At 46.7% G+C, this 87,547-nt stretch carries 86 protein-coding genes, 2 rRNA genes and 2 riboswitches; of the genes, 19 read left to right on the forward strand and 69 right to left on the reverse strand.

Translation table 11 applies throughout. The features are described from left to right. Positions 1-74 (reverse strand): 16S ribosomal RNA (locus tag MTR82_RS16620); the annotation flags it as partial. Between the two features lie 426 nt (positions 75-500). Further along, the gene (locus tag MTR82_RS16625) at positions 501-1,367 is read right to left on the reverse strand and encodes a nucleotidyltransferase-like protein (protein WP_052652360.1); all 867 of its coding nucleotides are present in this window, start codon (positions 1,365-1,367) and stop codon (positions 501-503) included. A gap of 182 nt (positions 1,368-1,549) precedes the next feature. On the opposite strand from MTR82_RS16625, the gene MTR82_RS16630 reads away from it, so the two are divergent. Next, positions 1,550-1,903 (forward strand): YgzB family protein, encoded by a 354-nt coding sequence (locus MTR82_RS16630; protein ID WP_052652362.1) that lies wholly within the window; start codon positions 1,550-1,552, stop codon positions 1,901-1,903. A gap of 92 nt (positions 1,904-1,995) precedes the next feature. Here MTR82_RS16630 and perR read toward each other — a convergent pair whose 3' ends face one another. From perR to bcp, 4 genes are all read right to left on the reverse strand, one after another. Then, entirely contained in the window at positions 1,996-2,439 is a 444-nt protein-coding gene (perR, locus tag MTR82_RS16635) for a peroxide-responsive transcriptional repressor PerR (protein ID WP_052652364.1), read from the reverse strand. A 122-nt stretch (positions 2,440-2,561) separates the two neighbouring features. After that, the gene (locus MTR82_RS16640) at positions 2,562-3,113 is read right to left on the reverse strand and encodes a cob(I)yrinic acid a,c-diamide adenosyltransferase (RefSeq protein ID WP_052652366.1); all 552 of its coding nucleotides are present in this window, start codon (positions 3,111-3,113) and stop codon (positions 2,562-2,564) included. A gap of 2 nt (positions 3,114-3,115) precedes the next feature. Then, the gene (locus tag MTR82_RS16645; protein WP_246809967.1) at positions 3,116-4,057 is read right to left on the reverse strand and encodes a D-2-hydroxyacid dehydrogenase; all 942 of its coding nucleotides are present in this window, start codon (positions 4,055-4,057) and stop codon (positions 3,116-3,118) included. Between the two features lie 13 nt (positions 4,058-4,070). Then, entirely contained in the window at positions 4,071-4,547 is a 477-nt protein-coding gene (gene bcp / locus MTR82_RS16650) for a thioredoxin-dependent thiol peroxidase (protein ID WP_246809968.1), read from the reverse strand. Positions 4,548-4,667: 120 nt separating this feature from the next. Between bcp and MTR82_RS16655 the strand changes: the two genes are divergently transcribed. Together MTR82_RS16655 and MTR82_RS16660 are read left to right on the forward strand one after the other, a co-directional pair. After that, positions 4,668-5,954 (forward strand): glutamate-1-semialdehyde 2,1-aminomutase, encoded by a 1,287-nt coding sequence (locus MTR82_RS16655; protein WP_246809969.1) that lies wholly within the window; start codon positions 4,668-4,670, stop codon positions 5,952-5,954. A 39-nt stretch (positions 5,955-5,993) separates the two neighbouring features. Further along, the gene (locus MTR82_RS16660) at positions 5,994-7,079 is read left to right on the forward strand and encodes an FUSC family protein (RefSeq protein ID WP_052652373.1); all 1,086 of its coding nucleotides are present in this window, start codon (positions 5,994-5,996) and stop codon (positions 7,077-7,079) included. Positions 7,080-7,131: 52 nt separating this feature from the next. On the opposite strand, the gene nikC is transcribed toward MTR82_RS16660, so the two are convergent. The 9 genes from nikC to mutY form a co-directional block, all read right to left on the reverse strand. Continuing rightward, positions 7,132-8,019 carry a nickel transporter permease gene (nikC, locus tag MTR82_RS16665; protein WP_246809970.1) on the reverse strand — a complete coding sequence of 296 codons (888 nt, stop codon included), beginning with the start codon at positions 8,017-8,019 and terminating at the stop codon, positions 7,132-7,134. 17 nt (positions 8,020-8,036) lie between these two features. Further along, a complete protein-coding gene (locus tag MTR82_RS16670) occupies positions 8,037-9,041 on the reverse strand; it encodes an ABC transporter permease (protein WP_052654600.1) in 1,005 nt (334 codons plus the stop codon). An 85-nt stretch (positions 9,042-9,126) separates the two neighbouring features. Next, complete coding sequence (locus MTR82_RS16675) at positions 9,127-10,758, reverse strand: ABC transporter substrate-binding protein (protein ID WP_246809971.1); 1,632 nt, start codon at positions 10,756-10,758, stop codon at positions 9,127-9,129. A 29-nt stretch (positions 10,759-10,787) separates the two neighbouring features. Further along, positions 10,788-11,771 (reverse strand): ABC transporter ATP-binding protein, encoded by a 984-nt coding sequence (locus MTR82_RS16680; protein ID WP_052652376.1) that lies wholly within the window; start codon positions 11,769-11,771, stop codon positions 10,788-10,790. Next, a complete protein-coding gene (locus MTR82_RS16685) occupies positions 11,746-12,765 on the reverse strand; it encodes an ABC transporter ATP-binding protein (protein WP_246809972.1) in 1,020 nt (339 codons plus the stop codon). Before MTR82_RS16685 ends, MTR82_RS16680 begins: the two co-directional genes overlap by 26 nt. A 162-nt stretch (positions 12,766-12,927) precedes the next feature. After that, complete coding sequence (locus MTR82_RS16690; RefSeq protein ID WP_052652380.1) at positions 12,928-14,673, reverse strand: ABC transporter ATP-binding protein; 1,746 nt, start codon at positions 14,671-14,673, stop codon at positions 12,928-12,930. A gap of 59 nt (positions 14,674-14,732) precedes the next feature. Then, positions 14,733-15,278 (reverse strand): nucleoside tri-diphosphate phosphatase, encoded by a 546-nt coding sequence (gene ntdP / locus MTR82_RS16695; protein WP_052652382.1) that lies wholly within the window; start codon positions 15,276-15,278, stop codon positions 14,733-14,735. Between the two features lie 106 nt (positions 15,279-15,384). Continuing rightward, the gene (gene fabL, locus MTR82_RS16700; protein WP_052654602.1) at positions 15,385-16,131 is read right to left on the reverse strand and encodes an enoyl-[acyl-carrier-protein] reductase FabL; all 747 of its coding nucleotides are present in this window, start codon (positions 16,129-16,131) and stop codon (positions 15,385-15,387) included. Positions 16,132-16,133: 2 nt separating this feature from the next. Beyond that, a complete protein-coding gene (mutY, locus tag MTR82_RS16705; protein WP_110925636.1) occupies positions 16,134-17,213 on the reverse strand; it encodes an A/G-specific adenine glycosylase in 1,080 nt (359 codons plus the stop codon). A gap of 102 nt (positions 17,214-17,315) precedes the next feature. Here mutY and MTR82_RS16710 point away from each other — a divergent pair, with 102 nt between their 5' ends. Beyond that, complete coding sequence (locus MTR82_RS16710) at positions 17,316-18,296, forward strand: metal-dependent hydrolase (protein WP_052652384.1); 981 nt, start codon at positions 17,316-17,318, stop codon at positions 18,294-18,296. A gap of 41 nt (positions 18,297-18,337) precedes the next feature. Here MTR82_RS16710 and MTR82_RS16715 read toward each other — a convergent pair whose 3' ends face one another. The 3 genes from MTR82_RS16715 to recX are packed head-to-tail and all read right to left on the reverse strand — an operon-like array spanning position 18,338 to position 19,725. Then, positions 18,338-18,589, reverse strand: coding sequence for a YfhJ family protein (locus MTR82_RS16715; protein ID WP_052652388.1), 252 nt, complete (start codon positions 18,587-18,589; stop codon positions 18,338-18,340). Positions 18,590-18,593: 4 nt separating this feature from the next. Next, positions 18,594-18,926: a YfhH family protein gene (locus MTR82_RS16720; protein WP_052652390.1), complete on the reverse strand. Its 333-nt coding sequence runs from the start codon at positions 18,924-18,926 to the stop codon at positions 18,594-18,596. Beyond that, entirely contained in the window at positions 18,916-19,725 is an 810-nt protein-coding gene (gene recX, locus MTR82_RS16725) for a recombination regulator RecX (protein ID WP_052652392.1), read from the reverse strand. The genes MTR82_RS16720 and recX overlap by 11 nt, the downstream gene beginning before the upstream one ends. A 92-nt stretch (positions 19,726-19,817) precedes the next feature. Between recX and MTR82_RS16730 the strand changes: the two genes are divergently transcribed. Continuing rightward, positions 19,818-20,717: a TIGR01777 family oxidoreductase gene (locus MTR82_RS16730; RefSeq protein WP_246809973.1), complete on the forward strand. Its 900-nt coding sequence runs from the start codon at positions 19,818-19,820 to the stop codon at positions 20,715-20,717. Between the two features lie 40 nt (positions 20,718-20,757). Further along, the gene (gene rlmD / locus MTR82_RS16735; RefSeq protein ID WP_246809974.1) at positions 20,758-22,122 is read left to right on the forward strand and encodes a 23S rRNA (uracil(1939)-C(5))-methyltransferase RlmD; all 1,365 of its coding nucleotides are present in this window, start codon (positions 20,758-20,760) and stop codon (positions 22,120-22,122) included. Between the two features lie 453 nt (positions 22,123-22,575). On the opposite strand, the gene MTR82_RS16740 is transcribed toward rlmD (MTR82_RS16735), so the two are convergent. Continuing rightward, a complete protein-coding gene (locus MTR82_RS16740) occupies positions 22,576-23,763 on the reverse strand; it encodes an MFS transporter (RefSeq protein WP_246809975.1) in 1,188 nt (395 codons plus the stop codon). Positions 23,764-23,844: 81 nt separating this feature from the next. Here MTR82_RS16740 and MTR82_RS16745 point away from each other — a divergent pair, with 81 nt between their 5' ends. Next, the gene (locus MTR82_RS16745; RefSeq protein ID WP_246809976.1) at positions 23,845-24,228 is read left to right on the forward strand and encodes an OsmC family protein; all 384 of its coding nucleotides are present in this window, start codon (positions 23,845-23,847) and stop codon (positions 24,226-24,228) included. Positions 24,229-24,575: 347 nt separating this feature from the next. After that, the gene (locus MTR82_RS16750) at positions 24,576-24,770 is read left to right on the forward strand and encodes an SE1561 family protein (protein WP_052652402.1); all 195 of its coding nucleotides are present in this window, start codon (positions 24,576-24,578) and stop codon (positions 24,768-24,770) included. A 70-nt stretch (positions 24,771-24,840) separates the two neighbouring features. Here MTR82_RS16750 and MTR82_RS16755 read toward each other — a convergent pair whose 3' ends face one another. Together MTR82_RS16755 and MTR82_RS16760 are read right to left on the reverse strand one after the other, a co-directional pair. After that, positions 24,841-25,710, reverse strand: coding sequence for a YihY/virulence factor BrkB family protein (locus tag MTR82_RS16755; protein ID WP_246809977.1), 870 nt, complete (start codon positions 25,708-25,710; stop codon positions 24,841-24,843). A 50-nt stretch (positions 25,711-25,760) separates the two neighbouring features. Further along, a complete protein-coding gene (locus tag MTR82_RS16760) occupies positions 25,761-26,210 on the reverse strand; it encodes a YtxH domain-containing protein (protein ID WP_246809978.1) in 450 nt (149 codons plus the stop codon). Between the two features lie 197 nt (positions 26,211-26,407). Between MTR82_RS16760 and MTR82_RS16765 the strand changes: the two genes are divergently transcribed. Both MTR82_RS16765 and MTR82_RS16770 read left to right on the forward strand, forming a co-directional pair. Further along, positions 26,408-27,769, forward strand: coding sequence for an alanine/glycine:cation symporter family protein (locus MTR82_RS16765; RefSeq protein WP_246810013.1), 1,362 nt, complete (start codon positions 26,408-26,410; stop codon positions 27,767-27,769). Between the two features lie 57 nt (positions 27,770-27,826). Next, on the forward strand, positions 27,827-28,048 hold the full coding sequence (locus MTR82_RS16770) for a DUF1128 domain-containing protein (protein ID WP_052652407.1): 222 nt from the start codon (positions 27,827-27,829) through the stop codon (positions 28,046-28,048). A 71-nt stretch (positions 28,049-28,119) separates the two neighbouring features. Here the strand turns inward: MTR82_RS16770 and MTR82_RS16775 are convergent, their stop codons facing one another. The 4 genes from MTR82_RS16775 to MTR82_RS16790 form a co-directional block, all read right to left on the reverse strand. Continuing rightward, positions 28,120-29,106: a class I SAM-dependent methyltransferase gene (locus tag MTR82_RS16775; RefSeq protein ID WP_246809979.1), complete on the reverse strand. Its 987-nt coding sequence runs from the start codon at positions 29,104-29,106 to the stop codon at positions 28,120-28,122. After that, a complete protein-coding gene (locus MTR82_RS16780; protein WP_246809980.1) occupies positions 29,103-30,410 on the reverse strand; it encodes an FAD-dependent oxidoreductase in 1,308 nt (435 codons plus the stop codon). Before MTR82_RS16780 ends, MTR82_RS16775 begins: the two co-directional genes overlap by 4 nt. Before the next feature lie 117 nt (positions 30,411-30,527). Next, on the reverse strand, positions 30,528-31,439 hold the full coding sequence (locus tag MTR82_RS16785) for a pseudouridine-5'-phosphate glycosidase (RefSeq protein ID WP_052652410.1): 912 nt from the start codon (positions 31,437-31,439) through the stop codon (positions 30,528-30,530). Then, positions 31,436-32,530, reverse strand: a complete 1,095-nt coding sequence (locus tag MTR82_RS16790) for a carbohydrate kinase (RefSeq protein WP_246809981.1) — start codon at positions 32,528-32,530, stop codon at positions 31,436-31,438. The genes MTR82_RS16785 and MTR82_RS16790 overlap by 4 nt, the downstream gene beginning before the upstream one ends. Before the next feature lie 142 nt (positions 32,531-32,672). Here MTR82_RS16790 and MTR82_RS16795 point away from each other — a divergent pair, with 142 nt between their 5' ends. From MTR82_RS16795 to MTR82_RS16810, 4 genes are all read left to right on the forward strand, one after another. Continuing rightward, a complete protein-coding gene (locus tag MTR82_RS16795) occupies positions 32,673-33,905 on the forward strand; it encodes an aminopeptidase (protein WP_246809982.1) in 1,233 nt (410 codons plus the stop codon). Between the two features lie 86 nt (positions 33,906-33,991). Then, positions 33,992-34,132: a hypothetical protein gene (locus MTR82_RS16800; protein WP_199876619.1), complete on the forward strand. Its 141-nt coding sequence runs from the start codon at positions 33,992-33,994 to the stop codon at positions 34,130-34,132. A 241-nt stretch (positions 34,133-34,373) separates the two neighbouring features. Further along, positions 34,374-35,381 (forward strand): rod-share determining protein MreBH, encoded by a 1,008-nt coding sequence (gene mreBH / locus MTR82_RS16805; RefSeq protein ID WP_052652416.1) that lies wholly within the window; start codon positions 34,374-34,376, stop codon positions 35,379-35,381. Positions 35,382-35,505: 124 nt separating this feature from the next. After that, positions 35,506-36,075, forward strand: coding sequence for a beta-class carbonic anhydrase (locus MTR82_RS16810; protein WP_052652418.1), 570 nt, complete (start codon positions 35,506-35,508; stop codon positions 36,073-36,075). A gap of 7 nt (positions 36,076-36,082) precedes the next feature. Here MTR82_RS16810 and MTR82_RS16815 read toward each other — a convergent pair whose 3' ends face one another. The 3 genes from MTR82_RS16815 to MTR82_RS16825 form a co-directional block, all read right to left on the reverse strand. Further along, the gene (locus MTR82_RS16815; protein ID WP_246809983.1) at positions 36,083-36,571 is read right to left on the reverse strand and encodes a DinB family protein; all 489 of its coding nucleotides are present in this window, start codon (positions 36,569-36,571) and stop codon (positions 36,083-36,085) included. An 86-nt stretch (positions 36,572-36,657) separates the two neighbouring features. After that, a complete protein-coding gene (locus tag MTR82_RS16820; RefSeq protein WP_052652422.1) occupies positions 36,658-37,206 on the reverse strand; it encodes a GNAT family N-acetyltransferase in 549 nt (182 codons plus the stop codon). A 1-nt stretch (position 37,207) separates the two neighbouring features. Further along, complete coding sequence (locus tag MTR82_RS16825) at positions 37,208-39,007, reverse strand: M3 family oligoendopeptidase (protein WP_246809984.1); 1,800 nt, start codon at positions 39,005-39,007, stop codon at positions 37,208-37,210. A 211-nt stretch (positions 39,008-39,218) separates the two neighbouring features. Here MTR82_RS16825 and MTR82_RS16830 point away from each other — a divergent pair, with 211 nt between their 5' ends. Further along, on the forward strand, positions 39,219-39,938 hold the full coding sequence (locus tag MTR82_RS16830) for a tryptophan-rich sensory protein (protein ID WP_246809985.1): 720 nt from the start codon (positions 39,219-39,221) through the stop codon (positions 39,936-39,938). Between the two features lie 22 nt (positions 39,939-39,960). Here the strand turns inward: MTR82_RS16830 and map are convergent, their stop codons facing one another. Both map and thiT read right to left on the reverse strand, forming a co-directional pair. Then, positions 39,961-40,710, reverse strand: a complete 750-nt coding sequence (map, locus tag MTR82_RS16835; protein ID WP_246809986.1) for a type I methionyl aminopeptidase — start codon at positions 40,708-40,710, stop codon at positions 39,961-39,963. A 263-nt stretch (positions 40,711-40,973) separates the two neighbouring features. Continuing rightward, entirely contained in the window at positions 40,974-41,552 is a 579-nt protein-coding gene (thiT, locus tag MTR82_RS16840; protein WP_052652430.1) for an energy-coupled thiamine transporter ThiT, read from the reverse strand. A gap of 93 nt (positions 41,553-41,645) precedes the next feature. Beyond that, positions 41,646-41,745, reverse strand: a riboswitch (TPP riboswitch). Positions 41,746-41,891: 146 nt separating this feature from the next. On the opposite strand from thiT, the gene MTR82_RS16845 reads away from it, so the two are divergent. Together MTR82_RS16845 and MTR82_RS17130 are read left to right on the forward strand one after the other, a co-directional pair. Continuing rightward, the gene (locus MTR82_RS16845; protein ID WP_246810014.1) at positions 41,892-42,965 is read left to right on the forward strand and encodes a M20 family metallopeptidase; all 1,074 of its coding nucleotides are present in this window, start codon (positions 41,892-41,894) and stop codon (positions 42,963-42,965) included. A gap of 67 nt (positions 42,966-43,032) precedes the next feature. Further along, on the forward strand, positions 43,033-43,164 hold the full coding sequence (locus MTR82_RS17130) for a hypothetical protein (RefSeq protein WP_267882916.1): 132 nt from the start codon (positions 43,033-43,035) through the stop codon (positions 43,162-43,164). Positions 43,165-43,207: 43 nt separating this feature from the next. Here MTR82_RS17130 and MTR82_RS16850 read toward each other — a convergent pair whose 3' ends face one another. From MTR82_RS16850 to MTR82_RS16865, 4 genes are all read right to left on the reverse strand, one after another. Then, positions 43,208-44,122 carry an SGNH/GDSL hydrolase family protein gene (locus MTR82_RS16850; protein ID WP_425024029.1) on the reverse strand — a complete coding sequence of 305 codons (915 nt, stop codon included), beginning with the start codon at positions 44,120-44,122 and terminating at the stop codon, positions 43,208-43,210. A 12-nt stretch (positions 44,123-44,134) separates the two neighbouring features. After that, positions 44,135-45,364 carry an aminopeptidase gene (locus MTR82_RS16855; protein WP_246809987.1) on the reverse strand — a complete coding sequence of 410 codons (1,230 nt, stop codon included), beginning with the start codon at positions 45,362-45,364 and terminating at the stop codon, positions 44,135-44,137. Then, positions 45,364-46,521, reverse strand: coding sequence for a DEAD/DEAH box helicase (locus MTR82_RS16860; RefSeq protein ID WP_246809988.1), 1,158 nt, complete (start codon positions 46,519-46,521; stop codon positions 45,364-45,366). Before MTR82_RS16860 ends, MTR82_RS16855 begins: the two co-directional genes overlap by 1 nt. 129 nt (positions 46,522-46,650) lie before the next feature. After that, on the reverse strand, positions 46,651-48,120 hold the full coding sequence (locus MTR82_RS16865) for an MDR family MFS transporter (protein ID WP_246809989.1): 1,470 nt from the start codon (positions 48,118-48,120) through the stop codon (positions 46,651-46,653). A 175-nt stretch (positions 48,121-48,295) separates the two neighbouring features. Here MTR82_RS16865 and MTR82_RS16870 point away from each other — a divergent pair, with 175 nt between their 5' ends. Then, positions 48,296-49,168 carry a TetR/AcrR family transcriptional regulator gene (locus tag MTR82_RS16870; protein ID WP_246809990.1) on the forward strand — a complete coding sequence of 291 codons (873 nt, stop codon included), beginning with the start codon at positions 48,296-48,298 and terminating at the stop codon, positions 49,166-49,168. A gap of 16 nt (positions 49,169-49,184) precedes the next feature. Here the strand turns inward: MTR82_RS16870 and MTR82_RS16875 are convergent, their stop codons facing one another. The 7 genes from MTR82_RS16875 to MTR82_RS16900 form a co-directional block, all read right to left on the reverse strand. After that, positions 49,185-50,636, reverse strand: a complete 1,452-nt coding sequence (locus tag MTR82_RS16875) for an amidase family protein (protein WP_246809991.1) — start codon at positions 50,634-50,636, stop codon at positions 49,185-49,187. 61 nt (positions 50,637-50,697) lie between these two features. Further along, positions 50,698-50,856 (reverse strand): Fur-regulated basic protein FbpA, encoded by a 159-nt coding sequence (locus MTR82_RS16880; RefSeq protein ID WP_234398963.1) that lies wholly within the window; start codon positions 50,854-50,856, stop codon positions 50,698-50,700. Positions 50,857-51,058: 202 nt separating this feature from the next. Continuing rightward, positions 51,059-52,027: a tRNA dihydrouridine synthase gene (locus MTR82_RS16885; RefSeq protein ID WP_246809992.1), complete on the reverse strand. Its 969-nt coding sequence runs from the start codon at positions 52,025-52,027 to the stop codon at positions 51,059-51,061. A 102-nt stretch (positions 52,028-52,129) separates the two neighbouring features. Then, the gene (gene rlmD / locus MTR82_RS16890) at positions 52,130-53,494 is read right to left on the reverse strand and encodes a 23S rRNA (uracil(1939)-C(5))-methyltransferase RlmD (RefSeq protein ID WP_246809993.1); all 1,365 of its coding nucleotides are present in this window, start codon (positions 53,492-53,494) and stop codon (positions 52,130-52,132) included. Between the two features lie 119 nt (positions 53,495-53,613). After that, positions 53,614-53,727, reverse strand: coding sequence for a cytochrome bd oxidase small subunit CydS family protein (cydS, locus tag MTR82_RS17205; protein WP_407674784.1), 114 nt, complete (start codon positions 53,725-53,727; stop codon positions 53,614-53,616). A 14-nt stretch (positions 53,728-53,741) separates the two neighbouring features. Further along, entirely contained in the window at positions 53,742-54,776 is a 1,035-nt protein-coding gene (locus MTR82_RS16895; protein ID WP_246809994.1) for a cytochrome d ubiquinol oxidase subunit II, read from the reverse strand. Further along, positions 54,773-56,119: a cytochrome ubiquinol oxidase subunit I gene (locus MTR82_RS16900; RefSeq protein WP_246809995.1), complete on the reverse strand. Its 1,347-nt coding sequence runs from the start codon at positions 56,117-56,119 to the stop codon at positions 54,773-54,775. Before MTR82_RS16900 ends, MTR82_RS16895 begins: the two co-directional genes overlap by 4 nt. A 216-nt stretch (positions 56,120-56,335) precedes the next feature. Here MTR82_RS16900 and MTR82_RS16905 point away from each other — a divergent pair, with 216 nt between their 5' ends. Then, positions 56,336-56,764, forward strand: coding sequence for an NUDIX hydrolase (locus MTR82_RS16905; RefSeq protein WP_052652450.1), 429 nt, complete (start codon positions 56,336-56,338; stop codon positions 56,762-56,764). Between the two features lie 347 nt (positions 56,765-57,111). Here MTR82_RS16905 and MTR82_RS16910 read toward each other — a convergent pair whose 3' ends face one another. From MTR82_RS16910 to rrf, 28 genes are all read right to left on the reverse strand, one after another. Then, positions 57,112-58,023, reverse strand: a complete 912-nt coding sequence (locus tag MTR82_RS16910) for a diacylglycerol kinase (RefSeq protein ID WP_246809996.1) — start codon at positions 58,021-58,023, stop codon at positions 57,112-57,114. A 136-nt stretch (positions 58,024-58,159) separates the two neighbouring features. Continuing rightward, positions 58,160-58,720, reverse strand: coding sequence for a thioredoxin family protein (locus tag MTR82_RS16915; protein WP_052652454.1), 561 nt, complete (start codon positions 58,718-58,720; stop codon positions 58,160-58,162). A 212-nt stretch (positions 58,721-58,932) separates the two neighbouring features. After that, entirely contained in the window at positions 58,933-60,363 is a 1,431-nt protein-coding gene (gene gatB / locus MTR82_RS16920) for an Asp-tRNA(Asn)/Glu-tRNA(Gln) amidotransferase subunit GatB (RefSeq protein WP_052652456.1), read from the reverse strand. Continuing rightward, positions 60,360-61,829 (reverse strand): Asp-tRNA(Asn)/Glu-tRNA(Gln) amidotransferase subunit GatA, encoded by a 1,470-nt coding sequence (gatA, locus tag MTR82_RS16925; protein WP_246809997.1) that lies wholly within the window; start codon positions 61,827-61,829, stop codon positions 60,360-60,362. Before gatA ends, gatB begins: the two co-directional genes overlap by 4 nt. An 18-nt stretch (positions 61,830-61,847) precedes the next feature. Next, positions 61,848-62,138 (reverse strand): Asp-tRNA(Asn)/Glu-tRNA(Gln) amidotransferase subunit GatC, encoded by a 291-nt coding sequence (gene gatC / locus MTR82_RS16930; RefSeq protein WP_052652458.1) that lies wholly within the window; start codon positions 62,136-62,138, stop codon positions 61,848-61,850. An 828-nt stretch (positions 62,139-62,966) separates the two neighbouring features. Continuing rightward, the gene (locus tag MTR82_RS16935; protein ID WP_052652459.1) at positions 62,967-64,094 is read right to left on the reverse strand and encodes a CamS family sex pheromone protein; all 1,128 of its coding nucleotides are present in this window, start codon (positions 64,092-64,094) and stop codon (positions 62,967-62,969) included. An 11-nt stretch (positions 64,095-64,105) separates the two neighbouring features. Next, on the reverse strand, positions 64,106-66,112 hold the full coding sequence (gene ligA / locus MTR82_RS16940) for an NAD-dependent DNA ligase LigA (RefSeq protein ID WP_246809998.1): 2,007 nt from the start codon (positions 66,110-66,112) through the stop codon (positions 64,106-64,108). 15 nt (positions 66,113-66,127) lie between these two features. Beyond that, positions 66,128-68,341 carry a DNA helicase PcrA gene (gene pcrA, locus MTR82_RS16945; RefSeq protein WP_246809999.1) on the reverse strand — a complete coding sequence of 738 codons (2,214 nt, stop codon included), beginning with the start codon at positions 68,339-68,341 and terminating at the stop codon, positions 66,128-66,130. Between the two features lie 31 nt (positions 68,342-68,372). After that, complete coding sequence (pcrB, locus tag MTR82_RS16950) at positions 68,373-69,077, reverse strand: heptaprenylglyceryl phosphate synthase (protein ID WP_425024030.1); 705 nt, start codon at positions 69,075-69,077, stop codon at positions 68,373-68,375. Positions 69,078-69,239: 162 nt separating this feature from the next. Further along, on the reverse strand, positions 69,240-69,560 hold the full coding sequence (locus tag MTR82_RS16955; RefSeq protein ID WP_052652463.1) for a YerC/YecD family TrpR-related protein: 321 nt from the start codon (positions 69,558-69,560) through the stop codon (positions 69,240-69,242). Between the two features lie 30 nt (positions 69,561-69,590). Continuing rightward, a complete protein-coding gene (locus MTR82_RS16960) occupies positions 69,591-70,643 on the reverse strand; it encodes a DUF3048 domain-containing protein (RefSeq protein ID WP_246810001.1) in 1,053 nt (350 codons plus the stop codon). Positions 70,644-70,649: 6 nt separating this feature from the next. Beyond that, positions 70,650-72,380: an adenine deaminase C-terminal domain-containing protein gene (locus tag MTR82_RS16965; RefSeq protein WP_052652464.1), complete on the reverse strand. Its 1,731-nt coding sequence runs from the start codon at positions 72,378-72,380 to the stop codon at positions 70,650-70,652. A 140-nt stretch (positions 72,381-72,520) separates the two neighbouring features. Continuing rightward, complete coding sequence (locus MTR82_RS16970; protein ID WP_052652465.1) at positions 72,521-73,111, reverse strand: N-acetyltransferase; 591 nt, start codon at positions 73,109-73,111, stop codon at positions 72,521-72,523. A 204-nt stretch (positions 73,112-73,315) separates the two neighbouring features. Further along, positions 73,316-74,572, reverse strand: coding sequence for a phosphoribosylamine--glycine ligase (gene purD / locus MTR82_RS16975; RefSeq protein ID WP_246810002.1), 1,257 nt, complete (start codon positions 74,570-74,572; stop codon positions 73,316-73,318). Between the two features lie 17 nt (positions 74,573-74,589). Further along, positions 74,590-76,125, reverse strand: a complete 1,536-nt coding sequence (purH, locus tag MTR82_RS16980) for a bifunctional phosphoribosylaminoimidazolecarboxamide formyltransferase/IMP cyclohydrolase (RefSeq protein WP_246810003.1) — start codon at positions 76,123-76,125, stop codon at positions 74,590-74,592. A gap of 30 nt (positions 76,126-76,155) precedes the next feature. Then, complete coding sequence (gene purN / locus MTR82_RS16985) at positions 76,156-76,728, reverse strand: phosphoribosylglycinamide formyltransferase (protein ID WP_246810004.1); 573 nt, start codon at positions 76,726-76,728, stop codon at positions 76,156-76,158. Next, positions 76,718-77,779, reverse strand: coding sequence for a phosphoribosylformylglycinamidine cyclo-ligase (gene purM, locus MTR82_RS16990; protein WP_246810005.1), 1,062 nt, complete (start codon positions 77,777-77,779; stop codon positions 76,718-76,720). Before purM ends, purN begins: the two co-directional genes overlap by 11 nt. Positions 77,780-77,791: 12 nt before the next feature. Next, a complete protein-coding gene (purF, locus tag MTR82_RS16995) occupies positions 77,792-79,213 on the reverse strand; it encodes an amidophosphoribosyltransferase (protein ID WP_246810006.1) in 1,422 nt (473 codons plus the stop codon). After that, on the reverse strand, positions 79,189-81,417 hold the full coding sequence (gene purL / locus MTR82_RS17000; protein ID WP_246810007.1) for a phosphoribosylformylglycinamidine synthase subunit PurL: 2,229 nt from the start codon (positions 81,415-81,417) through the stop codon (positions 79,189-79,191). The genes purF and purL overlap by 25 nt, the downstream gene beginning before the upstream one ends. Next, complete coding sequence (gene purQ, locus MTR82_RS17005) at positions 81,401-82,084, reverse strand: phosphoribosylformylglycinamidine synthase subunit PurQ (RefSeq protein ID WP_246810008.1); 684 nt, start codon at positions 82,082-82,084, stop codon at positions 81,401-81,403. The genes purL and purQ overlap by 17 nt, the downstream gene beginning before the upstream one ends. Continuing rightward, on the reverse strand, positions 82,081-82,335 hold the full coding sequence (purS, locus tag MTR82_RS17010) for a phosphoribosylformylglycinamidine synthase subunit PurS (RefSeq protein WP_052652473.1): 255 nt from the start codon (positions 82,333-82,335) through the stop codon (positions 82,081-82,083). The genes purQ and purS overlap by 4 nt, the downstream gene beginning before the upstream one ends. Next, on the reverse strand, positions 82,332-83,048 hold the full coding sequence (gene purC / locus MTR82_RS17015; RefSeq protein WP_246810009.1) for a phosphoribosylaminoimidazolesuccinocarboxamide synthase: 717 nt from the start codon (positions 83,046-83,048) through the stop codon (positions 82,332-82,334). Before purC ends, purS begins: the two co-directional genes overlap by 4 nt. A 15-nt stretch (positions 83,049-83,063) precedes the next feature. Beyond that, the gene (gene purB / locus MTR82_RS17020) at positions 83,064-84,359 is read right to left on the reverse strand and encodes an adenylosuccinate lyase (protein WP_052652475.1); all 1,296 of its coding nucleotides are present in this window, start codon (positions 84,357-84,359) and stop codon (positions 83,064-83,066) included. Positions 84,360-84,376: 17 nt separating this feature from the next. Beyond that, positions 84,377-85,501, reverse strand: coding sequence for a 5-(carboxyamino)imidazole ribonucleotide synthase (gene purK, locus MTR82_RS17025; protein ID WP_246810010.1), 1,125 nt, complete (start codon positions 85,499-85,501; stop codon positions 84,377-84,379). Next, a complete protein-coding gene (purE, locus tag MTR82_RS17030) occupies positions 85,498-85,986 on the reverse strand; it encodes a 5-(carboxyamino)imidazole ribonucleotide mutase (protein WP_246810011.1) in 489 nt (162 codons plus the stop codon). The genes purK and purE overlap by 4 nt, the downstream gene beginning before the upstream one ends. Before the next feature lie 136 nt (positions 85,987-86,122). Beyond that, a riboswitch (purine riboswitch) is annotated at positions 86,123-86,222 on the reverse strand. An 85-nt stretch (positions 86,223-86,307) separates the two neighbouring features. Continuing rightward, positions 86,308-86,496 carry an NETI motif-containing protein gene (locus MTR82_RS17035; protein ID WP_052652478.1) on the reverse strand — a complete coding sequence of 63 codons (189 nt, stop codon included), beginning with the start codon at positions 86,494-86,496 and terminating at the stop codon, positions 86,308-86,310. After that, positions 86,493-87,014, reverse strand: coding sequence for a DUF2179 domain-containing protein (locus MTR82_RS17040; protein ID WP_279577136.1), 522 nt, complete (start codon positions 87,012-87,014; stop codon positions 86,493-86,495). Before MTR82_RS17040 ends, MTR82_RS17035 begins: the two co-directional genes overlap by 4 nt. 309 nt (positions 87,015-87,323) lie before the next feature. Continuing rightward, positions 87,324-87,439: ribosomal RNA gene (gene rrf / locus MTR82_RS17045) — 5S ribosomal RNA — on the reverse strand. Positions 87,440-87,547: the final 108 nt, after the last annotated feature.

An 87,547-nucleotide genomic window follows, 5' to 3' on the forward strand; every position in this document is an offset into this window, starting at 1 on the left:
CAGTTCCGCTCGACTTGCATGTATTAGGCACGCCGCCAGCGTTCGTCCTGAGCCAGGATCAAACTCTCCATTATAGAGTAGTGTTGATTGCTCAATGCTGGCGCATCGCCGCCTCCGAAAAGGCGCACGATTCGCTTTGATCTGACAAAGCCTGATCAGTAATTTATTGACGTTTTGCTGTTCAGTTTTCAAGGTTCATGTTTTGCTGTCCTGTAAAAGCGACTTCTCTAATTTATCATCGCTTCTCAAAAGAGTCAAGCACTTTATCACAATAATTATTTTCTCGTGAAATCGTTTATCTCTTAGCGACGTGTATTATCATAATATGGATCCCGCTTCTTTGTCAACAGATTCTGCGAAAAAAATATGATTACTTATCTTCCCTTGTCTTAACAGGATTCTCAAATAATTTTCCTTCTATATATGCTTCAATTTCAATAAATAAAAACGAGCCGATTTTATTTATTGAACGATCGGCTCGTTATGAACTTATTCTCTGATTAACTTTTCACATAATAATATCTATGGAAGATTCCATCACTTTTCGTATTAACACTTTTTACGAAAATTAATTCTTTGTCGACCAGGTATTCGATAAATACTTCTAAGTCTGAAGAATAATTCCGAAGCTCTTCTTGTTCATGAAGCTCCTGGATCGTCCATTGGTCTTTGCCTGCCATGATCTCTTGAATATGACGAGCTCCGTCATTCGTACGAGAATGAATATAAAATTCACTGGCCAAGAATAAAAGCTCCAATCTTTTCTCAATGGATTCATCGCTCGTTACCAATTCTTCATAAAGTTTGTAAATGGCCGGCTCCATTTGTTTCACTTGAGTCCAAACGGTCACTTCGGGCGGCAAACCATTTTCCAGTACAGCTAATCGGGCTAAATGATGCAACGATTCTACAATATGGTGATAGGCATCCAAATAATTTCTTTCTTCGAAGAATACTTTCCCTTCCAAGTATCGGCGGATTAACTTGGCAAACTCCATCCCCATTTTGATCTTTCGTCCGTAGAAAGGAAAATCTTTCAACTCCCGTTTCAGCTTTTCCATAAATTCGTTGCGGTCGTAAATAATCTTTCCGTGAAATAGCCAGTCCACAATTTTTCGGTTCGTTCCTAGCAATAGCCATTTATGCAATTGTTTTTCCGTGATAATATGCATGGCTGCTTTTTTATCAAGATACGTATAGTGTTTAGTGAAGACCGAAGTTTCATTCTCTTTTGTAATGATTAAAAGAATCGTATCAAATGTATCCGTAATCGGGCTTACCTTTTCTCTTTTTTCGACCACTATAACTCCCAACGTACTTTCCTGGCTGGCACGCTCTTGGTAAATCGGTCTAAGAATCTGCTCCATTGAATTCCACTCCTTGCATTCTATCGGACATGCAGTTATGTCAGCCCGCTTATTTCGCCACACACCGGCTCTTGTATTCTTTATTTCGACATATTTCTTTTAGATTCCTGCCTCTATGAATCATTATCACTTTTTCGATGCATTTATGATATAGTATGATGGATGCAAGGAGGAAATAAATAATGAAACCTTATAAAAATAAAATCAATCGCATTCGGACTTTTGCCCTGTCGCTGATCTTCATCGGCATTGTCATTATGTACGTCGGCATCTATTTTAGAAGCCACCCGGTTGTGATGGTGATCTTCATGCTGCTCGGCCTTATTGCCATCGTCGGAAGTACAGCTGTTTATGCATGGATCGGATTGCTCTCCATGAAAACCGTTCCCGTTGAATGCCCGAATTGCGGAAGACATACAAAAATGCTTGGCCGTGTAGACATGTGCATGCACTGCCGCGAACCTTTGACTATGGATCCTGCTCTTGAAGGAAAAGAGTTCGATGTCAACTACAATAAGAAAAATTCTAAATTATAATCATTGCCAATCGCTGGAGCTCCTATATGCTCCAGCGATTTTTTTCTGCAAATCGGCATAAGAAAAACGAGCATGCAGAACATGCTCGTCAATTATTGGGCTTTTGCAGTTTTTTCAGAACATTCCTGGCATGTTCCGTAAATTTCAAGACGGTGATAATCCACTTGGAATCCGGTAACATGCGAAGCAAGATGCTCCACTTCATCCAGTCCTGGGTAATGGAAATCTACGATTTTCCCGCAATCATTGCAGATCATATGATAGTGGTCGTTGGTCACAAAATCGAAGCGGCTGGAAGAATCGCCATACGTCAATTCTTTTACCAATCCCGCTTTTCTGAACACCCGTAAATTATTATAAACTGTTGCAACGCTCATATTTGGAAAAGTTTTCTCAAGCGCGCGATAAATGTCATCCGCTGTTGGGTGCATTGTAGAATGAATCATATACTCCAAAATCGCATGGCGTTGTGGAGTGATTCTCACACCTGTAGACTTCAAAGCATCAAGCGCGTCCTTTAATTGTCCGTCAGACATCGCTGTGCACCTCACTTCATAAATATTCTTATATTATAATCGTTATAATTAGTGTACTTAAAAAAGAGAGTGCATGTCAAGAAATCACTATATTGTCAAGCTTTCCAGGCTTTATCACCTAGTTACGACTGATGAAGCCCTTTCTCAATTTTCCCCAGGCGCTGATTGATCAACCGCGCAGCGACAAAGAGGAAATCAGATAAACGGTTCAGATAAGCCAATACATTCGGCGATACGGAATCCCCGATGGAAATGGCTGCCCTTTCCGCTCTTCTGACCACTGTCCGTGCGACGTGAAGCGAAGCTCCTGCAGGATGTCCGCCGGGCAAAATGAAGTTTTTAAGTGCCGGAACTTCTGCATCGTATTGATCGATCCAGCCTTCTAGCTTTGTGATGTCTTCCTCTTTAAGCTTCCACTTGACTTCTTTGCCGGCAGGCGTTGCCAATTCAGCTCCAACATGGAATAATGTCGTCTGGATTTCATGAAAAGCGGATTCCAGCTGTTCTTTTTCCTGAAAGAACTCATTGCTCATATGGCCTATTGCAAGGCCAATCATGGAGTTGGCTTCATCGCAAGTGCCATATGCTTCGACGAGCGCGTCATTCTTTGCAACCCGAGTGCCGTATACGAGGGATGTGGTACCTTTATCGCCTGTTTTTGTATAGATTTTCACAGTCAATACCCCTTTTCCATATTTACTTGATTGGTAAGATCGGAATTATTTTCTAACCATTTTTTCAGGTTAGGCGCGAAAATTTCCAATGCCCGTTCCACGTAGCGGCCCGAATGGCTGGACACGTGAGGTGAAACCACCACATTCTCCATGCCCCACAAAGGGTGGTCTGATGGAAGCGGCTCTTGTTCAAAAACATCCAAGACCGCGTATCCAATTTCCCCATCGTTTAGCGCTTTTACCAGCACGTCTTCCGGCACAAGGTCTCCTCTTCCGAAGTTCATAAAAATCGCTTGGGATTTCATCGCCTTGAAATGTTCACTGCCTAGCATTCCTCTTGTTTCTTCGGTGCTAGGCACAACTGAAATCACAGTATCCGCTTTTGGCAACACTTCCAGAATGTTTTCAAATGACACCATTTCATTCATATAGTCGGCTTGTTTTCCTGAACGGTTGCAGCCAATGGTGGATACGCCGAAAGCCTGAAGCAAACGGCCGATCTCACCGCCGATAGCCCCTGGGCCAATAATCAAAGCGGTAGAGCCGGACAATTCACTGGAACGGATTTTGCGATGCCATTCTCTCTGCGTTTGCTTTTCATAAATGGTTGGAAGAGATCGCTTAATCGACAGCAGATGCGCCAATACCGATTCAGCCATCGGTGTTTTGTGGATGCCCCGGACATTGGACACGGTAATTCCTTTTTCGAGAATCGCTTTATGCGGCATTTTTTCTACTCCAGCACTTGCCACCATGATCCATTTTAAATTTGCCGCTTTTTCGATATCCTCAGCCGTTAAATCTTCTCCATATGTGACCACAATTTCTGCGTGCGAAAGCCGAGATTTGTCTTGTTTCGTAAAATGGAAATCCACGTTCGGGAATTCCTTTTCCAGCATTTCCTGTTGATGGTCTTTTGGCACAAAAGTAAAAAGCACTTCCATTGTTTCCGCCCCTTTATTGATTCGTCAAAGATTTCAAGGTGTTGAGCACTTCTTCTATATGGCCATCCACTTTCACTTTCCGCCATTCTTTGACAACCGTTCCCGTTGGATCAATCAGGAAAGTCGAGCGTTCGATGCCCATAAATTCTTTGCCGTACATTTTCTTCTGTACCCAGACACCGTATTTCTCCGAAAGCGCGTGGTCTTCATCCACTAATAGAGAGAATGGCAAGCCGTGCTTTTCGATGAATTTCCCGTGCTGCTTTTCCGAATCGGCGCTGACGCCTAGAATCACGGCATTCAATTCGGAGAAATCTTTCTCCGCGTCGCGGAAATCGCACGCCTGGGTCGTACACCCTGGCGTCATGTCTTTCGGATAAAAATAAAGGACCACATATTTGTCTCCTGCAAAATCGGTCAAAGCGATGGTGTTGCCCGTTTCATTTTTCAGCGAAAAATCAGGCGCTTGCAAACCTTCTAATGTTGTCATCTTTACCACTCCTTTTCTACTATCTATCGTACCGGACAGCCGCGCCATATTCAATTTCTTTGGCGTTCTCCCCTAATATTGTCTACAATGAAGAGTAGACACAATTAGGAGGCTATCAAAATGAACCATTCTACATCTGAAAAATTGCATGAAGAAGCATTATTACATATCGTCGGCGGAGTCAATAGCCCGTCGCGCTCTTATAAAGCCGTAGGCGGAGGATCTCCGGTTGCCATGGAACGCGCAAAAGGCGCTTATTTCTGGGACGTCGATGGCAATAAATACATCGACTACCTGGCAGCTTATGGCCCAATCATTACCGGCCACGCACATCCGCATATTACAAAAGCCATTACGCATGCCGCTGAAACCGGCTTGTTATACGGAACACCGACACGCCATGAAGTCACTTTCGCGAAAATGCTAAAAGAAGCGATGCCGAAAATGGACAAAGTCCGTTTCGTGAATAGCGGAACGGAAGCCGTTATGACGACCATCCGTGTATCCCGCGCCTATACAGGGCGTACAAAAATCATGAAATTTGCAGGCTGCTATCACGGCCATTCGGATTTGGTGCTTGTCGCTGCCGGATCTGGCCCTGCTACACTCGGGACACCCGACTCTGCAGGAGTTCCAAAGACGATTGCCGAAGAAGTGATTACAATACCATTCAATGACACGTCAGCTTTCGCTGAAGCCATGGACAAATGGGGAGACCAAATTGCGTGTATTTTAGTGGAACCGATTGTCGGGAATTTCGGAATCGTTGAGCCGAATAAAGGCTTTTTAGAAGAAGTGCACCGCATCGCCAAAGAAAAAGGCGCTTTGATCGTCTATGATGAAGTCATCACCGCTTTCCGCTTCCATTACGGCGGTGCCCAGGATCTTCTTGGGTTAACGCCTGATTTGACTGCTCTCGGGAAAATCATTGGCGGCGGCCTGCCAATCGGGGCTTACGGCGGCAAAAAAGAAATTATGGAGACTGTCGCTCCACTTGGGCCTGCCTATCAAGCAGGAACTATGGCCGGCAATCCGGCGTCAATTCAAGCAGGCATCGCATGTTTGGAAGTCCTTCGCGAAGAAGGCGTCTATGAGAAAATGGACGAACTCGGCCGCCAATTGGAAGAAGGCATCTTGGCAGCTGCAGCTGAATTTGGCGTAACAATTACCATTAACCGTTTAAAAGGCGCTTTAACCATTTACTTTACGGACCAAAAAGTCGAAAATTATGAACAGGCAGAAGCAAGCGATGGTGAAATTTTCGGCCGGTTCTTCAAATTGATGCTGGAACAAGGCATCAACTTGGCGCCTTCAAAATACGAAGCCTGGTTTTTAACGACCGAACATACTGAAGAAGATGTGAAAACGTCGATTCAAGCTGTACGCGAAGCGTTCCGCCAGCTTTAAGCAAGAAACAAATGACCAAAGAAAGGGGTGGGTGGTTTTATGAAATTAGGTGCTCGTATTTTTAAAACAGGAATCGCGATTTCATTCGCCTTATTTCTTGCAGATATTTTGCAATTGCCTTCCCCTCTTTTTGCTGGGATTGCCGCTATATTCGCTATACAGCCTTCCATTTACCGGTCATTTTTGACCGTGCTCGACCAGATTTACGGCAATTTAATTGGCGCCGTCATTGCCTTTGTATTCGTTTTGACAATCGGCACCAATTATTTAACCATTGGATTGGCAGCTGTTTTAGCGATTGTCATCATGCTCAAGCTGAAACTGGAGAAGCCGGTGCCTTTAACGCTGGTCACGCTGATCATTATCATGGAAGCTCATGACCAAAACTTCTTGGAATTGGCGACACTTCGTTTCCTGACAATCTTGCTTGGGATATTAGCTGCATTTGTCGTCAATTTGATTTTTTTGCCGCCCAAATATGAAAATCGCCTTTTCGGTTCGATCCACGATGTCAGTGAAGAAGTGATCCGGTGGATTCGAGTCTCGATCCTTCATACTTCAGATTACACGTCGATTAAAGACGACATCGACAAGTTAGAAGACAAACTTTCAAAAGTCGATCAATGGTATACGTTTTACAAAGAAGAACGCAGCTATACCAAAAAGCAGCAGTATGTGAAAGCGCGCAAATTAGTGATGTATCGGCAAATGATTCTCACATCGAAAAAAAGCTTGGAGGTCTTAAAACGGCTTCACCGCTTTGAAAACAAGCTGACCGAGCTTCCGGAGCATTTTCACATGATGGTCCAGGAACAGTTGGAAAGGCTCGCCGGGTATCATGAACAGCTTTATATGAAATATGTCGGGAAATTAAAGCCCGAACATAATCTTGCTCTCGGCCCGGAAGCCGCTATGAAGCGAAATGAAGTGATGGGAATATTTGTAAAAGAAATCAATCTTGCTCAAGAAGAAAATGACAGTGAATTTTCCATTTATCATTTAATGCATGTGCTATCAGCCATCCTGGATTATGAAGAACAGCTTGAACATTTGGATTTGCTGATTGTTTCCTACCATAATTTCCATGCAGACGAGATTGAAAGCGATTTGGAAGATGTAATCTAATGCAGCAATAAAAAAGAGTGGCCAAGGGATATCCCCTGGCCACTCTTTTTTATTAGGATTTCATGCGAGGATCGAGTGCATCGCGCAGCCCGTCTCCCATTAAGTTAAACCCAAGAACTGTCAACATGATCGCTACCCCTGGGAAAATCATGGTCCAAGGCGCATTGGTCAAATAGGATCTGGAATCTGCCAGCATTTTTCCCCATTCCGGATCAGGTGCCTGTGCTCCTAATCCAAGGAACCCTAAAGCAGCCGCTTCAATAATAGCCGTTGCAATTGCCAATGTTCCTTGAACGATTACCGGCGCCATGGAATTCGGCAAGATATGCGAGAACAGGATCCGATTGTCTTTCATGCCGATCGCTTTAGCCGCCATGATGTATTCATCTTCTTTAATACTCAATACTTTTGAACGGATCAGTCGGCCAAAGTTCGGCACGTTGATAATTGCAATGGCAATCAAAGCATTTCGAAGTGACGGCCCTAGCACCGATACGACAGCAATTGCCAGAAGGATGCTTGGAAATGCCAACATGATATCAAAAATACGTGAAATGATGGTATCTACCCATTTTCCGTAATAGCCTGCTAGGATGCCCAAAATGCTTCCAATAATCACGGAACCGATAACAGCAAGGAAACCTACCCATAGGGAGATTCTTGCACCGTAAACGATTCGCGATAAAATATCCCGGCCAAAATCATCCGTCCCCATCCAATGATCGCTGGAAGGAGGTAACAGGCGATTGCCTAAGTTTTGTTCATTGATGCCTTGCGGTGTAAACAGCGGACCGAAAATCGCCAGCAAAATGAAGAAAATAACAATGCCCATCCCGATTACCGCGACTTTGCTTTTTCTGAATCCGCGCCAAGCCTCTTTCCAGGGGCCCGCCACTTTTTCGATCTGTACGTCGTTTTTATTTGCTACAGCATTAGCCATTAAGAACTCCTCCTTCCTTAATCATATTTGATGCGCGGATCTACTAAGCTATAGAGAAGATCCACAAATAAGTTGATCATGACAAAGATGAATGCGACGATCAAAATTCCGGACTGGATTACCGGATAATCACGGAAGCCGATTGCTTCATAGATGTAGCGTCCGATCCCCGGCCAGCCGAAGATTGTCTCCGTTAAAATGGCGCCGCCAAGCAGCAAGCCCATTTGCAAACCGATAATCGTCAAAACAGGGATGATCGCATTTTTCAAAGCGTGCTTGTAAACGACGAAGAACATTTTCAAGCCTTTTGCACGAGCCGTACGCACGTAATCAGAACGCATCACTTCAAGCATGCTTGAACGGGTCATTCTGGCAATAATTGCCATTGGTATGGTCGCTAAAGCGGTTCCCGGCAATACTAAGTGCTTTAATACTGTAGACAATTGATCGAACTGTCCGGTCAGTATCGTATCAATAATATAGAAATTCGTAATGACTTCTACTGGATCCCGAACATTTTCCCGGCCTGTGGTCGGCAATATCCCCAATTCAATCGAAAAGATCCATTGGTTCATAAGGCCAAGCCAGAAAATCGGCATGGATACTCCGACCAATGCAATAATCATAGCCAAATAATCGAACCAAGAGTTCTGGAACCAAGCAGAAATGATGCCGGCATTGATGCCGATGATGACTGCGATAATGATCGCGAAAACCGATAGCTCAATGGTAGCAGCTAAATAAGGCCAAACTTCATCCATTACTGGAGTACGAGTTCTTAGCGATTCTCCTAAATCCCCTGTAACCAACCCTTTTAAATAATCAAAATACTGGATATACCATGGATTATCTAAACCTAAGGTTGTTCTTAGAGCCTTAATCGCTTCTTCGGATGCTTGTTGCCCCAAGATGACTTGAGCTGGATCGCCCGGAATTGCCCGGATGATCAAAAACACGATAAAAGTCATGCCCAAAAGCACAGGAATTAATTGTAAAATGCGTCTCCCTATATAGTGAAGCACTTTCTTCACCTCTCCATCTCTTGCAGTATGTATCTAAACTAAGAAAAAAGAGGAGAAATCATGACGACTTCTCCTCTTAAAAAGCCTACTCTAAATCTACAGAAGCCAATTTGTCAGAGCCAGTTGGATGCGCTTTGAAGTTCACAACATTCTTGCCGCCAGCTAGAAGCGGTGTAGAGTGTGCAAGCGGAACCCATGGAGCGTCTTCATGGATGATTTCTTGAGCTTGTTTGTACAAGTCGTTTCTCACTTCTTCATCCACTTCAGTTTGTGCTTGGATAAACAGATCATGCAACTCCTGGTTTTCATAGTAAGTGTAGTTGTTTGAACCGATATTATCCTGGTCAAGCAATACATATAGGAAGTTGTCGGCATCGCCGTTATCCCCAGTCCAACCTAATAGGAAAGCATCTGCTTCTCCATTTGCAGCTTTTTCAAGGTAAGTTGCCCACTCGAATGAAACGATTTCAGCTTTTACGTTAATATCAGCCAAGTTCTTTTGGATCGCTTCTGCAACTTTTTGGCCGTCCGGCATATATGGACGTGGAACCGGCATTGCGTAAAGTTCCATTTCGAAACCGTCTGCAAGACCCGCTTCAGCTAATAATTCTTTTGCTTTTTCTGGATCGTACGGGTAAGGATCAATTTCGTCATTGTATCCGCTGATGACTGATGGCATTGGGTTAGCCGCTACATCTGCACGGCCTTCGAAGAATGCATCAACAATCGCTTGCTTATCAATTGCATAGTTCATCGCTTGGCGAACTTTTGGATCATCAAATGGTTCACGTGTAACCGTCAAACCAAGGTAGCCAACGTTCATTGACGGACGTTCGAATAATTGTAGGTTTTCATCACTTTCGATTGTTTCGGAATCAGATGGCGTGATGCCGTCTGCCAAATCAATTTCGCCTGACAATAATGCGTTCAAACGAGCTGAGTTATCAGGAATTGAACGGAAGATGACCTGGTCAAGCTTCGGTTCGCCTTCTACCCAGTAATCTTCGAATTTTTCGATTGTAACTGAGTCATTGCGTTTCCATTCAACGAATTTGAATGGACCTGTACCTACTGGCTGATCACCGAATTTGTCGCCTGCAGCTTCAAAAGCTGTAGGTGAAGCAATTCCGAAAGGACTCATTGCCAAGTTTTTCAAGAATGGTGCTTGTGGACGTTTTAATTTGAATTCAACTTCGTAGTCTCCAGTTGCAGTAACTGAATCGATTACGTGGCCTTCTTCATCTCCAAAACCGCCAAACATGGAAGCGTAGTATGGGAATTTGTCTGCGTCTCCAGCAGCCCAACGCTCAAAGTTCGCCACAACAGCTTCTGCATTGAAGTCAGTGCCATCATGGAATTTAACGCCTTCTTCCAATTGGAACGTGTAAGTTAAACCGTCTTCAGCAGCTTCCCATTCTGTCGCTAGGGCAGGATGGATTTCTGTATCTTGCTCACCAAAGTTTACTAATGTATCAAAAATGTTTTTTGTGACTTTAAAAGATTCACCGTCGGTTACTGCAATCGGATCAAGCGACACGGAATCTCCGCCTCGGCCAAAAATCAATACTTTTTCTTCAGCAGAATCTCCGCTGTCGCCACTGCTTCCGCTATCTCCGCTATTGCCGCTAGAAGAATCGTCTGAACTACAGCCGAACAATGCCGTGGAAATCAACAGAAGCATCAAGATTGCTAATGATACGATCTTTTTCTTTCTCAAATCTACCCCTCCATTTTTGGTATTTATTATCATTGCGGCCTGGATTCTTTATAAAGATGGCAGGCTACAGAATGACCTTTCTCAACTTCTGCAAACTTAGGCACTGTGGTCTCACAAATATCCATTTTAAATGGACAGCGTGTATGGAACCTGCAGCCGCTCGGCGGATTTGCCGGGCTCGGCACATCTCCTTTTATAACCACTTGTTCACGGGTAAAATCCGGATCCGGCACAGGAACTGCGGACAACAGGGCTTGTGTATAAGGATGAAGCGGCTTCTCATACAACGATTCGCTATCGGCCAATTCCGCCATCTGGCCTAAATACATCACACCTACCCGATCGCTGATATGGCGAACAACCCCCAGATCGTGGGCAATGAAAATATAAGTAAGTTTCAGCTCTTTCTGCAAATCCTGCATCAAGTTGAGAACTTGCGCTTGAATGGATACATCGAGAGCCGATACCGGTTCATCGGCAATGATCAGTTTTGGGTTCGTCATCAACGCCCGGGCTATTCCGATGCGTTGGCGCTGCCCGCCGCTGAATTGGTGCGGATAGCGTTTGGCGTGGTAGCTGCTCAATCCGACGATTTCCAAAAATTCATGGACTTTCTTTTTGCGTTCTTTCGGATCCCCGATTTCATGGACATTCAACGGCTCCATCAGGATTTTTTCAATTGTATGGCGCGGATTCAATGAAGCGTATGGGTCTTGGAACACCATTTGAATATCCCGTCTCATTTTTCGCATTTCCTGATTCGACAAATCGGTTAACTCTTTGCCATCGAAAAACACTTTGCCGTCTGTCGGCTCGAGCAGCCGCATCAGCATGCGGCCGGTAGTGGATTTCCCGCAGCCGGATTCTCCAACGATTCCCAGTGTTTCGCCTTCATGGACCACAAAGGAAACATCATCAACCGCTTTGACGTGGTTTTTCACTTGCCCTAAGACTCCCGACTTAATCGGAAAATACTTTTTTAAGCCTTCAACTTTTAACAACGGTTCGGTCATGAGCCTGAACCTCCTTCGAATCAAATAAGAAGCAGCGGGTTTGGTGGTCATCCGCCGTCTGGTAGAGGTCAGGATTTTCGTTCAAGCAGCGGTCAAAAGCAAATTCGCATCTTGCGGCAAATTTGCAGCCGGTCCGAATAGATCCCGGCTTCGGCACATTTCCTGGAATGGAATATAAACGCTCCTTTTTAAAACGCATATCCGGAACGGACTCTAATAGCCCTCTTGTATACGGATGCTGCGGATCTTTAAAAATGGTATGTACTGGCCCTTCCTCAACTACTTTTCCTGCGTACATGACAATGACCCGTTCGCACGTCTCTGCCACAACCCCTAAATCGTGAGTAATTAATAAGACCGCTGTATTTAACGTTTCATTCAAGTTTTTAATTAGCTTTAAAATCTGGGCTTGGATGGTTACGTCCAATGCAGTAGTCGGTTCATCCGCGATCAAGACTTTCGGGTCGCACAGCAAGGCCATGGCAATCATGACACGCTGTCGCATTCCGCCAGATAACTGGTGAGGGTATTCTTTCATCAAATCTTCAGCACGCGGGAGGCCGACCAATTTCATCATTTCGACTGCCCGTTCTTGAATCTGTTTCTTGGACCAGTCGCGTTTATGGATTTTGATCGCTTCGCGCAGTTGGTCGCCGATCGTAAACAGCGGATTGAGCGATGTCATGGGCTCCTGGAAAATCATTGCGATATCATTCCCACGGATTGCACGCATTTTTTTCTCGTTCAATTTTGTTAAATCTTTATCTTGAAATAAAATTTCTCCTCCGGTGATCTTCCCAGGAGGGCTTGGCACAAGTCCCATAATTGATAGGGATGTAACACTTTTCCCGCATCCTGACTCGCCGACGATGCCGAGCACTTCGCCTTCTCGTATATGAAAATCAATATTGTCTACAGCTGGAACTTCTCCATCATCTGTGAAAAAGGAGGTCTTTAGGCCTTTCACGTCCAGTATGGTTTTTCGTTCTCTCATGGTGTCATCACCCCTCATATTCTCTATTTAAATCAGAAAATTCTATGTGTTTTTATTATACGTAATATTAGTATTATTGCAATAGCTTTTTAAGACATAAAGCTCTTTTTATGATACATATCAAAAAAAGACCCTCAAAATGATTGAGGGTCTAAAGAACTATCAATTAAAATGCTGAACTTGGAATAAATTATAGTACACTCCCTGTTTTTTCATCAGTTCATCGTGAGTGCCTCTCTCTTCTAATTTCCCGTGGTCAATTACGAGAATTTGGTCTGCATGAGTAATCGTTGATAAACGATGGGCGACTATCAAGGTCGTCCGGTCATGGGCTAACCGTTCCAAAGAATCTTGGATCAGCGCTTCACTTTCCAAATCCAGCGCAGAAGTCGCTTCGTCCAAAATTAAGATTGGCGGATTTTTCAGGAAGACGCGCGCAATGGCGATGCGCTGCTTTTGGCCGCCTGATAATTTCACGCCGCGCTCGCCCACTTTTGTATCGTAGCCGTTCGGCAGCATTTCGATAAAGTCATGCGCGTTTGCCGCTTTCGCAGCCGCTATGACTTCTTCATCGCTTGCACCCGGTTTCCCCATCAGGATATTCGATTTCACTGAATCACTGAAAAGGATGGAGTCTTGCAAAACCAAACCGATCTGGTCGCGCAGCGTATGGATGGTCACATCTTTCAGGTCATGGTCATCCAACAAAATGGCGCCTTCCGTTACATCATAAAAACGCGGGATGAGCGAAACAATCGTCGACTTCCCGCCGCCACTCATTCCGACAAAGGCGACGGTTTCACCTGGCTTCACAGTAAAATTCAGATTGGAAAGCACTTCGGTTTCCCCGTTGTTGTAATGGAAGGAAACCCCTCTGAACTCAAGCTTTCCATCGACAACTCCTAAATCTTTCGCGCCTTCTTTATCGGTCACTTCGTATTCTTCATCGACCAGTTCAAAGACGCGGTCCATCGAAGCAAAAGATTGCGTCAAGGTAGTCGATGAATTGACCAGACGGCGAAGCGGATTGTAAAGGCGTTCGATATAGGCGATAAAGGCAACCATTGTCCCTAAAGAAAGATTCCCTTGGATGACTTGGTAGCCGGCATAGCCGATGACCAGTAAAGGTGCAATATCCGTTATTGTATTGACGACCGCAAATGCTTTGGCATTCCATTTTGTATGGTCTATCGCTTTTTCTAAAAATCCGTCGTTCGTTTCATCAAAAATCTTTTGTTCATGCTTTTCTAGCGCAAAGCTTTTAATGATGCTCATTCCCTGGACGCGTTCATGCAAATAGCTTTGCACATTGGCAAGTGCCTGCGAACGTTCCCGGGTCAGGTCTCTTAATCTTCCGAAGAAGTACTTGACGCTAAAGGCATAGAACGGGAATGCCAGGAGCGCTACGATCGTCAACGGAATATCCATTGTCAGCATGATGCCGATCGCGATTAAAATCGTCGCCAGATCCAGCCATAAATTCATTAGGCCGATCATGACGAAGTTTTTCGTCTGCTCCACGTCATTGATGACGCGTGAGATGATTTCGCCTGCTCGAGTATTCGCATAATAGCGCAGACTTAAGCGCTGCAGATGCCCATAAAGGTGCTGCCGGATGTCGTACAGGATTTTATTGCTGACGTATTGCGCAAAATACTGCCGGTAGTATTCAATCGGCGGGCGCAGCAGAAAGAACAGGATGGCTGTCCCCCCTAGCCAAAGATACAGGTAGTTCAGTTTTTCATCGCTCGATAATCCTTCTGCTCCGATGATATCGTCGATGACAATTTTGATCAGCAGCGGAATGAATAAAGGAATCGCGAATTTAAAAATCCCAATAATGATGGTTAATGCAATTTGCCAGTAATACGGTTTTACAAATTGCATATAGCGTTTTGTCGGGCTCAATCTGTTCACTCCAATCTTTTCAAAATGAAAAACCTGTTGGCTGGCAACAGGTTTTCATTTTACTCAGTGAGCCGGTACTGCCTATGGAATTCATAGCGGCTCGTCCAAACTTCAATGAAGTCAGGGGCAAAGGGCCCTCTCCGCTGTTTGATCCAGCCAATCAATTTCTCCACGTTTCGATGGAGGATCTGGTCGATCACTTCCGGATAACCCATCTGCCGTTTATGATCTTCATATTCATCTTCGTCCAGCAAGGTGTACGACATATCAGGGAACACTTTAACATCCAAATCATAGTCGATATACTTCAATGATCCATTATTATAAACAAATGGAGAACTGACATTGCAATAATAATAAACGCCGTCGTCACGAAGCATGCAAATGATATTAAACCAATGCTCCGCATGGAAATAGCAGATGGAAGGTTCCCGCGTAATCCATGTTCTTCCATCGGATTCGGTCACCATCGTCCGCTCATTTGCACCAATTACGATGTTGTTTGTTCCTTTCAATACCGTTGTTTCTTGCCAGACACGGTGGATTCGGCCGTTGTGTTTGTAGCTGTGGATCTGTATCGTTTCTCCCTCCGTGGGAACCGCCATGTCTATCACACCTTTTCGTCTAAGCCGTTTATATATTTTCTGCTATTTCATCATTATATCAATCAATTCTGAAAACATACAGTAAAAAGACGGCTAGGCAATAGGCTTACAACATGACTGAGCGTCCACCGTCGACAATAATCGTTTGCCCGCGGATCATATCCGCCTGGTCCGAAATCAAGAATAACGCGGTTTTCACCATATCATCGATCTCTACCATCCGGCCGGCCGGCGTGTTGACGCGCGCATCATTCAGCAATTCTTCGCGGTTTGGAAAATGCTTCAGCGCTTCTGTATCCAGTGCACCACCGGAAACGGTATTAACCGAAATTCCTTTTGGCGCCAGTTCTACCGCCAAGTAGCGGGTAATGGATTCCACTGCTGCTTTTGATACACCAATAGTCGTGTAATTTTCCAAATAGCGGATCGATCCCAGCGAACTGACGCCGACGATTTTCCCGCCTTTGTCCATCAATTTCGCTGCTTCCTGCGCACCAAACAGCATGGCTTTCGCATTAATGTTCATCGTCCAGTCCCAATGGGATTCTTCGAGTTCCATAATCGGACGCAAAACGCCGGACGCTGCATTTGAAACGAAGACATCCAAACGCCCGAACTCTTCCTTGACCGTTTCGAACATGGCGCGCAATTTTTCAACGTCTCCGACATTCGCACGCACCAACAATGCTTTTTGCCCTCTCGCCTCGATTTCTTTCACCGTATCAAGTGCTGCACTTTTGCTTCGTGCATAATTGACCACAATATCATAGCCTTGCTCCGCAAGCGCAATGGCCAAAGCTTTTCCTAATCCCCGGCTGCTTCCTGTCACTAATGCCACTTTTTGTTCTGCCATCATCAAACATCTCCTTTTTGTAATAAAGCTGTTTTCATTTTCTGGGCCGGCCCTGCAATCGGAAGCAATTCCAATTCTTCAGCCGTCACCCATCTCATCTGGGCAGGCAACGTTAAATTTCCTGCTTTTGCTGTGTAAGCATCCACATTCCATGTTAAATGAGAAAACACGTGTTTAAAAGAAGTAAATTTTTCGACCGACTGCACTTCCCCTGCAAAACTTTCGGAAAGCTGCTCTTCGATTTCAAGTGGCAGCGTTTCCGCGGTCACTTCAAGCATCGGGAATTGCCACATATTTGCCAGCAACCCAGAAGACGGGCGTTTCTCCAGAAGCACTTTATCCTCTTTTTCGATTGCGAGCATCGCATATTGAGTGGCTTTCGTCTTTTTCGCTTTTGTCTTGATCGGCAATTCGTGCTGTTTGCCTTCATGGAAAGCAGCGCAATGTTCCCGCACCGGACAAAGCAAACACTTCGGCGAAGTCGGCGTACAAATCAGCGCCCCCAGCTCCATCAGCCCTTGATTGAAAGACGATGGATCTTCATGGCTGATGATTTCCATCACGGCTTCTTCGAAAATTTTCCGGGTTTTCGGTTTGGCGATATCTTCTTCGATCAAGAGAATTCTCGACAAGACGCGCATCACGTTTCCGTCGACCGCATGTTCCGGCACACCGTAGGCAATGCTGAGAACGGCACCGGCCGTATAAGGGCCGACGCCTTTTAAGGATGAAATGTCTTTCCGGTTTGACGGAACTATCCCACCGTATTTTTCGGCCACTTCTTGGACTCCGGCCTGAAGATTTCGTGCGCGTGAATAATAGCCGAGCCCTTCCCATTGCTTTAGGAGAACTTCTTCATCGGCTTCTGCCAGATCGTATAAAGTGGGAAATTTTTCGACAAAGCGGGTATAGTATGGAATAACGGTATCCACCCGGGTTTGCTGCAGCATGATTTCAGAAATCCAAATTTGGTAGGGGTCGGCTGTCCGGCGCCACGGCAAATCGCGTTTCTCCGCTGCAAACCATCGGATCAGATCTTGTTGAAATTCGTTTTTATTGAATTCGATGGCGGTTGCCTCCATTCAGTTTGATTATTCGCTTTTAATAGCGGGTATATATAGATATAATATGCGGTCTTTTGCTGCATTTAGACGTTTTTATTTGATCAGAAAGGGGGCGCGCCTATGGACACAGGAACGCATATTGTTATGGGAATAGCTCTGGGCGGCCTTGCCATGGCAGACCCGGCAGTCGCCGGCAGCGCCATTACAACCACAGCAGTTATTGCCGGAACCATCATCGGTTCACAGGCGCCGGATATCGACACGGTTCTTAAACTTAGAGACAACGCGGTCTATATCCGCCACCACCGGGGAGTGACCCATTCCATACCGGCCGTTTTGCTCTGGCCGATTTTAATTTCGGGCGCTTTATGGCTGATTTTTCCGGAAGCCAATCTTCTCCACTTATGGCTTTGGACGTTTTTGGCGGTATTCTTGCATGTATTTGTCGACATCTTCAATTCCTATGGAACACAAGCACTGCGGCCAATTTCCAATAAATGGGTTGCGCTCGGCGTCATCAATACGTTTGATCCCATCATTTTTGGGGCGCATCTGCTCGCTTTGATGTGCTGGGCATTTGGGGCACATCCTGTATGGACTATGGCGATATTGTACAGTGTCCTGTTTTTCTATTATGTAGCCCGATTTGCGGTCCAACATGCCGTCAAAAAAGCGGTTCAGCATACCATTCCGGGAACGACGCATATCATTGTCGCCCCGACGATGCGCTTTTTTCAATGGCGCATTGCGGCTGATACGGCTACCCACCATTATGTCGGCCGTGCTTATGGGCGTTCAATCAATATCTATGACAAGTTCATGAAAAAGCCGCTGCCGGACTCCAACCTATTCCAGGCAGCCATGAAAGACAAAAATCTGGCGGCTTTCGTTTCTTTTTCTCCGCTCTACCGCTGGGAAATTACAAAATACGATGCCATTTATGAAGTGCGCCTGATTGACCTTCGCTACCGGAGCAATGATTATTATCCGTTTGTGGCAGTCGCCCATCTCGACGAAAAATGCAAAATCCTCAATTCTTATACGGGCTGGATCTTCAGCGAAGATAAGTTAAGGAAAAAACTCGACTTTAGCCATAACTAGCTTTCCATAGAAAAAACGCACACAGCTCTGTGTGCGTTTTTTTAGTCTTCTAGAAGATGTGCGTATTTGGGATTCGTCCCGGCGAATTCATGGATTTTATCGCCGTAGCTTGAAATCCATTGGCGAATGACTTTTTCCACTACTGCTGTCCCTTGGTAGTCATAGCCTGCTTTTGCATAAGAGGCTTCAAAATCCGAAACGAGCAGCTCAATCCAAGTCCGTGCTTTTTCTTCTGAAAGATTCGTATTTTTTTCAAGCAATTCTATCACTAGCTGGTCAATGATTTCGTTCATTGGCTTACTTCCCTTCCTTTAACGGCCGCAGCATGGAAATTGGCAGCGCTTCTGTATGCTTTTCTCCACCCATCCGGTAGCCCCAAGCAAACCGGCCCTTCAAATAGTCGATTTGGAAATAGACGTTCGGATCTCCTTCGATGCGGTAGACTTCGCCTTTTTTGAAGTCTTTTGGATCCATCAAGTAAGCAGCCGCCATTACCGCTTTTCTCTCCAACACGGCAAATTCGTTAATGATGCCCAATTGCTCCGCTTTTCTCGCTTTTTCTTTCAGTTTGGCAATTTCATTGCGCAATTCATTTTCATCCATTTGGCTATAGCGTTTTTCATCCGTCATTTTCTTGCTCCTTTTTATCCAAGTAGTCATTGATCACTTCTGCTGGAAAGCCTTTCTGGTAAAGGCCCTGCTTCACTTTTGATTTCAAATCGTAGCCGGTCAATTTATGGCTATGCTTCCGCCATAGTTTATCGCCTTGTTCATTGACAATATCAGTCCACTGGTCGTCATCTTTTTCAAGCTCCAGCTCTTCGATGGCTTGGCTGATTAGCGTATAGGAATACCCTTTTCTCATCAGGAAATCACTGATTTTCTGCTTTACTTGGCTCGGGGTTTTCATTTTTTCTTTCGCGGCAATTTTTTCGGCGAGTCCTCTCGCAATTTCAAGCTGCTCTTCTTCGGTGTAGGAATCTAAAACTTCTTTTTGCATCTGTTTATCAATTCCTTTCTTTTGCATATCCTGCTGGATGGCACGCGGCCCCTTTTTGCCTGAATTCATCTGGGTCCGCATCAATGCTTCTGAAAAAGCCCGATCGTCGAGGAACTTATGTACATAGAGCTTTTTGATCGCTTCATCTATGACTGCTTCCCCATACTCTTTTTCTTTCAGTTTGGTCCGCACTTCTCCTTCGCTTCGCATACGGAAGCCAAGGTAATGAAGGGCTGTATTGTAGGCTTTGCGAATTTGGTCTTCGAAAGCCATTTCTTCAATTGTCCATTGGTCCAGTTCTTTCCCTTTGGTGAGCTGATACCTAACAAGTACCGCTTCATCGACACTGAATGCAAATTTATCCTCAAAGAAAATATTATACCTTTCGGGATTCTTTTTGCCTTGCGTGATTTTCGAAATAATCGGCATTTACCGGCACCTCTCTTCCTTCATTATTATACCCTTTTGAGCGCTTAAATGCATGGATTGTGGGTACTATAGGAGAAACAGGAGGGATGATGATGAAGATAGCAATTACAGGCGGATCAGGCTTTGTCGGCAAAGAGTTGACAAGGCTTTTCCATACGGGCGGACACATCGTCTACATTTTGACCCGAAACCCGAAACCTTCTACACCGAACACGAAGTATATCGAATGGCTAAAAGCCGGAAGTACGCCTGAACGGGAACTTGAAGGAATCGATGCCATCATTAACCTTGCCGGAAGTTCGATCAATGACGGCCGGTGGAGCGACGAACAGAAAAAAGAGATTTACAGCAGCCGCATTGAATCGACGCATGAGCTAATCCGCATCATCGATCAGCTGAAGAAAAAGCCGCAAGTATTGATCAATGCAAGCGCGATTGGAATTTACCCTGCTTCCACGACTGTCACCTACACAGAAGCTTCAGGCGACAGAGGAAATGATTTCTTGGCAAAAACCGTAATCGATTGGGAAAAACTCGCGGACCACGCTTCCGTTTATGGCGTAAGAGTAGCATTTGCAAGGTTTGGCATCATTCTTGGTGAAAAAGATGGGGCCCTCCCTTTAATGGCTTTGCCTTATAAATTATTTGTTGGCGGCACTGTGGGCAGCGGCAGGCAGTGGCTGTCATGGGTCCATGTCAAAGACGCGGCAAGGGCCATCCAATTCGCCATCGAAACTCCCGGGCTTTCCGGTCCCTTTAATGTCGCCGCCCCGAACCCGAAAACGATGAAAGATTTCGGCAAGCAGATTGGCAAAACGCTGAATAAACCCCATTGGATTCCAGTTCCAGGATTTGCACTAAAGGCGGTACTCGGGGATAAGAGCCGTCTCGTCCTTGAAGGCCAGCGTGTTCTTCCGAAAGCACTCGAGCGGCACGGATTTCAATTCGACTATCCCAGTCTGCAATCGGCACTGGCTGATATCTATAAATAAGACTATAATGGAGGGATGATTACAAAAAGGACGTGAAAAAATGAACGATAAACCCATAATCGAGGAAGGCCAAAAGTTCCCTTTAACGATTAAACGGCTAGGAATCAACGGTGAAGGCATCGGTTTCTTTAAACGCAATGTCATTTTTGTTCAAGGCGCATTGCCTGGCGAAGAAATCACCGCCCAAGTCACGAACATCAAACGGAATTTTGCCGAAGCCCGCATTTTAAAATTGCGCAAACCTTCTCCACACCGCCAGACGCCGCCTTGTCCGATCTATGATTCATGCGGCGGCTGCCAGTTGCAGCATATGACGTATGGCCAGCAATTGGTTGAAAAAAGAGATTTGGTTGTTCAAGCGTTGGAGCGCTATTTGAAAGGGGTCAATGTCCAAGTCGAAAAAACGATTGGCATGGAAGAACCGTGGTATTACCGCAACAAAAGCCAGTTCCAGACACGCTTAAAAGGAAACCGCGTAATTGCCGGGCTGTTTGCAGAAGGCTCCCATCAATTATTGGACATTGAGCAATGCATCGTCCAACACCCGAATACGACACGCATCACGAATGACGTGAAGCGCGTATTGGAGGATTTAAAAATTCCAATCTATGACGGCAAAACGATGAAGGGCATCATCCGGACGATCGTGGTCCGGACAGGCGTGGAAACCGGCGAAATCCAAATCGTCCTGATTACGACGCGTGCCAAAATTCCACAAAAAGAATTCTTAGTGGAACTTCTTCAAAACTTGGATCCAAAAATCGTGTCCATCGTGCAAAATGTCAATAAAGAAAAAACTTCTTTAATTTTTGGCGAAGAGACTTTCACCCTTTACGGCAAAGACACGATTCATGAGAAACTTGGCGAATTGTCTTTCGACCTCTCCGCCCGGGCTTTCTTCCAATTGAATCCGATCCAGACCGTGAACCTCTATAATGAAATCAAACGCGCCGCTGATTTGACAGGCACCGAATCCGTCGTTGACGCGTATTGCGGCGTCGGAACGATTGGAATGTGGCTCGCTGACCGCGCCAAGGAAATACGCGGCATGGACTTGATTCATGAAAGTGTGGTAGATGCGAAAGCGAACGCGAAAAAATTAGGCTATACCGCGAAATACGTGACCGGCAGTGCAGAGAAATGGCTGGAAACCTGGCGTACGGACGGCTATACGCCTGACGTATTGACAGTGGATCCACCGCGCACCGGGCTTGGCGACTCATTGATCCAAACCATCTTGAAGGTGAAGCCGAAGCGTTTCGTCTACACGTCTTGCAACCCTTCTACGTTAGCGAAAGATTTGCAGCAGCTGACGAAAATCTACAAGATCGAATACATTCAGCCGGTCGACATGTTCCCGCAAACCGCCCAGGTGGAATCGGTGACAAAGCTGGTACTAAAATAAGAAAACGGACGCTGAACACCAAAAAAGGCACGGAAGCCATAAAAGCTTCCGTGCCTTTAGTATGTTGGAAAAAATAGAAATGGAAAAAATCAATTTGAAACTCGCTATTCCGCAGTCAACCGCTGCGAAGCGGTTGACCGCGGAATAGCGGTTGACCGTGGAATAGCGAAGTTGATCGCTCCTGCGACGAGCTCGCACAGGAGCAAGTATTTTAAAACGATGCTTTTAAAAAAACATCGTTCCCTGTTTAGCTCTATATCTTTAGGGAGTGTTCCAGCACCGGCGCGGTTCCGAACAGGGTGGAGCAATAAGACGAGTGGGTTTCTCGGCTTATTGTGGGAACGCTGTCCATAGCGCCGCAGTGCGGCTTCCAGGAGCAGATGCTCTCATCTAATTAATTTCTCTACAATCTGAAGGCACGGAAGCCATAAAAGCTTCCGTGCCTTTTTCCATTTAACTAAACTCTGCTTCCGGTTCTTTTTTCTTTCCGCCGAACAGGAGGATAACCAGGAAAATGGCGAGCAATATGGCGGCGATCAATAACAGGAAACTGAGCCCCCCCGAATGCTGGACAAAAAGTCCGCCTAAAAACGGGCCGGTCAAACTCCCGATGCTGAAAGCGATGCCGCAAAGCAAATTGCCGGTCGGCAGCAAATCTTTTGGCATCAAATCCGCCATAAATGAAATGCCTAGAGAAAACGTGGATCCGACAAACATTCCCGCCAAGGCAAAAAATCCAACAGTAACCCAGGCATAGGCTTCGAAAAAGCTGCCAATGCCAAACACAAGAGCACCGCCGGACAAAGCGATGATCAACACATTCCTTCTGCCGTAACGGTCGCTTAAACTTCCGAGCGGCAATTGCGTGGCAATGGCGCCTAAAGAAAACGCAGCAAGCATGATCGAAACCATTCCGACATCAATCGATTGCCTTAACGCGTACACAGGATAAATGGAATTTAAGGAAGCTTCCAAAAAACCGTAGCCGAGCGGCGGCAAAAATGCGACCCAAGCGATGACAATCGCCGCTTTAAACCGCCCAAGAGTGCCCGTGCTCGCCATGCTACCGCTTGAAACTTCCGGAAAATCATTTCTTAACAAGAACACCAGCGACCAAGCAATCAGGCAAAGAACGCCTGAAATGATGAAAGGCAGCGCTTCAAAAATATTGACCAATGGCACAAACAAAGGCCCAGCGCCAAACCCTACACTAAAAGACATGCCGTAGATGGCGATATTCCTGCCTAAACGGTGCTGAGGCGAAAAACTCGTAATCCATGTTTGGGTGGAGAAATGCAGTGCTTGGTCCCCGACGCCAATCAATACGCGCAAAATAAACCAGAACAATATGCTTTTCCATAAAGGAAATAAGAAAAGCGAGGCAATTACCAGTCCGCCGCCGAGGAGAATCAACGGCTTATAGCCGAATCGCCGCAATTGCGGTTCCATGAAAGGCGCGATAATCAATGTTCCTATGTACAGTCCCGTAGCGCTGAGCCCATTTAAAGTTGAAGAGATGCCGTCCTGCTCAAAAATAACGGCAATCAGCGGCAACAGCATGCCTTGGGAAAAACCCGAAATCGATACGATGGCGACCAATATCCAGAACCTGGCGCGGTCGCTTTTTACAAATGTTTTCATTGGTGCCTCCTTGATAATGCGCGTTCATTTAACTTCAGTAAGAATTCAGTTACAATTTTACCATAAGGAGGCGTTAACTAAATGAATTATTCAATGAACGAAAATGGTTTTACGGGAAAATTGCCTTTTGGAGAAATTGAGATATCCGGCAATGAGCAATACGGTTTCCGCCCTTATCAATTACTGGTTTCTTCACTCGCTGTCTGCAGCGGCGGAGTGATGCGGAAAGTATTGGAGAAAATGCGGATGCCGGCGGATGATATCCAAATTAAAGTGAAAGAGGTCGTGCGCGTCGAGGATGAAGCTGACCGGGTTTCAAAAGTGCACATTCACTTTACCCTACAAGGAAAGATCGAAGAAAGCAAGATGGAACGCGTCATGGAGCTGACCCGGAAGAATTGTTCGATGGTTCAAAGTGTCAAAGATTCCATCGAAATTATTGAAACGTACGAATTGACGCGTTGAGTTGAATCCATTCAAACCACAAAAGGTTCAGTCCGTATCTGTATGACAGAATGCGGCTGAACCTTTAGGTTTTCATAATATCCAATTTTGTTATTTCCATAGTTTAATTTCTTCGGCTAAGCTGCCGGTGAAATGTTCGAACCCCCTCCTTTGTCCTCTACAATGATTGGTTTCGACGATTCACTTCGGCCTCCCCTCTCATTTGATTAACATCACTTTAACACAAAACGAAAGTTAAGTAAATATTCTAAATACATAAAATTGATAAATAATTAGTTTTGCCTATAGAGTGTTGAAATTCCATGCTTTTTCCGCTACGATATAACAAGCGAAATGAGGTGTATCCAATGGGAAAATCCATTACGAATAAAGAGCAGCAAGTATCTTACATGAAACAGCGATTGAATATGTTTTTAGAAGTCCTTGATGCCATTGAACCAGAAAATACCGAGCTCGAAGATATCGACCGGCTAATTGCCATGGTCGATGATCTTGATGAGAAAATGCAGCAATTTAAATCACGTCCAGAAGATGAAAAATAAGGCCAGCCGCTAAAAAAGCTTCTCCGCCATCAGCACAATTGATGGCGGAGAAGCTTTTTTTATGGCAGTTTTATAAATTGCGTTGCCTACGATCCAGACTGTTTCGTCTGCCCTGCATGACGGCATTGATCTGGCCGCCGACGAGCAGCAGCATTGCTGATAAGTAAAGCCAAATCATCAGCATGATTATGCCCCCGATGCTGCCGTATGTAGCAGAGAACGTAGCAAAATGGTTGATGTACAAAGAAAAAATGTAGGAAACCGCGATCCATCCGATAGAGGTGAAAGCAGCTCCCACCATGACGCTTCGCACATCCAGCCGGACATTCGGCGCCACCCAATAGATGACCGAACACACCGCAAAAATGATTAAAGGCGGTATCGTAAAACGCAATCGACTCCAAAGCTCCAGAAAGCTATCTTCCAATCCAAGGAAAGAGGAAAGAAAAACACCGGTCTGTTGACCGAAAATCGGCAAGACTAAAGCAACAATCATGATGAAAATCATCAAGATCGTCGAAAGGATCGACATCCCCCGGGCGATAAGAAACGGCCGGTTCTCTTCAACTCCGTAGGAGAAGTTCAACGATTTGATCAACGCATCCATGCCCAAACTGGCGGACCATATCGTTGCGATGATCCCAAATGACAACAGCCTTCCATTTTGGTTGGTCATAATATCCTGCAATGTTTCTTCAATGATGGCATAGACTTCAGCAGGAGCTACTTCCTGCAAAAATCCATAAATTTGATCTGACGAAAGATTCAAGTAGGGCAATAGCGTCACAAGAAAAATAAGCAAAGGAAAGATAGACAGCAGGAAAAAGAACGCTAATTGCGCTCCCAGTCCTTGCACATCTATTTCTTGGATCCGTTTGCCTACTTCTTTCAGGAAGCCCTTAGCCGTGGTGACGTCATGGCTCACCTGCAAGTTATTCAAGCGCTCTTCGGAATCAGTTGATGGCCGTTGCGATTCTTTCCTGATTGGAATTACCCGTTTTTTGTAGAGCTTGAATTAGATGATGTGGAAGAACTGCTGTCATCGGTCAAAGATGAAGAGGCAGAAGGATTGTCTTCCTTCAAAGCAGTTAAGACATCGTCTTTTGAATCAAGCACAGCGTCTTTCGTGTCTACAAATGCCTCTTTCGTTTCCAATGCCATGTCTTTTACATGCGGAGTCAATTCTTTCAATTCGTTGACTTTTTCCCCCACATAAGAAGCATCATCGGAAATACGGGCATAGAGATTTTGAACTCTTTCCGTCTGCTGTTGGACAGCCGACATGAGCTCGTCTCTGTTCGAAGCATAGTATTTTGCATTGCTGGATAATTTCTTGGATTTGTCCATTACATCATTTCTTGTATTTTTGTCGAAGAGGGAAACGATAATCCCCATTGCTGCTCCTACTAATAATCCCGTTAATAATTTGTTTTGGCTCATTCTAAATTCCTCCCAATCAAATATGATACTTGCATCTCTTTTGGATTTTCCCTCTATTCCCATATTTTAAACTTTCCCTCCTTTTTATTTTTTTCAAAAAAGTCTTGACTCTCGGTTTGATATTTTGGAATATTAAATCTTAAGGAGGTTTTGGAATATTAAGAAGAGTAGACGAATTGATTGAAGGAGATGAGAAAATGGAGCAATTGGAGAATATTTTAAGCGATATTAGCGGTTTCATCTGGGGTCCTGCTTTACTTGTTTTAATCGTCGGCACCGGCATTTACTTGACTGTGCGCCTTGGTTTGCTGCAAGTCCGAATGTTGCCTTATGCATTAAAACTGGTTTTCTCAAAAAATCAGGATAAGACTTCTAAAGGCGATATCAGCCATTTCGAAGCTCTTTCAACTGCCTTGGCTGCAACTGTCGGCACCGGTAATATCGTCGGAGTTGCAACGGCGGTCGTGCTCGGTGGACCCGGCGCTGTTTTTTGGATGTGGATTTCTGCATTTTTTGGGATGGCAACGAAATATGGCGAAGCGGTTTTAGCTGTTAAATACCGGATCACCGATGCGAAGGGACAGATGGCCGGTGGACCTATGTATTACCTTGAGCATGGTCTAAAGCAAAAATGGCTTGGCGTCATATTTGCGATTTTCGGCGCCATTGCGGCTTTTGGCATCGGCAATGGAACACAATCAAACTCAGTAGCGGGCATCGTCCGTGACACATTCAGTGTGCCGACTTGGATTACCGGAATCATTCTTACTTTATTTGCCGGAGCTGTCATTTTAGGCGGCGTCAAAGTAATAGGGAAAGTGACTTCTTATTTTGTGCCATTCATGGCTTTGTTTTATATCATTGCTGGCGCTATTATCATGCTTACGAATATTGACCTTATCTGGCCAGCGGTTACAACAATCTTCACTTCTGCCTTTACAGGAGAAGCTGCTGTCGGCGGCGCGATCGGCGCAGCCATCCGCTACGGGGTTGCCCGAGGCGTATTCTCGAACGAAGCAGGACTTGGATCAGCTCCGATTGCTGCTGCGGCAGCCAAAACGGATATGCCTGGACGCCAGGCGCTCGTTTCGATGACACAAGTATTTATCGATACGCTGATCATCTGTTCAATCACTGGAATTACTATCGTCATGTCAGGCATGTACACGGATAAATCCCTTGAAGGTTCAGCACTCACGACTGCTGCTTTCGAGCAATTCTTGGGACCAATCGGACCAATCATTGTAGCGATCGGATTAATTTTCTTCGCTTCTTCTACCATTATCGGCTGGTCGTATTATGGCGAGAAATGCTTCCAGTATTTATTCAAGAACCCAGCCCTACTGATCGTCTACCGTATTGCCTTCATTGTGATGGTGTTTGTCGGCGCTACGGTTTCGCTAGACTTGATCTGGATGTTCTCGGATATCATGAACGGCTTGATGGCCATTCCGAACTTAATCGGCTTGCTTGGCTTGTCCGGTGTCATGGCGCTCGAAACACGACGCATTGTAAAAAAAGTAAAAGAGGAAAAAGCAGAAGCCCAAGCTGGCAATTGACTTTTTTTTTGAACAGTGAAATGATGGGTTATACCCTTCGAAAGGCAGGAACCCATCATGGATCTATCAAAACCATCAAATGAAAACATTACGTTTATGATCGAAGAAATTAAGGCAAAATTGCGCATGGTCAATGTGGATGCGATGAAATCCGAGCATTTCAACAATTCGCAGTACGAAGACCTGCTGGATTTATATGAAATGGTGAAAAGCCGCGACAACATTACACCAAACGAAATGCAGGCCATCGCGAAAGAGCTTGGCTCATTGCGCAAATAACACAAAAACCCCGACTTCGGCAGACGCCAAGGTCGGGGTTTTCATTTTCTTATTAACTCTAACCAGCAGTGTCAGCCCCTCTTTTGGTATTGGGCGATGTACCAGCTGCCTTCTTTGATGACGGTTTTAATGCCGAGCATCTCAAGGCCTGCCTCTTCTCCCCACTCCGCGAGTTCGTCCCGGGTCGGCAATCGGTACAGATTGTCGAATGAGGAGAAGAAGCTATTGAAGACATTGGCAAACGGCGGATCTTCTACACTGCCGGCAATCGGAGTGACGACGGACAGGATGCCGCCGTCATTCAGCCAACTGGCGAGCTCTGTAAACAGTTCTTGCCGTTTTTCCAAGTCAATATAATGGATGACATTGTTCATCATGACCATATCCTGCTGCTTTTCAGGATGGTAATTCCATAAATCCGCATTTTCAATGGTGATGTTTTCATTGTCCCGTGTGTTTTCTTGCGCTTTTTCGGTTACGGCCGGACTAATTTCAATTCCGGTGAATTCGGTATTCGGAAAGCGTTCAGCAAGCTTTTGGATATAGCCGGCTTCGCCGCATCCGATATCCAGTACCGTCTTGCAGTCATTCTCCCTGATTTTCTTGGACATTTTAGGCAATGCCAATACTTCGAGCAGCCGGCTCGTTTCGGCCACGGTCGGTGCATGCTTTTCTTCATCAAAATGGTTGCGGCTTTGCTTCCGCATCATTTCGGGATAGCTTAACAACGTCGGAATATGCAATTCCATCATTTCTTTCAATAAGACACCGGAGGAATAATTTCCTTTCGGCTTCGGCAGCTTCCACACATGGCTGATTTTATAGCGCCCTCTCCCCGCCTCTTTCAAATGGCCGATCGATAAGCCAACGTTGACCCATTGATCCAATAGATTTTCATCCAATTGGTAGGCATCGGCCACATCAAATTTCGACATGGGCCGTTCGAAAGCTTTAAATAAATCCAGTTCATAGCCCACATACGCGTGCCAGCTATAGAGGAACGGTTCATTCCGTTTCATGTACATTCTTGCTTTAAACATATTCATTACATCTATCATAGGAGTCCCTCCACTTTCCATGGGTAGTCATCTTCTCGAGTGAAATACTTTAATTCTTTGGTGCTCGGCGGCAGATCCCTTATCCGGATGGGCATGATGCCTCCTTGGATAAAACGGTCGCGGACATTTTCTTTCCACATTCCGAGCCCTGAAACATTCAACATTTGCTTAAAGTGAAGGATGGGATCTTCTTCCATGCGTTCAAATGTTCTTTTCCGCAAATAACTGACTGGCTTAAACGGAAATGAATAGGCGAGGGCTGCCAAATGGCTCAATTGGATGACATGGTCGGCTCGCTTATAGCGGACTTTTTCATACCATTTCAAATTGGACGGATCCAGCTTGCCAGTTTCTTTCATATCCGCCACTAATTCGCCCAGTATATCTGCGTCCTGGATGGCCATATTCATTCCTTCGCCCGCCATTGGATGGACGGCATGGGCAGCGTCTCCAATAATGGCTTTGTTGGCTTTCACGTAAGAAGGCGCATGATACATAATTGGAATCATCAGCTGGATCTTTTTCCAGTCGGTCAGCTGCTGGACATAGCCGTCTACTGCCGGCGCCAAATCAGTATATAATTTATGGAAATGGCTGATTGGTTTTTCTTTCAGCTCTTTATAATCCCCTTCCGGAATCAAGTAGACACTTCTCACCATATTGTCCGGCAATGGAAATAAACCAAGAAAACGGTTATATGTAGAAATGATTTTTCCATCTTTGAAATTTTCTGCGCGCGGAAACGAAACCGTCAGGAAATGATGGTTGTACGTCGTTTGCTTGACTTCGATGCCCATCGATTTCCGGGTGACAGAAGCCCTTCCTTCTGCGCCAAAGAAAAATCGGGCTTCCACTTCGAATGTTTCTTTGCCTTTTTGCAGCACCGCTTTATTTTCGGATAGGCTTTTGCAGGCCGTTCCATTGAAATAATGGAAGTTGGTAAACATTAAAGCCGCTTCTAAGATGATGGATTTTAATTCTTCGTGGTGGACCATATAGGCGGCATCGTATTTTCCGGGCAGCACGCTGTAATCCATGAACGATTGGTCCTGGACTTTTAACGTGCTGGAAAGTTCGAGCATATCGAGCACTTTTATCTCGTTGGATCGCTCGCAGATTTCCTCATAAATTCCGATGCTGTCGAATATTTGCATGCTTTTAGGCTGCAGCAATTCCCCTTTATAAGTAGGAGGTTTTTTCGAAAGTCTTTCGGCCAGCACAACATCGACTCCGCGCTGCACCAATTTCAAGGCTAAGGTCAATCCGCCGATGCCGCCTCCGCTAATGAATACATCCGTTTTCATCTTCTTCAGCTCCTTATTGTTACCTACCCTTTTCCGGGTTGCTTGAAAACATCTTCCAATTAAAAAAGCCCGGAAGGAAAAGCAGTGCTTTTCCTTCCGGGCTTCCGTATTTTTTTCTTATAGCTGGTTGTATGCAACAGCCAGTTTAGCGCCGACTTCTGCATTGTGTTTGACGAGCTCGATATTTGCAACGAGGCTTGTTCCTTCTGTCAATTCTTTTACTTTGCCCAGCAAGAATGGCGTCGTGTCTTTTCCTTTGATGCCGTTCTCTTCCGCTTCCGCCATGGCCCGGTCGATGATGCCGTTGATGAACGCATCTTCAAGTGCATGCTCTGCAGGAATCGGATTTGCTACAACGGCGCCGCCTTTTAATCCAAGATCCCATTGTGCTTTTAATACTTGTGCCAGAACTTCCGGATTTTCTGCGCTGAACGTCAATCCAAAGCCGCTTGAACGTGTATAGAAAGCCGGCATTTCTTCTGTTTGGTAGCCAATGACCGGAACGCCTTTTGTTTCAAGGTATTCCAATGTCAGCCCGATATCCAGAATCGATTTCGCTCCGGCACAAACGACAGCTACGCCAGTTGTCGCCAATTCTTCCAAGTCAGCTGAAATATCCATTGTCGTTTCAGCACCGCGGTGCACCCCGCCGATTCCGCCTGTAGCGAAAACGCGGATGCCGGCTAATTCCGCACAAATCATCGTAGCCGCAACAGTTGTTGCCCCGATTTTTTTCGTCGCAATCAATTGGCCAAGGTCGCGGCGTGAAACTTTTGCCACATCCGGGCTGTTTCCTAAAAGTTCAAGCTCCTCATCAGATAAACCGATTTTAATTTGGCCGTCCATGATCGCGATTGTTGCTGGGACAGCTCCATTATCGCGGATGATCTGCTCAACAATGCGCGCGGTTTCGACATTTTGCGGATAAGGCATACCATGCGAGATAATTGTCGACTCAAGTGCCACCACCGGTTTTTTTTGGTCCATTGCTTCCTGTACTTCCTTTGAATATGAAATCATTGCTGTCATTGTAATTCCTCCAATTCTTTTTTTAACTGCTCGGCTGTAAGTTCTGTTCGTACGGTTGTTTCACTTTGCAAGGTTTTCGTCGCATTCATCAATCCGGAATGGATCGTCACATCAAATTCTTGCTCACACAGGAAACTGTGGATCACGCCGCTCGAGAATGCATCGCCTGCACCAGTGACATCTTCCAACGTACGGGTCTGAAGGGCTTCATAATGTTGGACTGACGAATGGTTGGCAGCAATTACGCCGTCTTTTCCGCCAGTGATCAATACATTTTCGGCACCCATTTCATGCAAGCGCTTTGCACTGTCATGCCAATCTGCGAATGTGTCTATTGCTTTTCCTAAATACTGCTCTGCTTCATCCCGGTTCAGGACGAGCCAAGTGATGCCGGTCAGATCTTCAGACAGGCGGTCCATTTTCGGACCCGAAACCGGGATGACCGCCAGTGGAATCTCTCGAGACTTCGCGAGTTTTCGAATATACTCAATCGTCTCTTTCGGGCAATTCAAATCGATGACGATGCAAGAAGCTGCTAGCAGGGCGTTTTCGTTTCTCGCTACATATGCAGGCGTCATTTGTTCATAGATGTCCATGTTCGCCATAGCCAGCAGCATTTCGCCGTCTGGCTCCAAAACGGCTGTGTAAGTGCCCGTCGAATATTCATCAAAGGATTTGGTTAAATCCGTCGACATAAACGGCGACGATACTTCTTCGATCAATTTCCACTCGGAATCATTCCCGGCAATCGACAGCAATTTCACTTCGTGGCCAAGCCGGCCCAAGTTCTCTGCTATATTGCGGGCCACTCCGCCGACGCTTCCTGTCGCTGAAGCGGGATTTGAAGTGCCCATGATCGTCTTTTTCTTCATTTTGAATTTCCGGTCGACATTCGCTCCGCCGATGCAAATGACCGTCCCTTCTTCCGGCAGGACGTAAGCTCTGCCCAGAATTTTTCCTTCACGAATCAATCCTGATATTAAGTTCGCGATGGACGGCCTGGAAAGTTTCATCGCATCTGCCATTTCCTGCTGCGATAAATAAGGATCCCGGCGAATCAAAGCTAAAAGTTCCGCTTCTTTTTGATTCAATTCCTCGCCTCCTTTTAAACATTTGTTTATATCATAAACTTTTGTCTTTAAAATTGCAAGCCTAAATCGGGAAAGTGAGGATAAACCTTGCAGGGTATGACTGAAGATTGCTAATATAATAATGATGAAAGGAGAGATTTACGTGACATCTTTTGATGAAAAATTAATAAAATATGCAGAACTGGCTGTAAAAGTGGGGGTAAATATTCAATCTGGACAACAATTGTATATTGCCGCTTCCCTTGATGCAGCACCGCTCGTCCGCCTGATCACCAAACAAGCTTATGAGGCTGGCGCTAAACAAGTGCACGTAGATTGGAACGACGATGAAATCTCTCGCCTTCGTTATGAACTGGCTCCTGAAGATTCATTCTCGGAATATCCGGCATGGAAAGTCCAAGAGCGTGAACAGCTTGCAGACCAAGGTGCTGCATTTATCAGCATCGTTTCACAAAGTCCGGATCTGTTGAACGGCATCGATCCGAAGAAAATTGCGGCCAACCAAAAAGCCGTCGGCACCGGCTTGAAGAAATACCGCCAATACGTTCAGTCCGATAAAATCAGTTGGACGGTTTTGGCAGCGCCTTCAAAAGCCTGGGCGGCAAAAGTATTCGCAGACTTGCCGGAAGACCAGCAAGTGGATGCTTTATGGGATGCCATTTTCAAAGCAGTCCGTGCCGATTTGCCTGAACCGATTGAAGAATGGGCCAAACATAATGATACCCTTCATACAAAAGTGGATTATCTGAACGGCAAAAAATACGCGAAGCTTCACTACACTTCGCCAAAAACCGATTTGGAAGTCGGCCTTCCAAAAGGCCATTTGTGGTGCGGCGCCGGATCCATCAACGAAAAAGGGCAGCCTTTCATGGCCAATATGCCAACGGAAGAAGTCTTTACCGTTCCGGATAAAACGGGCGTCAACGGCTTTGTTTCCAGCACAAAACCATTAAGCTACGGCGGCAACATCATCGATGATTTCAAGATCACTTTTGAGAACGGAAAAATTGTCGATGCTTCTGCGGCACAAGGCGAAGATGTCTTAAAGAATTTGATCGCGACGGATGAAGGATCGCATTTCCTGGGCGAAGTTGCACTCGTGCCTCATCACTCGCCAATTTCAAACTCGAATATTTTGTTCTACAATACGCTTTTCGACGAGAATGCTTCAAACCACTTTGCGATCGGCAGTGCTTATGCATTCTGTTTAGAAGGCGGCAAAACGATGTCCCAGGAAGAATTGCTGGCACACGGATTGAACCAGAGCATTACCCATGTTGATTTCATGGTGGGTTCTGAAGAGATGGATATTGACGGCATCTTGGAAGACGGCACGCGCGAGCCGATTTTCCGTAGCGGCAACTGGGCATTTTAATCCTCAATAATTGGACACTTAATTTTTTCCGTTATATCATGTATACTGAGTAATGATGATTACAAGTTCAGAGAGGAGTTATCATTATGTTAGAAGGTGTAACTATCGTATTAGGCTTTATGGTTGTTATTTTCTTATTTTTCTTCACTCTTTTGCATTTCCTTGGCAAAGAACTTCACTCTCATGATGCAGAAAAAGTAGACCCAATGCCGAAAAACAGATTTTAAGAAAAAGCCGCTTTCTCGGAGAAAGCGGCTTTTTTCATTTCCATGAGGCTTTCTCTTTACATTCTCAAATCATTTATTTTACATACCCGTTACATCCTCTATCTATAGACCTGCCTTTTTGTAATTTTCCACAACAATAGACCTTTCTTATGTATCATTTTGTTTTTGCGTGCTTTTGAACCCCTCCAATACATGGTAAAATGCAGAGTGGTAATTGTTTTATAATAGGAGGAGTTTAGGCATGTTTTCTTCAACGGATATTGGAATCGACTTAGGAACAGCAAATATTTTAGTATACACAAAAGCAAAAGGCATTATTTTAAATGAACCTTCAGTGGTTGCATTAGACACGAAGACGAATAAAGTCATCGCAATCGGCGAAGACGCAAAAGCAATGATTGGGAAGACGCCTGGATCCATCCGGGTCGTGCGCCCTTTAAAAGAAGGCGTCATCGCCGACTTTGAAGTCACTACGGAATTGCTGAAGATGGTCATGCAAAAAGCTGCCAAGCAAATGGGCGGATCTCTTCGCAAACCCAATGTCATGGTCTGCACCCCTTGCGGAGCCACGTCTGTTGAACGCCGTGCCATTCATGATGCAGTCAAACAAAGTGGAGCAAAAAGCGTCCATTTGATCGAAGAACCCGTTGCTGCAGCGATCGGTGCTGACTTGCCTGTCAGCGAACCGATTGCGAGCGTTATTGTGGACATCGGCGGAGGCACTACGGAAGTCGGCATCATTTCATTCGGCGGGGTCGTTTCCGCGAATACCGTAAAAGTTGCGGGAGACCGTATGGATGAAGACATTATCCAATACGTCCGCAAACATTATAATGTATTAATCGGCGAACGGACGGCTGAAACCATCAAAAAAGAAATCGGCTATGCGTTAATTCCGCACAAATCCGAATCGATTGAAATCCGCGGCCGCGATGTGATGACAGGCCTTCCGAAAACCGTCACGCTTACATCGACTGAAATTCAAGAAACGTTGAAAGAATCTTTGCTTTCTATTTTAGAATGCATTCGGGCGACTCTTGAAAATTGTCCTGCTGAATTATCGGGCGATATCGTGGACCAAGGCGTGGTCATTTCTGGAGGCGGCGCTTTGTTGAAGGGCATGCAGCAATGGTTGTCAGAAGAAATTTCCGTTCCTGTGCACACTGCCCCGCAGCCGCTTGAATCGGTTGCCATTGGCACTGGCCGTTCGCTGGTGATGCTGAACAAACTTGAAAAAATCTCTCGTTAATTTTGTTTCAATCAACAGTTTGGAAGCCGTGCTTCCAAACTGTTTTTGAATTCCGGAGGTTTACAGTCGTGTTCTCGGAAAATTTGATTTAAAATAAAAGGAGTAACTTTAAGGAGGATTCAGTATGTCGATGTTGGAAGATATCTTAGCTTATAACGAGGAATTTGTGAAAGAGAAGAAGTACGAGCAATACATAACGACGAAGTTTCCCGACAAGAAAGTGGTCATTTTAACTTGTATGGATACCCGGCTTATTGAAATGCTGCCGAAAGCAATGAACTTGAAAAACGGAGACGTGAAAATTGTCAAAAGCGCCGGTGCCGTCATCAATCACCCTTTCGGCGGCATTATGCGCAGTTTGATCGTAGCTGTTTATGAATTGCAAGCAGACGAAATTTACATCATCGGCCATCACGATTGCGGCATGTCGGCCATCGATCCAAAATCCATTTTATCCAAGATGGAAGCAAGAGGAATTGAACGAAAAACCATAGAAATGATGGAATATTCCGGAGTCGATTTGGAAGGATGGCTGCGCGGCTTTAGCGACGTGTCAGAAAGCGTCAAGCACAGCGTCCAGATGGTGCGCAACCACCCGCTGCTCGACAGCAAAGTTCCGGTTCATGGCCTTGTGATTGATCCGACAACCGGAAAATTAGATATGGTTGTGGATGGAAGAAACGAAAACCGCTGAGAATTTCTCAGCGGTTTTTGTCTTGTTTTTTATAGTGAAGATAATCCAATGGAATGCCGGCTTTGCCAAACTGGCGCAGAAAAGAAGTGATTTGTCCGCGATGGTACGACGCATGGTTGATGACCGTAAACAGCATTTCATCGCGCGTATTGTGAAATTCGCCGCCGCGCATGCTTTTGAAGAACAGCCCTTCCTGCCATTGCTCTTCGGTCAAAGAAGCAAAGTACAATTCCATTTCCGCATGCAAGAGCATAAATGCTTCAACCGCTTTTTCTGTCGTTGAAACATCGTACCGTTCGAATGCCGGACTTTCCACACCATTCATTCGCAGCAGCCACAGTTTTTCTACGCCAATGACATGCTCCACCGTTTTTTCGATGGACTCAAAAGAGTTATCTCCAATTCGGGTGTAGAAGTCCTCTCCGATTGACTGGACATGCCGAAGACATGCCAAAGTCGCCCATTGGTGATAGGAAAACAAATCGTTTCGATCCATCTTGCACCTTCCTTTCGCTGATGCTGTTATTCTGAAAACCACCGGACAATGTTTTTCCACCATCTTTTATAGGCGGCCTTGCCCTTTCAAAATTCACTTTCAAGCAAAGCAAATTGATAATGGTCTTCCCAGACGCCATTGATGTATAAGAATTCGCGCAGCAAGCCTTCATTCAGGAAGCCCGTCTTTTGCAGGACGCGGATCGACCCCATATTTTTCGGGGAGACGTATGCCTCGATCCGGTGCAGCCGCAATTGCTCGAAGCCGAACGTGTTGACCAGCCGCACCGCTTCTGTCGCAATGCCTTTGCCGATATAGCCCTCATCGATCGAATAGCCGACCAGCGCACTGAGGAACGGCAACCGTTTGATGCTGTACATCGAAATGTGGCCAATCATTTTATTGGACTCATGTTCAAAAATGCCAAAACTGTATTCCCGATTTTCCCGCGCCTGGTATATCGATTCCCGTATTTTTTCACGCTGCACCAATGCCGTAAAGTAACTGTCTTGATGGCGCGGTTCGTAGATCGCCCAGTAATCACGATTTCTTACCAGCAATTGAACCATCTCTTCCGCATCATCGACAGTAAGCGTCCGAAGGTAGCAAGTCTTTCCATTGAATAATAGATTCATATCATTCGAAAGAAGAAGTTAGCGCATTAAACTCTTCCGCATCTTTCACGCAAAGAGCAATGCCTTTTTCCCAGAAGGCTTCTTTGGTGATATCTTCTCCAAGATGCTTGAGCGCTAACTCTTCAGCTGTCATAATCGCAGTATCTCTTAGCAAAGCCATATACTTGCCTTCGAAATCGGCGCCTTCTTCCAATGCTTTGGCATAAATGCTCAGCGAGAATAAATAACCGAATGTATACGGGAAATTATAGAACGGCACATACGTAATGTAGAAATGCAGCTTAGAAGCCCAGAAATGCGGATGCGTTGACTTCAAACCGCCTGCAAAGCCTTCGTTTTGCGCTTGTTCCATCAGCTCATTTAAACGGGCTGCCGGCACGACGCCGTTTTTTCGTTCTTCATAGAAGCGGGTTTCAAATAGGAAGCGCGAGTGGATATTCATGAAAAACGCCACACTGCGCTGTACTTTATCTTCAAGCAATGCTATCTTTTCTTCTTTCGATTGGGCATTTTTAACGGCTGCATCTGCGACAATCATTTCAGCGAAAGTCGAAGCCGTTTCCGCTACGTTCATTGCATACGAACGGTTCAGCCCATGGACCGGGTGCATCGCGTAGGAATGGAAAGCGTGTCCCAGTTCATGTGCAAGCGTCGCCACATTCGACATGGATCCACTGTACGTCATGAAAATGCGGGATTCCTCTGCCATCGGCAATTCGGTACAGAAACCGCCTGGTCGCTTGTTTGGACGGTCTTCCGCTTCAATCCAGCCTTTTTCAAAAGCTTGCAGGGCAAATTGCCGCAGCTCAGGCCCGAACTTGCCGAAATGCTCCAAGATAAACTCGGCCCCTTCCTGATACGTAAATTGCTGCGTGCTTTCTGTAACCGGCGCGTCGACATCGTACCAATCCAGGCCATCTTTCCCAAGAATTTCTGCTTTGCGGTTCAAATAAGCCACAAAAGGCTGTTTGTTCTTGCTGATGGCCCCCCACATCGCATCCAGCGTTTCCTGCTTCATGCGGTTCATATGCAAAGGCTCTTGCAAAACGTGGTCCCAACCGCGTTTTTTATACACTTCCAAACGGAAACCGGCAATCGAATTCAAGGTCTTCGCGAAAAAGTCTTCTTTCTCAGTCCACGCCTCTTCCAATTTCTCATACGATTCTTTCCGAATTTCAGCTTCTTTATGGGAGCTTAGGTTGTTGGCTTGTCCGACCGACATGGTCTTTTCTTCGCCATCAATCGTCATTTTGATTTTAATTTCGCCCACTAGCATGTCATAGAGTTGGCTCCAGCCGTGATAGCCATCCATGCTGAGTGCCGTGATCAGGTTTTCCTCTTTTTCGGAAAGCTGCATTTTCGCTTCTTCCCGCCATTCGTTTAAGAAGAAATGGAATTCTTTCAACGCATCCTGCTCAAGCAATTCTTTCCACACGGCATCATCCGTTTTCGTTAAATCCTGTTGAATTTTCTGGAGCGATGCATCAAAACGCGCATGGAGAGAAGACGATTCGCTTTGCAAAATGGCCGCTTTCTTGTCTTCCGTATTTTGCGCCATCAAACAGCCAATAAAAGATCCCGCTTGACTGAGATGCTGCATCAGCGCATTTACTTCTTCCAGCAAATTTGCCACCTTTTCAGCGTCTTCGCTTGAAGCCGGCGCTGTAAAGTGCTGAGCCGTTTTTTCAAATTCATCTAATTTGGGCGTTGCCTCGTCCATATGTACCCGCAATTCTTTTGAATCGCTGCCCCCTTGGAACAATACATCCAAATCCCATACTTCCGGAAATTTAACCGTCATGATTTTACCCCCTGGTAAACTTAATTTTCTAAAAACACTTATAAGTATACCATTTCCTGCAAAATGTCGGAACCACACGGACTTATGATTGGATTGCTTTTGAAAATTCTCACACGATCTTCACAAACCTTCCTTTTTATGAATATTCTTGGAAGTGAAGTTTGTTGAACCGCTTCCCGACAGGTATACTAAAATAGGAGGGGGGTCTTTTATGGCTAGAATACTGCTGATGACAATCGCATATATCAGCATCATCGTAATCAATTCACTAGCGAATATTTTGCCGCTTAATGGGCAAACCACTGGCGAGATTTCCAACCGCCTTCCGGTTCTATTTACTCCAGCCGGCTATGTATTCTCAATTTGGTCTGTTATTTACATATTATTGGCTATCTGGATTATCGGGTTTTGGATCCGCTACAAAAAAGGGGAAGTCCCGTCAGCCAAAATCACTTTATTCTTTACCTTGAGTGCTGTATTTAATATTGCCTGGCTGTACTTATGGCATTATGAGTTTTTTGCTTGGTCCGTTTTAGCGATCTTTGCCTACTTGGCTTCTTTGATTGCCTTGTATTTGCAATACAGCAATTCCGAGCGCAAACTCACAGAACGCCTTCCAATCTCCATTAATATGGGATGGCTCAGTGTCGCCGCTATTGCCAATACCAGCTTTGTTTTGACGTTCTACAATTGGAGCGGCTGGGGCTTGAGCGATCAATTATGGACCGTTATCATGCTGACAGTAGCGACTGCTCTCGCACTCCATATTCGCTTCCATCATTTTGATATTCCTTATGCCTTTGTTTTCGTTTGGGCCTTTATCGGCATTGCCGTGAAACATGGTACCAACGAACTGTTGGTCACGACCGCTTCCCTGTTTTTAAGCGGGGTCATCATCACCGGCATTTTGCTCATCAAAAAAAGATCCTGATAAACAGGATCTTTTTTTATGTTTAATTGAGTTTTGTCAGTAAAATGGGCTCGCCTTTAGTGACAAGAACCGTGTGTTCAATCTGGGCCACCAGCGATTGGTCAGGCGTGATGAATGTCCAGCCGTCTCCCGATTCCACAATATGCTCAGCTTTCTGGGAAATGAAAGGCTCGACAGCAAGAACCATGCCTTCTTTTAAAATCGTTGTTTCCCATGCATCGTAATAATTCAAAACATGCTGCGGAGCTTCATGCAATGATTTTCCAATGCCGTGTCCCGTTAAGTTCTTAATGACGAACAAACCTTGCTGCTTCGCTTCACGCTCCACCGCTTTTCCGATCTGGTTCAGCTTAGCGCCGGCTTTCACTTTGCTCATCGCCCGGTCAAATGCCGATTCAGCCACTTGGCATAATTTTTCTTTTTCCGAATGGCCATCCCCAACTACAAAAGAAATGCCTGTATCTGCAAAATAGCCTTCATAAGATCCTGACACGTCGATGTTCACGATGTCGCCGTCATTGATAACGCGCTTGCCCGGCATGCCGTGGGCCACTTCTTCGTTCACGCTGATGCATGTATAGCCCGGGAAATCATATTCCGCTTTCGGGCCAGATACGCCGCCAAGCTCTTTGAACATTTTGCCGCCCAGTTCATCCAATTCTTTTGTCGTAACGCCTGGCTTCGTCGCTGCTTTCATCGCTTCGCGAATTTCAGCTACCATGCGCCCCGCTTTCTTCAGCATTTCAATATCTTTCTCATTCGTTGCAATCATTTGATACCCTTCTTTCAAATTGTCTACTGAAAATTATAGCACACGAAAAGCGCAAGCGCCCGTTTGGTGCCGACAAGCGCTGGAAGCTTTTTCGGTCATGGCGTTCTTAGCCATGGGCGGAAAAGCTGAAGCGACCTCGAGGCACCGGGCGCTGGAGACTAGACAATACGAGAAGCGCAAGCACCCGTTTGGTGCCGTTTATGAAAAGAGCCGCCGGAGAAATTTCCTCTCTGGCGGCTCTCACTTTTTTCAATTCTAAACTTTCACTGGACTTCGGCATCCACCAATTTAGGGGCAGCGGTGAAAAGCGCCGAACAAACCGCGGCTGCCAATAAGAAAACAGGAATCATATAAGTGGCGTTGTAAACAGCCGAATATATTAGCACGTTGCCTTCTGCAAACATCCCGAAGAATAAAACACCCGTGATGACATGCATCAGGTAGCGCAAGAAAGATGCGATCAATACGCCGATCACGGCTGCAGCAATCATGCCGCCTGCTTTCCCTTGCTGATGGGCTTTCAAATAACGGCTGCGCATCAGGCCAGCAAAACCGACGGCTCCGTAAGCGACGAGATAATCCAAAATCACTTGCATCACGACGAAACCGAATGACAACGGCGTAACGGAAATGACGCCGGTTACGATTTGCAGCAACCCGACTAACAGCCCGGTTAAAATTCCGGCCGCGGTGCCTCTTCTAAAAGCCATCAAAACAATGGGGATCATGACCAGGCTGACCGATCCGCCTTGCGGCATTTTAAACGCCACAAAATCCAATACATACCCGAGCGCTCCAAAAATCGCAATCTCCACCATTAACAAAACACGTAAATTTCTCATGACTTCCTCCTTGTGTTGTGCACATCACCAGAAGGGCCGCAGAAAAAAACCATAAAAAGCGGCGCCAGGACAGATCCTGACGCCGCATAAAAGGCAGGTTTCTATCCACATCCCTGCGCAAGCGTTAACTTACAGGTTCGAAGGGTAAGAACAAAACTGTTCACTCTCAGCAAAAGCTCCCCTTGTGGTGTATACATTAAATTCTCTTTCATCCTTCATTGTACACAAGGTCAAATGTGAAAGCAATTCGTTTTAAGTGCTCTTCTTAGGGTACACTTTTATTGATGAACTATTTTGAAAGGTGGTGAAAGCAGCAAGCATCCATTTGCTGCTAAGGACATGATTGACTTACTAAAAGATTTGATTAAAATCAAAAGCGATGATCAAGAAGGCGCCAATCAAGCATTACTGTTTTGTGCCGATTGGCTGAAAGAAAAAGGAGAAACTGTCACGATCCATGAAAACAACGGCTTCAAGATGCTTACTGCCATCAAAGGCGCCGGAGAAGAGACGCTCATCTGGAACGGCCATGTGGACGTGGTGCCTGGACACGAAGAGCAATTCACCCCATTCGAAGAACTTGGACGTTTATATGGCCGCGGCGCAGCCGATATGAAAGCGGGCGTAGCGGCAATGATGCAGGCGTTCATCGAACTCGATGCCTCGGCTTTGGAGAAAACGGTTCAACTACATATTGTCACCGATGAGGAAATCGGCGGCCGCAATACATCGAAATGGTTGGTTGACCAAGGATACCATGGCGACTTTGTCATCTGCGGAGAACCGACAGGCTTAAAAGTCGGGCTCCAATCAAAAGGCATATTACGAATGGATTTGACTTTTAAAGGAAAACCGGCGCATGGCAGCCGCCCTTGGGAAGGCATCAATGCCATCGAATCAGCGATGAAATACCATATGGCCATGAGCGAATTGCCTTTCCGGAAAGAATCGACGGAATACTACGAGCAGCCATCCGTCAACTTGCCGATCATCAAGGCAGGCGACCGCTATAATGTCGTGCCGGAAATTTGCCATATGTCCTACGATATCCGCTTTATGCCCGGACAGGACAAAGATGAAATCGTCCGGCAAATGGCTGAACTGGCGGATACGTTAAATGTGGATATGGAATATAAAGCAAGCGGTTCTACACCTGCTTTAACAACGACTCAAGAAAATCCGTATATCCAAATGCTGCAGAAAGCGATTAAAAACGTAACGGATCAGGAAGCGATTCTTTTTGGCCAGCACGGGGCTGCGGATACACGCTACTATGCGGAAGTTACGGGCGGCGAAGGCGCAATTGAATTTGGCCCGAGCGGAGATGACTGGCACGGCAATGCGGAATATGTCACGATCTCCAGTGTCCATGAATACAAAGAAATCCTTGTTGCGCATGCCCTCTCTAAATGAAAAAGGTTTGCGTTTCATGAAATAAGGGAAATCATTAATTAGCGAATCTATGATGGGAGCGATGAATATGGGAATCGGACGCATTGTGAAGACGGCAATTAAGATTGCACCTATTGCCTACCCAATTATTAAAAAAGTGATGGACAGCAAAAAAGCTGGAAATACGACACCTTATAAGACGCCAAACTCCAAACGATAAAAACAAAGCCGCAGCGATTGAAATCGCTGCGGCTTTGTTTTATTCAAATATAAGGAAGAACTTCACGCAAGGCTAAGTAGTCCAATTCCACTTTTTCAGATGGGCGCATGGCCGATGTATTTTCCAACGCCGGCGGATTCTCGGTTGAGACTGCACCTTGTTCCTGCGCTTGTAGAATCTGTTCGAAACTTAACGGGTTCGGTGCAGGGAGTTCGGTGTTCTCAACTTTCCAGCCTTTCTGGTACTGCTCTAAAAAAGCATTGGCCATCGCTTGATAGCCTGTAAAATTCGGATGGACATCTGCAGGATTCGGCACTTTATCCGTTGGCGATGCACCAAAAGCGGCATCAACCGGAACAAACTGCGCCCCCGCTTTCGCCGCCGATTGTTTTAAAATCGCATTCAAGCGGTCCAGCTGCTTGCCTGTCCCTTCTTTTTGCGAATCACGTACATGCGGATAAGCGAAATAATAGCCCATGACGTAGACGTCCGCTTTCGGGGCTCTTGCTTTCAATTCGGCTAGGATGGCTTCCATGTTCTGCCGCGCCTCATTCAACGCAAAGTCAGCCTGGATTTGCTGAAAAGTCAGCGAGCCTTCTTTTGGATTTACTTGCACTAAGCGCAGTAAGTCATTGGCTCCCGCTGATAGCGTGATGATATTCGCTGAAGCCAACACTTCTTTTGCTTCCGGAGACTTGATTCTCTCCAACACATCTTCTGTCGTAAAGCCTGGGAACGCCAAGTCTTTCGTGAATAAAGCGACAGGCTGATGGCGTGCGAGCTCTCCGGCAATCATATCCGCGTAGCCCGCATCAATTTGGGAATTGGGCGTTTGCCCTGCAGCCAAGGAATCGCCCAACGCTACATAAACCGCAGGTATTTTAATCGCTGCCTGCGCTTGCACCGAAGAACCGAAGAACATGAAAACCAGCACCAACGCGATTCCTATTTTCTTCACTTTGCTCACCTCTTAAAATGCCCAGTTTCCGTTCCGGAAAACCGGTTCGCTTGAGCCGTCTTCGTAAATGCCGTCAATCGACATCTCGCCGCTGCCGATCATAAAATCTTCGTGAACGATTGATGTGTTCAATCCGATTGACTCCAATTGTGTACGTTCCAAATCACGCGCTCCTTCGTAGCACGTTGGATACGAATCGCCGATTGCCAAGTGGTTTGATGCATTTTCATCGAAAAGCGTATTATAGAAAAGAATATTGGCATCCGAAATAGGCGACTCATGAGGAACTAAAGCTACTTCCCCTAGGTACGCTGCCCCTTCATCCGACTGGATCATTTCATCCAGCAGCTCTTGTCCGACTCCAGCTTCCGCCTTCACAATTTTCCCTTTTTCAAAAGTCAATGTGAAATCATCAATGATATTCCCTTGGTAGACAAGCGGTTTTGTGTTGCGGACAAACCCTTCGACACCATATTTAGTCGGGACGGTATAGACTTCTTCCGTCGGCATATTGGCGATGAACGAATTGCCTTGCGGCGTTTTTGCAGCGCCTGTCAGCCATAGATGCTTTTCCGGAAGAGAAATCGTCAAATCCGTTCCAGGTGCTGTGTAATGCAATTTCGCAAACCGTTTTTCATTCAATTGTGCAGCACGGGTTTCCAAATGCTCAACGTGGTCTGTCCATTTTTGGACAGCATCGCCTTCGCCAATGCGCACTGTTTTAAAGATGGCATTCCAAAGCGCTTCAATTTGCTGATCGCTTTCAAGATCCGGGAATACTTTTTCGGCCCATTTCTTGGAAGGGATGGCGATAATCGACCATGCAATTTTATCCGAGCCCACTGCTTGGCGGTAGTTCTCCAATGCCTTGCCTGCTGATTTCTGTGAATCCGACAGACGTTTCGTTGGGATTCCGGTCAATAAATCCGGATCTTCTGCATCAATCCACAAGAAGGAACCGCCCGTCTTAATGATTTCATCGCGCTGGACAACTGACCATTCCGGATATTCGTTGAACGCTTCGTCCGGCGCCAATTCGTAATGGTCGCGTGTATGGACTGGGTCTGCGTAATTGACATGGACGCGCTTCGCACCAGCTTCATATGCTTTTTTCACCACTAAGCGTGTGAATTCGACGGTATCTGTCGTTGTATTGATCAGAATGATTTGCCCTTTTTGGACATTCAAGCCGACATGGACTGTCAGCTCTGCATATTGTTCCATTTTCTCTTGAAAAGTCATCATTTTTTCCCCTTTTCAGAAACTGTTTTGCTGTTGCCTGCCACCAATTGGCCGCCATGAAGAATTTTTTGGACCGGTTTTGACGGCAATTCTTTCGTGAATTTCTTGTAATGCCGTTCATCTGCGTAAGCGAGCAGCGTCAAGACTTCGCCGTCTGCACCTGCTCGTCCCGTGCGTCCTGAACGGTGCATATACTGCTCCACTGATTGCGGCACGTCCACGTGAATAACGTGGGTAACGGCGTCAATATCCAATCCTCTGGCCGCCACTTCCGTTGCGATTAAAATGGAAACTTCTCCGTTCCGGAACGAATCCAATGCTTTTTTCCGTTGATCTTTGTTCATTTCCGAGTGCAGCGTCACAATTTTGGCATCGCGGAACTTCAGTTTATTTTCTTTCATCAACAGTTGATCCAGGTTATTGACGAAAGCCAAGCCTTTCATTCCTTCAATATGCGAAATTCTGCGGAGCAGATCCGTTTTATCGCGTTCATCCACTTTAATGAAAGAATGGGTGACTTTTCCTTGCATCGGCAAGTCTTCCGCTGTAACGCGAAGGCGTGTCGGGTGGTTCATCAAACGGTCAGCCACCAATTCGACTTCTTCCGTAATTGTAGCCGACACCAGCACTAACTGGCGGTCGTGCTGCGTTTTTTCAATCAAGTCTTTCATGAGGTTGCGATGTTCGCGTGCCATCAATTGGTCGCCTTCATCCAGCACCAGCATCCGGATTTCATGCATTTTCAATTTCTTTGTTTTCACTAATTCACTCAAACGGCCCGGGGTCCCGACAACAATGGCCGGTTTTTTCTTGAGCTTTTCAAGCTGGCGCTGCATATTCGCGCCGCCGATCAATTGTGTGACGGTAACATCCGTGCCTTCTGTCCATTCGCGCAACACATTGACAATTTGCATCGACAGCTCCTGGGACGGTGCCACAATCATTGCTTGGACGGATTTTTTCTCCGGATTGATGCGCTGCAGAATCGGCAGTACATAAGCCAAAGTTTTTCCGGAACCTGTCGGAGACTCCGCTACGATGTCATTGCCTGCGAGCATTTCAGGAATCATCTGCTCTTGGATCGGCATTGCCTGTTCAAATCCTGCATTTTTCCATTTTTCCTGCCAAATTGGATCCAGTTCATTTATATAGTTCATCTTTTATTCCACCTTCTTTTCGATGCTAATAGTGTACCATATTTGGCGCCATAGCTGGACATTTTGAAGCACCTCGGCAAACGTTCCGTTTCCATCAAAAAAGCCAGCCCATATTCAGGCTGGCTAAGCTTATTCGGTTACTTGCTTTTGTTTATAGACAATTTCTTTTTCCGCTTCCGTTACTGGGCGTGTCGGTTTTTTAATGAACAAGGCCAAAAGCAGCGCAACGAGTGCAATGAAGGTAGAAACAAAGAATGAAAAGTTAATGCCTTCAAGCATCGCCATATTCAAAATCTGTTCCGGCGGAGTTCCGCTCAAAGCCAAATCTTTTGCTGCAGATTCTGTGCGGGCATTCATAATAGAGATCAAGAATGCAGAACCGACAGCTCCAGCGACTTGCTGCAGCGTATTGTTAATCGCTGTACCGTGCGGATACGATTTCATCGGCAATGTATTCAAACCGTTCGTCATAACCGGCATCATGACCATTGAAATCCCGAACATCCGCAGCGTGTAGATGAGCATGATATTTACAAAGCTTGAATCGATGCTAAGCTGGCTGAACATATAAGTCGTCAAGACGACAATTAATAATCCTGGAACCGCAAGAACTTTCGCGCCGAAGCGGTCAAACAAGCGGCCCGTCACCGGTGACATGACCCCCATCACTAAAGCGCCCGGCAGCATCAGCAAACCGGAGTTGATCGGTGAAATCCCTTTGATGCTTTGAATATAGATTGGCATCAAAATCATCGCTGAGAACATCGACATCGACACAACCACAGAAATGGCTGAAGACAAAGCAAACATCGGATATTTGTAGATGCGGATTTGCAATAAAGGCTCATCCAATTTCAATTGGCGGAAAATGAAAATGATTAGCGATACAATCCCGACAGCAATTGTCGTCATCACGACAGGATCGGTCCATCCCATTGTTCCGGCCGAGCTGAATCCGTAGAGGATGCCGCCGAAGCCTAACGTCGAAAGAATCAGTGATCCGGTATCAAGCGAGATATTGCGGTCTTGGAACGTCAAGTTCTTCAGTTTAAAGATACCGAGTGCAAGCGGCACTACGGCTATCGGCAAGACGATCCAGAACAGGACACGCCATGAGTAGTGTTCAACGATAAATCCTGAAAGGGTTGGCCCGATAGCCGGGGCTACGACCATGACAAGGCCAAAGACGCCCATTGCTTGTCCGCGTTTTTCCACAGGAAACGCTGCGAGCATAACGTTCATTAGTAACGGCATCATTAGCGCCGCACCAGATGCTTGGATCATGCGCCCGATCAAGAGGACGCTAAATACAGGTGCTACTGCCGCAAGTAACGTCCCTGTCGCGAACAACGACATCGCTACGATAAAAATCGAGCGGTTTGAGTAGCGTTGGATCAAATAAGCACTGGCCGGGATTAAGATCCCGTTGACCAGCATATACGCGGTCACGAGCCATTGCGCGGTCGATGCATCGATTTCAAAATCGCCCATGATCGACGGCAATGCTACGTTCAATAAAGTCTGGTTAAAGATGGCCACAAATGCTCCAGTAAAGAGTATGGCAATAATGCCATAAGGCGGTTTTTTCTGTTCTGTCATTCTTTTATTCCTCCGTAATTTCTTGCGTGATTATGGTTCTTTATTTCTCCATTGCATTATTCTATACCGCTCGTCCAATTTAATCAAGAGAAATATACCGACAGTCCAAAAACATTGATTTGAAAGTGTTTTCAAGATATGATGAGACTAGACTACGAGTATAAAGGTGAATGAAATGAATTCAAAAAAACAAAAAATTACGAACGCCGCGTATAAGCTTTTCATCAATCAAGGATATAATTCTTCTTCCATCCAGGACATCCTTGATGAAGCGGGCGTATCGAAAGGCACGTTCTATAATTATTTTTCCTCCAAAACGGAATGCCTGATTGCTATTATGGAATCGGTGGGCAGCGAAATTCGCCAGAAACGGATTGCGGCCTCTGTCGGAAGACCGCTCGATGACTTGGACGTTCTCGCCGAGCAAATGTACATCCGCATCCAGATGAACCGCGAGAAAAATCTCTTCGCTTTGTACGAAAGCATTTTCTATTCCCAGGACGAAGAACTGAAGAAATATGCACGGGAAGTATACATCACGGAATTGAACTGGATTGCTACCCGCATCACTGACGTCTTTGGTGACGAGGCTAAGCCTTTCGCTTTAGATAATGCAGCGGCCGTGCACGGCGCTATCCAGCAGCTGATCAATTTATGGAAAGTCACGTCGACTGAGGAGTTGCCGACTAAGGCACTTTCTTCTTTCGTTTTGAGGAGATTAAAAACGAATATAGCGGATCAAATCAAACAAAATGACCGTTTTATCCAAAAAAACAATTTAACGGTTTCCTCCCCGCTTCCGAAAATGACACTTCCGGAATTGAGCGGGAAGTTAAAGGATTTGGTGTGCCAAGAAGACGAACCCGACGCCAGGGAATTGGTTATTTTCCTCGCGGACGAACTTATAGCCAAAGAGCCGCGATATGTATTAATGGAAAGTGCACTCGCTACGCTTTCCAACAGCCATACGTACGAGCTGGAGTTGGTGGCGGCGCTTGAAAAAGTATGGAACATCTTACAGGAACGCAAAAAAGAGGCAAAGCGATAACCGCTTTGCCTCTTTTTCATGGTTTTTTTCGCCCGTTGACCGCTTGTTCAAATGCATAGGCATACTCAATCAATAGCGGTTCGGAAAATGCATTCCCTGTAAAGGCAACGCCGAAAGGTTCATTGTCATCTGTGAAGCTGAATGGAACAGTTATCGAAGGCGCTCCTGCAGCTGCCCCTACATTGCAGCCAAAATCCTGCGGCAACAGCAGCGCATCTGCCCCTACTTCTTTTAAGGTTGCGCTGATTCCATTTTCAGCTGCAAGATAACGGTTGCGCTCCAATGCTTCCACATATTCGCGCTCCGTTAATTGGCCGCTCATGCTATTCGCTTGTTCGAGCAGATTCTGCCCGAACTTCAACATCGTTTCAGCATGCTGATTGTGATAAGCAATCAGATCATCCATGGATCGAATCGGATTCTCCGGATTCGATTTCGCTAAATATGCGTTTAAATCGGCTTTAAACTCGTGAAGGAGAACCGCAAACCCAAGATCGTCCTGGTCAGATCCTAAATCGATGGGATCGATGATTTCAGCTCCGCATTCCCGCAGCTTGTCCATCGCCTGTTCAAACAATTTCATTTGTTTAGCCGGAATCGCTTCTTCAAAAAGAGCGCGCGGCACGGCCAGTTTCACTCCTTTTAATCCATCTTCTTTATAATGGGCCGACCAGTCATAGCCTTCAAACTTCACAGCAAAAGCCGTAATGGCATCTTCCGGATCTTGCCCGATCAATGCAGCAAATACCGATACGGCATCTTCTACTGTCCGGCCGAATGTGCCGGGAATATCCTGGGTATGGGAGAGCGGAATGATTCCGGTTCGGCTAATCAGGCCCATAGTCGGTTTAATGCCGGCTAAGCTGTTCTGGGCTGCCGGATTGATGATGGAACCTGAGGTTTCTGTTCCGATCGAAGCCGCTGCCAGGTTCATCGTGACAGCGGCAGCAGAGCCGGAACTGGAGCCGCCCACATCGAAAGGGCCGTACGGATTTTCCACTTGGCCGCCGCGCGAACTATAGCCGTTGGTCATTTTATCCGACATGAAATTGGCCCATTCGGTCATATTTGTTTTTCCTAAAATGACCGCTCCTGCTTCCCGCAATTTTTTCACGAGGAATGCATCTTTTAAGGCGTAATGATTTTTCATAGCCAGTGAGCCTGCGCTTGTATGCATCTTATCACCCGTATCCATATTGTCCTTGATCAGGAGCGGAATGCCATGCAAAGCCGAGCGTGCACCAGTTGTCCGCCGTTCGAAATCCAATGCCTGGGCAATCTGGAGTGCATCCGGGTTTATTTCCAATATGGCGTTTGTATGAGAATCGCGGACTGAAATGTTTTCTTTATACATTAAAACGAGCTCTTCGGAAGTGACTTTTCCTTCCTCCAGCTCTTTTTGCATTTCAGCGAGCGTCATTTCGTCCAAGCGCTCGTGTCGGTAGGCTTCCAATTTTTTATCATGCATCTGATTTCCTCCCATCCTTCCCCACATTGTCCAGCCGGTTGGCAAATGAAAAAAGCCGGAATTAACCGACTTGATCTTTTTCTGTATATGTTTTCATCAGTTCATAAAGAGATAATTCGTAAAGCTGCCTGCCGTTGATCTTGAACACGTTTTGAGCCACCAACTCTTCAATCACATTCGAACGTTTATCTTCAAATTTTGATTCAGGTATTTGTTCCATGCTGTCCATTCTCTCCTTGTTTTGTCTTCTCTTTTCTTTACCCTTTATAGAAGAAAATTAAAACCTATAAGCAAGAGAATTTGTGACAACTTTTTACAATGCCGCCATATGTTTTATTCAGCCCTTTCGTTAGTTTCAAATAAGAAAAGCTACCCCGCTGGCGAGCCAGCGGAATAGCTTCTCTCAGTTTATTTAGCTGGAATCATTCCACCGCCGAGAGCTCTGCCTGTTTCAGCAATTCCCGCACTTCGGCTGTCGATTTCGTGTTCATCAATTGGTTTCTCAGTTCTCCGGCTCCGCGGAAACCTTTGACGTAAATCTTGAAAAAGCGGTGAAGCCCCGACATCGATCGCGGCAGCTCTTCCAGATACTTGTCATGAAGGTCCAAATGCAGCTTCAATAAGCCAAGCAATTCTTCGCTGCCATGCTCTTTCGGCTCTTTTTCAAAAGCAAACGGATTTTTGAAAATCCCACGGCCGATCATAACCCCATCCACTCCGTATTGTTCAACGAGCTTCAAACCGGTTTCGCGGTCGGGGATGTCTCCGTTGATCGTCAACAACGTATCCGGGGCAATTTCATCGCGCAGTTTCTTGATTTCCGGGATCAATTCCCAATGCGCATCCGCCTGGCTCATTTCTTTTCGCGTGCGCAAGTGGATGGAAAGGTTCGCAATATCTTGCTTGAATACATGCGTCAGCCAGTCGCGCCATTCTTCAAGCTCGGAGTAGCCAAGGCGCGTTTTTACGCTGACTGGCAGTCCTCCCGCTTTGGCTGCCTGGATAATTTCCGCCGCCGCTTCCGGGCGAAGGATCAGGCCGCTGCCTTTTCCTCTTGTGGCGACGTTCGGCACTGGGCATCCCATATTGATGTCGATGCCTTTGAATCCCATTTCCGCCATGCCAATGCTCATTTGGCGGAAGAATTCCGGCTTGTCGCCCCAAATGTGGGCGACCATCGGCTGCTCGTCTTCCGTAAACAATAGGCGTCCACGAACGCTTTTCATGCCTTCCGGATGGCAATAGCTTTCCGTATTCGTAAATTCCGTGAAAAACACATCCGGTCTGCCGGCGTGGCTGACGACGTGCCGAAACACGACATCCGTCACGTCTTCCATGGGTGCAAGTACAAAAAATGGACGCGGCAAGTCGCGCCAAAAATTAGTGGTCATGATGAAGTTCATTCCTTTCGTTTTCTTATCTATTCAGAAGGAAAGCAGACGGCCTTGGAACATGCAGGCTTGCCTGTCCAACCGTCTGCTTTTTATTTATTTTCATTCAGCGAGTTCAAGCCAGGCTACAGCTTCGCAATGCGTCGATTGCGGGAACATATCGACCGGCTGCACTTCTTTTGTGCGGTAGCCGCCGTCTTCCAAGATGCGCAAGTCGCGTGCGAGTGTTGCCGGATTGCACGAAACGTAGACTACACGCTGCGGCCGCTGCTTCAAAATCGTGCGGAGCAATTGCTCGTCGCAGCCTTTTCTCGGCGGGTCGACCATCAAGACATCAGCCGTGCGCCCTTCTTTATACCAGCGGGGAATCACTTGTTCAGCTGGGCCCGCTTCAAATAAGGTATTGGAAAAGCCGTTCAGTTCGGCATTCCGTTTGGCGTCTTCAATGGCTTGCGGCACAATTTCAACGCCCATGACAAATTTGGCCTGCTTGGCAAGGAACAAGGAAATTGTCCCGATGCCGCAATACGCATCGATTACGGTTTCATTCCCCGTTAAATTGGCGTATTGGAGTGCTTGTCCGTAAAGGACTTCGGTTTGTTCCGGATTGATCTGATAGAACGAACGCGCGGAAATTTCAAATCGGACATCGCCGATACGGTCTTCAATCGCATCTTTGCCCCAAAGCGTCAAGGTTTCATCACCAAAAATGACATTTGTCTTTTCAGGATTGACGTTCTGGATGATTGACGTCACTTCCGGCACCAATGAACGGATCCGTTCAACCGCCTGATCCGCTTGTTTGAATTTCTTTTTCTTCGTCACAAGCACGACCATAATTTCGCCGGTTGCCCGCGCTTTACGGACCACCACATGGCGCAGCATGCCGCGATGCGTCGCTTCTTCGTAAGGCTCAATGCCCATTTCATGCAAGCTCTTTTTCAATCCGTTCATGATCGCATCCGCTTCCGGTGTCTGGATGAGGCAAATATCCGTATCTGCTATATCATGCGACCGCGTCCGGTAAAATCCGGCTACCACTCGGCCGTTATCGGTGCCGAACGGAATTTGTGATTTATTGCGGTAGCGCCACGGATCTTCCATGCCCTTCACTGGATGCACCGGCACGTCCGGCAGTTTGCCGATGCGGGTAATGGCGTCGTGCACCAATTTCTGTTTGAATGTCATCTGGCCTTCATAGGAAAGATGCTGGATTTGGCAGCCGCCGCACGTATCGAATACGGGGCAAGGTGCCGTCACCCGGAAAGGTGAAGCCTGTTCTATTTGGATCAATTTGGCAAAGCCATAGGATTTTAAGGTTTTCAAAACATGGACCTGGACGTCTTCTCCGGGCAACGCGCCTTGGATGAAAAGCGGATAGCCTTCCACTTTGGCTACGCCTGCTCCGTCATGCGTCAAATCTTCGACATGGACAGACAGCCGATCATTTTTTTGTACTGGTTTCAAAGTGTTCACTCCATTTCACATTGCTTTATCATACAATAAAAAAACGCGGCAGGCAAAACCTGCGCGCGCTTCTCGCTGCCAAATCACAGGCAGCTCGTTCAACTTCTTCTATCGAAGTTTTATTTTTGTTCGTCTTTCGTCACCGCTCCGTCTTTCAGGGAAATCCAGAAACCGGCGACAATGGACGCAATCAGTACAATGAATGGTGCATAAAATATTAAGAAATCCTGCATATCAGTTTCCTCCTTTATACATGATAATCCGATTTTCCTTTAACGTAGTCTTTGTCGAATAGGAACAGGCGGAACAAGAGATACAAGGAAGGCAGCAAGAGCCCAAGCCCGGCAATGAATGCCACAATCAAGGCAATCGCCATCGTTTCGTTTGTGAAACTGTCATAAATCGTCAAGTACGGATACAGCAAATACGGGAAATGGGACAATCCGTAAGCGAAAAATGCGGTAAAGAACTGTCCGACCAAAAGAATAAATGCCAAACCGTAATTTCTTCTCTTCCAGATCAAGTAAACCGTTCCGACGAACAAAAGGAACGAAATCGCGAATACCCACCAAAGATCGAGCAAGTTCTCGTAATGTTCCGGACTGTGGCCGCGCAGCTCGTAAATGATGCCGGTTGCTGTAATAATCGCAGGCCCTGCCCAGATCAACGCGTATTTCCGCATGAGGTCCGTCGCTTTCACATCTCCTGCTTTATTGGCGTACCAAGTCAGGAAGACAGCTGAAATATAAAGCACGGCCGCAATGCTTAGAACGACGATGCTCCACATGAGCGGACTTGTAAACAATGCCCAATAATCCAGGTGCGGGTTTCCATCCACCATGTTGATGAATCCGCCTTCCGATATGGCGAGCACCGGTGAAAGCGCAGCCGGCAGCAATAATCCGGAAAGGCCATACATATAGATATAGCCTCTATGATTGATTTTCGCCCCGTAAGTCGCAAAGGCATAATATGAACCGCGGATCGCGAGCAGGATGAGCGCAATGCTCGCCGGCACGAGCAAAGTGGTGCCGTAGTAAAATGCCGTTTGCGGGAAAAACCCGATGATGCCGACAAAGAAGAAAACGAAGAAAACGTTCGTCACTTCCCATACCGGCGATAAATAACGCTGGATAATATTCGTCAAAATGTGCTGCTTGTTCGTAAAGGCGCTATAAGCGTTAAAGAAACCGGCGCCGAAATCAATCGACGCCACAATGACGTACAAGAACAGAAACAGCCAGAGAACTGAAATACCGATAACTTCTAACGTTAACGTCATTCTTTTTCACCGCCCTTTTGAGCTTCACGAGCTGCCAATTCTTTTTCAATCGGATTGCGCTTATACATACGGAGCAGAACGACAATCGTGCCGATGCCGAGGATAAAGTACAAGCCGGCAAACAAGATGATCATCAGATCGACTTGGCCGCTCGTCGTCGCTGCTTCTTCAACGGTCATATAGCCCCGCAAAATCCATGGCTGCCGTCCGACTTCGGTGAACCACCAGCCGGCTTCAATCGCAACCAATGCAAGCGGCCCGCTGATCAAGGTCAGCCAGAGGAACCATTTCTGTTTGACGAATTTCCATCCCCGCCACGAAGCGGCAACATACACAAAGGCGATAAATGCAAGCCACATGCCGATGGACACCATGATATCAAATAGATAATGGATCCAAAGCGGCGGCACTTCATCTTCCGGGAACTCATTCAATCCGGTGACTTCAGCATTCGGCAGACTGTGTGCCAGGATGCTGAGCGCGTAAGGAATGCGAATCGCATACTTCGGTTCTTCACCGTCCAATACCCCGAATAAGACCAAATCTGCGCCTTCTTCGGTTTCAAAATGCCATTCAGCGGCCGCCAATTTTTCCGGCTGGTATTCGGCCAAATATTTACCGGAGAAATCTCCGATGATGGCTGTTGCGATTGCAAAAACCAATCCGAGCTTCATCGTCAAATGCAACGCTTTTTTATGATAGATGTGTGTTGAACCCCGGATGATCCGAAGCGCTGCAATCGATGCCAGCAAGAACGCACACGTCAAGAACGCCGTCGCCACAACGTGCGCCACTTTCGTCGGCATGGCCGGGTTGAAAATCGCCAAGAACGGGCTGACGTTGACCAATTCGCCATTCAATACTTCAAAACCTTGCGGCGAATTCATGAACGCATTGACGATGGTGATGAAAACAGAGGAAGCCGCTGCTCCAAGAGCTACCGGAATCAGCAGCAGCAAATGTTTGCGCTGATCTTCGAAGCGGTCCCATGTGTAAAGATAAATTCCAAGGAAAATCGCTTCAAAGAAGAAAGCGAAAACTTCCATGAATAATGGCAATGCAATGACATTCCCTGCCACTTGCATAAAGTTCGGCCAAAGGAGCGATAATTGCAGCCCGATGGCCGTACCCGTCACAACTCCGACCGCGACGGTGATGACAAATCCACGCGCCCAGCGGCGAGCCAACAGGATATAATGGTCGTCATTTTTCTTAATGCCGACCCACTGCGCAATCATGATCATCAGCGGAACGCCGACGCCGATTGTCGCATAAATAATATGGAAAGAAAGCGTTAATAACGTTAAGATCCGACTCAGTAAAGCAGTATCTTCTAATACCATTTACGTTTTCTCCTTTCAAAATCACCCTGTACTCCCGTTACCCTTTTATACCCCTATTGTACCCTACTCTCCTACTCTTCTCTTTCTTCAACCATCTGAAACCTCGACTTTTTCCCGCAGCTATGAATAACTTGTGACAAAAGAGGGTATGTATAGATTGTAAAATTTCTAAATTTTTAGTATTCTAATTAGAATAAAAAAAAAGGGTGAAGCATCATGGAAACTAGACGAAAAGTATTTGCTTACATTACGAGAGGACCAGAAGAGAAACGGGAATTATTAGTATTTGAACATAAAGGTGAGCCGGAAGCAGGACTCCAGGTTCCAGGGGGCACCATTGAAGAAGATGAAATGCTGATTGATGCGCTTTACCGGGAAGTGCTGGAAGAAACCGGTTTGCCGCGTGTCGTATTGGAGTTTGTCGGGAAAGTGCACAAATACAATTATTACCCAGACCACAAAGATAAAGTGTATGAGCGCAACATCTTTCACTTTGAATATACCGGGGAACCGGTCGACTCATGGGAGCATGTAGTGGTCAGCGATGGACAAGACAATGGCCGGACGTTCCAGTTCCATTGGGAACCGGTTGACCATCTGCCAAAACTGGCGGCAGAGCAGGATCAAGCGATCGAATTGCTGTAACCGCATTAGCTATTTTCTTATGGATTTTCATTTTAAAAAGCGCATGGATTTTCATCCATGCGCTTTTGCTTTTTTTATTGTCATGTTTTCCGCTTTTCCTTATTGTCCAGACTCCAGCGCCTAGCCCCTCGGGTCATAAGCCAGACCAGCTGTGCGGCAAAGAGTGCCGCTTCGCTGATCCGTCTTATGCCCGTCGGAGCTGGATAGGCGCTTCCGCTTTTCCTTATTGTCCAGACTCCAGCGCCTAGCTCCTCGGGTCATAAGCCAGACCAGCTGTGCGGCAAAGAACACCGCTTCGCTGTTCCGTCTTATGCCCGTCGGAGCTGGATAGGCGCTTCCGCTTTTCCTTATTTTCGGTCTTTTTCACTGATTGAATCAATCGGCACCATGACTTCAATATGCTGCGCCAAGTTTTCAAAAGTAGCCGGCAATAAGCCGCCGTATTCCCCGTCTAAGTTCAACAGCACCCGTTCATCTGAAGTTACGGCAATCTTGCTCGCTTTTGCATAAATGACATGCGGATCGGATAAATGCTCGCCGCGCAGTGCCAATGTCGCCAACCGAATAAATTCCGCCATATTCACTTCTTTCAAAATCAATAACGTGAATTTGCCGTCGTTGATGCTGGCATCCGGCGCCAATTTTTCAAAACCGCCGACTGAGTTGGTCAAACCGATCAAGAACATCATCGCCTGGTCTTCAAAAACGTTGCCGTCATATTCGATTCGGACACGGGAAGAACGGATGGATGGCAGCATTTCAATCCCTTTTAAATAATACGCCATCTGGCCGAGCACCGTTTTCAATTTGCTTGGGACTTCGTAGGTCAATTCCGTCAGCCTTCCGCCTCCGGCAATATTGATAAAATGACGGTCTCCCATCAGCCCGACATCCACCGGGATCGAGTCTCCCTGCAAAATGATATCGACTGCTTTATTGATATCTCTCGGAATATGGACAGCTCGGGCAAAATCATTCGTCGTCCCCATCGGGATCAAGCCGATTTTCGGACGGTTCTCAAATGTCGAGACACCGGAAACCACTTCGTTTAAAGTGCCGTCTCCGCCTACTGCGACAATCAAATCATAATTCCGTTCAACTGCGAGAGAAGCGGCTTTGGCGGCATCCCCTTCTCCTGTTGTAGCATGGCAGGACGTTTCATAGCCTGCCTGCTCCATTTTTTCGAGCACTTCAGGCAAGTGTTTTCGGAATAATTCTCTCCCGGAAGTTGGATTGTAAATAATTCGTGCACGTTTCATACGATTCAGCCTTTCTCGACGTTCTGCGTTCAATATAAAATAAGACCAGTTTCGGACAAAAGAAGTTCCCTTTAAAACAGAAGATAAATTCCAAGAAAAAAACCGACATCGCGCCGGCCTCTCCTTCTTTCAACTATTACTTCAAAATGTCAAAGAACGTTTTGCGGATGTCCTGGTAGACCGCGCTCCAAAATTCTTCATTCCATACAAAGCCGTCCGAAATTTCGCCGTGCACCGTCTTTTGGTGCAGCTCGAATTGCGGATCGTCTTTTTCAGGCAGACGGGATTTTTTCTCCATCACGAATTCTTGGACTTTCGGTGCGCGAGGGCCCCAATCTCCCACTACTTCGCCTTCTTTGGACAGGAAAATGTATTTGGGAATCGAACGTCCGCCGTTTGTTAAATAGCGGTCCATCAATTCCAGATTTTCGTCGCGGTAGACACAGTGGACTTCGATGCCCGATGCTTCTGCAATCTTACGGAGAATTGCATTGTTCATCATGGCATCGCCGCACCAATCTTCAGTGATAACTAACACATGGGGCTGTTTTTCTTTCAACAGCTCCATCAATTCGGGATCTTCTGGAAGATTGAATTTCTCGTAAATGGAATAGGATTTCTCCTGGTTTGACTCCATCAATGTCATGTATTTTTCCAAGGTGATGGCATTCTCAAAGTATTGTTGTTCCGTCGTCATCAGTTCATCACTTCTCCTTTGTCTTGTCAGCAGCAGATCATGCAGATCTCTCATTCACACTTAACTATTCTTCTTAATCCCTAGTTTACTTGTTGAAAGATAAAGCTTCAAATGTTTTATCCGTTTTTTGCGGGTTCCTTTAGCAAAATAAGGCAAAAAAAGGAACCGGGTTCGCTCGATGCGATTCCGGTTCCGGATTTTGGCTGCGCCAATTAACGTTTTGCAATTTCTTCAAGCAAGATTTTATTGAGCAATGGCGGGTTCGCCTGCCCTTTTGTCTGCTTCATGATTTGGCCGACCAAGAAACCGATTGCGCGGTCTTTGCCGTTTTTAAAGTCTTCGATCGACTGCGGGTTGTTGTCGAGTGCTGCTGTGACGAATTCACGCAAAGTGTTTTCATCCGAGATCTGGACTAGCCCTTTTGCTTTGACGATGTCGTTTGCGTCGCCGCCTTTTTCAATCAATTCCTTGAAGACTTTCTTCGCGATTTTCGACGAAATCGTGCCGTCGGAAATCAATTTGATCATGCCAGCGAGTCCTTCCGGAGTCAGTGCCGTTTCACTTAATTCTTTTTGTTCCGCGTTCATGTAAGCTGAAACTTCACCCATCAACCAGTTGGAAGCAAGCTTCGCATCCGCTCCGGCATCAACCGTCGCTTCAAAAAAGTCAGAGATCGGCTTCGCCAGTGTCAGCACCATGGCGTCGTATGATGACAAGCCAAGTTCTGCCACATAGCGCGCTTTGCGGGCATCCGGAAGTTCCGGGATTTCTGCACGGACGCGTTCAAGCCAAGCGTCGTCAATGACGATATCCACAAGGTCCGGCTCTGGGAAGTAGCGGTAATCATCCGATCCTTCTTTCACGCGCATCAATAGGGTTTTGCCTGTCGCTTCATCGTAGCGTCTTGTTTCCTGCTCGATGATGCCGCCTGACAATAGGACTTGTTCCTGGCGGACTTGTTCATGCTCGATGCCTTTGCGGACATAGTTGAATGAGTTCAAGTTCTTCAATTCGGTTTTTGTGCCGAATTGCTCTTGGCCATATGGACGAAGCGAAATATTGGCGTCGCAGCGAAGCGAGCCTTCTTCCATCCGCACATCCGATACGCCTGTGTATTGGATGATGGCTTTGATTTTTTCGAGGTATGCATAAGCTTCGTCTGCTGTCCGGATGTCCGGCTCAGAAACGATTTCGATCAGCGGCGTGCCTTGGCGGTTAAAGTCGACTAGCGAGTGGCCGTTGCCTGTATGCGTCAGCTTTCCTGCATCTTCTTCCATATGAAGGCGCGTGATGCCGATGCGTTTTTTCTCGCCATTGACTTCAATTTCAACCCAGCCGTGCTCACCGATTGGCTGGTCAAACTGAGAAATTTGGTAAGCTTTCGGATTGTCCGGATAGAAATAATTTTTACGGTCGAATTTCGTATGGCGGGTAATTTCGCAGTTTAATGCCAGCGCCGCTTTCATTGCCCAGTCCACTGCCGTTTTGTTGACGACCGGCAATACTCCCGGATAGCCAAGGTCGATCACGTTCGTGTTCGTGTTTGGTTCCGCACCAAAATGGTTTGGTGCAGGAGAGAACATTTTTGATTCTGTTTTCAGTTCTACGTGGACTTCAAGTCCAATGATCGTTTCAAAGTTCATTGTGCTGCTCCCTCCCAAATCTGAGGCGTTTGTTTATGGAAATCGGTTGCCTTTTCAAAGACATCCGCAACACGATAAATCGTTTCCTCATCAAAATACTTGCCGATGATTTGCAAGCCAAGCGGCAAACCGTTTTCAAATCCACATGGAATCGAAATTGCCGGAACTCCTGCCAGGTTGACTGGAATCGTCAAAATATCGTTGGCATACATCGTCAATGGATCATCCACCTTCTCGCCGATTTTAAACGCCGGCGTCGGAGTTGTTGGCCCGATGATGACATCAAATTTTTCGAAAGCATCGTCAAAATCTTTTTTGATCAGTGTACGGACTTTTTGCGCTTTTTTGTAATAAGCGTCGTAGTAGCCAGAACTTAATGCATAGGTTCCAAGCATGATGCGGCGTTTGACTTCGTCGCCGAATCCTTCAGAACGTGTATTCATATAGAACTCCAGCAAATTGCCTGCTTTTTCTGTGCGGTAGCCGTAGCGGATGCCGTCAAAGCGGGACAAGTTGGATGAAGCTTCTGAAGAAGCAAGCAAGTAATACGTGGCAAGTGCGTATTTGGAATGCGGCAGTGAAATCTCTTCCCACGTTGCGCCTTTTTCTTCAAGAACGGCAAGGGCTTCGCGAACCGCTTGTTTCGCAGCTTCGCCGACGCCTTCTGCAAAATATTCTTTCGGAACGCCAATGCGCAGCCCTTTAATATCGCCAGTCAATGCTTCCGCAAAATTCGGCACTTCGATATTGGCCGAAGTAGAATCGCGCTCGTCATGCCCGGAAATCGCTTCGAGCAATAACGCATTGTCTTTTACGGTTCTTGTAATCGGTCCGATTTGGTCTAATGAAGACGCATAAGCAATCAGACCGAAACGGGAAACCCGTCCGTATGTCGGCTTCATTCCGACCACGCCGCAGAATGCTGCCGGCTGGCGGATCGAGCCGCCGGTGTCCGATCCTAATGTGAATGGCACTTCGCCTGCAGCAACAGCTGCCGCCGATCCGCCTGAAGATCCGCCTGGAACCGTTTCTAGGTTCCATGGGTTTTTCGTGTTTTTATAGTAAGAGTTTTCATTGGAAGAACCCATGGCAAACTCATCCATGTTCAATTTGCCGACGGTGATCATTCCAGCGGCTTTTAATTTTTCTACAACAGTTGCATTGTAGATCGGATTGAATCCTTCCAAAATCCGGCTTGAGGCGGTTGTTTCGATGCCTTCCGTCACGATATTGTCTTTCACTCCGATTGGGAGGCCGAATAGGGGTCCGCGTTCTGCAAGCGGCGTTTGATCCATTTCTTCTGCCTGTTTCGTTGCCTGTTCTTTATTCATCGCTAAAAATGCATCCACTTTCGGATCCAATTTTTCAATGCGTTCAAATGCCTGTTTCGTAATTTCAGCAATGCTGACTTCTTCTTTATGTATCAAGTCCTGCAATTCTGATGACGTTTTATCGACTAAGTTCATTGATTTCCCTCCTCACACTTATTCTAAGATCGTTGGAACTTTTACTTGCCCTGCTTCGTGTTCTTTCACGTTTTTCAAAACGAGTTCCCGGTCCAATCCAGGGACGGATTTATCTTCACGCAAGACGTTGACCATTTGCAATACATGCGTGGTCGGCTCTACATTTTCCGTATCCAATTCATTCAGCAATTCCATTGCGTTCGTAATTGCTTCCAATTGATCCGCAAAATGTACTGCTTCTTCATCAGTAATGGCCAAGCGCGCCAAATGTGCTACTTCAATTACTTCTTCTTTTGTCATTTTCGCCATTTCTCTACACCTCCGGATTCAGTAAACATACGCTCTATCATATCATTTTTTTTAGAAAAGCGGAAGCGCCTGCTCAGCTCCGACAGGCATAAGACGGAACAGCGAAGCGGCGTTCTTTGCCGCATAGCTGGGCTGGCTTATGACCCGAGGAGCTAGGCGCTGAAGTCTGGACAAAGAAAAGCGGAAGCGCCCGGTTAGATTCGACGGGCATAAGACGCTTTGGCGAAGCGGCATCTTTTCAGCCGCACAGCCGGAGTCGCTTATGACCCGAGAATCTGGGCGCTGAAGTCTGGACAAAGAAAAGCGGAAGCGCCCGGTTAGATTCGACGGGCATAAGACGCTTTGGCGAAGCGGCATCTTTTCAGCCGCACAGCCGGAGTGGCTTATGACCCGAGAATCTGGGCGCTGGAGTCTGGACAATAAGAAAAGCGGAAGCGCCTGCTCAGCTCTGAAAGGCATAAGACGGAACAGCTGGCCGGCGCTTTTTGCTACATGAATAAAAGAAACAGAGGCAGCGGAATGGCTGCCTCTTTTAGATTGTCGAGAAACTAGTTGGATGAGAGCGTCCAATTCCGGAAACCGCACTGCGGCGCTATGGACAAGCCTCCCACAATAAACCGAGAAACCCACTCGTCTTATTGCTCCGGCCAGTCCGGAACCGCGCCGGTCCTGGAGTACTCTTCTAAGATATAGAATAAACTAGCGGAGCATCCGGCAAGCGAAGTTATTTTGTGGAATATCGGGTCTCCAAACGAAACTTTTACCATTTCTAACTTTTTCCACACATTGTAAAAAGGCAGCCGAATGGCTGCCTCTGTCCTGTGCAAATTAGTCATAAATATGAACAACCGGTTCGGTCTGATCGATTTTCCGTAAAATCAGCGCTTCCGGCCCATTCGTGGACGTCACACTGATTTCAACTTGAATGTTCTCCGGAAAATGCTCCAATACTAAGCCGGTCAAATATTGAGTGAAACCGATAACTTCAGCGGATCCGTAAAACTGGATAGGAATGTCGATCTGCATTTTGCGGATCTGGTCATCCTGATAAAATCCGGTGCCGATGACGCTCGTGAAGTTTGAAAAATACTCTTCCACATCTTGCTTGAAGTTGCGGAATTTCGTGTCAATAGCCCGGTACTTTTCTTCCGTATTTGAGGACGGGAAAATGACGTATTCTTCATTGACAGCGTTCCAATTCGCCACTGCCCCTTGTCCTCCTGGAGCTACCCCATAGGAAAAATAAGTCCCCGGAGCAATCGCGCCTCGCGTATTCTGTTTAAACAAGCCAACCATGATCGGCACGTCTTTCATGCCTTCTTTTTCACGGAGGCGCTTCACAATTTCATCCGCCATCCGCTTTCCTTCTTTATCCAATTGGGCTTGCGGCACTGACTCTTCGTAAGTAGCGCCATCAGAAGTATTGTAGTAAACCGAATTCAATGCCAAACCAATGGAAACGCCGCCTAGCCGGATTGTTTCATTATCCGTTTTGACTAAATAATTCTGTTCGACGATATGCGCCAAAATTTCCGCAGAAGGATGGTCCCCTGCTTCTTTTTGCGCCGCTGTCCGTCCGTCAGCCGGATTCAGTCCGAGCGGATTTTCTTCCGTTTTGCGGCCCAGCCAGTCCGTTGCATCTTCATCTGTTATTTTCTGGCCTTCCTGGAAATAGTAGTCATCCGGAGAGAATTGGTGCTGCGATATCCGCAGAAGTCCGCTTTCCGCTTCTTTAATATCATAGCGCGAATAAATCCGGTTGATGATTTTTCCCCGTGTGGCACTTTCTTTGTACGGCAGCAGCGTCCGATAATACGCTGCATCCAGCTGGATGCTCGGAATAATCGCCGTTTCCACTTCTTCCTCTGTATTCAGCACTTCTGTATCATCTGACACGGAAGGCACACATCCCGTCAGCAACAATAGGCTGACCGGAATCCACCAAATGCGTTTCATGTTAAATCTCCTCATTTATTCAATTCTTCCAGAAGACGTTCCTCGTCCCAAACATCGACTTTCAGCTCCATCGCTTTCGCCAGTTTGGAGCCTGCCTCTTCTCCCGCGATGACCAGATCCGTCTTTTTGCTGACGGAGCCTGAAACGGTTCCGCCCAGCGCTTCGATTCGGGCCTGTGCTTCGCCGCGCGTCAATTGCTCCAATTTCCCGGTCAACACAATTTTCTTGCCGGCGAAGCTATTGGCGCCTGCTTCGACGCGGATGCGCGTTCCGGTATATGTTAAATTGACGTCAGCTGCCGCTAAACGTTCCATCAATTGCTGAACTTCCTCCGTCTCGAAATAGGAAACGATCGAATCGGCCATTTTTTCGCCGATTTCGTGTATTTCGACTAACTCTTCTTGAGAAGCGTTCATCAGTTTTTCCATCGATCCGTAATGCTCGGATAAGATGCGCGCCCCTCTTTCGCCGACATGGCGGATGCCAAGGCCGAACAGCAATTTTTCCATCGAGTTGCTGCGGGATGCATCGATTGCGGCGATCAAATTGCTGGCTGACTTTTCACCCATGCGGTCAAGCGTCAGCAATTGCTCTTTCGTCAATCGGTACAAATCGGAGATATCGGCAATCAGGCCTTCGCGGTACAACTGTTCCACCACTTTTTCGCCTAAACCGTCGATATTCATCGCATTGCGCGAAACGAAATGGATGATGCCTTCTGTAATTTGAGCAGGGCATTGCGGATTGACGCAGCGAAGCGCCACTTCCCCTTCAATCCGGATCAACTCGCTATCACAAGCCGGACAATTTTCCGGCATGCTGAAAGGCTCTTCCTCCCCTGTCCGCTGCTCGATTAACGCAGACACCACTTCCGGAATGATATCGCCAGCTTTTCGGATAATCACACGGTCACCGATGCGGATATCTTTTTCTTTAATCAAATCTTCGTTGTGAAGCGAAGCCCGCTGGACGGTTGTGCCTGCCACAGATACCGGATCCAAGATGGCCGTCGGCGTCACTACGCCCGTGCGGCCTACACTTAATTCAATATCACGGACAGTCGTCATCACTTCTTCTGCAGGGAATTTATACGCCGTTGCCCATTTCGGGCTTTTAGCGGTAAATCCGAGTTCCTGCTGATGTAAATAGCTATTCACTTTGATGACAATCCCATCAATTTCATAGGATAAGCTTGTACGTTGTGCGCTCCATTTCTCAATATAAGCGAGCACTTCTTCTACACTATTGCATACTTGGCGTTCGTTATTCGTTTTAAATCCAAGCGCATCGATGTATTGAAGCGTTTCTTCGTGTTCACTCAAACCATAGTTTTGGCCGTCGCCTCCAAGCGCATAAATGAACACATCCAGATTCCGGCTTGCCGCAATTTTCGGGTCGAGTTGGCGAAGCGATCCGGCTGCTGCATTTCGCGGATTGGCAAACAGTTCTTCGCCTCGCTCACCGCGTTCCTCATTTAAATTATGGAAAGATTTCTTCGGCATGAACACTTCTCCGCGTACTTCAAGCGAAACCGATTTTTTGATTTTCAACGGAATCGTCCGCACCGTCCGGAGATTGGCTGTGATGTCTTCACCAATCCGCCCATCACCTCGGGTTGCGCCTCTGGAAAATTGGCCATTTTCATAGATAAGCGAAACGGCCAAGCCATCAATTTTCAATTCACAGACATACTGAATGTTATCCCCTGCGCCATTTCTGACGCGCTTATCGAAATCCCGTATGTCCTGCTCGTTAAACACGTTTGACAGGCTAAGCATCGGCTGGTCATGCGTCACTTTTTCGAATCCTGAAATCGGCGACCCGCCGACGCGCTGCGTTGGTGAATCCGGGAAGATCAAATCAGGATAAAGAGTTTCAAGTTCAATGAGTTCATGCAGCAATTGATCATAGACAGAGTCCGGAACGGCCGGCTTATCCAATACATAATAAGCGTGGCCATATCCCCGAAGCTGTTCGTTCAATTCATTTACACGCTGCTCTGCTTTTAAACGGTCCATAAACGTTCCTCCCGGCTATACTTTTTCAATAGGTGCGAATTTTGCCAGCAGGCGTTTGATGCCTACTGGGCTTGGGAAAGCGATATCGAGCTCCATCTGCTCCCCTTCGCCTTTCACACTGACAACTGTGCCTGTTCCCCATTTTTTATGTTTGGCGCGGCTGCCAGGCTGCCAGCCCAGTTTATCTCCACCCGATTGCTGATAGGCCGGGCGTGTGACTGCGGCGCGTTTTGGCGCCTGTCTGTAGCTCGTCTGCGCACCTGCCCGGTAATTCGCCATCGTCTGTTCAATCAGCTCTTCTGAAATCTCGCTGATAAACCGGGACGGCATATTGTAATTGCTCTTGCCGAAGAGCGTACGCGACGTCGCATGCGTCAAATAAAGGCGCTGCTCTGCACGCGTAATTCCGACATAGGCCAAGCGCCGTTCTTCTTCCAGTTCATCATCATCCAGATTTGAACGCGAATGCGGAAAGACGTTTTCTTCTAAGCCGATGATGAAGACAACCGGGAATTCCAGCCCTTTTGCCGCATGCATCGTCATCAAGATGATCGGTCCGTCCGCATCTTCCTCATCATCCAGCGAATCGATATCGGAAATCAGCGCCAAGTCTGTCAAAAATGCCACTAAGGATTTATCATCGCTTTGCTTCTCAAATGCTTTTGTCACCGATAGGAATTCTTCCAAGTTTTCCAGGCGGCTTTCGCCTTCAATCGTTTTGTCGTTTTGCAGCATTTGCCGGTAGCCTGATTTCTTCAGCACTTCTTCGACCAATTCCGTCACCGACAAGAATTCCTGCATTTGCGTGAAGCCATCGATCATGGAACGGAATTCCAGGACAGTCTGCGCTGTTTTTGCTGTCAGTCCCATAAAATCAGCTTCTTGCAAAGCATCCATGATGGTGCGGTCCTGGTCGATCGCAAAACGGGCCATACGTTCAAACGATGTTGCCCCGATGCCGCGCTTCGGTTCATTGATAATGCGCGCAAGCGATAAATCATCGTCGTTATTCGCAATCAGCCGCAAGTAAGCGAGCAGATCCTTGATTTCTTTGCGGTCATAGAATTTTGTGCCGCCGACAATATTATAGGACATATTCGATTTGACGAACATTTCCTCCATCACGCGCGACTGGGCATTCGTCCGATAAAGAATGGCAAAATCAGATGTTTTATAGCCTTCTTCTTCCATCAATTTCTGAATGGTCTGGACAACGAATTGCGCTTCCTGCCGTTCATCTCCTGCTTTATGCAGAATAATTGAAGGCCCTTCATCGTTGTCTGTGCGCAGTTCTTTCGGATAGCGGCTCGTATTTTGTTTGATCACATCGTTTGCTGCCTGCAAAATCCGTTTCGTCGAGCGGTAGTTCTGCTCGAGCATGATGACTTGGGCATTCGGATAATCTTTTTCAAACGACAGGATATTCGTGATATCCGCTCCGCGCCAGCGGTAAATCGACTGGTCAGAATCCCCCACTACGCAGATATTCTTGAATTTGTTTGCGAGTTTCTGGACCAATTGATACTGGGCATTATTCGTATCCTGGTATTCATCCACATGGATGTACTGGAATTTGTTCTGATAGAATTCCAAAACGTCCGGCACAGTATTAAATAATTTCAATGTCGTCATGATCAAGTCATCGAAATCCAATGATTGATTTTTCTTCAAACGCTTTTCGTAAGCCAAATAAACTTCCGATACGGTCTTTTCATACGGATTATGCGCGTTCATATTTGCTGCAAATTCGCTGGCATCGATGCATTCATTCTTCGCCGAAGAAATGGCATTCAGCATCGTCCGCGGCTCGTATTTTTTCGGATCCAGGTTTTGCTGCTTCAAGACGTTTTTGATGACAGTCAATTGGTCTGTCGTATCCAAAATCGAGAAGTTTTTCGAAAATCCAAGCTGATCGATGTTCCGGCGCAAAATCCGTACGCACATCGAGTGGAATGTGGAAACCCACATCCGCTCCCCTGTCCCATGGCCAAGGAGGCCATCGATCCGGCTGCGCATTTCCCGTGCCGCTTTATTCGTAAATGTAATCGCTAAAATATTGGATGGGTAAACCTCTTTTTCCAATACTAAATAAGCGATGCGGTGAGTCAGCACGCGGGTTTTCCCTGAACCGGCCCCTGCCATGATCAAGAGCGGCCCTTCTGTCGTTTTCACTGCTTGTTCTTGTTCCGGGTTCATCCCTCTAAGTAAATTCTTCGTAATAATTTCCATTTTGCACCACCTCGAACATCTGTTCTTTCTATTATAGCGAGTTCTTGTCTAGTTCCGCAACTGCCTGGACAGTCGCTAACGCCTGCTCCAAATCATCGTAAAGGACATTCCCGATCACGACGGTATCCGCAATATGCGCCATTTCCTGCGCTTTTTGTACTGAATCGATGCCGCCTCCATAAAATAACAGCGTCTCGCCAAGGACGCTCTTCACTTGTCCCACTAATTCACGATCACCATAGGCGCCACTATATTCCATATAAAAAATCGGCAGCCGGAAAAAATGCTCCGCCATCCTCGCATATGCGAGTACATCTTCCGCCGATAAATCCGTTTTTGCTCCAGTCAATTCCGCAGCTTTGCAATTTGGATTCAAGATGCAATACGCTTCTGGAATCAATTCTTCCCAGTCCATAATTTCCCCGTATTCCCGGATCGCTTCGTGATGAAGCCCTTTGATCCAAAGCGGATTGTCGCTATTCAGCACCGTGGGGATAAAATAATAATCGAATCCCGGTGTCACCGATTCGATTGTTGAAACTTCGAGCACAACCGGAACCGTAAACCGGCGGACTCGCGCCATTAAATCCAGGACATTGTCGAGTGTGACATTATCGCTGCCGCCAATCAAGATGGCATCAGTCCCAGATTCACAAATTCGTTCCAACTGTCCATCTGTAATCGATTTCGCCGGGTCTAATTTAAATACATGCCGCCATGTGTGAAAGTCCATCATCGTCCACCTAACTTCGCTTCTCTATTCGCTCTTTCATTATAGCAAAAAAAGGGCTGTCCATTAAGCCGAATAGCAGACTCACTGGACAACCCTCTCGATTTTCTTATAACGAATGCAACATTATTCAACAGATGTTCTGCAGAACCACGTTCCTTTGTTCCATCACTCTTTCGGAAGCTCGAATGGCTTTTCGTCCGGATACAATCTTCCCAGCATTTCATCATAGCCATCATTGCCATAATTCAAGCACCGACGGACTCGCGAAATCGTAGCAGTGCTGGCACCTGTTTCATTTTTGATCTTTTCGTACGTCTTTTTCATCCGCAGCATATGGGCAACTTCCAAGCGCTGCGAAAGTGATTGGATTTCACTGATGGTGCACAAATCATCAAAAAAGCGGTAGGCTTCCTCTTTGTCTTTCAACGCTAAAATCGCTTCAATCAATTGATCTGTCTGTGCGCCTCGAATTTTATCTACCTGCATACAGTTTCACCGTCCTTTCATTTCAAATTATTATGGCGTCGTGCTGACCATTCCCTCCAACCCCGGATTTTCCGGAATGAGATGGATCCATGTTTTGCCCGGTGCCAACTTTACAGGTTCACCATTCTGAACCGGGACCAGCATGCCATTTTCTACAGTCCATTCAGCTTCAAGCCGGCCGCCTCCATGGAAAACAAGCGCATCTCCGCCGCTTTCCAGATCAATCGCCAATCTTCCCATGTCGTCAATGACGTCATGGGCCGTTTCAAAAAATAAAACATTAGCAACTTCCATGACTTCGAGCGACTCTTTATCGCCTGTCAAAACCCCGCCTGAAGACCGGCTGTATCGATGGGTCGTTTCATCATATGTATAGACATTTCGAAACATGGGATCTGCACCGTATGCGACTTCAATCGAAGAAGCCTGTTCCATCAGTTTAGCACTTTCAGAGTTGTCATAAAAATGATATGCTGACTCTCCTTTAAAAGAAGATGCAGCCCCCACCATTTCCATTCCTGTTTTTATATTATCAAAAGTGATATAGGAATTATGCGGCGCAATCCGGTCTGTGGAACGCTGGAACAGCGTGCCGTCGAACGCCATGCCGTTGATGTGGTCGACGGCTCCTGCATCCAGCAGCCTCTTCGCATCCGGGCTATAGCCGTGCGCTACGAAAAAAGCATCATAATTTGCGGCCAACTCGACAAAATAATCACGCGCACTGCGAATCGGGCCGACTTGGTTCGGCAGTTCGCTCTGGTAAAGCGCTAAAAATCGGGTAACGTTTCCTTCTGCCAACAATTCAAACACCATATCTGCTTCTGTTAAACCTGTTTGCGGCCTTGCAGCCGGATGGTTGTTGATAACCGCCATTACGGGCCGTTGGGTCAATTCCTGTTGAGACGCCACTCCTGTAAAAGGAGCCATGAAATTTTCCGTTTCTTCAACCGGCAAGTTGGGTTCCACAATTTCTTCCGGCTCAGCCGGCTCTTCTTTTTTCTCATTCACCATCCAAAAGACAGCAGCTGCAGCTGCTGCCAAGAGGACGATTCCACCTATAATCCATGTCTTTTTTTTCATCGCCATTTACCTCATGAATGCCGGAAATAAGACTTTTTTATTCATCACATCGTAGATGCCTCTTTGGGTGATGCGGACATACGGCAAATGGGTCGCCTGCAAGAATAAGAGCGTATAGATCGCATCCCCTTTTGAATAGCCCCGGTCTTTCAGCGCTTTTTTCAACGCCATTTCCTGGGCAATCAATTCTTCCATCGGCAGCTCAGACATCACTCCGCCAATCGGAAGCGGGAGCGAACAAACCGTTTCGCCTTCTTCCACAAGGACTATTCCGCCTTTCAAACGCTTCAATTCGTCGAAAGCGAGCCACATGTCTTTTCGGCTTTTGCCGATTAGAATGATGTCGCCGGTATTCGAATACGAAGACGCAAAGCCGCTGACACCGGAAGCAAAACCTTTAATCAACGTGTTTACGCGCCATTTCCCGTGCTTATCCAGCAGCATCAAAAAACTTTCTTCATGATCTTGTGAAAGGGTTCCGTCATGGGTATCGACACTTACCGAATAAGGCTTGGTAATGACATCATTGATCATTTCTATTCCAAAGGGCATCGAAAATTGGAAATCGTCTTCTGTCAAATCAAAGTCGAGCTCCAAGTCCGGCATCACGGACCAATCGATTTTCGGCAAGTCCATAACTTTCTTGCCGTCCCGTTTTAGCCACACCCCTTTTGAAATTACGCCGGTTGGCACCGGGTTATCCAGCGAGTCCAGTATATTCAAGTTGGCAAAACGCCCAGTCGCTATCAATCCGTGAAGGCTCGTTACATTGTAATACCGGGCGACGTTATAAGACGCCATCATATAGGCATCTATCGCCGGCACTCCCGCTTCCAAAGCGATTTTGATGCAAAGGTCCATCACGCCGTCCAAGTGGAAACCAGGCGTGGAGCCGTCTGTCGTCATCATCAACTTGTCAAAAACATTCAGCTCTTTTTCCACAACGCCTTTCAGCAAACCTGGCAAATCCGGCCGGATCGAAGAATGGCGAAGCGTTACGCCATAGCCGTGAAGCAGGCGCATTTCCACTTCTTCGACGGTCATTGCTTCGTGGTCTCCATCGGCGCCAAGCAAACGCATGCGCGCCAACGTTTTTTCAGATGCGCCCGGGAAATGCCCTTCAATTTTTTTCAGGCTCATCTTCGCTTTTTGAATCCAATAAAGCATTTGGTCATCGCCGGCTAAAAGCTTCGGCCATCCCGTCAATTCTCCGCCTAGCCAAACATCGGTACGATCCAGCCATTCCCCGACCGATTTCGAAGTGAATAACCGGTCCTCTTCGCTCAGTTCTGTCTGTGAGTCGAACCGGGTCCACCAATAAAAGTTAAACGGCAGCTCTGCCATTTCATCCAGTAATGAAAACGCTTTCTCGTTTTCCAATGATAAAAACAAGGTCAAGTTGTCGGAAAGGAACGTTGTCGTTCCGCCTTGGGCAGCATAATTCGCAAACGTTTGAGGATTATAAAGCTGATAAGGGTGGACATGGGGTTCGATATAACCCGGTACAATGTATTTCCCTTCCATATCAATCACTTCTGTCGATGCATCGACTTTCGCCATATCCGGCCCTGCATAAACGATGCGATCTCCTTTGATCCAAATGTTTCCGGTCATCCATTTTTTGAAAATGCCATGCAAATAAGTCGCATTTACCAATAAGAGATCCGGTGCTAATTTTTTATCGATAATTTCAAGCTGCTGTCTGATTTCTGTATTTCTCCATAATGGGTTTCCCATATCCGGCACCTTCTTCCTCTGTCTCTATGCATAATATCGTAGCATAATAATGCATGAAAATACAGAGAGGCCTGGATAATACTAGAACATTCTGGCCATAATCGGACACAAAAAATCCACGCCAGGAGCGTGGATTTTCTTCATTTGGCAGTTGTAGAATTGAACGGATCCAAGACATTCTCTTTTTCTTCTTTATTGAATGACAACACTTTAGAAGTCGGCTCATATGATTCACCGTAAAAATGCTCGTCTTTGTACGTATGAATATCTTCATACATTTTCTTCATCGCTTCGAAAATTTCTTCTTCCGATTCGTTGTTCGGCGCCCAGTAAAGGATTTCCATTGAATTCTCTTCGCCTGTCGCTAGTGAACGGCGGCAATAGCCGATGGAAGCGGCATGCTGGAAGCCTTCTCTCGCATAGAAGCGCAAGCGCTTTTCAGTATCCGTATCTTCATAGTTTACCGGTTCCACTTCCAGAATAATCGGCTTGTTCTTGTCTTTCAGCATTTGCAAAGTTTTCTTCCCTAAGCCCATGCCGCGTGATTCTTTCGAGACGAATAAATAGTCGACAAATGAGAAAGTCGGAAACTCGGCATACATCAAGACGTGGTAAGGTCCTTCATCTTTATGGTAAACATTGCCTTTTTCTTTCAGCAACGTGTCCATATGCTCTTTTGATTTCATTTCTTCTACTGGGAAATACTGATTTAGTTTTTCGTACCAATTCATAGTTTGTGCTCCTTTCAAATTTGGGTGCCCTGCTGATTTTGTTTCGGGAGTCTTGCTAACTAGTTCGTTATGGAGTGTGATTAAGAGGTAAAAGTGGGCAGTTGAAAATCCTCAACTCAATTTTTAATACCCCAAGGGCGGGGAATTAAACAAAAAATGACACATCTTCGATAAGAATTTGTGTCATTTATCAGTTTAACATATTCAATTTTCTATTGCACGCCATCCGATGTCTGTCCGGTAGAAGTAGCCAAGCCACTCAAGCTTGTCCAATTCTTCGTAGACTTTATCCTGGGCAGCGGAGAGCGACTCGCCTTTCGCTGAAACGAGCAGGACACGGCCGCCGTTGCCGACGAACCCATTCGGGGTTTCCCGTGTTCCGGCATGCACCACTTCCACGTCCCTGAGTTCTTCGAAATTCGGCAACAAGATGCCCTTTTCGATTTCCCCAGGGTATCCGTCAGCCGCAATGACCACACCAAGCATAGCCTGGCCTTCCCATTTCAAATCAAATTTCCGGCCATCTAAAATGGCATCCAGAAAGGCACCGAAATCCGAGGCCATTTTCGGCAACACCACTTGCGTTTCAGGATCCCCGAAACGGGCATTAAATTCGATGACTTTCGGACCTTCTGCCGTCAGAATAATGCCGGCATATAAAATTCCATTGAATGGCGTTCCTTCTGCCGCCATTGCGCCGATAGCCGGATCGACAATGGTGCCGAACGTTTCTTCGATGACGGCTTCAGAAATCTGCGGCACTGGGGAGTAGGCTCCCATGCCGCCTGTATTTGGTCCTCTATCGCCGTCAAAGGCACGTTTATGGTCTTGGGAAATCGGCATGGGATAGATTTCGCCGTCCTGCACAAATGACATGAACGAAAACTCTTCGCCGGCAAGAAACTCTTCGATGACTACCCGGGAACCCGACTCTCCGAACTTCTGCCCTTCAAGCATGTCTTTTACGGCCGCAATCGCTTCTTCTTCAGAAGCGGCCACAACAACGCCTTTGCCAGCTGCAAGCCCATCCGCTTTAATGACTATCGGAGCGCCCGTCGATCGAATAAATTGGATGGCAGGCTCAACTTCCGTAAACGTTTCGTAGGCAGCTGTCGGAATGCCGTATTTCTTCATCAACTCCTTCGCAAATGCTTTGCTGCCTTCGATTTGTGCCGCTTCTTTTGAAGGCCCGAAAATACGAAGTCCACGGCTCTTGAAAAAGTCGACGATCCCAGCAGCTAACGGCTGTTCCGGTCCAACAAACGTGAAAGCGATGTTCTTCGCTGCCGCAAATTCTGCAAGTTCAGTGAAGTCCATTTCATCAATCTCCACCAATTCTGCATCGCTGCGTATTCCATCATTCCCCGGCGCTGCATAAACTTGATCAACAGATGCCGAACGGGCAAACTGGCGGACAATGGCGTGTTCTCTTCCGCCTCTTCCGATAACTAAAACGTTCATCTCTGGTCACCTCCGGCTTAGTGTTTGAAATGGCGAACGCCTGTAAAGATCATGGCAATGCCATATTCATTCGCTTTATCAATGGACTCCTGATCTTTCTTCGAACCGCCTGGCTGAATAATCGCCTTAATGCCGGCTTTTGCCGCTGCTTCTACAGTATCTGCCATCGGGAAGAACGCATCTGATGCCATGACAGCGTCTTGTGCTTGGTCTCCCGCTTGCTCCAAGGCAATTTTTGCCGAGCCGACCCGGTTCATTTGTCCTGCGCCGACGCCTAACGTCATCGCAGAATTGCAGACGACGATCGCATTGGATTTCACGTGTTTCACCACGCTCCAGCCAAGTTTCAATGCTTCCAACTCTTCTGCTGTCGGTTCCCGGTCGGTCGCAACGGATATTTCCGCTTCATCGTAGCCGAACGTATCCGGTTGTTGGACCAAAAGTCCGCCTTCTACTGCAACTGTATTCCATTTGTCTTGTTTCGTGCGGCTAAATGGAATGGTCAATAAACGAATATTCTTCTTCTGCGTCAATATTTCAATTGCTTCTTGCGTGAAAGAAGGGGCAATGATAATTTCAAGGAAAATTTCGGATAATTGTTGTGCCGTTTCAGCATCCACTTCACGGTTGAGTGCAACAATGCCGCCGAAAATGGAAGTTGGATCCGCTTCATAGGCTTTATTGAACGCGGCAGAAATCGTTTCGCCGGTTCCAACGCCGCACGGGTTCATGTGTTTGACGGCTACAGCAGCCGGTTTTGTAAATTCTTTGATGATCTGAAGCGCCGCATTGGCATCCTGGATGTTATTGTAGGACAATTCCTTGCCATGCAATTGGTCCGCATGGGCAATCGAGAAATCCGACCCAAGCGGGCTGCGGTAAAATGCCGCTTTTTGATGCGGATTTTCCCCGTAGCGAAGCGGCTGCTGCAATTCATAGGTAAGCGTCAATTGATCGGGGTATTCTTCACCCGTCAAGTCCGTTAAGTAATTGGAGATATAGGAGTCATAAGCAGCTGTATGGCGGAAGACTTTTGCTGCCAGCCGGCGACGCGTTTCCGGAGTCGTCGCTTGTCCGCTCTGCAATTCATTCACTACTGCTGCGTAGTCCTGCGAATCCACGATGACCGTCACATAAGCATGGTTTTTCGCAGCAGAACGGAGCATCGTCGGGCCGCCGATATCGATATTTTCAATCGCATCGTCAACCGTTACGCCTGGCTTTGAAATCGTTTCACGGAATGGGTATAAATTAACGCATACAATCTCAATTGGGGAGATGCCGTTTTCAGCCATTTCATGTTGATGCGCAGCATCGTCATGTTTAGCCAAAAGACCGCCGTGGATTAAAGGATGCAAGGTTTTGACGCGTCCGCCCAGAATTTCGGGGAATTTCGTGATTTCATCAACCGCGGTGATCGCCACGCCGTTTTCTTCCAAAAAGCGTTTTGTTCCGCCTGTAGATAAGATTTCATAATCCATTTTTTCCAGTTCCTGCGCAAACTCCAGGATGCCTGATTTATCCGATACACTAAGCAAAGCTCTTTTTTTCACAATATGTCCTCCTAAAATACTGCAGATGGTTTACTGATTGAATAATTGCTGCAAAGTTGCAGGATATAGCTGATGTTCAATTTCGTGGATTTCTTTTTCGACCGCTTCACGTGTACGCCCCTCAACCGCAAACGACTGCTGGGCAATGATTTTGCCAGTGTCCATTCCAGCGTCGACGTAATGGACCGTCACTCCTGCAAATTCAGCGCCTGCTGCAAGCGTCTGGCCGATGGCATCTTTTCCGGGAAAAGCCGGCAGCACTGAGGGGTGGATATTGATGATGCGATTTTCAAAGGCTTGAAGCAAGACCGGCCCAATCAATCTCATATACCCCGCCAATACAATCCATTCTACACCTAAACTCTGGAGCTTTTCCTTTAACATCTCTTCGTATAGCTGCTTTGAATCGTATTCAGACGGAAGAAAAGCAAAAGATGGGACGCCAAGCTTTTCCGCACGTTCTACGACAAAAGCGGCCGGGCGATCGGTCACAACCAACGCCAATTCTGCCTGCAGTTCCCCCCGTTGGATCGAGTCGGCGATCGCTTGAAAATTAGAGCCGTTTCCAGAAGCGAAAACGGCCATTTTGGGTTTATTGTTCATCGAGGGTCCCATCCTGTTCCCCTGTAAATTGCACACCGGACTTGCCGGAAACCTGGCCAATGATGTATGCCTGCTCCCCGCTCGCTATCGCCGATGCCAATACTCGCTCGGCATCTTCTGGCGCAGCAGCTACGACAAAGCCGATGCCTGCATTGAAAACAGAGAACAAATCGCGGTCGGTCAATGAACCTTTTTCCTGCAGCATTTCGAAAATGCGGAGAACCGGCCAGCTGCCAAGTTCAATTTCTGCACCTAAGCCATCCGGCATCATGCGCGGCAAGTTTTCAATAAATCCTCCGCCAGTGACATGAGCCATCCCATGAATGTCAACTTCTTTGGCAATGGCAGCGATCGTTTTCGCATAAATTTTCGTCGGCGTCAGCAATTCATTGCCAAGCGGCCCTAAATCTTCAAAGCTTTCGATAATTTGGTCCAGCTGGTAATGGTGCTGTTCAAAAACGATGTTGCGCACGAGTGAATAGCCGTTCGAATGGATGCCGCTTGAAGCGAGCCCAATCAAAACATCACCCTGCTGAATTTTTTCGCCCGTGACAATTTCTGATTTTTCTGCCGCCCCTACTGCAAATCCCGCGATGTCGTATTCGTCGGCTTCATAAAGCCCCGGCATTTCCGCCGTTTCGCCGCCAATCAAGGCAGCGCCTGCCTGGACACAGCCGTCCGCTATCCCTTTGACAATTTGCTCGATCTTTTCAGGGACAGCTTTTCCGACGGCAATATAATCAAGGAAAAATAGCGGTGCCGCCCCTTGTGCAACGATGTCATTAACGCACATTGCTACGCAATCGATGCCGATTGTGTCGTGGCGGTCTGCCAGGAATGCCAGCTTCAATTTGGTGCCGACGCCATCCGTTCCAGAAACAAGAACCGGTTCTTTCAAGTTCAGCTCAGACAAATCGAACATGCCGCCAAAGCCGCCGAATGCTCCCAGCATTCCTTTTCGCGCCGTGCGCTCCACATGGGATTTCATTCGGTTGACTGCTTCATAGCCTGCTTCAATATTCACGCCTGCCTGTTCGTATGCTTTTGACATGCCGGTTCCCCCTTATTTCACTTTCTCTTTTTCATGCGGCAGCACCGTATCCGGAAAAATATTCGTCGGGTACTCGCCTGTAAAGCACGCTAGACAATGGCCGCATTTTGGACCTGGATCGGTTCTTCCGATATTTTGCACCATGCCGTCCACTGACAAAAACGTCAGCGAATCCGCGCCGATGATTTCGCGCATTTCTTCCACCGAATTGTTCGCTGCGATCAGTTCGCCCGAAGTGGAAATGTCGATGCCGTAAAAGCAAGGGCTCTTGATTGGCGGTGAACTGATCACCACATGCACTTCCGTCGCTCCTGCATCTTTCAGCAAATTCACAATGCGCCGCGACGTCGTTCCACGCACAATTGAATCGTCCACCATGATGACGCGTTTGCCTTTTACGACTTGGCGCACCGGAGATAATTTCATTTTCACGCCTTGTTCACGCAAATCTTGGGAAGGCTGGATAAATGTCCGGCCGACGTAGCGGTTTTTGATCAACCCAAGCTCATAAGGGATGCCGCTTTCTTCTGAAAATCCGATCGCTGCCGAAATGCTGGAATCCGGAACGCCTGTCACCACATCTGCATCGATGTGGATTTCTTTCGCCAATTGTTTCCCGAGGCGTTTCCGTGCTGCGTGCACGTTGATGCCGTCAATGTCCGAATCCGGACGCGAGAAGTAGACATATTCCATCGTACAGATAGACCGTTCCTGCGGGTACGCAAAACGTTCCGCCCGCAAGCCGTCGTCCGTGATCACCAAAAACTCACCCGGCTCTACCGAACGGACAAATTCCGCCCCGATGATATCAAAAGCGCAGGTTTCTGAAGCGACGACCCAGGCGTCTCCCAGTTTCCCAAGGGAAAGCGGGCGCAGGCCGTTCGGGTCAAGCGCAACATACATCGCTTCTTCTTTCAAAATCACACAGGCAAACGCCCCTTTTAGGAGAGACAGTGCATTTTTCGCCTGCTCTTCAAACGTTGCATAGCCGCTGCGTTTAATTAAATGCGCGAGCACTTCCGTATCCGAAGTGGTTTGGAAGATGCTGCCTTGGCGTTCCAAATGGCTTTTTAATTCCGTCGCATTGACCAAATTGCCGTTATGGGAAATGGCCAGGCTGCCGGTGGTCGAATTGAACAGCAAAGGCTGGACGTTTTCAATTCCGCTTCCTCCTGCTGTTGCGTAGCGGACATGGGCGATTGCCCCTGTGCCTGCGATCGCTTCGATTTTCTCCGGTGTAAAGACCTCGCTGACCATGCCTTCGCCTTTTAGCGCTTTTAAATAATTTTTATCGGTCGAAACAATCCCTGCGCCTTCTTGGCCGCGATGCTGCAAGGCATGCAGCCCGTAGTACGAAAGCTGCGCTGCATTGGCATGTCCCCAGATTCCGAAAATGCCGCATTCTTCATTTAACCCTCTGATTTCAGCAAGCATGGGATAGCTCCTTTCCAAGCTGTGCGAAGGGCAGCGACTGAATCATCGATCCAAACGGTGCCGTCTTCGCTTTTGATCGTCAATGTCCCGCTATCTGTGACTGTCCCGATTCGCTTGGCATCTGCAACCACTTGTTCGAACGCTTCTGCCTTGTCCGGAGAAACGGTTAGGATAAAGCGCGACTGCGATTCACTGAAAAGAGCCGTTGTCGCTGATCCTGAAAGTACTGCTTCGATTCCGAGTCCGTTGCCGAATGTTTTTTCCGCAAGCGCGACTGCAACCCCGCCTTCTGCAACATCATGGGCAGATGCAACCAAGCCTTTTTGGATCGCTTCTAAAATCTGCTGTTGGCGCTGTGCTTCCACGTTCAAGTCAATCGCCGGCGCTTTTCCGAAAATGCGTCCTTCGACCATTTTCTGCAGCTCACTTCCGCCAAATTCAGTAAAGCTTTCTCCAATCAAATACACAAGGTCCCCAGCTTTTTTCGCATCTTGCGTCGTGACATGCGACAGGTCTTCCACTAACCCCACCAAACCGATCGTCGGCGTCGGGTAAATCGCCGTGCCGTTTGTTTCATTGTATAAAGAAACGTTCCCGCCGATAACCGGTGCATCGAGGATCGTGCACGCTTCAGACATGCCGTCTGCCGCTTTTTCCAGCTGCCAGAAGATTTCCGGCTTTTCCGGATTTCCGAAGTTCAAGCAATCGGTGATCGCGAGCGGTTTTGCCCCCGATACGACGACATTGCGTGCAGCTTCTGCGACCGCAATCTTGCCGCCTGTTTCCGGATCCAAATAGATGTAGCGGGAGTTGCAGTCCGTCGTCATCGCGAGGCCTTTATTCGTACCGCGCACGCGGATGACTGCTGCGTCTGATCCCGGGCTGACGACTGTGCTCGTGCGGACTTGATGGTCGTACTGGTCATAGACCCATTCTTTTGAAGCAATCGTCGGCTGTTCTAATAACGCCTTCAAGATTTCGCTGTAGTCCGCCACGTTCGGTTCTGCGTTGTCCATTTGCTGATACTCGTTAAAGTAAGCTGGCACACTCGACGGTTTATGGTAGACCGGCGCATCTTCAGCAAGTGCATCAACCGGCACTTCAGCGACCACTTCCCCTTTATGCAATAAACGCAAAGTCGAGTCGTCCGTTACCGTGCCGACTGTCACGGCATCCAATCCGTATTTCTCGAACAATTCAACGATTTCCGGCTCGCGGCCTTTTTTCACGACAATCAGCATGCGTTCCTGGGATTCCGACAGCATCATTTCATAAGCCGTCATGCCGGTTTCCCGCTGCGGCACATGATCCAGATCCATTTCGATGCCGGATCCCGCTTTGGAAGCCATTTCTGCCGAAGAAGAAGTTAGGCCAGCTGCCCCCATATCCTGAATTCCGACAAGCGCATCCGATTTTACAAGCTCCAGACACGCTTCAAGCAATAGTTTCTCCATGAACGGATCTCCAACTTGCACCGCCGGGCGGTTATCGCCCGATGATTCCGTCAATTCTTCCGATGCGAAAGTCGCTCCGTGGATGCCGTCGCGCCCTGTTTTCGCACCTACATACATGACCGGGTTGCCGATGCCGGACGCCACGCCTTTTTGGATGTCTTCATGATTGATCAAACCGACGCACATGGCGTTGACAAGTGGATTGCCGTCGTAGGAGTCGTCGAACTGGACTTCGCCCCCAACCGTCGGAATGCCGATGCAGTTGCCATATCCAGCAATGCCAGCTACCACTTCTTCAAACAAATACTTCACGCGCGGTGTCGTCAATTCACCAAAACGCAGCGAGTTCAACATCGCAATCGGACGTGCGCCCATGGAAAAGACGTCGCGGATAATGCCGCCGACTCCTGTTGCCGCTCCCTGGTAAGGCTCAATCGCTGACGGGTGGTTATGGGATTCCATTTTAAAGACCACGGCCTGGCCGTCGCCGATGTCCACAATCCCTGCGCCTTCACCCGGCCCTTGCAAGACACGCGGCGCTTTCGTCGGGAATTTGGATAGGACCGGTTTTGAATTTTTATAGGAGCAATGTTCCGACCACATGACCGAAAACAAACCGGTTTCTGTGTAATTCGGCGTTCTGCCTAAAATTTTCTCCACCATGGCGAATTCCGAATCGGATAATCCCATTTGCTGATAGATTTTCTGTTCTTTGATCTGCTCAGTATTTGGCTCAAGCATGACTGACATTTGCTTCCCTCCACTGTTTCACGATTGATTTGAATAATGCCAAGCCGTCGCTGCCGCCGATCAGATCGGATACGGCACGCTCCGGATGCGGCATCATGCCGAGCACATTGCCGCGCTCATTGACGATTCCTGCGATATTGTTGCGGCTGCCGTTAAAATCGTCTGCATAGGAAAAGACGATTTGATTGTTCTTTTTCAGCTGCTCATAAGTGGCATCGTCGCAATAGTAGTTCCCTTCGCCGTGTGCGATTGGAATTTGGATTTCCTGCCCCTTTTCATATTCGTTCGTGAACAGCGTATTGGCGTTCTCTACTTTCAATCCCACTGTCTTGCACATAAACTTCAAGTTTTTATTGCGGAGCAATACGCCCGGAAGAAGGCCTGCCTCCGTCAAAATTTGGAATCCGTTGCAAATGCCGAGAACCGGTTTGCCCGCTTCTGCCGCTTTTTTCACTTCATCCATCACTGCCGATGACTGCGCAATCGCGCCGCAGCGCAAGTAATCGCCATACGAAAACCCGCCTGGCAATAAAATCCCGTCATAACCGCTTAAATCTGTTGAATCATGCCATACGTACTCTGCTTCTTCCCCCAGTTCATCCTTGACCGCATGGTACATGTCCAAATCACAATTGGACCCAGGAAATACGATTACTGCGAATTTCATTGCGAGACAGCCTCCTCAATTTCAAAACGGTAATCTTCAATCACCGTGTTCGTCAATAATTTTTGGCACATTTCGTTTACATGTGCGTCAATATCCTGCACCTCATCCGAAATGACCAGTTCCAAGTATTTGCCGATCCGGACGTCTTTCACTTCCGCGTACCCCATTTTATGAAGAGATCCCATAACTGCAGACCCTTGCGGATCCAATACGCTTTCGCGCAAAGTGACGTAGATGTTTACCTTTTTCATGAATGTTGTCCTCCCAGTTTCGCTAAAATGAGTTCATACGCTTCCGTTAAATTGCCCAGATCCCGGCGAAATACATCTTTGTCCAATTTCTGTTTCGTTTCGGCATCCCACAAACGGCATGTATCGGGTGAGATTTCATCTGCCAATAAAATCCGGCCGTCTTGATCACGGCCGAATTCAATTTTAAAGTCCACTAAATCCACGCCTACTTCCTTAAAGAAGCCGATCAGGACTTCATTGACCTTCAGCGCTTTTTCACGCAGTTCCTGAATTTCTTCAGTTGTTGCGATTTCCAGCATTTCAATGTGGTCTTCTGTCATGATCGGATCGCCGAGTTCGTCGTCCTTGTAATAAAACTCGACGACTGGCTTTTTCAAAACGGTTCCTTCTTCTAAGCCGAAGCGCTTCGCCATGCTGCCGGCAACGACATTCCGCGTCACGACTTCGACCGGAATGATCGCCACTTGCCGCACGAGCTGCTCATGGCCAGACAATTGTTCAACAAAATGCGAAGCAATGCCCGCTCCTTGCAATCTTTCGAAAATCAATGATGTGATTTTATTGTTCAACTTGCCTTTTCCGGCAATTTCCGCTTTCTTTTCTCCGTTAAAAGCTGTTGCTGAATCTTTGTATTCCACCCATAAAATATCCTGTTCGTCCGTTGCATATAAGCGTTTTGCCTTGCCTTCGTACAATAGCTGACCTTTTTCCATGTGAGAAGCCTCCGTTTAGTTTAATCCAAGCCGGTTGAAAATCATGTCCACTTGCTGCAAGTGATGGTTGTAGTCAAAGCAATCATCCAATTCCTCTTTCGACAATTGGGAAGTGATCGTGTCGTTCGCTTCTACGATTTTGCGGAAATGCGTCTGGTTTTCCCACGCTTCCATCGCACAAGGCTGAACCGTATCATAAGCTGCTTCGCGTGCCATGCCTTTGTCGATCAATGCCAACAGCACGCGCTGCGAGTAAATCAGGCCAAGCGTCGAATCCATGTTGCGCTTCATATTTTCCGGGAACACCGTCAAATTCTTCACGATATTGCCAAAACGGTTTAACATATAGTTCAAAGCAATCGTGGCATCCGGCAAAATCACACGCTCTGCAGAAGAATGCGAAATGTCGCGTTCATGCCAAAGCGAGACGTTTTCATAAGAGGTAACCATATAGCCGCGGATCAAACGCGCAAGGCCGGTCATGTTTTCAGAACCGATCGGGTTGCGTTTATGCGGCATCGCGGAAGACCCTTTTTGCCCTTTTGCGAAGAATTCCTCTACTTCGCGCGTTTCCGATTTTTGAAGGCCGCGGATTTCTGTTGCGAACTTCTCAATCGATGTCGCAATCAAAGCAAGGGTGCTCATGTACTGCGCATGGCGGTCGCGCTGCAAAGTTTGCGTCGAAATCGGAGAAGCTGCAAGCCCTAATTGTTTGCAGACATATTCTTCAACAAACGGATCGATATTCGCGTATGTTCCGACAGCCCCGGACATCTTGCCGGTTTCGATTGTTTTAGCCGCTGCTTCGAAGCGCTCCAGATTGCGTTTCATTTCTTCGTGCCACAAGGCCAGTTTCAAACCGAACGTTGTCGGTTCTGCATGAACACCGTGCGTACGGCCCATCATAACGGTCATTTTATGTTCTTTGGCTTTATTAGCCAGAATTTCAATAAAATTTGTCAAATCTTTACGGATGATTGTATTTGCCTGTTTGATTAAATAAGATAACGCGGTATCGACCACATCGGTAGACGTCAGGCCGTAATGCACCCATTTGCGTTCTTCGCCCAGCGTTTCAGACACGGCACGCGTAAATGCAACGACATCGTGGCGCGTTTCTTCTTCAATCTCCAAAATGCGGTCTACTGAAAATGAAGCGTTCTGGCGGATTTTCACGACATCTTCTTTTGGAATATCGCCAATTTCTGCCCAGGCTTCACACGCTAAAATCTCGACTTCCAGCCAAGCATTGTAGCGGTTTTCGTCTGTCCAAATTGCGCCCATTTCGGGTCTTGTGTAACGTGCGATCATAATTCAGTTTCCTCCAATTATTCCGGCCAAATGCCGGATTCTTCGATTTCTAGTAAAGTCCCTTTCAGGTCTTCCGTTAATATTGTAACATGGCCCATTTTGCGTTTATGCTTCGCCTCATCTTTGCCGTAGAGATGGACTGACCAGTTCGGGTACTGCGAAATCTTAGAAGTCAAAGGTGCGACATGTTCGCCAAGAATATTCACCATCACGGTATCTGCCCATAATTTCGGTGCTCGGAGCGGCCATCCGCAAATGGCCCGGATGTGCTGGTGGAACTGTGAGATGTTCGTTCCTTCGATGGAATAATGGCCGGAGTTGTGCGGGCGGGGTGCAAGCTCATTCACAAGAATGTCGCCGTTTTCCAAAACAAACATTTCAACTGCGAGTGTGCCGATCATCTCCAAATGGCTCGCGATTTTATTCGCTGCGTCCTTCGCCTGCTCGATCGTTGCATCCGAAACCCGAGCTGGCACAATCGTTTGGTGGAGAATATGGTCTTTATGGATATTCTCACCGATCGGCAAAATTTCCATAGTCCCGTGGACATTGCGTTGAATAATCACCGAAATCTCTTTGGTAAAATTAATAAATGATTCTGCCACACATTCTCCGTTCTCGAACAGCGGTTCCGCTAATGGCAATTCCGCCTTCGAATGGATCGTTTGCTGCCCTTTGCCGTCGTATCCGCCCCTTGCTGTTTTAACCACAAAGGGGAAAGTGAGCTGATCACTTTTCTCTTCTAACTCGCTATAAGTAGAAGCCGTGATATAGTCCGCAATCGGTACTCCTGCGTCAGCAATTGCTTGTTTTTCGTAGATGCGATTCTGGGTAACGCGTATCAATTCCGACCCTTGCGGCACATAAGCGATTTCACTTAGCTTTCCCAAACCTGCCACATCGATATTTTCAAATTCGTAAGTGATAACGTCGCTTGCTTCAGCCAACTCTTCAAGTGCGTGCAAATCATTATAAGGAGCTACGATTTGAATATCCGCAATTTGTCCGGTCGGTGAATCCATGGCTGGATCTAACACGGCAATTTTAAATCCGGCTTCTTTGGCAGCCATAGCCATCATCCGGCCAAGCTGGCCGCCGCCAATGATGCCGATCGTCTGACCCGGCAAAATAATTTTAGTCATTGCAAATCACCTGTGCTTTTTAAGACTTCATCATGTGTCCGCTTTCTTCTTTTTTCCAGCGCTTCCGCTACTGCAGCATCCGTTGTTCCGAGGATTTGCGCAGCCAATAAGCCTGCATTTACAGCTCCTGCTTTTCCAATGGCCACTGTCGCTACCGGGACGCCTCCTGGCATTTGGACAATAGACAGAAGAGAATCCAATCCCTTTAGTGCTTTTGACTGAATGGGTACGCCAATAACGGGCAGTGTCGTTTTGGCTGCGACCATTCCAGGCAAATGAGCTGCTCCGCCGGCACCCGCGATAATCACATGCAAGCCTTTCTCTCTTGCCTCTTCTGCATAGCTAAACATAAGATCAGGAGTCCGGTGAGCCGACACTACTTGTTTTTCATAGCTGATGTTGAGTTCATCCAAAATATCACATGTATGTTTCATTGTTTCCCAATCGCTTGAACTTCCCATAATGACGCCAATCTGTGGATTCATCACTATCTCTCCTTTAAAACAAATAAAAGCCCTTAAATAAACTGCTCACATAACGTGAAAAGCAGTTTACTTAAGGACTTTCCCATAAGACGAGTTAAATGCCAACAACACAAATAGGCACATTTTCGCCAAGTATCCATAAGTTGCTTTCCCGCATAGTCCAGACATTCCGGTGTCTTGGTAGAAACGCAGAAGCCAATTCTTCTGCATATATGGGGTATCCACAATCATCATAACAAGAGACAACTGAGGAGTCAACGATAAAGTCGAACGATTATACTTATCAAAACATAAATGTTCGTCTTTATAACAAATATTTACTTATTCACTTAATTTCATGCCTTTGAATTTCACGATTTGGCGTATAGGAACAGGTTTGCCATCAATTTCTTCAAACAACGGCTCTTCTTTTCGCCCAACAGCTGCATAGCCGGCCTGTTTCATTCGCTCCAAACAGGCATCCATCGTTTCATTTTCGCCGACTTCAAACCAGACTGTCTTTTTACTCATTTAAACAATTTCCCTTTCTTTACTTGTTTCACCCAGAATCCGCCATGAATCGTTTTCGGTTCATATGCAATGATAAACGCTTTCGGGTCAAGCTCTTTAATAGTAGCGTACAACTGAAGTTCCATTTTCCGCGGTGTGAGTATCTGCATCGAGTGGCGTCCGCCTTCCATGCCGTTTGCTACCCAATCCGTTACCCCATAGCCTTTTTCCCGCAATTTCTTAGGAAGAAGCGGATCTTCATCACTGGTAATGACATTTACCGTAATATAGCCCAACGCCATCTTTTCTTCAATTTTCGATCCGACAATAACACCGGATCCATAGCCGATGGCATAGGCGATCAAATTTTGAATTTGGTCTAAATTATCCAATACTAACCCTAAACCTACTATATAAATAACCGTCTCGACCATACTGACCGCTGCTGCTAAATACCGGTATCCTTTTAACGTCATAATCATGCGAATGGTAAAGAACGAAACATAGACGATATTGATGGAAAAAATAATCAAGACCATTAACCACGGATTAATATCCACTTTTTGCACCCTTTCTTCCCTGTAAAGATTCATGTTTCATACTAGTAGAGTTGGTAAGCAATTGCAAGGAACATCAGAAGAATTTACTATGTTCCAAAGGAAATTCTCATAAGCTTTTCTGTTTAAAATGCATTTTTTCAAGACAATTCTGTGCTAGCTAATGAGAAATTGCGAAATTAATAAAAGAGGCTAATGAGAGGGAAAAAATAAATGCAAATTCACTTAAACCAATAATGCGTAAGAAACCACAAAAAAGCCGTTACCGGCTACGGTAACGACTGATTCAGGGCCCAGCGACGTCCTACTCTCACAGGGGGAGACCCCCAACTACCATCGGCGCAAAAGAGCTTAACTTCCGTGTTCGGGATGGGAACGGGTGTGGCCTCTTTGCCATCATCACTGGACTCTTTTTTTAGAGTGACTTGTTCACTCAAAACTGGATAGGCGACATTGAAACGGGTGAAACCGCTGGTTTCCGTAAACAAAGTTGGTTAAGTCCTCGATCGATTAGT

The organism is Planococcus ruber (genome assembly GCF_022819085.1).
Lineage (GTDB): Bacteria > Bacillota > Bacilli > Bacillales_A > Planococcaceae > Planococcus > Planococcus ruber.

What these genes read in the sequence shown, in the direction of transcription:
- MTR82_RS16625 (WP_052652360.1), bottom strand. Translation starts at nt 1,367, where the DNA reads ATGGAGCAGATTCTTAGACCGATTTACCAAGAGCGTGCCAGCCAGGAA.
- MTR82_RS16630 (WP_052652362.1), top strand. Translation starts at nt 1,550, where the DNA reads ATGAAACCTTATAAAAATAAAATCAATCGCATTCGGACTTTTGCCCTG.
- perR (WP_052652364.1), bottom strand. Translation starts at nt 2,439, where the DNA reads ATGTCTGACGGACAATTAAAGGACGCGCTTGATGCTTTGAAGTCTACA.
- MTR82_RS16645 (WP_246809967.1), bottom strand. Translation starts at nt 4,057, where the DNA reads ATGGAAGTGCTTTTTACTTTTGTGCCAAAAGACCATCAACAGGAAATG.
- bcp (WP_246809968.1), bottom strand. Translation starts at nt 4,547, where the DNA reads ATGACAACATTAGAAGGTTTGCAAGCGCCTGATTTTTCGCTGAAAAAT.
- MTR82_RS16655 (WP_246809969.1), top strand. Translation starts at nt 4,668, where the DNA reads ATGAACCATTCTACATCTGAAAAATTGCATGAAGAAGCATTATTACAT.
- MTR82_RS16660 (WP_052652373.1), top strand. Translation starts at nt 5,994, where the DNA reads ATGAAATTAGGTGCTCGTATTTTTAAAACAGGAATCGCGATTTCATTC.
- nikC (WP_246809970.1), bottom strand. Translation starts at nt 8,019, where the DNA reads ATGGCTAATGCTGTAGCAAATAAAAACGACGTACAGATCGAAAAAGTG.
- MTR82_RS16680 (WP_052652376.1), bottom strand. Translation starts at nt 11,771, where the DNA reads ATGACCGAACCGTTGTTAAAAGTTGAAGGCTTAAAAAAGTATTTTCCG.
- MTR82_RS16685 (WP_246809972.1), bottom strand. Translation starts at nt 12,765, where the DNA reads ATGAGAGAACGAAAAACCATACTGGACGTGAAAGGCCTAAAGACCTCC.
- ntdP (WP_052652382.1), bottom strand. Translation starts at nt 15,278, where the DNA reads ATGGCGGTTCCCACGGAGGGAGAAACGATACAGATCCACAGCTACAAA.
- fabL (WP_052654602.1), bottom strand. Translation starts at nt 16,131, where the DNA reads ATGGCAGAACAAAAAGTGGCATTAGTGACAGGAAGCAGCCGGGGATTA.
- mutY (WP_110925636.1), bottom strand. Translation starts at nt 17,213, where the DNA reads ATGGAGGCAACCGCCATCGAATTCAATAAAAACGAATTTCAACAAGAT.
- MTR82_RS16710 (WP_052652384.1), top strand. Translation starts at nt 17,316, where the DNA reads ATGGACACAGGAACGCATATTGTTATGGGAATAGCTCTGGGCGGCCTT.
- MTR82_RS16715 (WP_052652388.1), bottom strand. Translation starts at nt 18,589, where the DNA reads ATGAACGAAATCATTGACCAGCTAGTGATAGAATTGCTTGAAAAAAAT.
- MTR82_RS16720 (WP_052652390.1), bottom strand. Translation starts at nt 18,926, where the DNA reads ATGACGGATGAAAAACGCTATAGCCAAATGGATGAAAATGAATTGCGC.
- recX (WP_052652392.1), bottom strand. Translation starts at nt 19,725, where the DNA reads ATGCCGATTATTTCGAAAATCACGCAAGGCAAAAAGAATCCCGAAAGG.
- MTR82_RS16730 (WP_246809973.1), top strand. Translation starts at nt 19,818, where the DNA reads ATGAAGATAGCAATTACAGGCGGATCAGGCTTTGTCGGCAAAGAGTTG.
- rlmD (WP_246809974.1), top strand. Translation starts at nt 20,758, where the DNA reads ATGAACGATAAACCCATAATCGAGGAAGGCCAAAAGTTCCCTTTAACG.
- MTR82_RS16740 (WP_246809975.1), bottom strand. Translation starts at nt 23,763, where the DNA reads ATGAAAACATTTGTAAAAAGCGACCGCGCCAGGTTCTGGATATTGGTC.
- MTR82_RS16745 (WP_246809976.1), top strand. Translation starts at nt 23,845, where the DNA reads ATGAATTATTCAATGAACGAAAATGGTTTTACGGGAAAATTGCCTTTT.
- MTR82_RS16750 (WP_052652402.1), top strand. Translation starts at nt 24,576, where the DNA reads ATGGGAAAATCCATTACGAATAAAGAGCAGCAAGTATCTTACATGAAA.
- MTR82_RS16760 (WP_246809978.1), bottom strand. Translation starts at nt 26,210, where the DNA reads ATGAGCCAAAACAAATTATTAACGGGATTATTAGTAGGAGCAGCAATG.
- MTR82_RS16765 (WP_246810013.1), top strand. Translation starts at nt 26,408, where the DNA reads ATGGAGCAATTGGAGAATATTTTAAGCGATATTAGCGGTTTCATCTGG.
- MTR82_RS16770 (WP_052652407.1), top strand. Translation starts at nt 27,827, where the DNA reads ATGGATCTATCAAAACCATCAAATGAAAACATTACGTTTATGATCGAA.
- MTR82_RS16775 (WP_246809979.1), bottom strand. Translation starts at nt 29,106, where the DNA reads ATGATAGATGTAATGAATATGTTTAAAGCAAGAATGTACATGAAACGG.
- MTR82_RS16780 (WP_246809980.1), bottom strand. Translation starts at nt 30,410, where the DNA reads ATGAAAACGGATGTATTCATTAGCGGAGGCGGCATCGGCGGATTGACC.
- MTR82_RS16785 (WP_052652410.1), bottom strand. Translation starts at nt 31,439, where the DNA reads ATGACAGCAATGATTTCATATTCAAAGGAAGTACAGGAAGCAATGGAC.
- MTR82_RS16800 (WP_199876619.1), top strand. Translation starts at nt 33,992, where the DNA reads ATGTTAGAAGGTGTAACTATCGTATTAGGCTTTATGGTTGTTATTTTC.
- mreBH (WP_052652416.1), top strand. Translation starts at nt 34,374, where the DNA reads ATGTTTTCTTCAACGGATATTGGAATCGACTTAGGAACAGCAAATATT.
- MTR82_RS16810 (WP_052652418.1), top strand. Translation starts at nt 35,506, where the DNA reads ATGTCGATGTTGGAAGATATCTTAGCTTATAACGAGGAATTTGTGAAA.
- MTR82_RS16815 (WP_246809983.1), bottom strand. Translation starts at nt 36,571, where the DNA reads ATGGATCGAAACGATTTGTTTTCCTATCACCAATGGGCGACTTTGGCA.
- MTR82_RS16820 (WP_052652422.1), bottom strand. Translation starts at nt 37,206, where the DNA reads ATGAATCTATTATTCAATGGAAAGACTTGCTACCTTCGGACGCTTACT.
- MTR82_RS16825 (WP_246809984.1), bottom strand. Translation starts at nt 39,007, where the DNA reads ATGACGGTTAAATTTCCGGAAGTATGGGATTTGGATGTATTGTTCCAA.
- MTR82_RS16830 (WP_246809985.1), top strand. Translation starts at nt 39,219, where the DNA reads ATGGCTAGAATACTGCTGATGACAATCGCATATATCAGCATCATCGTA.
- map (WP_246809986.1), bottom strand. Translation starts at nt 40,710, where the DNA reads ATGATTGCAACGAATGAGAAAGATATTGAAATGCTGAAGAAAGCGGGG.
- thiT (WP_052652430.1), bottom strand. Translation starts at nt 41,552, where the DNA reads ATGAGAAATTTACGTGTTTTGTTAATGGTGGAGATTGCGATTTTTGGA.
- MTR82_RS16845 (WP_246810014.1), top strand. Translation starts at nt 41,892, where the DNA reads ATGATTGACTTACTAAAAGATTTGATTAAAATCAAAAGCGATGATCAA.
- MTR82_RS17130 (WP_267882916.1), top strand. Translation starts at nt 43,033, where the DNA reads ATGGGAATCGGACGCATTGTGAAGACGGCAATTAAGATTGCACCTATT.
- MTR82_RS16855 (WP_246809987.1), bottom strand. Translation starts at nt 45,364, where the DNA reads ATGACTTTTCAAGAGAAAATGGAACAATATGCAGAGCTGACAGTCCAT.
- MTR82_RS16860 (WP_246809988.1), bottom strand. Translation starts at nt 46,521, where the DNA reads ATGAACTATATAAATGAACTGGATCCAATTTGGCAGGAAAAATGGAAA.
- MTR82_RS16865 (WP_246809989.1), bottom strand. Translation starts at nt 48,120, where the DNA reads ATGACAGAACAGAAAAAACCGCCTTATGGCATTATTGCCATACTCTTT.
- MTR82_RS16870 (WP_246809990.1), top strand. Translation starts at nt 48,296, where the DNA reads ATGAATTCAAAAAAACAAAAAATTACGAACGCCGCGTATAAGCTTTTC.
- MTR82_RS16875 (WP_246809991.1), bottom strand. Translation starts at nt 50,636, where the DNA reads ATGCATGATAAAAAATTGGAAGCCTACCGACACGAGCGCTTGGACGAA.
- MTR82_RS16880 (WP_234398963.1), bottom strand. Translation starts at nt 50,856, where the DNA reads ATGGAACAAATACCTGAATCAAAATTTGAAGATAAACGTTCGAATGTG.
- MTR82_RS16885 (WP_246809992.1), bottom strand. Translation starts at nt 52,027, where the DNA reads ATGACCACTAATTTTTGGCGCGACTTGCCGCGTCCATTTTTTGTACTT.
- cydS (WP_407674784.1), bottom strand. Translation starts at nt 53,727, where the DNA reads ATGCAGGATTTCTTAATATTTTATGCACCATTCATTGTACTGATTGCG.
- MTR82_RS16895 (WP_246809994.1), bottom strand. Translation starts at nt 54,776, where the DNA reads ATGACGTTAACGTTAGAAGTTATCGGTATTTCAGTTCTCTGGCTGTTT.
- MTR82_RS16900 (WP_246809995.1), bottom strand. Translation starts at nt 56,119, where the DNA reads ATGGTATTAGAAGATACTGCTTTACTGAGTCGGATCTTAACGTTATTA.
- MTR82_RS16905 (WP_052652450.1), top strand. Translation starts at nt 56,336, where the DNA reads ATGGAAACTAGACGAAAAGTATTTGCTTACATTACGAGAGGACCAGAA.
- MTR82_RS16910 (WP_246809996.1), bottom strand. Translation starts at nt 58,023, where the DNA reads ATGAAACGTGCACGAATTATTTACAATCCAACTTCCGGGAGAGAATTA.
- MTR82_RS16915 (WP_052652454.1), bottom strand. Translation starts at nt 58,720, where the DNA reads ATGACGACGGAACAACAATACTTTGAGAATGCCATCACCTTGGAAAAA.
- gatB (WP_052652456.1), bottom strand. Translation starts at nt 60,363, where the DNA reads ATGAACTTTGAAACGATCATTGGACTTGAAGTCCACGTAGAACTGAAA.
- gatA (WP_246809997.1), bottom strand. Translation starts at nt 61,829, where the DNA reads ATGAACTTAGTCGATAAAACGTCATCAGAATTGCAGGACTTGATACAT.
- gatC (WP_052652458.1), bottom strand. Translation starts at nt 62,138, where the DNA reads ATGGCGAAAATGACAAAAGAAGAAGTAATTGAAGTAGCACATTTGGCG.
- MTR82_RS16935 (WP_052652459.1), bottom strand. Translation starts at nt 64,094, where the DNA reads ATGAAACGCATTTGGTGGATTCCGGTCAGCCTATTGTTGCTGACGGGA.
- ligA (WP_246809998.1), bottom strand. Translation starts at nt 66,112, where the DNA reads ATGGACCGTTTAAAAGCAGAGCAGCGTGTAAATGAATTGAACGAACAG.
- pcrA (WP_246809999.1), bottom strand. Translation starts at nt 68,341, where the DNA reads ATGGAAATTATTACGAAGAATTTACTTAGAGGGATGAACCCGGAACAA.
- pcrB (WP_425024030.1), bottom strand. Translation starts at nt 69,077, where the DNA reads ATGATGGACTTTCACACATGGCGGCATGTATTTAAATTAGACCCGGCG.
- MTR82_RS16955 (WP_052652463.1), bottom strand. Translation starts at nt 69,560, where the DNA reads ATGCAGGTAGATAAAATTCGAGGCGCACAGACAGATCAATTGATTGAA.
- MTR82_RS16960 (WP_246810001.1), bottom strand. Translation starts at nt 70,643, where the DNA reads ATGAAAAAAAAGACATGGATTATAGGTGGAATCGTCCTCTTGGCAGCA.
- MTR82_RS16965 (WP_052652464.1), bottom strand. Translation starts at nt 72,380, where the DNA reads ATGGGAAACCCATTATGGAGAAATACAGAAATCAGACAGCAGCTTGAA.
- MTR82_RS16970 (WP_052652465.1), bottom strand. Translation starts at nt 73,111, where the DNA reads ATGAATTGGTACGAAAAACTAAATCAGTATTTCCCAGTAGAAGAAATG.
- purD (WP_246810002.1), bottom strand. Translation starts at nt 74,572, where the DNA reads ATGAACGTTTTAGTTATCGGAAGAGGCGGAAGAGAACACGCCATTGTC.
- purN (WP_246810004.1), bottom strand. Translation starts at nt 76,728, where the DNA reads ATGAACAATAAACCCAAAATGGCCGTTTTCGCTTCTGGAAACGGCTCT.
- purM (WP_246810005.1), bottom strand. Translation starts at nt 77,779, where the DNA reads ATGTCAAAAGCATACGAACAGGCAGGCGTGAATATTGAAGCAGGCTAT.
- purF (WP_246810006.1), bottom strand. Translation starts at nt 79,213, where the DNA reads ATGCTTGCTGAAATCAGAGGGTTAAATGAAGAATGCGGCATTTTCGGA.
- purL (WP_246810007.1), bottom strand. Translation starts at nt 81,417, where the DNA reads ATGTCAGTCATGCTTGAGCCAAATACTGAGCAGATCAAAGAACAGAAA.
- purQ (WP_246810008.1), bottom strand. Translation starts at nt 82,084, where the DNA reads ATGAAATTCGCAGTAATCGTATTTCCTGGGTCCAATTGTGATTTGGAC.
- purS (WP_052652473.1), bottom strand. Translation starts at nt 82,335, where the DNA reads ATGAAAAAGGTAAACATCTACGTCACTTTGCGCGAAAGCGTATTGGAT.
- purC (WP_246810009.1), bottom strand. Translation starts at nt 83,048, where the DNA reads ATGGAAAAAGGTCAGCTATTGTACGAAGGCAAGGCAAAACGCTTATAT.
- purB (WP_052652475.1), bottom strand. Translation starts at nt 84,359, where the DNA reads ATGATCGCACGTTACACAAGACCCGAAATGGGCGCAATTTGGACAGAC.
- purK (WP_246810010.1), bottom strand. Translation starts at nt 85,501, where the DNA reads ATGACTAAAATTATTTTGCCGGGTCAGACGATCGGCATCATTGGCGGC.
- purE (WP_246810011.1), bottom strand. Translation starts at nt 85,986, where the DNA reads ATGAATCCACAGATTGGCGTCATTATGGGAAGTTCAAGCGATTGGGAA.
- MTR82_RS17035 (WP_052652478.1), bottom strand. Translation starts at nt 86,496, where the DNA reads ATGAGTAAAAAGACAGTCTGGTTTGAAGTCGGCGAAAATGAAACGATG.
- MTR82_RS17040 (WP_279577136.1), bottom strand. Translation starts at nt 87,014, where the DNA reads ATGGTCTTGATTATTTTTTCCATCAATATCGTCTATGTTTCGTTCTTT.